The organism is Streptomyces sp. NPDC052052 (genome assembly GCF_040680455.1).
Lineage (GTDB): Bacteria > Actinomycetota > Actinomycetes > Streptomycetales > Streptomycetaceae > Streptomyces.
The window spans coordinates 1-115,343 of the sequence record NZ_JBFAWU010000005.1 but is presented as its reverse complement, the minus strand read 5'-3'; the positions used below and the strand labels follow the sequence as shown (position 1 = coordinate 115,343).

The 115,343-nt window shown below is 69.6% G+C and carries 89 protein-coding genes, 1 tRNA gene, 1 rRNA gene and 1 riboswitch (1 of these 92 running past the window's edge); of the genes, 27 read left to right on the top strand and 64 right to left on the bottom strand.

The features are described 5' to 3' along the window. Positions 1-417, bottom strand: the 5' portion of a protein-coding gene (locus AB0L71_RS07810) for a sulfurtransferase (RefSeq protein ID WP_365239321.1). 411 nt of this gene lie to the left of the window's left edge; 417 of the gene's 828 nt are visible here — the first part of the coding sequence; its start codon is at positions 415-417; the stop codon falls past the left edge of the window. A 228-nt stretch (positions 418-645) separates the two neighbouring features. On the opposite strand from AB0L71_RS07810, the gene AB0L71_RS07805 reads away from it, so the two are divergent. After that, the gene (locus AB0L71_RS07805; protein ID WP_365239318.1) at positions 646-1,422 is read left to right on the top strand and encodes a VOC family protein; all 777 of its coding nucleotides are present in this window, start codon (positions 646-648) and stop codon (positions 1,420-1,422) included. On the opposite strand, the gene AB0L71_RS07800 is transcribed toward AB0L71_RS07805, so the two are convergent. From AB0L71_RS07800 to AB0L71_RS07770, 7 genes are all read right to left on the bottom strand, one after another. Continuing rightward, entirely contained in the window at positions 1,416-2,036 is a 621-nt protein-coding gene (locus AB0L71_RS07800) for a DinB family protein (RefSeq protein WP_365239315.1), read from the bottom strand. The genes AB0L71_RS07805 and AB0L71_RS07800 overlap by 7 nt on opposite strands. A 176-nt stretch (positions 2,037-2,212) precedes the next feature. Next, a complete protein-coding gene (locus AB0L71_RS07795; RefSeq protein WP_365239313.1) occupies positions 2,213-3,871 on the bottom strand; it encodes a M4 family metallopeptidase in 1,659 nt (552 codons plus the stop codon). A gap of 725 nt (positions 3,872-4,596) precedes the next feature. After that, entirely contained in the window at positions 4,597-4,719 is a 123-nt protein-coding gene (locus tag AB0L71_RS07790) for a hypothetical protein (RefSeq protein WP_365239310.1), read from the bottom strand. After that, positions 4,716-5,366, bottom strand: a complete 651-nt coding sequence (locus AB0L71_RS07785) for a thymidine kinase (protein WP_365239308.1) — start codon at positions 5,364-5,366, stop codon at positions 4,716-4,718. The genes AB0L71_RS07790 and AB0L71_RS07785 overlap by 4 nt, the downstream gene beginning before the upstream one ends. 45 nt (positions 5,367-5,411) lie before the next feature. Continuing rightward, on the bottom strand, positions 5,412-6,599 hold the full coding sequence (locus AB0L71_RS07780; RefSeq protein ID WP_365239306.1) for a nucleotide pyrophosphatase/phosphodiesterase family protein: 1,188 nt from the start codon (positions 6,597-6,599) through the stop codon (positions 5,412-5,414). After that, positions 6,599-7,192 carry a DUF5998 family protein gene (locus AB0L71_RS07775; protein WP_365239303.1) on the bottom strand — a complete coding sequence of 198 codons (594 nt, stop codon included), beginning with the start codon at positions 7,190-7,192 and terminating at the stop codon, positions 6,599-6,601. Before AB0L71_RS07775 ends, AB0L71_RS07780 begins: the two co-directional genes overlap by 1 nt. Positions 7,193-7,296: 104 nt before the next feature. Further along, complete coding sequence (locus AB0L71_RS07770) at positions 7,297-10,221, bottom strand: GNAT family N-acetyltransferase (RefSeq protein WP_365239302.1); 2,925 nt, start codon at positions 10,219-10,221, stop codon at positions 7,297-7,299. 172 nt (positions 10,222-10,393) lie between these two features. Between AB0L71_RS07770 and AB0L71_RS07765 the strand changes: the two genes are divergently transcribed. After that, positions 10,394-10,675 (top strand): HPr family phosphocarrier protein, encoded by a 282-nt coding sequence (locus tag AB0L71_RS07765; RefSeq protein WP_365239300.1) that lies wholly within the window; start codon positions 10,394-10,396, stop codon positions 10,673-10,675. 140 nt (positions 10,676-10,815) lie between these two features. On the opposite strand, the gene AB0L71_RS07760 is transcribed toward AB0L71_RS07765, so the two are convergent. The 4 genes from AB0L71_RS07760 to AB0L71_RS07745 form a co-directional block, all read right to left on the bottom strand. Further along, complete coding sequence (locus tag AB0L71_RS07760) at positions 10,816-11,529, bottom strand: GntR family transcriptional regulator (RefSeq protein ID WP_365239297.1); 714 nt, start codon at positions 11,527-11,529, stop codon at positions 10,816-10,818. A gap of 230 nt (positions 11,530-11,759) precedes the next feature. Further along, on the bottom strand, positions 11,760-12,506 hold the full coding sequence (locus AB0L71_RS07755; RefSeq protein ID WP_365239295.1) for a M23 family metallopeptidase: 747 nt from the start codon (positions 12,504-12,506) through the stop codon (positions 11,760-11,762). A 13-nt stretch (positions 12,507-12,519) separates the two neighbouring features. After that, positions 12,520-12,686, bottom strand: a riboswitch (cyclic di-AMP (ydaO/yuaA leader). 423 nt (positions 12,687-13,109) lie between these two features. Beyond that, positions 13,110-14,492 (bottom strand): pitrilysin family protein, encoded by a 1,383-nt coding sequence (locus tag AB0L71_RS07750; RefSeq protein WP_365239293.1) that lies wholly within the window; start codon positions 14,490-14,492, stop codon positions 13,110-13,112. A gap of 26 nt (positions 14,493-14,518) precedes the next feature. Then, entirely contained in the window at positions 14,519-15,901 is a 1,383-nt protein-coding gene (locus AB0L71_RS07745) for a pitrilysin family protein (RefSeq protein WP_365239290.1), read from the bottom strand. Between the two features lie 269 nt (positions 15,902-16,170). Between AB0L71_RS07745 and AB0L71_RS07740 the strand changes: the two genes are divergently transcribed. Then, entirely contained in the window at positions 16,171-18,621 is a 2,451-nt protein-coding gene (locus AB0L71_RS07740; RefSeq protein ID WP_365239288.1) for a DNA topoisomerase IV subunit A, read from the top strand. 30 nt (positions 18,622-18,651) lie between these two features. Here the strand turns inward: AB0L71_RS07740 and AB0L71_RS07735 are convergent, their stop codons facing one another. Together AB0L71_RS07735 and AB0L71_RS07730 are read right to left on the bottom strand one after the other, a co-directional pair. Further along, positions 18,652-19,767, bottom strand: a complete 1,116-nt coding sequence (locus tag AB0L71_RS07735) for a GTP-binding protein (protein WP_365239286.1) — start codon at positions 19,765-19,767, stop codon at positions 18,652-18,654. A gap of 21 nt (positions 19,768-19,788) precedes the next feature. Then, the gene (locus tag AB0L71_RS07730; RefSeq protein WP_365239787.1) at positions 19,789-20,940 is read right to left on the bottom strand and encodes a citrate synthase/methylcitrate synthase; all 1,152 of its coding nucleotides are present in this window, start codon (positions 20,938-20,940) and stop codon (positions 19,789-19,791) included. 147 nt (positions 20,941-21,087) lie between these two features. Here AB0L71_RS07730 and AB0L71_RS07725 point away from each other — a divergent pair, with 147 nt between their 5' ends. Further along, entirely contained in the window at positions 21,088-22,407 is a 1,320-nt protein-coding gene (locus AB0L71_RS07725) for a citrate synthase (protein ID WP_365239283.1), read from the top strand. A gap of 223 nt (positions 22,408-22,630) precedes the next feature. On the opposite strand, the gene AB0L71_RS07720 is transcribed toward AB0L71_RS07725, so the two are convergent. The 3 genes from AB0L71_RS07720 to AB0L71_RS07710 form a co-directional block, all read right to left on the bottom strand. Then, positions 22,631-24,223 (bottom strand): cation acetate symporter, encoded by a 1,593-nt coding sequence (locus AB0L71_RS07720; RefSeq protein WP_365239281.1) that lies wholly within the window; start codon positions 24,221-24,223, stop codon positions 22,631-22,633. Then, positions 24,220-24,663 (bottom strand): DUF485 domain-containing protein, encoded by a 444-nt coding sequence (locus tag AB0L71_RS07715; protein ID WP_365239785.1) that lies wholly within the window; start codon positions 24,661-24,663, stop codon positions 24,220-24,222. Before AB0L71_RS07715 ends, AB0L71_RS07720 begins: the two co-directional genes overlap by 4 nt. Positions 24,664-24,934: 271 nt before the next feature. After that, entirely contained in the window at positions 24,935-27,055 is a 2,121-nt protein-coding gene (locus tag AB0L71_RS07710) for a DNA topoisomerase IV subunit B (RefSeq protein ID WP_365239278.1), read from the bottom strand. A gap of 440 nt (positions 27,056-27,495) precedes the next feature. Here AB0L71_RS07710 and AB0L71_RS07705 point away from each other — a divergent pair, with 440 nt between their 5' ends. Continuing rightward, positions 27,496-27,726, top strand: a complete 231-nt coding sequence (locus AB0L71_RS07705) for a hypothetical protein (RefSeq protein WP_018105354.1) — start codon at positions 27,496-27,498, stop codon at positions 27,724-27,726. A 105-nt stretch (positions 27,727-27,831) separates the two neighbouring features. Here the strand turns inward: AB0L71_RS07705 and AB0L71_RS07700 are convergent, their stop codons facing one another. The 6 genes from AB0L71_RS07700 to AB0L71_RS07675 all read right to left on the bottom strand — a co-directional run bounded on the left by AB0L71_RS07700 (position 27,832) and on the right by AB0L71_RS07675 (position 36,092). After that, complete coding sequence (locus AB0L71_RS07700) at positions 27,832-28,659, bottom strand: serine protease (RefSeq protein ID WP_365239275.1); 828 nt, start codon at positions 28,657-28,659, stop codon at positions 27,832-27,834. A gap of 132 nt (positions 28,660-28,791) precedes the next feature. After that, positions 28,792-30,336: an RNA polymerase sigma factor gene (locus tag AB0L71_RS07695; RefSeq protein ID WP_365239272.1), complete on the bottom strand. Its 1,545-nt coding sequence runs from the start codon at positions 30,334-30,336 to the stop codon at positions 28,792-28,794. Positions 30,337-30,660: 324 nt separating this feature from the next. Next, the gene (locus tag AB0L71_RS07690) at positions 30,661-31,548 is read right to left on the bottom strand and encodes a FadR/GntR family transcriptional regulator (protein ID WP_365239270.1); all 888 of its coding nucleotides are present in this window, start codon (positions 31,546-31,548) and stop codon (positions 30,661-30,663) included. A gap of 159 nt (positions 31,549-31,707) precedes the next feature. After that, positions 31,708-33,480, bottom strand: coding sequence for an ATP-binding cassette domain-containing protein (locus AB0L71_RS07685; protein WP_365239267.1), 1,773 nt, complete (start codon positions 33,478-33,480; stop codon positions 31,708-31,710). A gap of 112 nt (positions 33,481-33,592) precedes the next feature. Next, positions 33,593-34,357 carry an NUDIX domain-containing protein gene (locus AB0L71_RS07680; RefSeq protein ID WP_365239265.1) on the bottom strand — a complete coding sequence of 255 codons (765 nt, stop codon included), beginning with the start codon at positions 34,355-34,357 and terminating at the stop codon, positions 33,593-33,595. Positions 34,358-34,793: 436 nt separating this feature from the next. After that, on the bottom strand, positions 34,794-36,092 hold the full coding sequence (locus AB0L71_RS07675) for a DUF4192 domain-containing protein (RefSeq protein ID WP_365239263.1): 1,299 nt from the start codon (positions 36,090-36,092) through the stop codon (positions 34,794-34,796). Between the two features lie 112 nt (positions 36,093-36,204). Between AB0L71_RS07675 and AB0L71_RS07670 the strand changes: the two genes are divergently transcribed. Together AB0L71_RS07670 and AB0L71_RS07665 are read left to right on the top strand one after the other, a co-directional pair. Beyond that, on the top strand, positions 36,205-38,376 hold the full coding sequence (locus AB0L71_RS07670) for a RecQ family ATP-dependent DNA helicase (protein ID WP_365239261.1): 2,172 nt from the start codon (positions 36,205-36,207) through the stop codon (positions 38,374-38,376). A gap of 215 nt (positions 38,377-38,591) precedes the next feature. Further along, entirely contained in the window at positions 38,592-39,221 is a 630-nt protein-coding gene (locus AB0L71_RS07665; protein ID WP_365239258.1) for a hypothetical protein, read from the top strand. An 80-nt stretch (positions 39,222-39,301) separates the two neighbouring features. Here AB0L71_RS07665 and AB0L71_RS07660 read toward each other — a convergent pair whose 3' ends face one another. The 6 genes from AB0L71_RS07660 to AB0L71_RS07635 form a co-directional block, all read right to left on the bottom strand. Then, positions 39,302-39,916 (bottom strand): hypothetical protein, encoded by a 615-nt coding sequence (locus tag AB0L71_RS07660; RefSeq protein WP_365239257.1) that lies wholly within the window; start codon positions 39,914-39,916, stop codon positions 39,302-39,304. Positions 39,917-39,976: 60 nt separating this feature from the next. Then, a complete protein-coding gene (locus tag AB0L71_RS07655; RefSeq protein WP_365239254.1) occupies positions 39,977-40,687 on the bottom strand; it encodes a ribonuclease HII in 711 nt (236 codons plus the stop codon). 345 nt (positions 40,688-41,032) lie between these two features. Beyond that, the gene (locus tag AB0L71_RS07650) at positions 41,033-42,778 is read right to left on the bottom strand and encodes a DUF4173 domain-containing protein (protein WP_365239251.1); all 1,746 of its coding nucleotides are present in this window, start codon (positions 42,776-42,778) and stop codon (positions 41,033-41,035) included. A gap of 263 nt (positions 42,779-43,041) precedes the next feature. Continuing rightward, the gene (locus AB0L71_RS07645; RefSeq protein WP_365239249.1) at positions 43,042-43,944 is read right to left on the bottom strand and encodes an ADP-ribosylglycohydrolase family protein; all 903 of its coding nucleotides are present in this window, start codon (positions 43,942-43,944) and stop codon (positions 43,042-43,044) included. 12 nt (positions 43,945-43,956) lie between these two features. Then, positions 43,957-44,616, bottom strand: coding sequence for a histidine phosphatase family protein (locus AB0L71_RS07640; RefSeq protein ID WP_365239246.1), 660 nt, complete (start codon positions 44,614-44,616; stop codon positions 43,957-43,959). A 197-nt stretch (positions 44,617-44,813) separates the two neighbouring features. Further along, the gene (locus AB0L71_RS07635) at positions 44,814-45,419 is read right to left on the bottom strand and encodes a YdbC family protein (RefSeq protein ID WP_365239783.1); all 606 of its coding nucleotides are present in this window, start codon (positions 45,417-45,419) and stop codon (positions 44,814-44,816) included. A gap of 342 nt (positions 45,420-45,761) precedes the next feature. On the opposite strand from AB0L71_RS07635, the gene AB0L71_RS07630 reads away from it, so the two are divergent. Continuing rightward, on the top strand, positions 45,762-46,298 hold the full coding sequence (locus AB0L71_RS07630; protein WP_365239243.1) for a TerD family protein: 537 nt from the start codon (positions 45,762-45,764) through the stop codon (positions 46,296-46,298). A 147-nt stretch (positions 46,299-46,445) separates the two neighbouring features. On the opposite strand, the gene AB0L71_RS07625 is transcribed toward AB0L71_RS07630, so the two are convergent. Then, positions 46,446-49,346, bottom strand: coding sequence for a vitamin B12-dependent ribonucleotide reductase (locus AB0L71_RS07625; protein WP_365239241.1), 2,901 nt, complete (start codon positions 49,344-49,346; stop codon positions 46,446-46,448). Between the two features lie 162 nt (positions 49,347-49,508). Further along, a complete protein-coding gene (gene nrdR, locus AB0L71_RS07620; protein ID WP_365239239.1) occupies positions 49,509-50,021 on the bottom strand; it encodes a transcriptional regulator NrdR in 513 nt (170 codons plus the stop codon). Positions 50,022-50,570: 549 nt separating this feature from the next. Between nrdR and lexA the strand changes: the two genes are divergently transcribed. Continuing rightward, a complete protein-coding gene (gene lexA, locus AB0L71_RS07615; protein ID WP_365239237.1) occupies positions 50,571-51,365 on the top strand; it encodes a transcriptional repressor LexA in 795 nt (264 codons plus the stop codon). Between the two features lie 87 nt (positions 51,366-51,452). On the opposite strand, the gene AB0L71_RS07610 is transcribed toward lexA, so the two are convergent. The 5 genes from AB0L71_RS07610 to AB0L71_RS07590 are packed head-to-tail and all read right to left on the bottom strand — an operon-like array spanning position 51,453 to position 59,590. Beyond that, complete coding sequence (locus AB0L71_RS07610) at positions 51,453-53,423, bottom strand: ATP-dependent DNA helicase (RefSeq protein WP_365239235.1); 1,971 nt, start codon at positions 53,421-53,423, stop codon at positions 51,453-51,455. 38 nt (positions 53,424-53,461) lie between these two features. Then, positions 53,462-55,378, bottom strand: a complete 1,917-nt coding sequence (locus tag AB0L71_RS07605; RefSeq protein WP_365239232.1) for an IucA/IucC family siderophore biosynthesis protein — start codon at positions 55,376-55,378, stop codon at positions 53,462-53,464. 60 nt (positions 55,379-55,438) lie between these two features. Beyond that, entirely contained in the window at positions 55,439-56,248 is an 810-nt protein-coding gene (locus tag AB0L71_RS07600; protein WP_365239230.1) for a GNAT family N-acetyltransferase, read from the bottom strand. Positions 56,249-56,292: 44 nt separating this feature from the next. Then, positions 56,293-58,182, bottom strand: a complete 1,890-nt coding sequence (locus AB0L71_RS07595) for an IucA/IucC family protein (protein ID WP_365239227.1) — start codon at positions 58,180-58,182, stop codon at positions 56,293-56,295. A 28-nt stretch (positions 58,183-58,210) separates the two neighbouring features. Then, complete coding sequence (locus AB0L71_RS07590) at positions 58,211-59,590, bottom strand: diaminobutyrate--2-oxoglutarate transaminase family protein (RefSeq protein ID WP_365239224.1); 1,380 nt, start codon at positions 59,588-59,590, stop codon at positions 58,211-58,213. A 329-nt stretch (positions 59,591-59,919) separates the two neighbouring features. Between AB0L71_RS07590 and AB0L71_RS07585 the strand changes: the two genes are divergently transcribed. Next, on the top strand, positions 59,920-61,140 hold the full coding sequence (locus AB0L71_RS07585) for a hypothetical protein (protein ID WP_365239222.1): 1,221 nt from the start codon (positions 59,920-59,922) through the stop codon (positions 61,138-61,140). 259 nt (positions 61,141-61,399) lie between these two features. Here the strand turns inward: AB0L71_RS07585 and hflX are convergent, their stop codons facing one another. The 6 genes from hflX to miaA form a co-directional block, all read right to left on the bottom strand. Beyond that, on the bottom strand, positions 61,400-62,917 hold the full coding sequence (gene hflX / locus AB0L71_RS07580; protein ID WP_365239219.1) for a GTPase HflX: 1,518 nt from the start codon (positions 62,915-62,917) through the stop codon (positions 61,400-61,402). A 141-nt stretch (positions 62,918-63,058) separates the two neighbouring features. Next, the gene (locus AB0L71_RS07575; RefSeq protein ID WP_365239217.1) at positions 63,059-64,513 is read right to left on the bottom strand and encodes a M1 family metallopeptidase; all 1,455 of its coding nucleotides are present in this window, start codon (positions 64,511-64,513) and stop codon (positions 63,059-63,061) included. A gap of 92 nt (positions 64,514-64,605) precedes the next feature. Next, entirely contained in the window at positions 64,606-66,762 is a 2,157-nt protein-coding gene (locus AB0L71_RS07570) for an HD domain-containing protein (RefSeq protein ID WP_365239215.1), read from the bottom strand. 95 nt (positions 66,763-66,857) lie between these two features. Beyond that, a complete protein-coding gene (gene dapF, locus AB0L71_RS07565; RefSeq protein ID WP_365239212.1) occupies positions 66,858-67,775 on the bottom strand; it encodes a diaminopimelate epimerase in 918 nt (305 codons plus the stop codon). Positions 67,776-67,912: 137 nt separating this feature from the next. Next, a complete protein-coding gene (locus tag AB0L71_RS07560) occupies positions 67,913-68,347 on the bottom strand; it encodes a hypothetical protein (protein WP_365239781.1) in 435 nt (144 codons plus the stop codon). Positions 68,348-68,454: 107 nt separating this feature from the next. Beyond that, positions 68,455-69,393 carry a tRNA (adenosine(37)-N6)-dimethylallyltransferase MiaA gene (miaA, locus tag AB0L71_RS07555; RefSeq protein WP_365239210.1) on the bottom strand — a complete coding sequence of 313 codons (939 nt, stop codon included), beginning with the start codon at positions 69,391-69,393 and terminating at the stop codon, positions 68,455-68,457. Positions 69,394-69,677: 284 nt separating this feature from the next. Between miaA and AB0L71_RS07550 the strand changes: the two genes are divergently transcribed. Beyond that, positions 69,678-69,938, top strand: coding sequence for an antitoxin (locus AB0L71_RS07550; protein WP_365239207.1), 261 nt, complete (start codon positions 69,678-69,680; stop codon positions 69,936-69,938). A gap of 111 nt (positions 69,939-70,049) precedes the next feature. Here AB0L71_RS07550 and AB0L71_RS07545 read toward each other — a convergent pair whose 3' ends face one another. After that, complete coding sequence (locus AB0L71_RS07545; protein ID WP_365239204.1) at positions 70,050-70,766, bottom strand: class III extradiol dioxygenase subunit B-like domain-containing protein; 717 nt, start codon at positions 70,764-70,766, stop codon at positions 70,050-70,052. Positions 70,767-70,818: 52 nt separating this feature from the next. Beyond that, positions 70,819-72,309 (bottom strand): tRNA (N6-isopentenyl adenosine(37)-C2)-methylthiotransferase MiaB, encoded by a 1,491-nt coding sequence (gene miaB / locus AB0L71_RS07540; RefSeq protein ID WP_365239778.1) that lies wholly within the window; start codon positions 72,307-72,309, stop codon positions 70,819-70,821. Positions 72,310-72,459: 150 nt separating this feature from the next. Between miaB and AB0L71_RS07535 the strand changes: the two genes are divergently transcribed. Continuing rightward, positions 72,460-73,458: a TAXI family TRAP transporter solute-binding subunit gene (locus tag AB0L71_RS07535; protein WP_365239201.1), complete on the top strand. Its 999-nt coding sequence runs from the start codon at positions 72,460-72,462 to the stop codon at positions 73,456-73,458. A gap of 39 nt (positions 73,459-73,497) precedes the next feature. Here AB0L71_RS07535 and AB0L71_RS07530 read toward each other — a convergent pair whose 3' ends face one another. Further along, the gene (locus AB0L71_RS07530) at positions 73,498-74,892 is read right to left on the bottom strand and encodes a HAMP domain-containing sensor histidine kinase (RefSeq protein WP_365239198.1); all 1,395 of its coding nucleotides are present in this window, start codon (positions 74,890-74,892) and stop codon (positions 73,498-73,500) included. A gap of 14 nt (positions 74,893-74,906) precedes the next feature. Then, positions 74,907-75,599, bottom strand: a complete 693-nt coding sequence (locus AB0L71_RS07525) for a response regulator transcription factor (RefSeq protein ID WP_365239195.1) — start codon at positions 75,597-75,599, stop codon at positions 74,907-74,909. A gap of 352 nt (positions 75,600-75,951) precedes the next feature. Between AB0L71_RS07525 and AB0L71_RS07520 the strand changes: the two genes are divergently transcribed. From AB0L71_RS07520 to AB0L71_RS07480, 9 genes are all read left to right on the top strand, one after another. After that, the gene (locus AB0L71_RS07520; RefSeq protein WP_365239193.1) at positions 75,952-76,737 is read left to right on the top strand and encodes an amino acid ABC transporter ATP-binding protein; all 786 of its coding nucleotides are present in this window, start codon (positions 75,952-75,954) and stop codon (positions 76,735-76,737) included. A gap of 69 nt (positions 76,738-76,806) precedes the next feature. Beyond that, positions 76,807-77,646, top strand: coding sequence for a glutamate ABC transporter substrate-binding protein (locus AB0L71_RS07515; RefSeq protein ID WP_365239191.1), 840 nt, complete (start codon positions 76,807-76,809; stop codon positions 77,644-77,646). Positions 77,647-77,721: 75 nt separating this feature from the next. After that, positions 77,722-78,387 (top strand): amino acid ABC transporter permease, encoded by a 666-nt coding sequence (locus tag AB0L71_RS07510; RefSeq protein ID WP_365239188.1) that lies wholly within the window; start codon positions 77,722-77,724, stop codon positions 78,385-78,387. After that, on the top strand, positions 78,384-79,295 hold the full coding sequence (locus tag AB0L71_RS07505; RefSeq protein WP_365239187.1) for an amino acid ABC transporter permease: 912 nt from the start codon (positions 78,384-78,386) through the stop codon (positions 79,293-79,295). Before AB0L71_RS07510 ends, AB0L71_RS07505 begins: the two co-directional genes overlap by 4 nt. Before the next feature lie 245 nt (positions 79,296-79,540). Beyond that, positions 79,541-81,154, top strand: a complete 1,614-nt coding sequence (locus AB0L71_RS07500) for an FAD-dependent monooxygenase (RefSeq protein ID WP_365239184.1) — start codon at positions 79,541-79,543, stop codon at positions 81,152-81,154. Next, positions 81,097-81,273 (top strand): putative leader peptide, encoded by a 177-nt coding sequence (locus AB0L71_RS07495; protein ID WP_365239181.1) that lies wholly within the window; start codon positions 81,097-81,099, stop codon positions 81,271-81,273. The genes AB0L71_RS07500 and AB0L71_RS07495 overlap by 58 nt, the downstream gene beginning before the upstream one ends. 104 nt (positions 81,274-81,377) lie before the next feature. Next, positions 81,378-81,896, top strand: coding sequence for a cysteine dioxygenase (locus AB0L71_RS07490; RefSeq protein ID WP_365239179.1), 519 nt, complete (start codon positions 81,378-81,380; stop codon positions 81,894-81,896). Next, complete coding sequence (locus AB0L71_RS07485; protein ID WP_365239176.1) at positions 81,893-82,300, top strand: rhodanese-like domain-containing protein; 408 nt, start codon at positions 81,893-81,895, stop codon at positions 82,298-82,300. Before AB0L71_RS07490 ends, AB0L71_RS07485 begins: the two co-directional genes overlap by 4 nt. A 425-nt stretch (positions 82,301-82,725) precedes the next feature. Then, entirely contained in the window at positions 82,726-83,370 is a 645-nt protein-coding gene (locus tag AB0L71_RS07480; protein WP_365239174.1) for a hypothetical protein, read from the top strand. Positions 83,371-83,401: 31 nt separating this feature from the next. Here AB0L71_RS07480 and recX read toward each other — a convergent pair whose 3' ends face one another. The 4 genes from recX to AB0L71_RS07460 form a co-directional block, all read right to left on the bottom strand. Next, positions 83,402-84,133, bottom strand: a complete 732-nt coding sequence (gene recX / locus AB0L71_RS07475) for a recombination regulator RecX (RefSeq protein WP_365239171.1) — start codon at positions 84,131-84,133, stop codon at positions 83,402-83,404. Positions 84,134-84,136: 3 nt separating this feature from the next. Further along, positions 84,137-85,258 carry a recombinase RecA gene (recA, locus tag AB0L71_RS07470; protein WP_365239169.1) on the bottom strand — a complete coding sequence of 374 codons (1,122 nt, stop codon included), beginning with the start codon at positions 85,256-85,258 and terminating at the stop codon, positions 84,137-84,139. Between the two features lie 400 nt (positions 85,259-85,658). Then, positions 85,659-86,828 carry an AI-2E family transporter gene (locus tag AB0L71_RS07465; RefSeq protein ID WP_365239776.1) on the bottom strand — a complete coding sequence of 390 codons (1,170 nt, stop codon included), beginning with the start codon at positions 86,826-86,828 and terminating at the stop codon, positions 85,659-85,661. A gap of 169 nt (positions 86,829-86,997) precedes the next feature. Beyond that, positions 86,998-87,192 carry a DUF3046 domain-containing protein gene (locus AB0L71_RS07460; protein WP_365239168.1) on the bottom strand — a complete coding sequence of 65 codons (195 nt, stop codon included), beginning with the start codon at positions 87,190-87,192 and terminating at the stop codon, positions 86,998-87,000. Between the two features lie 79 nt (positions 87,193-87,271). On the opposite strand from AB0L71_RS07460, the gene AB0L71_RS07455 reads away from it, so the two are divergent. Then, a complete protein-coding gene (locus AB0L71_RS07455; protein WP_365239165.1) occupies positions 87,272-88,186 on the top strand; it encodes a hypothetical protein in 915 nt (304 codons plus the stop codon). A 25-nt stretch (positions 88,187-88,211) separates the two neighbouring features. Here AB0L71_RS07455 and AB0L71_RS07450 read toward each other — a convergent pair whose 3' ends face one another. The 3 genes from AB0L71_RS07450 to AB0L71_RS07440 all read right to left on the bottom strand — a co-directional run bounded on the left by AB0L71_RS07450 (position 88,212) and on the right by AB0L71_RS07440 (position 90,197). Then, on the bottom strand, positions 88,212-88,517 hold the full coding sequence (locus AB0L71_RS07450) for an AzlD domain-containing protein (RefSeq protein ID WP_365239163.1): 306 nt from the start codon (positions 88,515-88,517) through the stop codon (positions 88,212-88,214). Continuing rightward, on the bottom strand, positions 88,514-89,248 hold the full coding sequence (locus AB0L71_RS07445) for an AzlC family ABC transporter permease (RefSeq protein WP_365239774.1): 735 nt from the start codon (positions 89,246-89,248) through the stop codon (positions 88,514-88,516). The genes AB0L71_RS07450 and AB0L71_RS07445 overlap by 4 nt, the downstream gene beginning before the upstream one ends. Positions 89,249-89,327: 79 nt before the next feature. Then, a complete protein-coding gene (locus AB0L71_RS07440; RefSeq protein WP_365239160.1) occupies positions 89,328-90,197 on the bottom strand; it encodes an AraC family transcriptional regulator in 870 nt (289 codons plus the stop codon). A gap of 81 nt (positions 90,198-90,278) precedes the next feature. Here AB0L71_RS07440 and AB0L71_RS07435 point away from each other — a divergent pair, with 81 nt between their 5' ends. The 3 genes from AB0L71_RS07435 (at position 90,279) to AB0L71_RS07425 (ending at position 96,684) form a co-directional block, all read left to right on the top strand. Then, positions 90,279-94,961: a DEAD/DEAH box helicase gene (locus AB0L71_RS07435; RefSeq protein WP_365239157.1), complete on the top strand. Its 4,683-nt coding sequence runs from the start codon at positions 90,279-90,281 to the stop codon at positions 94,959-94,961. Between the two features lie 122 nt (positions 94,962-95,083). Continuing rightward, positions 95,084-95,887, top strand: coding sequence for a DNA-formamidopyrimidine glycosylase family protein (locus AB0L71_RS07430; RefSeq protein WP_365239154.1), 804 nt, complete (start codon positions 95,084-95,086; stop codon positions 95,885-95,887). A 32-nt stretch (positions 95,888-95,919) separates the two neighbouring features. After that, entirely contained in the window at positions 95,920-96,684 is a 765-nt protein-coding gene (locus tag AB0L71_RS07425; protein WP_365239152.1) for an SDR family NAD(P)-dependent oxidoreductase, read from the top strand. On the opposite strand, the gene AB0L71_RS07420 is transcribed toward AB0L71_RS07425, so the two are convergent. From AB0L71_RS07420 to AB0L71_RS07380, 9 genes are all read right to left on the bottom strand, one after another. Further along, positions 96,632-96,991 carry a hypothetical protein gene (locus tag AB0L71_RS07420; RefSeq protein ID WP_365239150.1) on the bottom strand — a complete coding sequence of 120 codons (360 nt, stop codon included), beginning with the start codon at positions 96,989-96,991 and terminating at the stop codon, positions 96,632-96,634. The two genes, AB0L71_RS07425 and AB0L71_RS07420, sit on opposite strands and share 53 nt — an antisense overlap. A 403-nt stretch (positions 96,992-97,394) precedes the next feature. Further along, positions 97,395-97,778, bottom strand: coding sequence for a helix-turn-helix transcriptional regulator (locus AB0L71_RS07415; protein WP_365239147.1), 384 nt, complete (start codon positions 97,776-97,778; stop codon positions 97,395-97,397). Between the two features lie 136 nt (positions 97,779-97,914). Further along, positions 97,915-98,397 carry a nicotinamide-nucleotide amidohydrolase family protein gene (locus AB0L71_RS07410; protein ID WP_365239145.1) on the bottom strand — a complete coding sequence of 161 codons (483 nt, stop codon included), beginning with the start codon at positions 98,395-98,397 and terminating at the stop codon, positions 97,915-97,917. Continuing rightward, on the bottom strand, positions 98,394-99,197 hold the full coding sequence (gene pgsA / locus AB0L71_RS07405) for a CDP-diacylglycerol--glycerol-3-phosphate 3-phosphatidyltransferase (RefSeq protein ID WP_365239143.1): 804 nt from the start codon (positions 99,195-99,197) through the stop codon (positions 98,394-98,396). The genes AB0L71_RS07410 and pgsA overlap by 4 nt, the downstream gene beginning before the upstream one ends. Beyond that, positions 99,194-100,681 (bottom strand): 30S ribosomal protein S12 methylthiotransferase RimO, encoded by a 1,488-nt coding sequence (gene rimO, locus AB0L71_RS07400; protein WP_365239141.1) that lies wholly within the window; start codon positions 100,679-100,681, stop codon positions 99,194-99,196. The genes pgsA and rimO overlap by 4 nt, the downstream gene beginning before the upstream one ends. Before the next feature lie 146 nt (positions 100,682-100,827). Next, positions 100,828-101,628 carry a RodZ domain-containing protein gene (locus tag AB0L71_RS07395; RefSeq protein ID WP_365239139.1) on the bottom strand — a complete coding sequence of 267 codons (801 nt, stop codon included), beginning with the start codon at positions 101,626-101,628 and terminating at the stop codon, positions 100,828-100,830. A 224-nt stretch (positions 101,629-101,852) separates the two neighbouring features. After that, a complete protein-coding gene (locus AB0L71_RS07390) occupies positions 101,853-104,615 on the bottom strand; it encodes a DNA translocase FtsK (RefSeq protein WP_365239136.1) in 2,763 nt (920 codons plus the stop codon). 253 nt (positions 104,616-104,868) lie between these two features. After that, positions 104,869-105,546 (bottom strand): response regulator, encoded by a 678-nt coding sequence (locus tag AB0L71_RS07385; protein WP_365239133.1) that lies wholly within the window; start codon positions 105,544-105,546, stop codon positions 104,869-104,871. A gap of 242 nt (positions 105,547-105,788) precedes the next feature. Next, the gene (locus AB0L71_RS07380; protein ID WP_365239130.1) at positions 105,789-111,215 is read right to left on the bottom strand and encodes a HAMP domain-containing protein; all 5,427 of its coding nucleotides are present in this window, start codon (positions 111,213-111,215) and stop codon (positions 105,789-105,791) included. A gap of 413 nt (positions 111,216-111,628) precedes the next feature. On the opposite strand from AB0L71_RS07380, the gene AB0L71_RS07375 reads away from it, so the two are divergent. Together AB0L71_RS07375 and AB0L71_RS07370 are read left to right on the top strand one after the other, a co-directional pair. Continuing rightward, positions 111,629-114,244 carry a SpoIIE family protein phosphatase gene (locus AB0L71_RS07375; RefSeq protein ID WP_365239771.1) on the top strand — a complete coding sequence of 872 codons (2,616 nt, stop codon included), beginning with the start codon at positions 111,629-111,631 and terminating at the stop codon, positions 114,242-114,244. Between the two features lie 55 nt (positions 114,245-114,299). Beyond that, positions 114,300-114,737: a glutaredoxin domain-containing protein gene (locus AB0L71_RS07370; protein WP_365239127.1), complete on the top strand. Its 438-nt coding sequence runs from the start codon at positions 114,300-114,302 to the stop codon at positions 114,735-114,737. Between the two features lie 191 nt (positions 114,738-114,928). Here AB0L71_RS07370 and AB0L71_RS07365 read toward each other — a convergent pair. Then, positions 114,929-115,001, bottom strand: a tRNA-Thr gene (locus AB0L71_RS07365). A gap of 247 nt (positions 115,002-115,248) precedes the next feature. Then, positions 115,249-115,343, bottom strand: a 5S ribosomal RNA gene (gene rrf / locus AB0L71_RS07360); the annotation flags it as partial.

Genomic DNA, 115,343 nt, shown 5'->3' with positions numbered 1-115,343 from the left:
ATCGCCCTCGGCCGGGTTCGGCGGCCGGGTCTCGAGGTCCCCCTCCCACGCCGCCAGACCACCGTCGAGCACCCGGACGTCCTCGTGGCCCGTCCAGCGCAGCAGCCACCAGGCGCGCGCCGCGGCCCAGCCCTGGCCGCCGTCGTACACGACCACCGGTGTGTCCTGGGACACACCGGCCCGGCGCATGGCGGCGCCGAACGCTTCCGGATCGGGCAGCGGATGGCGGCCACCGCTCCCTGCCGGGCCGGCGAGCTCCGCATCAAGATCGATAAAAACGGCGCCGGGGATGTGCCCGGCCTCGTAGTCGGGGCGACCGTTCGGGCCACCCAGCTGCCAACGTACGTCCAGGAGCACCGGCGGACGCGGCCCCGTCGACTCGCTCACATATTCGGATGCGGTGATGATGGGCTTCATGGGTGCCATCCTCGCGCAGGAGCCGCTTCCCCTGTCACACCTTCGAAGCAGACGTTTCACATCAAAACGGTCTCTCTCCGTCGGGATCCCGGAAAGTGCGGCGCGGCCGGGGCACATCGTGCGCCGGGTGGTGCAACCATCTGCACGGGGCGCACACATCCTGTACCGACGGCACGCAGGCCCCGTTCCCCCGTACGGCCACCACGAGGGGCCGAGGAGAGAGTGACGATGACCGAGGCTGTCGCCCGCCGCACACCCGGGACACCTTGCTGGGTAAGCCTGATCGTGCACGGCCTGCGCACAACCCAGGACTTCTACGCCGACCTGTTCGGCTGGGAGTTCGTTCCTGGTCCGGATCAGCTGGGTCCGTATGTGCGCGCGCTGATCGACGGACAGGTGGTCGCGGGCATCGGGCAGCTGCCACCGGACCGCCATCTGCCGATCGCCTGGACGACCTACCTGGCCACCGACGACGCCGACGCCACGGCAGAGATGATCCGTTCCTGCGGCGGCACAGTCGCCGTCGGACCGCTCGATGCGGGAGAAGCGGGGCGGCTCGCCATCGCCTCCGATCCCAGCGGCGCGGTCTTCGGGATCTGGCAGGCCGCCGCGCACGACGGCACGGCGCTCGCCGGAGCTTTCGGCACCCCGGTCTGGAACGAACTGCTGACCCGTGACACCTCGACGGTCTGCAAGTTCTACCAGACGGTTTTCGGCTACGAGGCGGAGGCGGTCGTCTCGGCCGACTTCGACTACCAGACCCTGCATCTGAACGGCCGTCCGGTGGCCTCGCTGCACGGCGTGGGCCATGCCCTGCCGCGCGATCGGGGCCCGCACTGGATGACGTACTTCGAGGTCGACGACACCGACCGGACCGTCCAGCGCGTGGTGGATCTCGGCGGTTACCTGCTGCAGCCGGTCCGGGAGGGGGCGAGCGGCCGGGTGGCCACCGTGGCGGATCCGGAGGGCGCGGTGTTCACGATCGTCCGGTCGGCCACTCACTGAGTCGCAGGCCCGCGGGGCCCCTGGTCGGTCGGCCCGGACCTGTCCGGCGTGCCGCTCACCGTCGGGTCCGGCCCCTCCCCGGCGAAGCCGTGGAGGTGGAGGTCGCGAAGGACACCGATTTCGGCACCGTGGTGGGCGGCTTCGTCCAGGGCGTGGAGAGCCAGCAACAGGTAGCTCTCATGACCGAAGGCGCCGGCCCGGCGGCCCATGGGCCGAAGAAGGCCGTCGTCGCCGAGGGAGGCGACCCGGGCTCGGAACCGGGACCATTCGTCGGACAGCACCTGGACGCCTTCGGTTGCCGTACCCGGCCACCGATGCCGGTCGCCGCTCGGGGAGTCGTCACCGAAGAATCGACCGTAGCCGCGCAGGCAGTCCGCTCCGATGTGCCAGGTGCGCCAGGCGATCGTCGTGAACGGCGCGGGCCGGACATCGGCCGCGGGCCGCGGGTCGGCGCGGAACATCCCGTCCGCTGCCTTCCGGACCGTCACGCATGAGGCGACGGGCTGCCACAGGTACTCGGCGTCGGTCAGGCCGTCAAGGCGGTCAAGGGTCCTGGTGCGTACGTCGTCCAAGGTTTCGAGCAGGTCGCGGGTGATCGGGTCGGACGTGGTCATGGGCTGCTCCGGGTTCGCCGGCAGGTGGGCCGGCCATCCTCCAGAGGACGAGGCGCGAGGACAACCGAGCACGCCTCCCGGCGCCGCGGAAGACCGGGAAGGACCCGGGAGCAGGGGCAGGGCGGTACCCGGGGGCGCATCCGTCCCCGGGTACCGCCCTGTCAACTGCCCTGGCGTCAGCTCACGTTGACGGCGGTCCAGGCCGCCGCGACCGCGGCGTACTCCGTGCTGCTGGAGCCGTACAGCGCGGATGCCGCCGAGAGGGTGCCCGTGCGAGCGGCCTTGTAGTTGGTCGTCGACGTGAAGTACGTCGTCAGCGCCTTGTACCAGATCGCCAGAGCCTTGTCCCGGCCGATGCCGGTGACCGTGGTGCCGCTGTAGGTCGGCGAGCTGTAGGTGACGCCGTTGATGGTCTTCGAACCGCTGCCCTCCGCCAGGAGGTAGAAGAAGTGGTTCGCGACACCCGACGAGTAGTGCACGTCCTTGCTGGCGGTGGTGGAGGACCAGTAGTCCACCGAGTACCCGTCCTTGCTGGGCTTGTCCATGTAGCGCAGCGGGCTGCCGTCACCGTTGATGTCGATCTCCTCGCCGATGAGGTAGTCACCGACGTCGTTGGAGTTGGCCGCGTAGAACTCCACACCCGTGCCGAAGATGTCGGAGGTGGCCTCGTTCAGACCGCCGGACTCGCCCGAGTAGTTCAGTCCCGCGGTGTTGGAGGTGACACCGTGGGTCATCTCGTGACCGGCCACGTCCAGCGCGGTCAGCGGGTGGGTGTTGCTCGAGCCGTCGCCGTACGTCATGCAGAAGCAGCTGTCGGACCAGAACGCGTTGACGTACGCGTTGCCGTAGTGGACGCGGGAGTACGCGGCCGTGCCGTTGTTCTTGATGCCGTTGCGGCTGAAGGTGTTCTTGTAGAAGTCCCAGGTCATCTGGGCGCCATAGGCGGCGTCCGCGGCCGCGGTCTGGTCGGTGGTGGAGCTGGAGGCCGCGCCGGTGCCCCAGACGTCGTCCGCGTCGGTGAACAGCGTGCCCGCCGAGGAGGTGGTGGTGTGCGACTTGTTGTACGTCTTGTGACCGCCGCGGGTGCTGTCGGTCAGCTGGTACGTCGAGCCCGACAGGGTGGTGTTCAGGGTGACCGTGCCCGAGTACAGGGTCTTGCCGGTGCCGGTCTCGATGCCCTGGTACTCGTAGAGCTTCTTGCCGGTGGCCGCGTCGGTGATGACGTGCAGCTCGTTCGGGGTGCCGTCCTCCTGCACGCCGCCGACGACCGTCTCGTAGGCGAGGACCGGCGTGCCGTCGCCCGCCCAGATCACCTTGCGTGCGTCGGCCGTGGTCTTCTCCGAGCCGGCGGACTTCGCCGCGGTCAGCGCCTGCTTCTCGGCCTTGGCGACGGCGATCTGCGGCTTCACGGAGGCGACCTTGATGTCCGCCTTGTTGGCCTTGGTCACGCTCCGGGTCGCACCGGACGCCGACTCGTGGACGACCAGGTCGCCGCCGAGGACCGGGAGGCCCGCATAGGTGCGCTCGTAACGGGTGTGGACCGTGCCGTCGACATCCTTCACGACGTCCTTGACGACCAGCGCCTCCTGGCTGCCGAGGCCTATCTTCGTAGCTGTCTCGGACGCGTCGGCCTGCTGCTCCTTGATGAGCGTGGTGCGGGCGGCCGGGGACAGCTGCAGCGGAGCCGCCGCGAGGGGGCCCCCCTTGCCGGAGTCCGCCGGACCCTGGGCGGCGGCGGTACCGGTGGTCAGGCCGGTGGTGAGCAGGGCTCCGGCGGCGACGGCGGTGGCGATGGCCAGGGTGGTGCGCTTGTGACGCGCGTAGAGGGTGGTCACGCTAGCTCCTCGGTGGGGGAATCCGGACGGCACGGGATGCCGACCGGAGGTCATGTGAAGCAGCTGCACTGGGGGCAGTCCGGGGAAGACTGACATCGACATCGCGTACATGTCAGGACCGCAAAACGACGTTGGCCAAAAGTCGACTCCCGGGTGAACATTGCAGGCACGTAAACGACCTAGACCCGGGCAAAGAGGCAATCCTGAGCAAGCATGCACATGGCAAAATGAGCGTCACCCCGGGGATCTGACGGCCGGACGGCACCTGCCCCGCATATCCGGCGACGCGAGAGGCCCCGGAAAGACAGGCTGCAGACGGTCAACCCGGACGGCACCCCCGGTCGCCCGGCCCTGCTCCCCCTCAACTTCCCTGCCCCGTCGGCGAGTTATCAGGCCGCACCTGCCATCCACGCCTCAGGCCCCGTTCTCCGCCGAGTCCGGGAACACGGGATCCTTCAGGCGGCAGGCCGTACCGGCCCGGGACTCCGGGCCGGTGACGCGTCGCCGCGCCGCCTGCGCACGACGGCGACCGAAACCTGAAGAATCGACAGGGTCTTGCCGGTCCGTCCGAAACCATGACCGTCTATGCGCTGGCCACTGCTTTGTCCGAAATTGATACGTCGGCGGCAGCCTCGAAGACGGCGCCGGCGAAAGACGGGTCGCCGACCGACGGATCACGGCGTCAGAGGGGCCGACCACCGCCGGCCGTTTTCCGGCCCGCGCGGTCAGGCCGACGCCGCGCAGCCCCTGGCCGATGCGGCCCGGTCGGCGCGCAGCCGGCCGGCGGTGCGGAACTCCATCACGTCACGCAGCTCCATCGCCGCCCGCGACGAGCGGACCGGCGTCAAGAAGATGACACCGGCAGGACATCCGGGGACAGCGCCCCCACGCGCGCGGACACCGCGGTCATACGGCGTCGGTGGTGACGGCGGCAGAGAACCTCGTAACCGACCTGGCCCGCCGGACGGTTCACGTCACCGACCACGACCTGAGCGCCCTCGACGACCATCTCGCCTTCTATGGTCCGCGCGTTGTGCGTGGCACGGGCACCACACCAGCAGAGGGCCTCGACCTGGAGCTGCTCGATCCGGTCCGCCAGCTCGATCAAGCGCTGAGAGCCGGGGAACAGCCTGGTACGAAAGTCCGTCGTGATGCCGAAGGCGAAGACGTCCATGTCCAAGTCGTCCACGACGCGGGCCAGTTGGTCGATCTGGGCCGGAGCCAGGAACTGTGCCTCGTCCGCGATCACGTAGTCGACCCTGCCGCCCTTGGACAGCTGAGCAACCAGGTACCCGTACAGATCCATGCCCTCGTCGGCCTCGACCGCCTCCGTCACCAGGCCGAGCCGCGAGGACAGCTTTCCCTCCCCCGCCCGGTCGTCCCGGGTGAAGATCACGCCCTGCAGGCCCCTGGCCGACCGGTTGTGCCCGATCTGCAGCGCCAGCGTGCTCTTTCCGCAGTCCATCGTTCCGGAGAAGAACACGAGCTCGGACATGAGGAACTGAATACCTTTCGGAGGGCGGAGAGGGGCAGGAGGCGGTTACGAGCGTACTTCGAGCAGGGGCACGAGCTGCTCGGCGGGGGTCATCGAGCCGTGCATGCCGACCATCGCGGACTCGTGCGGTTCCTGGACGGACGCGGTGATCACCACGTCGTCGTGGGCCGCCGCGACAACATCGCCGATCCTGCCGTGGACACGCTCGTCGATCTTCGGGCCGAACCAGCCGGCTGCGATCGCCTCGTCGCGGCTCGCCACCCAGAACTGCTCGCCGAGCACTTCCTGCCAGACGGCCAGGACGTCGTTCTCCGCCCCCGGGACAGCGTAGACATGACGGGCCCGGCCCTCACCGCCGAGCAGGGCGACGCCCGCGCGCAGTTCCCAGTCCTCGTCGAAGTCGATCCGGGACTGCTCGTCGAAGGGGATGTCGATCATGCCGTGGTCTGCGGTGATGTACAGCGCCGAGCGGGGCGGCAGTTGTTCGGCCAGCCGCCGGGCCAGGCCGTCCACATACATCAGCTGTCCACGCCAGGCATCGGAGTCGACACCGAAGCGATGGCCCTTGCTGTCCACCTCGCTGTAGTAGGTGTAGACGAGGGACCGGTCGCCTGCGGCCAGTCGCTCGGCCGCCGTGTCCATCCGCTCCTCGCCGGACAGCCGGCCGAGGAACGAGCCACCGCTCAGCGCGATCTTGGTGAGTGGTGTCTGCTCGAACGCGGGGGCCGAGACCTGGGCGGTGCGCACACCCGCGGCGTCTGCGAGCTGGAAGACGGTGGGATACGGCTGCCAGGCCTTCGGCAAGGTCCAGGGCTGCCAGCGGAGCTGGTTCATCAGCTCACCGGTCTCCGGGTTGCGCACGGTGTAGCCGGGAAGGCCGTGCGTCCCCGGCGGAAGGCCGGTTCCCACGGAGGCCAGTGAGGTCGCGGTGGTGGCCGGGAAGCCCGCCGTGATCGGACGGCCGGTGCCGCCGCGCGAGGTGGGGAGCAGGGAGTGCAGAAACGGTGCTTCGTCCGGGTGGGCCGAGATCTGCTCCCACCCGAGGCCATCGATCAGGAACACGCAGTTCCGGTCGGCCGGGGTGAGGTCGGGGATCGTCGCGGCGAAGCCGGGGACGCCCTGTCCCGCGACCAGCGTGGGCAGCAGATCGGCGAGCGAGCCGCTGCCGTACTCCGGGACGGGGGCGGTTTCGACGGAGAGCAGAACGGGTTCCTGCCAAGCCGGCTGGACCATCAGCGGCCGGTCGCGGTCGCGGCGGTGGCCTCGGAGAGCGCCTGGGCGAAGGCGAGGGTCTGCCGCACGGTGTCCGGGCCGTCACCGGCCTCGCTGACCCGCAGGCTCAGATCGTCGGCGGTGGAGTTGCCCGTGTAGCCGTGGTCGGCGTCGCAGTTGGGGTCGCCGCAGGCAGCCGGCTCCAGGTCGATCCGGGAGACCGCGCCCCAGCCGATGGTGAGGACGACCTCGCGGGGCAGCGTGCCCGGCACGTACTTCTCGGGGTTGGCCACGACCCGGCTGACCACGACCGACGAAATCCGGTCGAGCTTGACCGACTCCGTGGAGGTGGTGGCGTACGGCGTCGGGGAGCTGGTGTCCGCGTTCTGCTCGTCGGTGTGACTGACGATGAAACGGGTGTCCGTGAGGACCAGGACCGTGACGTGACGGCGCACTTCGTTCGAGTCGAAGGTGGTCTCCTGGTGCACCAGGTACGAAGCGACCGGCTCGCCGCCGACGGCGGCCTCCACCGCCTCGGCCACGAGGGCCGGGTAGTAGCCGCTGCGCTCGATCGCCGCGCGCAGCCCCTGGGTCGTCGTACCGGTCTTTGCCATGAGGACCATCCTACGGGGGACGGATGACTGCCGGGGACCTTGTGCGGCAGGCCAAAGCAGTGGATGCGGTGACGGCCGGTGGTCCCCGGGCGGCGGAGTCCCGGTCAGTAGTTGGGAAGGCGGCGGGGTCCGAGATCGGTGCGTGCGGGCGGCGGTGAGAGCCGGACGCTCGCACCGAGGACGGTCAGTCCGTGCGTGGCGACGACCGGTTCCAGGGAGATGGAGACCACCTCGGGGTGATCGTCGACCAGTCGGGACACCCGCAGCAGCAGCTCTTCCAGCGCCGCCGTGTCCACCGGCGCCGCTCCGCGCCAGCCGAACAGAACCGGGGCCGCCCGGATGGAACGGATCAGTTCGGCGGCGTCACGGTCGGTGGCCGGAATGAGGCGGTGGGAGGTGTCGCCGAGGAGTTCGGAGGGGGCGCCCGCCAGCCCGAAGGAGAGGACGGCGCCCGCCGCCGGATCGATCGTGGCCCGGATGACGGTGTCGACCCCGCGCGGCGCCATGGCCTGGACGACGGGCTGGAGTTCGGCAGGCTTGCCGAGCAGGCCGGTCAGTTCTCCGTACGCACGGCGCAGCGCCTTCTCGTTGGCGAGGTCGAGCCGGACGCCACCGAGATCGGCGCGGTGGCGCAGATGCGGCGCGGTGGTCTTGAGCGCCACCGGGTAGCCGAGCTGCGCCGCGGCGGCAACTGCCGCCTCCGGGTCGGGCGCCGGGATCGTCGGCCGCACGGCGATGCCGTACCGGTCCAGGAGCCGGCGCGCCTCGTCGGGTGCGAGCGTCCTGCCGCGCGGGTCGGGGTCGGGGCCGAGGAATGTGTCGATCAGCTCGGCGGCACCGGGGGTGTCGATGGTGTCGTCGAGGAACTCGGGCACCTTGCCCGGAATGGCGGCCTCCCGTCTCCACTGGGCGTACCTCACCGCTTCGGCCAGGGCCCGCACGGCTCGCTCGGCCGCGGGGTAGGCGGGGATCCGGCCCGTCCGGGCAGCGGGGGCCTCGCGGTCGTCCGCGCCGGTTGCCGTCGGCCCGCTGCCGGTTCGGGGGGCCGGTCCGGAGGCCGAGGGGGTGGACGCCGGAGCGGAGTCGGCCGTGGCCGCTGCGGCGCGCGGGGGTGCCATCGCCGCCGAGGGCTGCCCCGAAGGCCGCGGCGGTGCGACCGTGCTGGTGGCCGCGGACAGAGCCTCCGCCAGTCCGCCGATCTCCACATGGACGACGGCCACCGGCTTGGCCGGGGCGGCCGCGGCGGCCGCGTGCAGCGCTGTCGCCAGCTCCTCTCCGCCGCCCGGTTCCGACGCTCCGTTCGCGCCGACCGCCGGGATCGCCGTCACGACCACCGCATCGCAGTCCTCGTCGGCGAGGGCCTCGGCCAGGGCGTCCTGGAAGTCCTGCGGGGTGGCCGCGATGGTGAGGTCACGGGGCGGGCGCGGGCGCAGCCCCTCGGTCAGGCAGGAGTCGTACGTGAGCAGGCCGAGCGAATCGGAGTTGCCGAGGATGGCGACCCGAGGGCCCGCCGGAAGGGGCTGATCGGCGAGGAGAAGAGCCACGTCGACCATCTCCGTCACGGTGCCGGCATGGATCACGCCGGACTGGCGCATGAGCGCGGAGACCGTGGCCTCCGGGATCCGGCTGAACGGGACCGCATGGCCGGGCGGGGTGGACCCGCTGTGCCGGGCACCCTTCACCACGACCACGGGCTTCACGGCGGCGGTGCGCCGCGCGAGTCGGGCGAACTTTCGGGGGTTGCCGATCGATTCGAGGTACAGGAGGGCGACGTCGGTGTCCGCGTCCTCGTACCAGTACTGCAGGAAGTCGTTGCCGGAGATGTCGGCACGGTTGCCCGCGGAGATGAAGGTGGAGAGGCCGGCTCCGCATTGGTTGAGCCCGGAGAGGAGCGCGATGCCGATCGCTCCGGACTGGGTGAAGAGGCCGATGCGTCCGGAGGCGGGCGGCTCGGGGGCGAGGGAGGCGTTCAGCCGGACGGACTGCGCGTTGTTGATGATGCCGAAGGCATTGGGGCCGATGATCCGCATCCCGTACGAACGTGCCTGCCGGACCAGCTCACGCTGCCGTTCCCGGCCTTCGGCACCCCATTCGGCGTAACCGGCGGAGAGAATGACCAGACCCTGGACGCCGTGTTCACCGCAGTCGGCCACCGCCTCCGGAACCCGGTCGGCGGGGACGGCGACGACCGCGAGGTCGACCGGTTCGCCGATCTCGCCGAGGGAGCGGTGGGCGGGGACGCCGTCGATGGTCACCTGGTCGGCGGCGAAGGAGCGGTTCACGGCGTAGCTGCGACCGGTGAAGCCGGCCCCGAGAAGGTTGCGCAGGACCGTGCGGCCGACTCCGCCGGGGGTGCGGCCTGCGCCGATGACGGCAACGGATCCGGGGGCGAGCAGCCGTTGCACGGAGCGCGCCTCGGCTCGCTGCTCACGGGCGCGCTGCACGGCGAGGGACGCCTCGGTCGGTTCGAGGTCCAGGGTCAGGTGGACGGAACCGTCCTCGAAGCTGCGCTGCTGGGTATACCCGGCGTCCCGGAACACCTTGATCATCTTGTTGTTGGCGGGCAGCACCTCGGCCGCGAAGCGGCGGACGCCGCGCTCGCGGGCGACGGCGGCGATGTGTTCGAGCAGTGCCGATGCCACACCGCGGCCCTGGTGCGCGTCCTGGACCAGAAAGGCGACCTCGGCCTCGTCGGCGGGCGCCGAGGCGGGCATGCCCTGCTCGTCGATCCGGTCGTAGCGGACGGTCGCGATGAACTCGCCGCCCACCGTGGCCGCGAGCCCCACCCGGTCGACGTAGTCGTGATGGGTGAAGCGGTACACGTCCCGGTCGGACAGATGCGGATAAGGGGCGAAGAAGCGGTAGTACTTCGCCTCGTCGGAGACCTGCTCGTAGAAGCTGACCAACCGTTCGGCGTCGTCCGCGGTGATGGGTCTGATCCGGGCGGTACCGCCGTCACGGAGGACCACGTCCGCTTCCCAGTAGTCGGGGTAGACCTGATGCGGACTCTGCTCCGGCGAGGGCTGCATGTCCAAAGACTACGGCTCCGTCAGCGGTCGCGGCGGGCTTGGGGTCGGGGCAGTCTGGGGGAGCCGATCGACGGACCGGCACAGGTCACGGGTGCGTACGGCCTCGACCGGGGCATCACGTACCACATGAGAGACTGGTCTAGACAACCATTGATTCACGAAGGGCAGAACCATGGCTGAGCGCCGCGTCAACGTCGGTTGGGCCGAGGGCCTGCACGCCCGTCCCGCATCCATCTTCGTCCGGGCCGCCACGGCCTCCGGCATCCCCGTGACGGTCTCGAAGGCCGACGGAAACCCGGTGAACGCCGCCTCCATGCTCGCGGTCCTCGGTCTCGGCGCGCACGGCGGCGAGGAGATCATACTCGCGTCCGAGGCGGAGAACGCCGAAGCCGCCCTGGACCGCCTGGCCAAGCTGGTCGCCGAGGGGCTCGACGAGCTCCCGGAGACCGTCTGAGCCCTTCAGCGCGAGAAAGCCGCGACATCCCATGCGGAGTCGCGGCTTTTTGCTTTTCCGTTCCGGATCGGCCGAAGCGAATTCGAGCAGCCCAAAGAAAGCCCCGACGAAAGGGCGTCTCTTTGTATACGGCGTCATTGTTAATACCGAGCACGCGTGGTGTGTACTGCATGTTGCGAAGTTCTCACTCGATCCGTGCGTGAGGAATCGGGCCTGCGCCCCGGCCGGTCCGTGCGGCGCAGACGGTGCGCGCCCACGGCCCGTTCGGCGTGCTGCATGGCCAGCGCCCTGGCCCGTTCCGCGTCGCCCCGCACCACCGCGTCGACGATGGCTCCGTGCTCGGCCCAGGAATCCACCGGGCGGACCGGCTGCTCCACGGTGTACATCCACGTGGTCTTGTGCCTCAGCTGGGTGAGCAGCGCGATCAGGCCGGGGCTGCCGGACGCCTGCGCCAATGTCTCGTGGAACCAGCCACCCAGGGAGCGCAGATCCTCCCCCTCGCCCCGCCTGGCCCGCTCCTGCCCCAGCCTGACCAGGCCACGCAGCACCTTGAGATGCGCCTCGGTGCGCCGATGAGCGGCGCGTGCCGCACCCAGCGGCTCCAGCAGCATCCGGACCTCCAGGAGATCGGCGGCCTCCTGCTCCGTGGGCTCGGCGACGCAGGCGCCCGCATGCCTGCGGGTGACCACGAACCCTTCCGACTCCAGGGTGCGCAACGCTTCCCGCACCGGGACACGGGAGACCCCGTAACGACGCGCCAGTACCTCCTCGGTGAGCCGGCTGCCGCGTTCGAAGACACCGGAGACGATGTCGTCACGGATTGCCGTGCATACCGAATGCGCAGGAATGCGCATGTCCGAACCTCCCCCTTAATCCCCGCGCAACGCGGCCGACCGACGTCTGTCCTGCGACTCTATTGCAATGCGGCCGCATTTCCGATGCCGGGAAGAAATTCATGAATATCTTTTGGCCGCGGGGCAGGTCCTGGGACCCGTCGAGGACAGGTGCCAACAGCGGATACGACGAAGGCCCCGTCGTAGGGGGCCTTCGAAGGAGATACCGCGCAGGGCGCGCCGGCAGGAGGTCAGACGTTGACGCCGCGGGCACGCAGGTAGGCGATGGGGTTCAGGTCGGAGCCGTACGACGGCGTGGTGCGCGCCTCGAAGTGGAGGTGCGGTCCGGTGGAGTTGCCGGTCGAGCCGGAGAAGCCGATCCGCTGACCCGCACCGACGCGCTGGCCGACGAAGACGCCGATCGAGGAGAGGTGGCCGTACTGCGTGTACGTGCCGTCCGTCATCCGGAGCACGATGTTGTTGCCGTACGCGCCGCCCCAGCCGGCCTCGACGACCGTGCCGGCACCGACGGCGACGACGGAGCTGCCGTAGGCGGCGTGGAAGTCGATGCCGGAGTGCCTGCCGGAGGACCAGAGCGCGCCACCGGTCCGGTATCCGGTGGTGACGTACGAACCGGCGACCGGGAGCCGGAAGGCGTTCAGGCGGGCGCGCTCGGCGGACCGGGCAGCGCGGGCCTTCTCGGCTCGCGCCTGGGCCGCACGCTTCGCATCCGCCTCGGCCTTCTTCTTCGCCTCGGCGTCGGCCTGGCGCTGCTGCGCGTCGGCCTGGGCCTCGATCTGCTCGGCGAGGGTGCTGTCGACGGCCAGGACCTGGCTCAGACCGGTCTCAGCGGCGGAGGAGTCCGCAGCGAGAGCCGGAGCGGCCGTACCGCCGAGGACGCCGGTGGTGGCCAGGGCCGCGATTCCGACGACCCTCGCGCTCCTGCTCGTCAGTCGGCTCGGGGCACGGTGCTTCCCGGTGGCACGGGTGAACGCCATTGAAGCGGCTGGTCCTTTCCCTCCTTCTCGCCTACCGGGTTAGCTGACGGGTTCGGAGCAGGAAGGTCTCCTACGGACGCCACGGCCTCACCGAGGCCCGGCATCCGATTCACCCCAGGGACTGCATGGGTCCCCGGCTCCCCAGGCTCGCGCCTGACGGGGACTCGGCGATGACTGCCCGGTACGTCACGGATGCGGCATACGAGTGACGGACAGCCGGGCCGACGCTAAGGGCGGCCACTTTCGTTCACCAAACGGACACGCCGCTTTGTAGCGCACGCCACAGGGCAGACAGTCATCCTCCCCATCAAAACGGACATGCGGAAGATCCCTACGCGTCGCCTGCCGCAGGGGTCTTCCTCGTGCCTCGCCAGGTCCGTGCGCCGGGTCCGTGCGTGACGGGTCGAGGCACCGGTCGACCGACCGCCACGGTGGGGGCGCCCGTGTCCGGCCGTTGACCGGCCGGGCGTGGCGGTCGACCGACGAACCGTCACCCGCGGCCGGCCGTCGCTGGCAGCTGCGCGGTCGGCCGGCCGTCACCCGCCACGGGCCGACCGGTGGTCCGGACCGGGCGGGTGCGATCACGACCAGGGGATCCGCCCGTCAGCCGGTGACCACCGACACCTCTCCGATGCCCAGGGCCCGGACCCGCTCCTCGATCTGTGCCGCGTCACCGACGAGGATCGTGACCAGCCGGTCGACCGGGAAGGCGTTGACCACCGCCGCGGTCGCCTCGACCGTGCCGGTCTCCGCGAGCCGGGCGTACAAGTGCGCCTGGTAGTCGTCCGGGAGGTGCTGCTGGACCTGGTCGGCGAGGGTTCCCGCGACCGATGCCGCCGTCTCGAACTTCAGCGGTGCGACCCCCACGAGGTTCTGCACGGCGATCTCGCGCTCCTCATCGGTCAGCCCCTCGGCCGCCAGGGTCCGCAGGACCGTCCACAGGTCCTCCAGCGCCGGTCCCGTGGACTCCGTGTCCACCGATCCGCTGATGGCGAGCATCGAGGCTCCGGTGGCCCCCGAGGCGGAGTCCGGGGCCGACGAGCGCAGCACCTGGGCGAAGGCCCGTACGCCGTAGGTATAGCCCTTCTCCTCGCGCAGCACCCGGTCCAGCCGGGAGGTGAGCGTTCCGCCCAGGCAGTACGTGCCCAGCACCTGGGCCGGCCACACGCTGTCGTGGCGGTCGGCGCCGATCCGGCCGATCAGCAGTTGCGTCTGCACCGCGCCCGGACGGTCGACGATGACCACCCGGCCGGTGTCGTCGGCGGTGATCGGCGGGGCGGGACGGGGTTCCGCGGAGTCTCCCGACCATTCGCCGAGGGTGTCGGCGAGCAGGGCGTCCAGGTCGATGCCGGTGAAATCACCCACGACCACGGCGGTGGCCGTGGAGGGCCGGACGTGGGCGTCGAAGAAGGCACGCACGGCCGCCGAGTCGATCCGCTCCACCGTCTCCTCGGTGCCCTGCCGGGGACGCGACATCCGCGCCGCGGCCGGGAAGAGCTCCTTGGAGAGCTGCTTGGCGGCGCGCCGGGCCGGGTTGGCCAGCTCGTGCGGGATCTCGTCGAGCCTGTTGTGCACCAGGCGTTCGATCTCGCTCTCGTCGAAGGCGGGCGCCCGCAGCGCCTCGGCGACCAGAGCGAGCGCCTTGGCCAGCCGGGAGGCCGGGACCTCCAGGGAGACCCGGATGCCCGGGTGGTCCGCGTGTGCGTCGAGAGTGGCGCCGCAGCGCTCCAGCTCGGCGGCGAACTCTTCGGCGGTGTGCTTGTCGGTGCCTTCGGACAGGGCCCGGGACATGATCGTGGCCACGCCGTCGAGCCCCTCGGGCTCGGCGTCCAGCGGGGCGTCGAGGAAGATCTCGACAGCGACGACCTGCTGGCCGGGCCGGTGGCAGCGCAGCACCGTGAGGCCGTTGGGCAGGGACCCGCGCTCGGGCGCGGGAAAGTCCCAGGGGCGGGCGACGCCGGGGGCCGGCTGCGGGTGGTACTGCATGGAAACTCCAGTCGCGGCAGCGTCGGTCACTGGTCCGCCCCTTCGTGCGTGTCGGTGTCGTCGGCGTCGGTCTCGTCGGTGTCCGCTTCGTCCGCGGGCTCGGCCGACTCGACCGGCTCGTAGACCAGCACCGCCCGGTTGTCGGGGCGCAGCTGGGCCTTGGCGACCGCCTGGACCTCCTCCGCGGTGACGTCGAGCACCCGCTGGACGGCGGTCAGGGCAAGCTGCGGGTCGCCGAAGAGCACGGCGTACCGGCAGAGTTCGTCCGCGCGTCCCGCGACCGTACCCAACCGGTCCAGCCACTCACGCTCCAACTGGGCCTGCGCACGCTCCATTTCCTCGGGCGTGGGGCCCTCGGCGGCGAACCGGGCAAGCTCCTCGTCGACCGCGGCCTCGATCTGCGGCACCTCGACGCCGCCGGACGTCTTCACGTCCAGCCAGCCGAGCGAGGGAGCGCCCGCCAGTCGCAGCAGCCCGAACCCGGCCGCCACGGCCGTACGGTCACGGCGGACCAGGCGGTTGTGCAGCCGCGAGGACTCGCCTCCACCGAGCACGGTCAGCGCGAGATCCGCCGCGTCGCACGCGCGGGTGCCGTCGTGCGGCAGCCGGTAGGCGGCCATGAGCGCCCGCGCCGGAACCTCCTCGCGCACCTCTTCGCGCAGCTGCTCGCCGATGGTCTCGGGGAGCGTGCCGTCGCGCGGCGGCTGCTTGCCGTCGTGGGACGGGATGGAACCGAAGTACTTCTCGATCCAGGCGAGGGTCTCTACGGGGTCGATGTCGCCGACGACCGAGAGCACAGCGTTGTTGGGGGCGTAGTAGGTCCGGAAGAAGGCGCGGGCGTCCTCGAGGGTCGCGGCGTCCAGGTCCGCCATCGAGCCGATCGGTGTGTGGTGGTACGGGTGGCCCTCGGGGTAGGCCAGTGCCGTCAGCTTCTCGAACGCCGTGCCGTAGGGGACGTTGTCGTAGCGCTGACGACGCTCGTTCTTGACGACGTCGCGCTGGTTCTCCATCGACTCCTCGTCGAGCGCGGCGAGCAGCGAGCCCATCCGGTCGGCCTCGAGCCAGAGAGCCAGCTCCAGCTGGTGGGCGGGCATCGTCTCGAAGTAGTTGGTGCGCTCGAAGCTGGTGGTGCCGTTGAGCGAACCACCGGCGCCCTGGACCAGCTCGAAGTGTCCGTTCCCCTTGACCTGGCCGGAGCCCTGGAACATCAGGTGCTCGAAGAGGTGAGCCAGTCCGGTGCGTCCCTCGACCTCGTGACGCGAGCCGACGTCGTACCAGAGGCAGACCGCGGCAACCGGGGTCAGATGGTCCTCGGAGAGCACCACGCGCAGGCCATTGGCCAGACGGTGCTCGGTCGCTGTCAAGCCGCCGGAGCCGGCCTGGGCTGTGGCCGTGTGACCCATGGGCATGTACGTCCCTTCGATCGCGATACTGAATTTCCTGCGAGACCTGCCACTGTAGGCAAGCGCACAGACACCTGCCGAAGTTCCCATACCGCGGAAGTTCGCGTGAAAGAGGGGCACACCCGCCGTGGAACGGGTCACGGAGCCGCCCCGGCAGGGGCCGGAGCGGCCCTTGGGACGGGTCGAGGTCGGCGCTGTCAGTGCGGAGGTCCACAATGGTCCGCGTCAGAACCTGAGGTTGCCCGAACAGAATCCGTGAAGGAGTCGCAGCAGCGATGGCCCGCCGCAGCACGAAGACCCCGCCGCCGGACGACTTCGAGGAGAGGATCCTCGACATCGACGTCGTCGACGAGATGCAGGGCTCCTTCCTTGAGTACGCGTACTCGGTGATCTACTCCCGGGCCCTGCCGGACGCTCGTGACGGCATGAAGCCGGTGCACCGCCGCATCGTGTACCAGATGAACGAAATGGGTCTGCGCCCCGAACGCGGCTATGTGAAGTGTGCCCGCGTCGTCGGCGAAGTCATGGGCAAGCTGCACCCGCACGGCGACGCGTCGATCTACGACGCGCTGGTCCGTCTGGCGCAGCCGTTCTCCATGAGGCTCCCCCTGGTCGACGGCCACGGCAACTTCGGCTCGCTCGGCAACGACGACCCGCCGGCCGCCATGCGGTACACGGAGTGCCGGATGGCCGACGCGACGTCGCTGATGACGGAGTCGATCGACGAGGACACCGTCGCCTTCCAGTCGAACTACGACGGCCAGGAGGAGGAACCGACCGTTCTTCCGGCCGCGTACCCGAACCTCCTGGTCAACGGCGCGTCCGGGATCGCTGTCGGCATGGCGACCAATATGCCGCCGCACAACCTGGGCGAGGTCATCGCCGCCGCTCGCCACCTGATCAAGCATCCGGGTGCGGACCTGGAGACCCTGATGCGGTTCGTCCCCGGCCCCGACCTGCCGACGGGCGGGCGGATCGTGGGCCTGGGCGGTATCAAGGACGCGTACGCCGGCGGACGCGGCACGTTCAAGATCCGTGCCACTGTCTCCGTGGAGAACGTCACGGCACGCCGCAAGGGTCTGGTCGTCACCGAGCTGCCCTTCACGGTCGGCCCGGAGAAGGTGATCTCCAAGATAAAGGACCTGGTCTCGGCCAAGAAGCTCCAGGGCATCGCGGACGTGAAGGACCTGACCGACCGCGAGCACGGCCTGCGCCTGGTCATCGAGGTCAAGAACGGCTTCGTGCCGGAGGCCGTGCTGGAGCAGCTCTACAAGCTGACGCCGATGGAGGACTCCTTCGGCATCAACAACGTCGCACTGGTCGACGGGCAGCCGCTCACGCTGGGGCTCAAGGAGCTCCTGGAGGTCTATCTCGACCACCGCTTCGACGTGGTGCGCCGGCGCAGCGAGTTCCGCCGGGGCAAGCGTCGCGACCGGTTGCATCTGGTCGAGGGCCTGCTCGTCGCGCTGATCGACATCGACGAGGTCATCCGGCTCATCCGGTCCAGTGACAACTCCGCGCAGGCGAAGGAGCGGCTCATCGAGCACTTCTCGCTCAGCGAGACCCAGACGCAGTACATCCTGGACACGCCGCTGCGCCGACTGACCCGGTTCGACCGGATCGAGCTGGAGAGTGAGCGGGACCGGCTCAACGCCGAGATCGACGAGCTCACCGCCATCCTCGAGTCGGACACCGAGCTGCGCAAGCTCGTCTCTTCCGAACTCGCCGCGGTCGCCAAGAAGTTCGGCACCGACCGGCGTACGGTCCTGCTGGAGTCGGCCGGCGCGCAGGTCGCCTCGGTGCCGCTGGAGGTCGCGGACGACCCGTGCCGGGTGCTGCTGTCCTCGACCGGCCTGCTGGCCCGTACGGCCACCGCCGACCCGATCGTCTTCGCCGAGGACGCCAAGCGTGCCAAGCACGATGTGATCGTGTCGGCCGTGCCGGCGACGGCCCGTGGCGATATCGGCGTGGTGACCTCCACGGGACGGCTGCTGCGGCTCTCGGTGATCGATCTGCCGCAGCTGCCCGACACCCATGCGGCACCCAAACTCTCGGGCGGTGCGATGGTCTCGGAGTTCCTCACCCTGGGGAGCGACGAAGAGGTCGTCTGCCTCACCACGCTCGACGAGTCCTCCCCCGGCCTGGCGATCGGCACCCTTCAGGGCGTCGTCAAGCGTGTGGTGCCCGACTACCCGTCCAACAAGGACGAGTTGGAGGTCATCACGCTCAAGGACGGTGACCGGATCGTCGGCGCCACCGAACTGCGGACGGGCGAGGAGGACCTGGTCTTCATCACGTCGGACGCACAGCTGCTGCGCTACCCGGCGGCCCAGGTACGGCCTCAGGGCCGGCCCGCGGGCGGCATGGCGGGGATCAAGCTCGCGGCGGACGCCGAGGTGATCTCGTTCACCGCGGTGGATCCGGCGGCGGATGCCGCGGTGTTCACGGTGGCGGGCTCGCACGGCACGCTGGACGACTCGGTGCTGACCTGCAAGCTCACTCCGTTCGACCAGTATCCGCGCAAGGGGCGGGCCACCGGTGGGGTGCGCTGTCAGCGGTTCCTCAAGGGCGAGGACGTTCTGGTGTTCGGCTGGGCGGGCGCGACGCCGGCCCGGGCCGCACAGAAGAACGGCACCCCGGCCGAACTGCCGGAACCCGACCCGCGGCGCGACGGTTCGGGGACCCCGCTGGCCAAGCCGGTCGCGGTGGTCGCGGGACCGGTGTAGTCGCTCGGCCGGGCGCCGGGCGGCCTGCCGCTACGCCTCGTCGTCACGCTGCTGTACGTACCGCAGGACGCCCCACATGCTTCGTTCATGTGCGGCGTCCTGCGTCGTGTCGGAGGCCCGTGCGTCGCTCTCCCGGCAGCCCGCCAGCTCCTTGCGCAACCGCGCCGGGTCGGTGCCCGAGCCGATCAGCACCACCTGGGTGAGGCGTGGCTCCTCACGTGTCCACGGCTGCGGGGTGAACCGCAGGAACCTGCCGACCGCGTGCAGCAGGTACTTGTTGCCGTGGTCGCCCCTGCCGAAGTCGACGAACCCCTTGATCCGGTAGAGACCCTGCGGCCTGGAGTCGAGGAAATCCATCAAACGGCGTGGGTCCATCGGGATGTCCGAGACGAAGGACACGCTCTCGTACGCGGCATGCAGATGGTGGTCGTCTCCGGCGTGGGCCTCCTCCTCGGCCCGCTCCGCCAGGAGCAGGTCCTCGAAGGTGAGCTGGCGAGCCTTCTCCTCACCGTCCGGCCGCAGCGCCGGGTCGAAGAGCAGCTCGGGATCGATGCGTCCGTAGGAGGTGCTGACGACAGCGGGCGCGCTGCCGCCCGGGATGCCTGCCGCGACGACGACGTCCCTGATACGGGTCCGTTCCTCGTCCCCGACGCGGTCCGTCTTGTTCAGCACGACAAGATCGGCGACGGCGAGGTGACGGTCGATCTCCGGGTGGCGTCGTCGGGTGGCGTCGAACTCCGCGGCATCGACGACCTCCACCAGTCCCCCGTACATGATGTGCGGATTGTCACTGGCCAGGAGCATGCGCACGAGCTCCTGCGGTTCCGCCAGTCCGCTGGCCTCGATGACGATGACGTCGAGGCGGGCGGCGGGCCGGGTCAGTGTGTCCAGAAAGGTGTCGAGTTCGCTCCCGTCGACCGCGCAGCACAGGCATCCGTTGCCCAGCGAGACCGTCGAGCCGACCTGTCCCGAGACCGTCATGGCATCGATCTCGATGGCGCCGAAGTCGTTGACGATCACACCGATCCGGTTTCCGGCACGGTTGCGCAGAAGGTGGTTGAGCAGTGTCGTCTTGCCGGATCCCAGGAACCCCGCAAGGACGACGACCGGGATCTGCTTCTTGCGGGGCGGGGACGACGGGTTCAACGGGAACCTTCCTCGGGGGCGTCAGGGCGCCGGGACCGGCTGCGGCGGGGGCGTACCGACGTAACGGGCCGCGGGGCGGATGATCTTCGAGTCCTCCGCCTGCTCCAGGATATTGGCGCTCCAGCCGACCACCCGCGCCGCGCAGAACGTCGGGGTGAACATCTCGCGCGGCAGCCCGCAGAGTTCCATGACGACTCCGGCGTAGAACTCCACGTTGGTATGCAGTTCGCGGCCCGGCTTGAGCTCGGCGAGGATCGACTCGACCTGGCGCTCCACTTCGACGGCGAAATCGACGAGCGGGCCACCGAAGCTCAGGGCGATGCCCCGCAGCATGCGTGAGCGGGGGTCCTCGGTGCGGTAGACGGGGTGTCCGAAGCCCATGATCCGCTCACCCGCGAGCACCCGTTCGCGGATCCAGCCGTCGATGCGGTCCGGGGTGCCGATCGCGTCCAGGGTGTCGAGGGCGCGGCTGGGCGCCCCGCCGTGCAACGGCCCGGAGAGCGCGCCGACGGCCGCCACCAGACAGGCCGCGACGTCGGCGCCGGTGGAGGCGACGACGCGCCCGGTGAAGGTCGAGGCGTTGAAGCCGTGGTCGACGGTGGAGATCAGATACTGCTCCACTGCCCTGACACGGGCGGCGTCCGGCACGGAACCGGTGAGCATGTAGAGGTAGTTGGCCACGTAGGGCAGATCGTCGCGCGGCTCGACCGGTTCCCTCCCCTGACCGAGCCGGTGCAGCGCCGTGAGCACGGTGGGGACGGCGGCGCAGGCGACCAGGGCGTCGCTGCGGCGCTGGACGGTGTCGATGTCGTACACCGGCCGGAAGCCGGCCGAGGCGCCGAGCAGCGAGAGTGCGGTGCGCAGACCGGCCAGGGGCCCGGACACCGCCCCCGCGCGGGCTATGGCGGGCAGGGCATCGCGGACTTCCGCGGGCAGTCGGCGCAGTGCGGCAGTGCGGGCGGCGAACTCGGCTCGGGCCACGGCATCGGGCAGCGTGCCCTCGACCATCAGGTACCAGACGTCCTCGAAGCTGCGCGTCTGCGCCAGTTCGACCGCCGAGTACTGCCGGTAGTGGTAGAAGCCCTCGCGCCCACGGACGTCGCCGATGGCTGTGTCGGTGACGACGACTCCCGCAAGCCCCCGAGGTACGTCGAGCGAGGTGTCATCGGTCATGGTCGGCATCTCTTCCTCCGTGAGCATCCGTGAGCATCCCTGATGCGTTCCAGAGCATCCTTGGATCACATCAACATTGACCAGACCATCTATGATTGACTTCAATGCTGTCAATGTTGATTGAATCAATATAGATACGGTTGCGACATGAAGGATCAAGCAGCGCCCGGCGAGGGTCCCGGCGCCACCCCGGAGCGGCTGAGCACCCGGGAGACGGCTGAACGTCTCGGTGTGAAGCCCGAGACGGTGTATGCCTATGTCAGCAGGGGCCAGCTGAGCAGCAGGCGTGCCCCTGGCGGACGCGGCAGCACGTTCGACGCCGCGGAGGTCGATGCGCTGGCCCGGCGCTCGGGCCGCCGCGCATCCTCCCCTGCCACCGGTGATCTGCTCTTCCGTACCGGCATCACGCTCATCGAGAGCGATCGTTACTACTTCCATGGCGTCGACGCGACCGCATTGGCCGGGCAGTACGGCTACGAAGAGGTCGCCGAATGGCTCTGGACCGGCGAACTGCGGCCCGGCATCCGCTTCTCCGCACCCGGCGAAGCGCTGGCCGCGGCACGCCGAGCGGTCGACGCGCTGCCCGCACACTGCGGCTCGACGGACCGGTTGCGGGTGGCCGTGGTCGCCGCGTCCACCACCGATCCGCTCCGCTTCGACCTCTCGCGCGAGGCCGTGCTCGCCGGCGCACGGAGTCTGATTCCGACCCTGGTCGGCGCACTCCCCCCAGCAGCCGGCTCGCCTTCGTCCGGGAACGGATCCGCGAAGGAGACGGGCGGGAAGGGGGCCACGCTGGCGCGGCAACTCTGGCCGAAACTCACCGCCTGCCCGGCCGAAGAGCCATCAATCGCCGTACTGGACACCGCCCTCGCTCTGCTGATCGACCACGATCTCGCAGCCTCGACACTGGCCGCCCGGGTCGCCGCATCCGCCCATGCCCACCCGTACGCGGTGGTCTCCGCGGGGCTCGGAGTCCTGGAGGGGCCACTCCACGGGGCAGCGAGCGGCCTGGCGCACCGGATGCTGGCCGAGGTCCTGGAGCGGGGCAGCGCCGCACCGGTGGTCGCGGACCGCCTTCGGGCCGGACACCGGATCCCGGGCCTGGGCCACCGCCTCTACGCCTCCGAGGACCCGCGGGCACAGGCGCTGTTCGCCCTGCTCGCAGAGGTTCCCCAGGCGGCTTCCGCGCTCGCCGCGGCACGCGACGTGGTCACCACGACAGCCCGGCACACTCCCCTGCATGCCAATGTCGACCTGGCGCTCGCCGCGCTCTCGGTCTCCTCCGGCATGGCCGCGGAGGCAGGCGAAACGGTGTTCGCGGTGGCGCGCACGGCGGGCTGGATCGCGCACGCGCTGGAGGAGTACGGGGAACGTCCGCTGCGCCTCCGCCCCAGTGGCCAGTACGAGGGCCCCCGCCCCCCGCAACCGCTGCCTCTGCCTCCCGTCACGGTTGGACCGTCGGCTTGATGGTCCACGGCCGACGGCCGGACCTGCGAGATCCGGACCGCACGGTACGAACGCGCGGCTAGTGCCGCGGCAGGCAACGTTTGCCCGTCAAGGAGCGGCGTCCGGTGCGAGCTCTCGGCGTGCCGGCCGGAAGTCCTCGTACTGGACGTACGTGGGCTTTCGTCCGGTGCGGCGAGAGGGCGTGCCGGGCGTCACACCGGGGCAAACGTTGCCTGTTGCGGCACTAGACAGCCCCTGCCCCGGTCAGCGCACGGACCTCGGTCTCGGCGTGTTTGGCCGCGTCGGCCGGCTCGGTGGAGGTGACCGTTCCCACCCAGCCGGCTACAAAGCCCAACGGGATGGAGACCAGACCCGGATTCTCCAGGGGAAAGAGCTGGAAGTCGACATCGGGGAAGAGCGAGGTGGGGCTGCCGGAGACGACCGGTGAGAGCAGCACGAGAAGGACGGCGGGGATCAGCCCGCCATACACCGACCAGACGGCCCCCCGAGTGGTGAAGTTCCGCCAGAACAGGGAGTACAGCAGCACCGGGAGATTAGCCGAAGCGGCGACGGCGAAGGCCAGTCCCACCAGGAACGCCACGTTCAGGTCCTGGGCGATCAGACCGAGCCCGATGGCGGCCGCCCCGATACCGGCTGCTGCGACCCGGGCCACCGCGACCTCGCTGTACTGCTTGGGATTCGTACGCCTCAGCGAGGCGTACAGGTCGTGGGCCACTGAGGCGGACGATGCCAGGGTGATCCCCGCGACGACGGCCAGGATGGTCGCGAAAGCGACGGCGGCGACCACCGCGAACAGAATCGTCCCCCCGGTGGATCCCTCGCCACCACCGAGGGCGAGGGCCAGCAGCGGAACCGCCGTGTTCCCCGCGGGATTCGACGCCCGTACCTCCGCCGAGCCGACCAGTGCCGCCGCACCGAATCCCAGCGCGATCGTCATCAGGTAGAAGCTGCCGATGAGCCCGATGGACCAGACGACCGAACGGCGGGCCGCACCGGCCGTGGGCACGGTGTAGAACCGCGACAGGATGTGCGGGAGCCCCGCCGTGCCGAGCACCAGGGCCAGGCCCAGGCTGATGAAGTCGATGCGCGCCGTCCAGGATCCGCCGTACCGGAGACCGGGTGCGAGGAACCGGCCACCGTGCCCGCTGCGTTCGGCGGCGGAGGTGAGCAGGGCATTGAGGTTGCCGTGGAAGTGGACCAGGACGAGCACCGTGAGCACCGCCGCCCCCGCCAGCAGCAGGACGGCCTTGACGATCTGGATCCAGGTGGTGGCGCGCATTCCGCCGAACGACACGTAGATCACCATGAGCGCGCCGACACCGATGACGGTCCAGGAACGGGCGGAACCGCTCGTACCACCCAGGAGCAGGGCCACCAGGCTGCCCGCGCCCACCATCTGTGCGACCAGGTAGAGCACGGAGACCGTGACGGACGAGGTGCCGGCGGCAATCCGGACCGGGCGCTGCGCCATCCGCGCCGCGACCACGTCGGCAAGCGTGAACCGGCCGCAATTTCGGACCAGTTCGGCGACCAGCAGCAGGACGACGAGCCAGGCGACGAGGAAACCCACCGAGTAGAGCATGCCGTCGTACCCGAAGAGGGCGATCAGACCGGAAATGCCGAGGAAGGATGCGGCCGACATGTAGTCGCCGGCCATGGCGAACCCGTTCTCCATGGGAGAGAACAGGCGACCGCCTGCGTAGAACTCCTCGGCCGAGCCGCGCCGGTGACGGCTCACCCAGGTGGTGATGACCAGCGTCACCGCGACGAAGACGCTGAACAGCACGAGCGCCAGGGGCTGGTGGTTCCCGTTCAACAGCCGATCCCCCGCGTCATCTCCTGGGTATCCCAGCGCAGTTCGAGAGCGGCCCGGTCCCTGCGCAGCCGTGCGTGACGCGCGTACGCCCCGGTGAGGAGGAACGTCGTGAGGAACTGTCCGAGCCCGGCGACCATGGCGACATTGATCGCTCCGGCCACTGGACGGCCCATCAGCCCCGGTGCGGTGATCGCCGCTACGACGTAGGCGAGATACCAGGCGAGGAAGGCGATGGTGGCAGGAATGACGAACCGCCGGTACCGGCGGCGCACTTCCTGAAAAGCCGCACTGCGCTGCACCTCCCGATAGATGTCGGCCGCTCCGTGACCGCGCTGCGGGTCAGCGGTTCCGATGGGACCGACGCCAGAGAGGCTCCGCGTCCCGTCCGATTCGTCCCACCCGGGGGGCAGCGCCTCGTCCCACGGGTCGTCGAGTCGCACCGCTGCGACCCCTCCCCCTGATTCCTTCTCCACCGAACAACTCTCCTCGTCCACGGACCACTTCGGCCGCGCACCAAGAATGAGCAGATCAGGAAGGTCCGAGGGCATTCATTGACCCGCCTTCACCTCTTCAGGTGAAGCGTGCCCCGGGTGTCCGTGCGCATCCTCGAAACATGTGCATGTCGAACGGCCGGGTCAGGAGATCGGCTCAGGGGGGAGGGCGATCCCGGGCGGTACAGCCGTCCCCGCCCTCGGGCGGGGACGGCAGCCCTCACGCGTCGATGCGCGAGCGGTCCAGGGTGGCGGCGGAGCTGGTGATGAACTCCTTGCGCGGCGCCACTTCGTTGCCCATCAGCAGATCGAATACCTGCTCGGCTGCTTCCAGGTCGCCGATGTTGATCCGCCGCAGGGTGCGGTGCCGAGGATCCATCGTGGTGTCCGCCAGCTGATCCGCGTCCATCTCACCCAGACCCTTGTAGCGCTGGATCGAGTCCTTGTAGCGGATGTTCTTGCGCTGCAGCTCCAGCAGCCGCTGGCGCAGCTCTCCGTCGGAGTACGTGTAGATGTACTTGTCCTGGCCCTTCTTGGGCTGGACCAGCTCGATCCGGTGCAGCGGGGGCACAGCGGCAAAGACGCGTCCGGCCTCGACCATGGGCCGCATGTAGCGCTGGAACAGCGTCAGCAGCAGCGTGCGGATGTGTGCGCCGTCGACATCGGCGTCAACCAGCAGCACGATCTTCCCGTAGCGGGCGGCGTCGATGTCGAAGGTCCGTCCCGACCCTGCCCCTATGACCTGGATGATCGCGCCGCACTCGGCGTTCTTCAGCATGTCCGAGACGGATGCCTTCTGGACGTTGAGGATCTTGCCCCGGATCGGCAGCAGGGCCTGGAACTCGCTGTTCCGGGCCAGCTTGGCCGTCCCGAGCGCGGAGTCGCCCTCGACGATGAAGAGTTCGCTGCGGTCCACGTCGTCGCTGCGGCAGTCGGCGAGCTTGGCGGGCAACGAGGAGGACTCCAGCGCTGTCTTGCGGCGCTGTGCGTCCTTGTGCTGACGGGCCGCGATGCGGGTGCGAGCCGCCGCCACGACCTTCTCCAGGACCGCCCTGGCCTGGGCCTTGGCATCGCGCTTCGTCGAGGTCAGGAACGCCTTGAGCTCCTTCGCCACCACGTTGGCGACGATCCGGTTGGCCGCCGAGGTGCCGAGCACCTCCTTCGTCTGCCCCTCGAACTGCGGCTCCGCGAGCCGCACGGTGACGACCGCGGTGAGGCCCTCCAGCGCATCGTCCTTGACGACGTCGTCCTCGGCGACGCGGAGCAGCTTGGCGGCGCGCAGCGCTTCGTTGACCGTCTTGGTCACGGAGCGTTCGAATCCGGTCACATGGGTGCCGCCCTTGGGGGTGGCGATGATGTTGACGAAGGACTTGAGGGTGGTGTCGTAACCGGTACCCCAGCGCAGGGCGACATCGACGGCGAGTTCGCGGGTGACCTCGGTCGCCGTCATGTGACCGCGCTCGTCGAGGACCGGCACGGTCTCCTTGAACGTGCCGTGCCCGCTCAGCCTCAGGACGTCGCACACCGCCTTGTCCTGGGCGAGGTACTCACAGAATTCACTGATCCCGCCGTCGAAACGGAAGGTCTCCTCGGCCTTGCCACCGTCCTCGGCACCGCGTTCGTCGCGGACGACGATCGTGAGACCGGGGACGAGGAAGGCGGTCTGCCGCGCCCGCTGGTAGAGCGTCTCCAGATCGAGCTTGGCGTCCTTGAGGAAGATCTGCCGGTCCGCCCAGTAGCGCACCCTGGTGCCGGTGCGCGTCTTGGGCACACGCTTGCCCTTGCGCAGACCGTTGGCCGGGTCGAACGGGCTTTCCGGCCCCTGCTCGGTGAAGATCCCCGGGACACCCCGCCGGAAGCTGATGGAGTGGGTCGCGCTGTTGCGGTCGACCTCGACGTCGAGTCGGGCGGAGAGCGCGTTGACCACGGAGGCGCCGACGCCGTGCAGACCGCCGGAGGCCGCGTACGAGCCGCCGCCGAACTTTCCACCGGCGTGCAGTTTGGTCATCACGACCTCGACCCCGGACAGACCCGTCTTCGGTTCGACGTCGACGGGGATGCCTCGGCCGTTGTCCCGGACCTCCACGGAATTGTCGTCGTGGAGGATGACCTCGATGCGATCGCAGTAACCGCCCAGGGCCTCGTCCACCGAGTTGTCGATGATCTCCCAGAGGCAGTGCATGAGGCCACGGCTGTCGGTGGACCCGATGTACATCCCGGGGCGCTTGCGAACCGCTTCGAGCCCCTCGAGTACGAGCAGATGCCGCGCGGTGTAGTTGGAACCGTCTCGGTCTGCTCCGGTGAGCATCGCAGTGGACGGCACGGACGTATCGGCGGTCACGCGGTTCGCTCCTCGCTGAATTTCAATGGGGGCCCCAGTGGGTGACGGGCTCGGCTCCGGTCACCGCTGAGAGGGTACCGAGGCCTGGTAGAGCGGTTGTAGCACCACCCTCCGACAACCTCCACACTAGTCCAGCCTCGTATACACGTTCGATCTCTCGCCGGAGTGACGTGCACATCACGTTCCCTTCCAGGCATGAACCATTTAGGCTCCGGGCACGTCCTCATGAACAAACCGGCAAGCCGGCCGGGAGGATCGATCCACCAAGACAAGCAACGCGAAACCGTAGTGCTACGCAATACGGCACATTCGCCGCCAAACGGCAACAGACAGCCATTTTGAGAAGAAGTTTCAAAGAAAAAGCCACGAGCGGGAACGTTTTCGGCCTGGTTGGATGTTGACCCTGGTACGACAGCTCGTCGAGCTAGAGAAGAGGCGACGTGACTACTGTTCTGACCCCCGCGAGCCCGCTGACCGCAGCAGACCGCTGCGACCGCTGTGGCGCCCAGGCCTACCTGCGCGTCGTCCTGATCAGCGGCGGTGAGCTGCTCTTCTGCGCCCACCACGGTCGCAAGTTCGAGCCGGAACTCAAGAAGATCGCCGCGGAAATACAGGATGAGACGGACCGGCTGACCGCCGTGCAGGCCCAGGCCGCCGAAGAGGAACACTGACACCTCGCATCCACGACGAGCCAGGGTCGGGTCCCAGACCTGACGACGGGCGGCTTCCTCCCCGGAAGCCGCCCGTTCTCGCCATGTGATCTGCCGCCCGGTCGGCTACCCGGCCGGCATCCAGCCGATCGCGGCGGAGATCCGCGTGTACACCCCGGGGCTCCCGGAGAGCGCACAGCCGTTCCCCCAGGACACCAGCCCGATGAGTCGCCCACGAGCCACCAGCGGCCCTCCGCTGTCGCCCTGGCATGCGTCGTGCCCGTCCAGCAGTCCGCCCGCGCAGAGCATCACCGAGGCGTCGTACGTGCCCTGACTGCCGCCCGGGTACGCCTGTTCACAGAGGCTGTCCGACAAGACGCTCACTTCGGCAGAGCGGAGTGACGACGCGTAGTCCCCGTCTCCCGTTGTGTCACCCCAGCCGTAGACGACGGCGCCGGTTCCCGTCTCGTATGCCGCATCACCGGACTCGGCCATCGGGATCACGCTCTGCACAGGCAGCGCGTCGGCCAGAGTGAGCACGGCCAGGTCTCCCGCGTCCGTGTCGGGGTCGAAGTCCGGATTGCTCCATGTCTCCCGCACCGGTGTCTCATGTCCCCCCGTCCCGCGCAGCGCGTCCCGGCCGGAAATGACCCGCAGATCGCGGACCCTGTCCACATCGACACCGAGCGCCTCACGGCTCAGGCAGTGCGCAGCTGTCAGCACCTTCTTCGGCGCCACCACGACACCGCCGCAGAACTGCCCGGCGCGCGTGTCCCCGAACCGGTCGCGACTGGCCAGCGCCACAACCCACGGACTGTCCTTGACGTGTGCGGGCCGACCACCGATGACAATGCTGTCCGCGACAGCCGGAGCGGCAGATCCGAGCGGTATCGCAGCAGCAGCGCCAACCAGGCCGAAGACCCCCGCCAGCGCACGGAAGGCGATACGGAACATGCGCACTCCTGACTCTGTGACGAACTGTTCTCACCCAGAGTCACCCCGCTCGCCGTCGGCCGCACCCGCAGATAGGCCGATGGCCCGGATCCTCCATGGGATCCGGGCCCTCGGCCCGTGAACTCTCTCGATCTAGTCGAGGTAGTCGCGCAGCACCTGCGAACGCGACGGGTGGCGCAGCTTCGACATGGTCTTCGACTCGATCTGGCGGATGCGCTCACGCGTGACGCCGTAGACCTTGCCGATCTCGTCCAGTGTCTTCGGCTGTCCGTCGGTGAGACCGAAGCGCATCGAGACCACGCCCGCCTCGCGCTCGGAGAGCGTATCGAGCACCGAGTGCAGCTGCTCCTGGAGGAGCGTGAAGCTGACCGCGTCGGCCGGGACCACTGCCTCGGAGTCCTCGATCAGGTCACCGAACTCGCTGTCCCCGTCCTCACCCAACGGGGTGTGGAGGGAGATCGGCTCACGACCGTACTTCTGGACCTCGATGACCTTCTCGGGGGTCATGTCGAGTTCCTTGGCCAGCTCCTCCGGCGTGGGCTCGCGTCCCAGGTCCTGGAGCATCTGGCGCTGCACACGGGCGAGCTTGTTGATGACCTCGACCATGTGCACCGGGATGCGGATGGTGCGGGCCTGGTCGGCCATGGCGCGGGTGATCGCCTGACGGATCCACCAGGTGGCGTAGGTGGAGAACTTGTAACCCTTGGTGTAGTCGAACTTCTCGACCGCGCGAATCAGACCGAGGTTTCCCTCCTGGATCAGGTCCAGGAAGAGCATGCCCCGGCCGGTGTAGCGCTTGGCCAGCGAAACCACCAGTCGGAGGTTGGCCTCCAGAAGGTGGTTCTTGGCCCGGCGGCCGTCCTCGGCGATGATCTCCAGCTCGCGCTTGAGCTTCGGCGCGAGCTTGTCGGAGTTCGCAAGCTTGTCCTCGGCGAACAGACCCGCCTCGATGCGCTTGGCGAGCTCGACCTCCTGCTCGGCGTTGAGGAGGGGAACCTTGCCGATCTGCTTCAGGTAGTCCTTCACCGGGTCGGCGGTGGCACCGGCGACGGCGACCTGCTGCGCGGGGGCGTCGTCCTCGTCGTCGTCGGAGAGGACGAAGCCCTTGTTCTCGCCCTCGCCCTCCTCGTCCTCGCCCTTGCCGACCTTGACGTCCTCGACGGCCTCGTCGTCGAGGAGATCGTCGTCCTGCTTTCCGGACTTCTTCGTTGCGGTCTTCTTGGCAGCCGTCTTCTTCACGGCGGTCTTCTTGGCAGCCGTCTTCTTGGCTGCCGCCTTCTTCGCAGGTCCGGCCGCGGCGGTTTCGTCGGCCACCGCATCCACGGACTCCGCCGACGGGGCGGCAGCGGCCGCGGCAGTCCTGGTCACGGTCGTCTTGGCCGCGACAGTCCTGGTGGCGGTGCGCTTGACCGGGCTCTTTGCTGCGACGCTCTTGCGGGCACGCTTTGACGGCTCCGCGGCACTGACCATCAGCGTCACACCCTCTTCCTCGAGGATCTGGTTGAGGCTGCGCAGAACATTCTTCCACTGGGTTGGCGGAATCTGGTCAGCCTCGAAGGCCCGACGCACGTCATCGCCGGCGATCTGCCCATCAGCCTTTCCCCGCTCGATGAGCGCCATCACAGACTCGGACTCGGCGATCTCCGGCGGGAGCGTACGGGATGTGCTGGCCGACACGAACAACCTCTCGGAACGATGGAAACGGCTTCCGGCCCTGTCCTGCAGAGGACTGGACCGACGACCGCCGGGCTGGGAATGTACCGACGGCGCGGGGTATCGCCTCAGAACTGCACAGCGCACTGAGTGCCTGCTGTATTCCTTCCGCGGCGGTCACCTCTTAAGTCATCGCACTGTTTCGAGGAGTGTTACGCCCAATCCGCGTGGCCCGAGTCACACCTCATTTGCGATGAACGTGACGAGAGGTCCCATCCCCCCACATTTGTGCCGCCGGACCGTAGCGGCCCGGCGACACATGGTGCGTACACCCTGGCTGTGCTGCGCTCAGTGCTCGCGGGGGGCGGGCACCACCCGCTCCACCTCGGGGTGGACGACAAGCAGTTGACGCATGGCGGCTTCAGCGCCGGCCGCATCCCCGGAAGCGAGGGCATCAACGATCCGGGCGTGGTGACCGAGGGATGCCTCGCCCGGCCGGTCGCAGCCTGTGACGGGACCGCCCGAAACCTGCAGGGCCGCGGAGACGATGCCGGAGAGGTGCTCCAGCATGCGGTTGCCTGCCGCCTGGATGAGCAGGGAGTGGAATTCGGCGTCGGCCCGGGAACAGGTGACCGCGTCTCCCTGCCCGAGGGCATGCCCCATGATCTCGACCATGTCGGCAAGGCGCTGCTGAATGTCCTCGCGGCCATGGCCTGCGGCAAGGCGTGCGGCGAGCGGCTCGATCGTCCAGCGGAGCTCCCCCAGCTCACGGCGCTGGTCCTCACGCTGAGGGCCGAAGGCGCGCCATTCGATGATGTCGGGGTCCAGCAGATTCCAGTCACTGACCGGACGGACCCGGGTACCCACGTTGGGCCGAGCACTGACCAGGCCCTTGGCCTCCAGAACACGCAGCGATTCACGGACGACAGTGCGGGAGACCTCGAAACGCTGCCCGATCTCTTCCGGCACGAGCGGACGATCGGCGCCCAGGTCCCCGGAGACGATCATCTGGCCCAGCTGCTGAACGAGTTGGCCGTGAAGGCCGCGACCCCGACTGGCCGAGCCACGCCGGCCCCCGCGGCCGATCTCGGGGTCGGGCCCCTCCCAGGAACGAAGAGCGGCACGCTCGCCGGCCGGCGCCTCCGCATACGGGTAGCGGTCGAGTTCACCCGGGCCGGCGAGGCCGGAATCGGCGGAGCGGGCGGCGGTCATCATGGTGTGCGCAAGGGTACTCACGCATCCTTTGTCGGCGCGGTCCGGCTACCTCTTGAGGTCTTTGGTGAAAAGCACACGAAAGGGTGATCGGCAACCACCCCCCAATTGACGCCTTACTGGTTCAAATCGGACATTTTTCGGAGAGTTGGGCGGCCTCGCTGATCCGCCGCCACCCCTTGATCACCAACGGACCTTGCTCCGAAGGCTGGTGAACAGGTATGCACAGGTCAGGGCCGACAACGACAAGGCCAGTGCCGCCCCGACCGGGTGCACCAGCAGCCGCACAGCACCTGTCACCCATGGGTCCGCCTCGTCCGGCCAGCCCGGCCGCACGAGCCCACGGAGGCCGGCCGGAAGCCCCGCGACGGGGCGAGAAGGCGACCCTGCCAGCAAGCTCCGGACGACCGGAACGACGAGGACAGGAACGGCGAGTACCGCGGCGACCCCGGCCGCCGCCGCCCTGAACACCCCCGCGGCCAGGAGACCGGCCCAGGCGCAGCCCACGGTCACCCCCGCCCAACTGGCGGCCAGGTGCAACGGATTCGGCGGAGTCCTGATCATCTCACCGCCGTGGACGAGGCCCAGGACGCCGGCGGATGTCAGCACGACCACCAGAGCGAGCATCAGGGCGACGCCCGCCGACACCGCCAGTTTGGCGAGCAGCAACCCCGGACGACGCGGGACGGAGCCGTGGCAGGCCGCGAGGGCGGGATAGCGGAATTCGTCGCCGAACGAGAGCGCGCCGAGCAGTCCTGCCCCTGCCGCTGCGGGCGGCAGGGGCAGCGGCGATGGCCAGGCCACCAACACCTTCGGCAGTTCTGCATGACCAAAGCAGGTGAGAAGGACGGAAAGTCCGACCGACACGACCAGAACGACAGCCGTGATCACCGCTGTCGTCCTGACACCGAAGAAGCGGCGCAGCTCGTATCGCAGCGGGTGGACCGGGCTACGGGGTGCACGGCGCCGGATCGGCGGTGGTTCCGGACCGGATGCCTGTGTGGTCGTCCGCGGATCGGAAGGATCTTTGCTCCCACCGACTACGGACACGGCGGGATCCGGGGACTCCACGGGTTCCGCGGGACGGGTGTCACCGACTTCGTCAGCGAGCCGGTGCACCGGGAGCCCGTGCCGGAATGCCGTGTCGCCGATCTCCGCGCAGGTGGATCCGTACACGGAAAGGCGACCGTTCGTTTCGGCGACCACCTCGACCGAGCGCCTGGCGGCTCGGGCCTCTCGGCCGACGATGGCGGCGAGCCGGGCTGCGTGGGGAGTGCGGACCGCGACCCGTGGCCGGAGGCGGGTCCGCGAGAAGGCGCCGACGTCCTGGTCCGCGACCATGCGCCCCTTGTCGAGGGTGACCACGCGGTCTGCGGTTCGTGCGGCCTCATGGGGGTCGGTCGTGGTGTACAACACTGTGCCGCCCTGCGCGGCATGGGCTCGCAGCAGCCCGTGCACCCGGCCCCCCTCGCACGAAGGGAGACCTTCTGCGGGGTCGTCGAAAACGAGCGTGTGAGGGTCACCCAGCATCGCCGAAGCGAGTGCGAGCAGTCGGTCCATGCCTGGCGGGAGCGCGCCGATGGGTCGATCGCGGAGGCAGGCGAGGCCGACGGTTTCGAGCAGTTCATCGGCCCGGGATGCCGGTACGCCGGCGGCGGCACAGAGCATGCGGAGCTGACCGCGGACGGTGCGGTCAGGATGGCCCGGTGCGCCCCCGAGGAGGACTCCCACCTCGCGCGCGGGGTGCGGGATCCGGTGCAATGGCCTGCCCCGGAAGTGAGTGACCCCCAGGCCCGCGTCGAGTTCGAGCATCAGGCGAAGGGCCGCGGTCTTGCCCGAGCCGCAGACACCCAGAAGTGCGGTGACGCAGCCGGGCGGGGCTTCGAAGGTCAGATCGTCCACCACGGCCGGAAGGCCGCGGCGGCGGGCACTGGTGAGTCCGATGGCCTGGAGCATCGCTTCTCTCGCGGAGGGTGAAACCGCTCGGCGGCAGGGCGGGTACCGCAGCAAGATAACGCGACACATCCGGCATTCTGTGCAGCATCGCCCTTGCGGGCGTTCCGCGGAGTCAGACTTCCGGCCTCAGCATGGGCGGGTTGAGCACCGTGGCCGCACCGGCCCGGAAGAGCTGGGCGGGGCGACCACCCTGCCGAGTGGTCGTCCCACCGGCAGGCACGAGGAAACCGGGCGTGCCCGTCACCTTGCGGTGAAAGTTCCGCGGGTCGAGAACCACACCCCAGACCGCCTCGTACACCCGCCGAAGCTCACCGACCGTGAACGCCGGCGGGCAGAAAGCGGTGGCCAGGGAGGAGTACTCGATCTTGGAGCGCGCCCGTTCGACGCCGTCGGCGAGGATCTGCGCATGGTCGAAGGCCAGCAGGGTCCGGTTCTCACCCTCATGTTCGACACTTCCTTCCGGCCCGAGCAGGTCCTCGACGGGCGCCCATCGCGCGCTGTGCGCATCGCCGCCCGCCCGGGGAGCTGGAAGGTCGGGGGCCAGAACGAGGTGAGCGACGCTGACCACCCTCATCCGAGGGTCACGACCGGGGTCGCCGTACGTGGCGAGCTGTTCGAGATGAGCTCCGTTGCCGACCGCTGGGGCTGCCGGATCCTGGGCACACAGCCCCGTTTCCTCGACGAGCTCACGCGCTGCCGCGGCTCCGAGATCCTCATCGGCTCTGACGAACCCGCCGGGCAGCGCCCACCGCCCCTGGAACGGAGACTCACCGCGACGTACCACCAGTGCGCAGAGCGCATGGCGGCGCACCGTGAGCACGACCAGGTCGACGGTCACAGCGAAGGGCGGAAAGGTCGACGGGTCGTAGGGCGGCATGCCCGTGATCATAGTCGTCTTCCTGACGATAAACACTCCCTTCGCTCTGTTCTTCGTCCGCCGGGCCATGGGAGTCCGCGTCGGCCCCAGGCCGCTCGCGCCCGGGCCCCTCCGCCGGTCGCCGGGAGCCCCTGGGCCTCGGCCTTCGGGGCCGAAGGCCGCCGAACACGCACACCGGCCGACGCCTTCCTGAACTTCCCGGTGCTGTTGCGGTCGGACCACGATCGATCTCAGCGACGGCACGGTCTCACCCCCGGGGGGTGAGACCCCCGCACCGGTGACATGCGGATCCCTTACAGCTCATGCCCCCACACCGTGCCGGTACCGGCCCACCGCTGCCATGCCCCCGGGATCCCTCTTCAGGACAGCACGTCAGGCACCGGTGGCCACCCGGTCGGGCTGGAAGAGCCGGGGGCGGGGCGACGGAACGCGGGAATCACCGGCCGCCCCTGGATCCACGGCGGCTGGGGGCGGCCTGCCCGGAACGGCGCCGGACATCAACCGTCCTGGGGCGACGGGAGCCTGGTGAAGCCTTCTTCCGCCGTGCAGTGGCGGGGCGTGCCGTGCGGGGCCGCACGGTCCCGCCCGCACGGTGGTCGTGGGGAGCCGTCCGGTCACCGCGCTCGCCCCGGAGACAACGGCGCAGTGTCTCGGGGTCGAGGCCCTGGTTGCACGCCTCATGGAGAAGTTGAGCGAAGGTGTACCCCGGATCTGCCCGCAGGGCGAGCCCCCATGCGACCCGTGCGGCCGGTTCGTCACCCGTCGACCAGGAGACCCACCCTGCCAGCGTCAGCGGTGCCGCAGCGTGCTCTTCGTACGGTGCGACGCAGCGACGGGAGAGCGCCCGCCAGAGCCGCAACGCTGAATCCGCTTCAGGGCCTTCCATCCATTCGGCGGCCTTGTCGCGGGTGTCCCGGTCCTGCAGGCCGAGGATCACCGCGGCTGCCTCGTCATGGCTGATCAGCCGGTCGTCGGTCATGTCCGCTGCGGACGACACCGTCATCGGCGCTTCCCGGAGCCGTTTCATCAGACTTCGGGCAAGCCCCAGAGTGTCCCGGGCCACGTCCTGGCGCCCCGACTCATCAAGGATCTTCGGCACCAGCTCGGCCCCGGCCGAATCGAGTGCCTGCTGCTGCTCCGCAGCCGCCGAGGTGTTCAGGGGCGCGAACCTGGCCTCCATTTCCCGGAGTGTTCCGCGCACTTGAATGCCCGCGAATGTGGCGGCAGCGGCCATCACCGAGGTGCCGGGGAGGGCCAACTGGTTGCCTTCGGCCGGGCAGCAACGCTCGTCCGGGCAGCAGTACGACCAGTAGCGGCCGTCAGAGATGCAGAGCGCTTCGAGCACGGGTACGTCGAGCGCCCCGCAGGCCGTACGCAGACGTTGGGCGAGGGGCCTCAGCCGCTCCATGATCTGGTTGCCGCTCTCGCCCTCAGCCGGATCCTGGCAGAGAAAGACGACAATCGCGTCCGGGCGCTGCCCACGTCGTTGGCTTCCCCTGATCAAGCACTCGGCCAGTTGCTCGGCGACGTGTGGCCATTCCTGGGGTGCCTTCGGGATTCCGAGCCTGAGTCGACCGCCGAAGCGTCCCCGGCCGCCGTGCAGGGCGACCATGACGACGCTGTCGTTCGGATGGAAACCCATGAGATACGGGAGGGCATCGGCGAGTTCGGCAGGCCCTCGCAGTGTGATCTGCTGCTCGTCGGCCGGACCGGTGGATTCGTGGTGCTGGTTCATGCCTCGACCGTGCCGTGGGCGGGCCATGTTCCGCGACCCCTGTGGATAACTTTATCCACAGGGGTCGCGGGGCCGTTCGCGGTTTGTCGTAGTCATCGGGTTGCATGGGGGCATGACCAACGCAGACCGCGCAGAGCTCAGGGCCTCGGCCGATTCCGTACTTGCCCGGCTTGTCGGGGACGACTCAGATGCCGCGCGACTGCGGGAGGACCAGTGGCGGGCCATCGAGGCGCTTGTCGCCGACAAGCGCCGGGCCCTGGTCGTCCAGCGAACCGGTTGGGGCAAGTCCGCCGTGTACTTCGTCGCGACCGCCCTGCTCCGTGCGCAGGGCGGTGGCCCGACGGTCATCGTGTCGCCACTGCTGGCCTTGATGCGCAACCAGGTCGCGGCGGCGGCCCGGGCCGGAATCGTCGCCCGCACGATCAACTCGTCCAACGTCGAGGAGTGGGACACCGTCCAGGCCGAGGTGGCGGCCGGAGAGGTGGATGTGCTGCTGGTCAGCCCCGAGCGGCTCAACAACCCCGAATTCCGGGATCAGGTCCTGCCCCGTCTCGCCGCCGCGACCGGGCTGCTCGTGGTCGACGAGGCGCACTGCATCTCCGACTGGGGTCATGACTTCCGGCCGGACTACCGGCGCCTGCGGACCATGCTGGCCGACCTGCCCAGTGGTGTCCCCGTACTGGCGACCACCGCCACGGCGAACGCACGAGTGACCGCGGATGTCGCGGAACAGCTGGGTACCGGCGCCGGCACGGATGCGCTCGTGCTGCGAGGCCCGCTGGACCGCGAGAGCCTCAGCCTGAGTGTCCTGCAACTGCCCAATGCCGCCCACCGGCTGGCCTGGCTGGGCGATCATCTCAAGGAGCTCCCCGGATCGGGAATCATCTACACACTGACGGTCGCGGCAGCCGAGGAGATCACCGCGTATCTGCGTCAGTGCGGGCACACGGTGGCGTCGTACACCGGCCGCACCGAGAACGCCGAACGCCAGCAGGCGGAGGACGACCTTCTCACCAACCGCGTCAAGGCCCTGGTGGCCACGTCCGCGCTGGGCATGGGATTCGACAAACCCGACCTGGGCTTCGTCGTCCACCTCGGCTCGCCTTCCTCCCCCATCGCCTACTACCAGCAGGTGGGCCGCGCGGGTCGCGGTGTGGAGCATGCGGAGGTACTGCTGCTCCCAGGCAGGGAGGACGAGGCGATCTGGCAGTACTTCGCATCGGTTGCCTTCCCTCCCGAGGAACAGGTCCGAAGGACGATCGACGCTCTCGACCGGGCAGGTCGCCCGCTCTCCCTGCCGGCGCTGGAACCGTTGGTCGACCTGAGGCGCACCCGGTTGGAGACCATGCTCAAGGTGCTCGATGTCGATGGCGCGGTCAAGCGGGTCAAGGGCGGCTGGCTCGCCACGGGCGAGCCCTGGGTGTACGACTCCGATCGTTACGCCTGGGTCGCCCGTCAACGGGCCAGCGAGCAGCAGGCCATGCGCGACTACGCAACGACGAGCGGCTGTCGGATGGAGTTCCTGCGCCGCCAGCTGGACGACGAGGAAGCCACCGCATGCGGGCGCTGCGACAACTGTGCCGGTGCCCGTTTCGACACCCAGGTGTCCGATGCGGCCCTGGACGGTGCACGGGGCGAACTGGGCAGACCTGGCGTGGAGGTGGAGCCCCGCCGGATGTGGCCCACGGGACTTGCCGCCGTGGGCGTCGATCTCAAGGGCCGTATCCCGGCTGGGGAGCTGTCGTTCACCGGACGCGCACTGGGCCGCCTCTCCGACATCGGCTGGGGCAACAGACTCCGCCCGATACTGGCCGCGCAGACGCCGGATGCCCCGGTGCCGGACGACGTGACCAGCGCGGTGGTGAAGGTACTGGCCGACTGGGCCAAGGGACCCGGAGGCTGGGCATCCGGAACGGCGGACGCCGCCCCTCGACCGGTCGGGGTGGTCACCGTCGCCTCGCACAGCAAGCCGCAGCTCATCCGGTCGCTGGGCAGCCGCATCGCCGAGGTCGGCCGGATGCCTCTGCTGGGCAGCGTCAGCTATGCGCCAGGTTCCGAGGGGGTGCGGATCTCCCAGACCAACAGCGCGCAGCGGGTCCGTGCACTGCACGAGGCTCTGGTCGTGGAGCCCGAGTTGGCCGACGCGTTGGCCGCGGCAGACGGTCCGGTCCTGCTGGTGGACGATCTCTCGGACACCGGCTGGACCCTGGCCGTGGCGACACGGCTACTGCGCCGGGCCGGGGCGCGGGGGGTGTTTCCACTGGTCCTCGCTGTTCAGGCGTGATGAGTGGCGTCATCCGGGCGGGGGTGGGCAGGGATATCAGAGTCATTTCTGCTGATTCCCGCCAGCCGCGTCAATTGCTCGTTGCCGCCTGCCGTTACGCCAGGGAGAATTGGACTCGCTCCCCGCACGGTCCTTTCGCGGCCCGGAAGGGCTGTGCCGCGGTGCGCCCCCACCCGTCCCTGCCCCGCATCGGGTGCGTATGCGAAGGGAGGATCGTGACCTTCGGATTCGCTTCGTCAGCAGCCACTTCGACGTCGGTATCCGCCGATTCAGCCAACCGCCTTGCCCGAATACTCGAGCCGGCCGAGTGGGCCGAAGCGGGCATACCGCTGCTGCGCAGTCCCCGCGACGTCGTGAGCGGCCTGCACGCACGGCACCAACCGACCCCCGCGACCGCAGTCGTGGCCGTACTCGACCCCGAGGAACGCCTCGCGGCCAGTGCCTCGTTCACCCGGCGCTCGACCGCGGCGGACGGCTGGGAATTCCGTAACGCGTTGCTGGCACATCTGCGCCGGGTGATCCCGCACGACCTGCGTCGCCGCACACCTGTCCGCACCGCGGTACTGCTCTACTGCCGCGAGGGCGAGGCGCGTTGGACGGAGGAGGACGGGGCGTGGATGTGGGGTCTGCGGGACGCCTGCACATTGCACGGCCTTCGCTGCGGCGCGTACATCACGCTGACCGGCGGCGGTTGGCAGGTGCTGGGCGAGGGCCGGGGAGGACGTCGCCCCCACTCCACATCGCGGCCCTCCGCTCTCGGCGACGCGTCGCTCGACCGTGATCCGGCCCCGCTGCGCACCGGCGGCGGTGCGGCTCAGGTGCTGCGACACACCGCGGCCCGCTGACCACGGTCAGCGGGTGCCCGGCTGCCCGGACGGGCAGCCGGGTCACCACGGCTCGTGCGCCCTGCGGCTCGGATGCCGGATCAGGCGCCGACGCCGAGCACTGTATTGATCCGCTGCGGGTCCCCGCACACGATCAACAGGGCACCGGCGCGCTCCTGCGCACCGGCCAGGGCGCCCGCAACGGCGTCACCACCGTTGACGGCGACGATCACCACGGGGCGGCCCTTCACCCGTTCCACGGCTGCGGCACCGGCGAAGAAGACGTCGTCGCCCGCTTCCTGCTGTGCCCAGTAGGCGGCCTCGCCGAAGGTGAGTTCGTGCGCGGCCCACGGGTGCTGCTCACCGGTGGTGAGCACCAGGATGTCGCCCGGTGCGCGTCCGGATTCGAGCAGCAGGTCCACCGCTTCGTCGGCGGCGTCGAGTGCGCCGGCGGCCGAGGCGGGGATCAGCTGGATCTGGGGTGCGGAACGGTTCTCCGGCCGGGCAGCCTTCGGCTGGCCGGATATGGAGTGCGAGCGCTGCGCCGGGGGCGCGGGCCTCGCGGGGCCGGGTCCCGGTCGACCGGGACGCGGCACGGCCGCTGAACGCGGACCGGGTACAGGACGGGGGGTCGACGCGGTGCGGCCTGCGGCCGAAGTGACGCGGGGACCCTGGGCGCTCTCGTGAATCTGAGGCTCCTCGGGTATGAGAGGCATGGGTGGTTGTCTATCAAACGCCGACACGCAGGGCGTCAGCGGGTGGGCACTTGTGCGCGATCAGAAGTCGAAGCCGAGTTGGCCCCCGCTTTCCAGTGCGGCCGCCTCGGCGGAGATGCGGACCTTCTTGAGGTGCTGCCACCGGGGCAGCGCGTCGAGGTAGGACCACGAGAGGCGGTGGTGGGGGGTGGGACCCCACTCCTCCAGCGCGGCCCTGTGCACGGGAGACGGGTAGCCGGCGTTGGCGTCGAAGGCGAAGGCGGCGTACTCGCCGGAGTCCGCGCCCAGTTCGGCCATCATCGTGTCCCGTCGGACCTTCGCGATCACCGAAGCAGCCGCGACCGCGATACAGGACTGGTCGCCCTTGATCACGGTGCGGACCCGCCAGGGCGGTCCCAGGTAGTCGTGTTTGCCGTCGAGTATCACCGCGTCGGGCCTCACCGGCAGGGCTTCGAGGGCGCGCACAGCCGCGAGGCGCAGTGCTGCCGTCATCCCCAGGTCATCGATCTCCTGCGGAGAGGCCTCCCCCAGACCGAACGCGGTGACCCAGCTCTCGAGCAACGGGGCCAGCTCCGCGCGGCGCTTGGCGCTGATCAACTTGGAGTCGGTGAGTCCGGCGGGCGGTCTGCGAAGTCCGGTGACAGCCGCACACACGGTGACCGGCCCCGCCCACGCTCCGCGTCCGACCTCGTCAACACCGGCAACGGTCTTGGCGCCGGTGGTGGCGCGCAGTGAGCGCTCGACGGCGTGCGTAGGTGGTTCGTACGGCATGGCGCCTGTCAGCGTACGCCGATGGCCGCGCAGGCAACACCCCGGGGCGCCCGACAGCCACCCCGGCCTCGCGCCGAACCACGGAGCGGGCGACGAGACGGTCGCGGGCCCCGGCGATCGATTTGCTGCGGTACACGGGTCCGTGAGGCAGTTCGCACCAAGGCGGCACTCACAGGGTGGTGTTCCCGCAGCACACATGGCCGTGGACCGCCGGACTCGAAGTGGTCAGCGGTGACTGCATCACATTCGTGAAGTACGAAACACTACGTGTGACCCGGGCGTAGGACGTGCCACCCGCCCGGGCCCCACCCTCGCTCGGCCTGCGCCTGTGCGACTCGGCCCGCGTCAGTACGGATCGTAGGGGTCGTACTGATCGTCTCCGTCACCACCGCGCTCGCCGCCTTCCCCGCCGGTACGCACGGAACCGCAGGCCCCCGCCGGGTCCCCCAGCGCCCGCTTCCTCAGGATGTCCCGGGCCCGTACCTCTCCCCAACTGGTGGCGTACCAGGGTTCGTCGGTGTCTCGCAGCAACCGTTCGATGTCCCTGAGTGCGCATGAGCGCAGTGGCTCGGGCAAGGTGTCCAGGGCCGGTACGGCGTCTGCGGACAGGCCTCGGAGGTAGTCGATGTCGATCGAGTGGTGTTGGCGGTACCGCTGGACGTTCTGCTCGGCGATCAGTCCGTCGGGCGAGATCAGCCCGAACGCGAGGACGGCGACGGCCCCGCTCGCGGCCACGGCGCGCGGCAGCAGACGGGCGCCGAACACTCCGGCCGCCATGATCAGAACGAGCACCACACCCAGCCAGAGCTCCATCGCCGCCACGGACAGACGCAGTCTTGTCAGGCCGTACGCATCGACATACAGGTCCATGCGCCTCAGCGCGGACGCCACGACGACGAGGGTGAGCAGACAGAGCACGCCGAGCACGCCGCGGACGAGAGTGCGGTCGCTCCCCCGTCCGCGAGGGGCCCAGCGCAGCGCGAGCGCGATCACCAGGAGGGTGAGGAGTGTGGCCCAGAGCAGTTGCCAGAAACCCTGCCGGGCGTACTGGGAGTAGCTGAGATCGGTCTCTGCCATCACCTTGTCGTATCCGCCGAGCAGCACAGTGAGCTGGATGGCCATGAAGACGGCGAAGAGCAGATCCAGCACGATGAGCGGCAGAGCCCACTCCAGCCGCCCACGGGACTTCCCCGGACCGACGGTGACGCCGTCCCAGCGCACCGGGGCCGCCGCGGTGTAAGCGGCGGCGAGCGCACCGATGAGCCCGAGGACGAAGAGGAACAGTCGCCAGGGGGCACTGCTCACCGAGACGTCGGGGACCAGGTTGCCGAGCACATCGGCGAAGGCAGCATCGGCGCTCGCGAACAGCGTCCCGAACACGATGAGCAGAACGACCGCCACCGCAGTCGCGCGGAACGCCACGCCCAACCGGCCCCGTGAGGCGGCCGTCCGCTCGCGCACGCCTCGCCCGCCCCAGCCCAGACCTCCGGCAATGGAGCCGAACAGTCCTATGGAGCCCAGAAACACGCCCAGCCAGCTACGGCTGCCGTGCAGGGCGAGCGAACCCATCGCGACGGCCGACACGACGGCGAGGAAGGTGGGCCAGCCGGCGTCCCGAAGGGCCGGTACGGAGAGCAGGGCCAGGCCTCCGACGGCCCAGAAGGCTGTCCACGGACGGAGGCGGCGCCCGGCCGCCCGCGCGGCGAAGAAGGCGCCGAGCGCCGCGGGAACCGCGATGATCAGCAGGTTCGGTCCGAGGCCGTCACCCAGGAGCGAGGCGCTGAGTACAGCGGTGGCCAGGACCGACCAGAGCGTCGCAGTCCTCATGGCTGCGGGTTCGGCCGCGCGCAGGAGCGATCGTGCCGGAGCCGGAGCCTGGGTTCTTCTCGGCTGCCCTGGGTTGGGCGGCCGCTGTTGCCCGCCCTGGTGCGCGTATGCCGGTATGCGCGGCGGCTCGGGAACGGCCCCCGGGGGCTCGGGCGGCGGGTCCTGCGGTCTCGCCGCCGGCCCGGCGGGACCGTCCGGGCCGGCCGGCGCAGACCGCTCGGGGGACTTCTCCGGCCGGGACTCTTCTGACGTGTGATCGGACATGGGACCCCTCCCCCACCGGAACCCGCCCACGTCGTATCCGGGCAACGCAGGCTGACCGGCGTCTCATCTCGGCAGACGCCCATCGGGATGATCACCGAGGGCGGCGTGGCCGAAAGAGTAGTTGTCCCCTGTCGCTTCCGACCCTGGGAGAAAGGGCTGTGGCAGTACCGTGACACTCGGGTGTCCGGGCGGCGCACCGCGTCGTGGGCGGCGATGCGCTCTCCTTCGCCTCCGGCCCGCCTTCGCCGTACCACGCCTTCGACCTACCGCGGGAGCCAGTCCGGCAGCTCTTCCGTCTGTGCCGCCCATGCGGCAGGCGGTGCGCCCGACGTGCCAGCTGCGACGATCCCGCCGACGATCGCGCACGTCGTGTCGACGTCACCGCCCGCCTCAGCCGTCGTCCAGAAGGCCTGCTCGAAGTCCTCCAGGTTCCGCGCCGCCGACCAGAGGGCGAAGGGAACGGTGTCCTGGGCACTGGTACGCCGGCCGTTGCCGAGAACCGCCGCAACCGTGCCGGCATCCTCGTAGTCGAGCATGTCCCGCGCCCGATCTAGCCCGGCGCGGACGGCGCTCTGCGGTACGAGCGCGATCACCCCGTCGAGAAGCTCCGCCGGGGTGGGCGGTCCGGTCGGCGCGGCCGCCAGTGCGGCGGCCGCCGCCACGGCCATCGCGCCCACGACCGCCTCGCGGTGCTGGTGCGTGGTGTACGAGGAGATCTCGGCCTGGTGCGTCGCCTGCTCCGGGTCGTCCGCGTACCACGCACCGAGCGGCGCGATGCGCATCGACGAGCCGTTGCCCCAGGACCCCTGGCCGTTGAACAGCGCCGACGCGAGTTCCCGCCAGTCACCGCCCTCCCGCACCAGCCTGAGCAGCCGGTTCACAGCGGGGCCGTATCCCCGGTCGAAGTCATGATGCTCGGCGAAGGACCGGGCGAGTGCGTCCTGGTCGATCCGCCGGTGCTCCATCAGCACGGCCAGCACCGAGGCGGCCATCTCCGTGTCATCCGTCCACTGCCAAGGGCCGGACGGGAGCCCGCGCTGCTTCAACAGCGGATAGTTGTCCGGTACGAAGAACTGGGAGCCCAGTGCGTCCCCCACGGCCAGGCCGCGCAGGCTGGCCACGGCGCGTTCGGAACGTTGCTCGGATGCAGAATCGGCGGTCGTCATCGCCCCTCCACTCTATCCGGTGATGCCGTACGGCTCCGGGGTGCGCCACCGCTCGAACGGGCGGTCCAGGGTGTAGCGCCCGTCCTTCCCGAGGATCAGTGTCCTGGTCTCCCCGTTGCCCGGATTGGACAGCGACTCGAACTCGGCCACCGACCAGTGGAACCAGCGCATGCAGAACAGACGCATGGTCAGCCCGTGCGTGACCAGCAACACGTTCGGCGGATGGTCGGGCGCTTCGAAACTCCGGTGCAGGGTCTCCAGGAAGGCCCCGACCCTGTCGTACACATCGGCCCCGGACTCTCCCTGCGCGAAGCGGTAGAAGAAGTGCCCGTACGCGTCGCGATAGGCCTTCTGCAGCCTCACGTCATCCCGGTCCTGCCAGTTTCCCCAGTCCTGCTCCCGCAGCCGCGGCTCCTCCCTCACCCGCACCTGCTCGAGGTCCAGGTCCAAGGACCTGAACGTCTCGTGCGTGCGGCGATAGGGCGAGACGTACACGCTGACCTGCTCGCCGTCGAACAGCTCGCGCAGCCGTACACCCGTCTCCCTGGCCTGCCGAAGCCCGGTCGCGGTGAGCCTCAGCGCATGGTCCGGCTCGCGCTCGTACACCGTGTCGTCGACGTTGCCTTCGGACTCCCCGTGCCGGACGAGGACAATGCGTTGCGGTCGTGCCATGCACTGACCATAAATCGGCCACGGTTCATTCGAGCAGTTGTCCGGACTCCGTCCGCCGGATGTCGCGGATGAAAGGACGGCGCGGCCGGTCGTGGGAGACCACCACCAGCGTGCTCCGGCTCGGTGCGGCGGCGGCAGCCGCGCCGGCCGCCCTGTGGCCTACACCCCTCCCCGCCAGTCTCATCCGTCGCGGACCATCACACCGTCCAGGAGGGTTCGAGCTGCACGACGTCGCCCGTTATCGCCGCCACGTCGTCCTCGGTCTGCGCCCGTTGCGACAGACGCTCGATGCTCCCCGTCCGGTACTTGCCACGCTCGGCGCTCGACTGCCACATGGACAGCACAAGGAACTCGTGTCCCGGCGCCTCCCCGAACACGCCTCGGAGCATGCCGGGCGATCCGGCCATCGCCGGATTCCACACCTTCTCCTGCATCAACGCGAAATGCTCGACCCGGTCCTCGTGCACCTTGCTGTGCGCCACCCTGACCACATCCGCGTCCGTGAAGCGGGGCTCGAAACCCGTCTTCACATCGAAGCGGTGCTCGAACAACTTGACCTGAATGCTGCTGAACGTGCCGGACTGTGCCGAGGCCAGCTGATCGTGGGCGCGCGCCATGAACGAGTCGTAGAAGACGCGGTTCTCCCAGAAGGTGAAGACGTGCGCCACTTCCGGACGCCCCCGGCTCCACCCGCCGCCCTGTCCCCTGAACCCGGGCTCACCGAGCAGCTCCGCCCACTTTCGCTGCCCCCGTTCGAAACCTCGACGGTCCACCACGGTGCAACGAATCCACTTGACCAGCACCGCGCCATCGTACGGGGCCGAACCTGGCGCGGGTCGCGCTCTGCTGGAGTACGCCCGAATCAATGGCTTGAATCGCGGGATGGCCGCCATGTCCTCCTTGCGCACCAACTCCCTTTTTCCTGCCGCGCGTTTCCACCGTGCCTGCTCTCCCCCGGGTGGATCGCCCGGCGCAGCTGTCCGAGCGGCGTGCTTCTTCGCCTTCGTATCGGACGGAGTGGCCCGATTCGGTCAGTGACGACCAAGGCGGTTGGATCCACCGCCACTTGAAGACATGATCGGTGATACGAACAGCCGATGACGGCCCCGACGACGGCCCAGCGGCAATCCAGGGAGGCAAGTCCGATGAGCACGCCCAACAAGGACATCAAGAAGGTCGAAGTCAGCCTCAAATGGGATCCCAGCCCGCCGGGCACCCCGGCCTTCGACCTCGACATCATCGCGGCGACGTACCTCGCGGAAGCGCCTTACGGCAGCCCTGACTATCTCGTGCACTTCGACAGCCGCTCCCCGGACGGCACCATCACCCTCAACCGCGACAGCACGACCGGGCAGGGGCTGGGGTTCGACGAGGTCATGACTCTGGAGCTGGATCGGCTGTCGACCCGATACGCCCGGGTCGTCGTCGGGGTGGCCATTCAGCAGCGCGACGGACGCAGGACGTTCGCCGAGATAGCGAACACGGGTGTCCGGATTCGGGAGGGCTACGCGAATCTCGCGGAGGACGACTTCTCCACGGTCGGCGCCGCCACCTCCGCGACCGTCGCCGAGTTCATCCGCGGCGCCTCGGGAGTCTGGGAGTTCCGCGGTACGGTCCGGGGCTTCGACGGGGACCCCGACTCGTTCGCCCGGACGATGGGCAGCCGTCCGCCCGCTGCATGACACGTCACCCGGCACAGCCCCGACCGTGTTCCGGAGGTGCGACACGACGAAGGGGACCCACCGTCGATGGGTCCCCTTCGCGGACTGTTGGTCAGTCACCCGTGCCGACTACGGCGCATGACGCACCCGGCGCGAGTCGGCCCGCTTTCAGCTGCACCCGCTGGTCGAGCCGCAGCCCTCGCAGATGTAGCAGGATCCGGCGCGCTGCATCTTCGTGCCGCAGGAGAAGCAGAGCGGCGCGTCCGCGCTGATGCCCAGCTGCATCTCGACGAGCTCCGCCGAGGTGTGCGCGGTCCTCGGGGCCAGCTGCTCGGCCTGCTCCTGCTGCACCGGTGCCACCGCCTTCAGGGGCTCCGTCCGCAGCGGTGCGGACTGGGCCAGGCTCTCGATGTCCAGCTCCTCGTCCTCCAGGGAGGGCTCGTAGGAACCGGTGTCGAGGTGACGCTGACGCTCCGCTGCCGAGTGGATGCCGAGCGCCGAACGGGTCTCGAAGGGCAGGAAGTCCAGCGCGAGTCGGCGGAAGATGTAGTCGACGATCGACTGCGCCATCCGCACATCCGGGTCGTCCGTCATACCGGCCGGCTCGAAGCGCATGTTGGTGAACTTCGAGACGTACGTCTCCAGCGGGACGCCGTACTGCAGACCGACCGAGACGGCGATGGAGAAGGCGTCCATCATGCCCGCGAGGGTGGAGCCCTGCTTGGACATCTTCAGGAAGACCTCGCCGAGACCGTCGTCCGGGTAGGAATTGGCGGTCATGTAGCCCTCGGCGCCGCCCACCGTGAAGGAGGTGGTGATGCCGGGACGTCCCTTGGGCAGGCGCTTGCGGACCGGACGGTACTCGACGACCTTCTCGACCGCGCTGCGGATGGTCTCCTCGGCCTTGGCCGTGACCTCAGCCTTCTCCTTCTCCTTGGTCTTCGCGGAGAGGGGCTGGCCGACCTTGCAGTTGTCCCGGTAGATCGCGAGCGCCTTGACGCCCATCTTCCACGCCTCGAAGTAGACCTCCTCGACGTCCTCGACAGTGGCCGTCTCCGGCAGGTTCACCGTCTTGGAGAGCGCGCCGGAGATCCACGGCTGGATGGCCGCCATCATGCGCACGTGGCCCATCGCGGAGATGGAACGCTCACCCATGGCGCAGTCGAAGACCTCGTAGTGCTCGGCCTTCAGACCGGGGGCGTCGATCACATTGCCGTGCTCACCGATGTGATCGACGATCGCCTCGATCTGCTCCTCCTGGTAGCCCAGGCGGCGCAGGGCCTGCGGGACGGTGCCGTTGACGATCTGCATCGAGCCGCCGCCGACCAGCTTCTTGAACTTGACCAGGGCGAGGTCGGGTTCGAGGCCGGTGGTGTCGCAGGACATGGCGAGACCGATGGTGCCCGTCGGGGCGATGACCGAGGCCTGGGAGTTGCGGAAACCGTTCTTCGCGCCGAGGCGGATCACGTCCTGCCAGGCCTCCGTCGCGGCGGCCCAGATCGGGTTGTCCAGGTCGTCCATGCGGACGGCCGCGGTGTTGGCGTCGGCGTGCTGCTTCATGACGCGCTGGTGCGGCTCGGCGTTGCGGGCGTAGCCCTCGTACGGGCCGACGACCGCGGCGAGCTCGGCGGAGCGCTTGTACGAGGTGCCGGTCATCAGCGAGGTGATGGCACCGGCGAGGGCGCGGCCGCCGTCGCTGTCGTAGGCGTGGCCGGTCGCCATCAGCAGGGCGCCGAGGTTGGCGTAACCGATGCCGAGCTGGCGGAAGGCGCGGGTGTTCTCGCCGATCTTCTGGGTCGGGAAGTCGGCGAAGCAGATCGAGATGTCCATCGCGGTGATGACCAGCTCGACGACCTTGGCGAAGCGCTCGACCTCGAAGGACTGGTTGCCCTCGCCGTCGTCCTTGAGGAACTTCATCAGGTTCAGCGAGGCCAGGTTGCACGAGGTGTTGTCCAGGTGCATGTACTCGCTGCAGGGGTTCGAGCCGTTGATGCGGCCGGACTCCGGGCAGGTGTGCCACTGGTTGATGGTGTCGTCGTACTGGATGCCCGGGTCGGCACAGGCCCAGGCGGCCTCGGCCATCTTGCGGAAGAGGGACTTGGCGTCGACCTCTTCGATGACCTCACCGGTCATCCGGGCGCGCAGCCCGAACGTGCCGCCGGACTCGACGGCCTTCATGAACTCGTCGTTGACACGGACCGAGTTGTTGGCGTTCTGGTACTGGACGGACGTGATGTCGTCGCCGCCCAGGTCCATGTCGAAGCCCGCGTCACGCAGGGCGCGGATCTTCTCCTCCTCCTTCACCTTGGTCTCGATGAAGTTCTCGATGTCGGGGTGGTCGACATCGAGAATGACCATCTTGGCCGCGCGTCGGGTGGCACCACCGGACTTGATCGTCCCGGCGGAGGCGTCTGCGCCGCGCATGAAGGAGACCGGTCCTGAGGCGTTGCCACCGGAGGAGAGCAGTTCCTTGGAGGAGCGGATACGGGAGAGGTTCAGGCCGGCGCCGGAACCGCCCTTGAAGATCATGCCCTCTTCCTTGTACCAGTCGAGGATCGACTCCATGGAGTCGTCGACGGACAGGATGAAGCAGGCGGACACCTGCTGTGGCTGGGGCGTACCGACGTTGAACCAGACCGGCGAGTTGAAGCTGAAGATCTGGTGCAGGAGGGCGTACGCCAGCTCGTGCTCGAAGATCTCGGCGTCCGCGGGCGAGGCGAAGTAGTCGTAGTCCTCACCGGCCTTGCGGTACGTCTTCACGATCCGGTCGATCAGCTGTCGCAGCCCGGTCTCGCGCTGCGGGGTGCCGACGGCCCCACGGAAGTACTTGCTGGTGACGATGTTGACCGCGTTCACCGACCAGAAGTCGGGGAACTCGACGCCACGCTGCTCGAAGTTGATCGAGCCGTCGCGCCAGTTGGTCATGACGACGTCACGACGCTCCCACGTCACCTCGTCGTACGGATGCACGCCGGGGGTGGTGTGGATGCGCTCGATACGCAGCCCCTTGCTCGCCTTGGATCCCTTGGCTCGGGAACCACGTGCCGGGCCGCTCGCCGTCTCTGTCATGCCGCCTCCCATATGTGGGCAAAAACGCCCTGAAGTGCCCAGAACTTCCCAGGGCACAGCCTGTCCTTGATGCCTCGGGCGCCACCCACAGCGCCCGGAGCAGGTCTCCATGCGGCCGACCTGCCGCCGATCCATGGACCCGCGACGACCAGCCGCTGCCGCTCAGTCGGCGATGGCCGCGGGAGCGGGGACCACAAGGGCCTCACCCGTCCCGCGCTCCTCCACGGAGGGCCGCCGTTCGCGGAGCTCCACGATGGCGGCCTCGAAGTCTTCGAGTGTGTCGAACGCCCGGTACACGGACGCGAAACGCAGGTACGCGACGAGGTCGAGTTCCTGCAAGGGGCCGAGGATGGCCAGACCCACGTCGTGGGTGGTCAGCTCGGCACTGCCGGTCGCACGCACCGCCTCCTCGACCCGCTGGCCGAGCTTGGCGAGGGCGTCCTCGGTGACGGGCCGCCCCTGGCATGCCTTGCGCACGCCGGAGATCACCTTGGTGCGACTGAAGGGTTCGGTCACACCACTGCGCTTCACCACCATCAGCGAGCAGGTCTCCACCGTCGTGAAACGGCGGGAGCAGTCCGGGCACTGACGGCGGCGGCGGATCGACGTGCCGTCATCGGTGGTGCGGCTGTCGACGACCCGGCTGTCGGGGTGCCTGCAGAAGGGACAGTGCATGGCTCCCACCCCTCCTTCATGGCACGACTGAATAGCTTCTCCAGGACCCGCCAGGGTCCCTCGAAGCAGACATAAGCATAGGCGACGCCCGTAGCCCCGGCGGACCAGGGACCACAACTTCTGGGCGACTGGAAAAATCTAACCACTAGATCTTGGGTTTGGTCGCACATTTGGCCCTACCGCGTGTCGCGCGGCGCAAGCGGACCGCAGAGGTCGCACGGCTCAGCTAGAGCGTACGGGAACCGCGCGACGGCCGGGATTGCGGGGCCCGCCCCGCCGACCTCGGACACCCCCGCCGGACCCACCCGCGCGGTGACACCACCCCGGCAGACGCTACCGTAATGACCCGAATTGCCGGTCGCCACGAACGGACCGCACCCGGGGCCACGCCGATCGGAGCCGACCCCTTTCCTCCAGCCCTCACGCATACACCGGGCGGGAGACGAGCAACAGACTTTTATTCGTTTTTCACTCGAACGTGTGTTTGGCGCAACCTTTCGAAAGCCACTACCGTTGTCCAGCCAGGGAGACCATTCGAGAGGGGCCGACGTGACCACCACCGCAAACAGTGCCACCATCACTGCCCAGGACCGCTCCCAGGGCCGACTCGAGCCGGTGCATGCCATGAATGACTCAGTCACGAACGCGGAGGGGCCCGAGCCCGTACGCCCCGCACGCTCCTTGCCCGGCCGACCTCCAGGTATCCGGGCGGACAGCTCGGGGCTCACGGACCGGCAACGGCGCGTCATCGAGGTGATCCGGGACTCCGTGCAGCGGCGTGGATACCCGCCCTCGATGCGGGAGATCGGTCAGGCGGTGGGCCTGTCGAGCACATCCTCCGTCGCGCACCAGCTGATGGCGCTGGAGCGCAAGGGTTTCCTTCGACGCGACCCCCATCGGCCCCGAGCGTACGAGGTTCGCGGTTCGGACCAGCCGAGCTCGCAGCCCACCGACACCACGGGCAAGCCTGCGGCATCGTATGTGCCGCTGGTCGGCCGGATCGCAGCCGGAGGCCCCATCCTCGCCGAGGAATCGGTCGAGGACGTCTTCCCCCTCCCCCGCCAGCTGGTCGGTGACGGAGAGCTGTTCGTCCTCAAGGTCGTGGGTGACTCGATGATCGAGGCAGCGATCTGCGACGGCGACTGGGTCACGGTGCGCCGCCAGCCCGTCGCGGAGAACGGCGACATCGTGGCGGCCATGCTGGACGGCGAGGCCACGGTCAAGCGCTTCAAGCGAGAGGACGGCCACGTATGGCTGCTCCCGCACAACTCCGCCTACCAGCCGATCCCGGGCGACGAAGCCACGATTCTCGGCAAGGTGGTGGCCGTGCTGCGGCGGGTCTGAGGACTCGCCCGCTCCTACCGGGCCCCGGGATCCACTGCGCCGATCCCGGGGTCCTTTTCTGCGCCCGCAGGCACCGGCCGCGTGGGTCTACCGGTTGTCGGCCTTGGCTGCGGCGTCGATGGCGGCCAGTGAGCGGCGCACCTGATTGCGGTCGGTCGTGTACCAGAAATCGGGCAGCGAGGCCCGCAGATAGCTGCCGTACCGGGCGTTGGCCAGCCGCGGATCGAGTACCGCGACCACCCCCTTGTCACCCGTGGCCCGGACGAGCCGACCGGCGCCCTGAGCCATCAGCAGCGCGGCGTGCGTGGCCGCGACGGCCATGAACCCATTGCCTCCCGCCTCCTCCACCGCCTTCTGGCGTGCGCTCATCAACGGGTCGTCCGGCCTCGGGAACGGGATCCGGTCCATGACGACCAGCTGGCAACTGGCTCCGGGCACGTCGACGCCCTGCCAGAGCGACAGCGTGCCGAACAAACAGGTCTCCGGATCGGCTGCGAAGTTCTTGATCAGCTCTCCGAGGGTCTCCTCGCCCTGCAGCAGGATCGGCTTGTCCAGCCGGCCGCGCAGTTCCTCGGCTGCGGCCTGGGCCGCCCGCATCGAGGAGAACAGCCCCAGGGTGCGACCGCCCGCCGCCTCGATCAGTTCCGCGAGCTCATCCAGCATGTCGGTGCGGGAACTGTCCCGGCCGGGAGTGGCCAGATGCCGCGCGACGTACAGGATTCCCTGCTTCGGGTAGTCGAAGGGCGACCCGACGTCGAGCCCCTTCCACTGCGGACTGTCGTCGTCCGCGGTGCCTTCGGGGGCGAGTCCCAGGGACGCGCCCACGCCGTTGAAATCACCGCCGAGCTTGAGCGTCGCCGACGTGAGGACGACGGAGCGCTCGCTGAAGAGCTTCTCGCGCAGCAGTCCGGAGACGGAGAGCGGTGCGACCCGCAGGGAGGCACCGAAGCGGTCATGACGCTCGTACCAGATGACGTCGTACTCCGACCCCTGGGTGATGCGCTCGGCGACGCCGTGGATCGTCTCCACCGATGCGAGTGCCTGCTTGCGGACGGCGTCCTCGTCCTGGACGGACTTGTCCCGGGTGGCGCCCAGCGCGGAGATCACCGTACGTGCGGCGTCACGGAGCGCCAGCAGTGCGTAACCGAGGTCCTCGGGAACTTCTTCCAGACGTCCGGGGAGAGCCAGCTCCATGACCCGTTCGAAGCCCTCCGCCGCCGTCTGCAGGGCGTCGGCCGCCTTCTCGTTGACCAGCTTGGCCGCTCGGCGCACCGCACGGTTGACCTGGCCGGGAGTGAGTTCGCCGGTGGCCACGCCGGTGACCCGGGAGACCAGCTCATGGGCCTCGTCGACGATCAGTACCTCGTGCTGCGGGAGCACGGGCGCGCCTTCGATGGCGTCGATGGCGAGGAGGGCGTGATTGGTGACGACGACCTCGGCGAGCTTGGCCCGCTCACGGGCCTGCTCCGCGAAGCACTCCGCCCCGTACGCGCACTTGCTCGCCCCCAGGCACTCCCGCGAGGAGACGGAGACCTGCGCCCAGGCCCGGTCGGACACGCCCGGAGTGAGATCGTCACGGTCGCCGGTCTCGGTCTCGTCCGACCAGTCCCGCAGTCGCAACAGATCCTGGCCGAGCTTGCTCGACGGGGCCGCTGCCTCGAACTGGTCGAAGAGACCCTCCTCCTCGTCCTGCGGCACTCCCTCGTGGAGCCGGTGCAGACAGAGGTAGTTCGAGCGGCCCTTGAGCATGGCGAACTGGGGGCGGCGGCGCAGCAGTGGGTGCAGGGCGTCGACCGTGCGGGGAAGGTCTCGCTCCACGAGCTGGCGCTGCAGGGCCAGGGTCGCCGTCGCCACCACGACGCGCTCCCCGTGCGCCAGGGCGGGCACCAGATAGCCGAGGGATTTACCGGTGCCGGTGCCGGCCTGGACGAGCAGATGGGCATGGTCGTCGACAGCCTCGGCCACGGCCGCGGCCATGGCGGCCTGGCCCGGCCGTGCGGTACCGCCGACGGCGGTCACGGCTGCGTCGAGGAGCTCGGGGAGGGATGGCTTCGTCATAGCCCTACCACCCTACGGCGCGCCACTGACAAGAGAGATCACTCCCGGCCTCGGGTGGTGGGGTGGAGCGGGTTGGGAACGGTCCCGTGGATGGCGGCGTGCGGGCGCCGGGGGCGGTCCCGGTATCCGTCCACGTGCAGACGGTTGCGGTTCAGGCAGAGACGCTCGATGCGGGGCGTCAGCATGTCGAACATCTCGAACCGTTCCTTGAGCTCGGGAAAGCGGGCGTGGTGCCGCAGGATCTCGGCCCGCAGGAGAGACCAGAATTCGTCCTCCGGAACCCCCAGTTGTTCCTCGCACAGCGCGGACAGGAAGCGGAACACACCGATGAAAAGGCCGGAGTGGATGAACTGGGTGAGGAAGGAGGGCTCCTCGGTGAGCAGGATGCGACGCACGTCCTCGGGCATCGAGTCGTGCTCCGGCAGCGGCTGCGCGCTGACGTTCACATCGTCCACGAAGTCCTTGATCGCCAGCCGTACCGGTACGTCCTGCTGGTCGAAGACGACGATCGCGTTCTCGCCGTGCGGGGAGAACACCGTGCCGTAGCGGTACAGGAAGTGCAGGAGCGGTGGCAGCAGCGCGGCGAAGAGGTGGGTCAGCCAGGTGGTGGGCGTCAGCCCCGAGCGGGCGACGAGTTCGGCCGTGAAGGCGCGCCCCTGAGGATCGGTGTGGAGCAGCGAGGCGAGGGTCCGGGCCCGCTCACCCGGTGCGAGCCGGGGCTGGAGGGGCTCGCGCCAGATCGCGCCGAGGATCTCCTTGAACTGGTACGGAATGTCCGGGAGATGGTCGTAGAGCGGATGCTCGACGGTCACGGACGCCACCTCGCCGAGCAGGATGACCCGGCAGGTGTCGCGCAGAAAGGCGTCCTGGTCGCACAGGCCCTGGACCCAGGTGGTGACGGCGGGGGCCGCGAGCGTGCGTTCGGTCGGCAGCCCGCGCCAGACCAGGGTGTTGAGGATCGACAGGGGCAGTTTGACGGTGTGGCGGTCGGGGCGGGCCACGTTGGCGAACGTGCGGATGGACTGCTGCGGCAGGCGGAGGTCGGCGTCGGTGCGGAGATGGACGATGTCGCCCGCGGCAATGGCCGGGGCGAAGAGGGGAACGATCCATTCGTCCCACTGCCAGGGGTGCACGGGGAGGAAGAGGTAGCTGCCGGGATCGAGATCGCGTGCGTGGAGATCGGCGGCGAAGGCATCGAGGACGGACGGGTCGAGTTCCTGTGCGTACAACTGCTCGGGGGTGGCCAGTGCGGCCACACCGCGGTAGGCCGCGATCCGGGTGGAGACGGCGATCCAGGGCAGTCGGACCGGCCTGCGGGCCTCGGGGGTGTAGAGCGCGGCGTCGGTGGCGGAGAAGCCGAGGCGCCCTTTGTTGGCGACGATCCAGGGGTGTCCGGTCTGGTGACCTTCCAGCTCGGCGTAGTCGAGCTCGGCCAGTTCGGCGGCACAGAGCGCGGTGTGATCGAGCCGGGCATCGGCGGCGAGGGTCGTGGTGATCTCGCGGATGAGGTGGCCGAGGGTGGCGCCGTCGATCCCGAGGAGTCCACTGGCGCGGGCGAGGAGCTGTAACGGGTCACGGAAGGGGACGGTTGCCGTGCTCCGCTCGTGTGCGGGCGCGGCGGGTGCGCCCGGGTCGCTGTCCCGCGTGGGGCCGGCGGGAGCCTTCCGGGCGTCCGCGCGGGTCTCCCGGATCGAATCGGGAGCGACGTGCCAACTGCCGTACACACCCCGTCGGGCGTTGAAGCTCAGGATTCCGCCGTCGTCGAGCCCGAGGGTGTACGTGTCGCTCCCGTCGGCCTGCCGGACCGGCTCGACGACTTCCTCGTAGGCGAATTGGCCGAGCATCTTCGCGAGCATGCGGGCGGCGGCTGCGTCCCAGACCGTCCGGTTCAGTTCTGGTGTGCTGAGCAGGGCGGCAGACTCCGCTGAGTCATGGCTCGCAGGGTATTTCGGCACGGGGACTCCTCAGGAGGGAACCGGCGGGAATCGAGCGGTGTGCGCAAGGCAGGAGATCGTTCACAGGAGGGCACGGTGTGTTCGGTCGCGGATCATGAGGGCAGCTCGCTTGTCGGGGAGTTCGGCTTCCGCGAAGAAGCGGAAACCTGCGCTGAGGAAGGCGGCGACGGACGGGGTGTTCCGGAGGTCGGGCTCTGCCACCACACGGGCGCACAGCGGGCGGTTGTCGAGTACGAGGTCGGCGACAGCCCTGAGCAGAGTGGTGCCGACGCCGCGTCCACGGTCGTTCACGCCACCGATGAGCAGGTGGACTCCGGTGTCATGGGGCCGGGCGGGGTAGTGACGCGCCAGCGGGTCGAGATCCGCGCGGTAGATCTCCCAGTAGCTCATGGGAACGCCGGCCAGCACGCCGAGGCACGGGACGCTGCGTCCGTCGCCGTCGAGTTGAGGGCGCAGGTGATCGGCCGTGACGGCTTCGGAGCCGGCCAGTTCCCAGAACGCTGCCACGGCCGGGTCGTTCATCCAGGCGCTGATCAGGGAGACATCGCGTTGCAGTCGCACGGGAACGAGCTGGAACACCCCGGCCGCCGTGGTGACCGGCCCCCAGTCGGCGGGGTGGTCGAGCAGATCCGGGGCGGCCGGTCGGCTCGTTGCTGCGTGCATGTCGACGGCCCGGCCCGCGCCGTCGGGTTCGGACGGCGCGGGCCGGTCCGACGGAAGCGGGCAGGGTGTTGCGGTGGCGGGAGCGTCCTCTGCGAACAAGGACCGGAGGTCTTCGGAGAGCGGCAGGTCCAGGGTGTCCTCGGCGCCCGTGTCGGTCCGTGGGGCGGAATCGGTTCCGGCATCGGGATGCGCTTCGGCGGGAGCCATGGCGTCGCTCTCCTCTCGGGGGTTCAACCGGTGGTGATGGGCCCTCAGGTGCAGAGAGGGTTTGCCATGGTGACGTAGACGGACTGGGTGTCGACAGGGCCGACGAGTTCATCGAGGCCGTGCAGTCGGGTCAGCAGGTTGGCCTTGCACCGCAGGTGGGTATTCTCCAGCAGGTGTGCGGGCAGGGGGGAGCCCAGTGCCGTGGCCGTACCGAGGAATCGGCGGAACGCGGCAAGGAGCACCTGCTCGTCCACGAGGTGCTGTGAACCGAAGGCGCCGATCAGGCCGAACACGTTGTTGATGCCGAGGTAATAGGCGAAACGCTCGTCGGTGACCGCGTCGGAGACGAAGGTGTCGCTGATCGACCCGATGCCGGGGAGCCGGCGCTCCAGTGCCGCGCGGCGCGACTCCCGGAAGTAGTAGCCCTGGTTGTCCCGGTACCGGCCGCCCACGGGCCAGCCATGGGGGTCGAGCAGCACCAGGGTGTTCTGCTGGTGGGCTTCGAGGGCCACGCCTGCCTGGGCGTCGAGCCAGAGCACAGGGTGCACGACGCGGTCGAGGTAGCGCAGGAACCACTCGGTGGCGACGGCTCCGACGGCTCTCCCGGTGGCCGCGGCCAGGGAGAGAACGACCTGGGCGAGGCGTGAGTGCATGCCCGTCCGGCCCGGCCAGGGGCGCGGGGCGGTGAGCGAGGCGATACAGACCGCGTCGTCGTACGGTCCGAACGGGTTGTGACGCAGCATCACGTCGAGGCCCGTGACGGGCGCGCCGTCCAGGGTGTCGACGGCCAGCCAGGCGGGGTCGCGGACGATGTCGAAGCCCGGGTGCACGGCGTGCCACTGCGCGGCGATTCCGCTGCGGAGCAGCCGGTGCACCTCGACCCCGCGGTGGAGTTCCTTGCGGAGATTCTCGCGACGGGAGTTGGTGATGCGGACGCCGAGGGAGAGTTTGAGCATGAGCTCGGCGCCCGGCTGGTGCACGGTACGGACGGATGAGGTGGGGTGCCAGCGCTTCCCGTGCGGTCCGAGGTCGTGGAGAAGTCCGGCATCGAGCAGGGCTGCCGTCTCCGGCCGGTGTCCGAGTTCGCGTGCCTGCCAGGGGTGGAGCGGGATCGGTGTGGTGTTGTCGGGGAGTTCCAGTCCCTCGGCATGGGGGGCGATCAGTTCCGTGGCCGGCACGGGACGGCCTCGTTCGGTCCAGGCGGAGTCAGTGGTCAGTACGGACCGGTCGGCAGCCATCCAGTGCAGCGGGAAGGAGCCGTGCAACTCGGGCGAGTAGCGCAGGGATTCAGCATCCGAGAGGCCCTCGCGGCTCTTGGGGGTGGGGTGGAACGGGTGGCCGAGAAGGAGGGACTGCTCGGCCGTGAGGAAGAGGTCCGCCTCGTCCGGAAGGCCGGGAGCGCGGCGCTGCTCGGCGATGAATGCGGCCGTCCGCCGTACCGAGTCGGCGACCCGGCCCACCATGTCGGCGCCCTCCTGGCGGTCGGCCTCGCGGCCGAGGAGCGCGGCCACCGTGACGGCGTCGGCGGGCGGTGCTCCTTCGGGTGCCCCTTCCAGGGCGGGCATGCCGAAGCGGTGCCAGCCCGTGGCGGACCAGTGGAGGAGGGGGACGAGCAGGGCCGTTCCGGTGGCGTGGAGCGGAATGCGGAGGGTCTCGCCGTCCGGGCGCGGCAGGTCGCTCTCCCGGACCCAGCAGCGGAGCAGGTTCTCGACGCCTGCCGCGTCGGCGGCCCGCAGCGGGTCCGGATGGTCGAGGAGTTCGGTCGGTGCCGCGCTGGTGAGCACCGCGTTCGAGAGGGGTCGCCTCTCGTGCGGTGCCGCCAGCTGACGCGGCACGGCGGTCTGCCCGACGACGGCATCTCCGGTGGGTCCGGGGTGTCCTCGCTGCTGGGTGGGGGGAGTGCCGTCGGCCTGAGGCGTGGGGGTGGGGTTCACGGCGGTCTTCCTTGTGATGGTGTCCGGGTCAGCGGAGCGACCCGGTCGCGATCCGGCGGTGCGGCAGGCGCTCGGCGGCTGCCAGGGCGTCGGCGAGGCGGTCCACGACCGCTGTCGCCTGTTCGTCGGTGAGGGTGAGGGGCGGGAGGAGACGTACGACGCTGGAGTGGCGTCCGCCGAGTTCGACGATGAGCCCGCGGCGCAGGCACTCCTGCTGGACGGCTGCGGCGAGGGCCGGGGCGGGTGGCGGCTCGGGGGTGTCGCCCGGGGCGGCGGCCTCGGGGTCGACGAGTTCCACCCCGATCATCAGCCCCCGCCCGCGGACGTCCCCGATGGACGGGTGGTCCGTGGCCAGCGCCTGGAGGCGTGCGACGATCCTGGCGCCGAGGGTCGCGGCGCGGTCCGCGAGGCGGTTCTCCCGCACGAACGCGAGGGTGGCCGTACCCGCGGCCATCGCGAGCTGGTTGCCCCGGAAGGTTCCGGCGTGGGCGCCGGGTTGCCAGGTGTCGAGCTCGGAGCGGTAGACGATCACCGCGAGCGGCAGGGATCCGCCGATGGCCTTGGAGAGCACCATCACGTCGGGCACGATGCCGCTGTGCTCGACCGCCCAGAAGGCGCCGGTGCGGCCGACACCCGTCTGGACCTCGTCGGCGATCAGGGGGATGGACCGGCTCTCGGTGATCTCGCGCATCCGGCGCATCCAGTGGTCCGGGGCGGGGTTCACGCCCCCTTCCCCCTGGACCGGTTCCAGGATCATCCCGGCCGGTGCGGGCGTGCCCCCCTTGGGGTCGTCCAGGAGGTTCTCGGCCCACCGGGCCGCGATCTGCGTGCCGCGGTCACCGCCGACGCCAAAGGGGCAACGGTAGTTCTGCGGGAAGGGAAGACGCGTCACGTGTACGTCCTCGGCGCCGCCCGATGCGGCCAGTGCGCCTGCCGTCATCCCGTGGTAGGCGCCGGTGAAGGCCACGAGTCCGCGGCGGCCGGTGGCGGCCCGGACGAGTTTGAACGCCGCCTCGACGGCGTCCGTGCCGGCGGGACCGCAGAACTGGATCCGGGCGTTGTCGGCGAACCGCCGCGGCAGGCTGGCGAACAGCTCCGTCGTGAAGGCGTCCTTGACCGGAGTGGCCAGGTCGAGCACATGCAGGGGCGCCCCCGAGTCGATCACCTTCTTGATGGCCTCCAGGACCACCGGATGGTTGTGTCCGAGCGCCAGCGTGCCCGCGCCGGAGAGGCAGTCGAGGTACCGCCGACCGTCCGCTCCCTCGATGGTCATCCCACGGGCCCGTACCGGCACGATCGGCAGTGACCGCGCATAGGTACGGGCGGCGGACTCCCGCAGCGACTGGCGGCGCAGAATCCCCTCGTGCACCGCCGGTGCTGCCGCCGGAGCTGGTTCGGTCACGGCCACGGCTCTTGGTCCTCCTGCTGTAACAGTTGCGTTCCGCGTCCGTACATCGGCGCACGGACGGACTGCGGGGATGAACCCTGTCCTCGGTCCCTCCTGCGTACCAACGACACCGGGCGCGCAGGATCACGGGTAAATCCGAAGATCCTTGCGGGGACGGAACCATGGCCCTGCCGCGGACCGTCCCCACCGGCACCGGCATAGTGAGGGCCGCGCGGACGGCTCGGACGGCTTTCCGGACGCCAACAGGGCGTTCGGATCAGGCCGCTCGGCGACAGCACGGAAGCGCCGTACGGAAGTGTTGGGTTACGAAGTCCCAGGGGGATCATCAGATGCGAATCGTTCGACCGGTTCTGACCGCACGTCAGGGGGGCGGGCGTCGCACGTGCCCCTCGGCACTCGCCGTGGCAGCGGTCACCGCGGTCCTTGCGCTCACCGCCACCGCCTGCGGTCCGGGCGAGGACGACGCCAGTGACAAGCCGAGCAACGCCGCCGGTCAGTCGTCGGGTGGCGGGATCACCATTCCGGACGATCTGAAGGACCGGCTCAAGGAGCACGGGATCGATCTCGACCAGTGGAAGAACGGCGAGTGGAAGAACTGGGACAAGGACACCTGGCTGCGCGAGGCCAAGGACTTCGTCAACCCGATCATCGAAGGGCTCTGGGACTCGGACCGGATGCGGGACACCGACAAGTCGCCGGAGAAGCAGGTCGAGAACGACATCTCGGGTGATGCCGGAGTGACGGACCCGACGCCGGCACCGGTCAAGGCCGCCGCTGTCCGGACGCCGTACCACGCCAGCGCCGCGGAGTCGGGCAAGCTGTTCTTCGACAGCCCCGAGGGCTCCATGGTCTGCTCCGCGACCGTGGTGAAGGACCCGGCGCACCCCGGCAAGTCCAACCTGGTGTGGACCGCGGGGCACTGTGTGCACGCGGGCAAGAAGGGCGGTTGGTACCGCAACATCGCCTTCGTGCCGTCCTACAACAACGACGGTCTGCCGACGGCCCAGCTCGAGAAGGCGACCAAGCAGGAGATCGCACCCTACGGCGTGTGGTGGAGCCAGTGGGCGCAGACGTCCGAACAGTGGATCTCCGAAGGGTCCTCGGTCGGCGGGCAGGGCGCCCCCTACGACTTCGCGGTACTGCGCGTCACGCCGGAGAAGGGATCGTCCGGCAAGTCCCTGGAGGAGACGGTGGGCTCCGCACTGCCCGTCGACTTCAATGCCCCCGCCGTCCCGAAGATCGACAGCATGACGGCCACCGGCTTCCCCGCCGCTCCGCCGTACGACGGCCAGAAGGCCTTCACCTGCTCGGACACGCCCGGCCGGCTCTCGCTGACGGAGCAGGACCCGACGATGTACCGTATCGGCTGCACCATGACGGGCGGCGCCTCCGGCGGCGGCTGGGTCGCGACGGGCCAGGACGGCAACCCCGCACTGGTCTCCAACACCTCCATCGGCCCGGTGTCGGCCGGCTGGCTGGCCGGACCGCGCTTCGGCAAGGAGGCCAAGGGCGTCTACGAGTCGGTCAGCAACAAGTACGCGGGACAGTGACCCACGGCCGTCCTTGCGCCCTTTGAGAGGTGACGGCACATCAGGACATTGAGGGCGGCAACTCCCCTCCGGAGGCCCTGTGTTGTCCCCACCGCCGCCCCGCGCGGCCGCCTCCGGGCGCCGTGCGCTTCCACGGCAGGGAGCGCACGGGGGCGCACGTGCGGCAGACCGGTACGTGAAGCGGTGCACCGGGCGCAGAAGGCCCGCTCCCCTCGGGGGAGCGGGCCTTCGGGCCGTACTGTTCGGTGCCGCGCCGCGGTCAGCGTGCCACGGGGACGAACGCGGAGAGCTCGGCCGCCAGTTCCTCGTGGACCCGCGCCTTCAGCAGGGTGCCCTCCGGAGTGTGCTCCTCGGAGATCACCTCGCCCTCGGCATGTACCCGCGAGACGAGACCTCCCCGGGTGTACGGGACGAGTGCCTCGATCTCGACCGAGGGCCGGGGCAGTTCGGCGTCGATGAGCGCGAGCAGCTCGTCGATCCCCTCTCCGGTCCGCGCCGAGACGGCGATCGCGTGCTTCTCGATGCGCAGCAGCCGCTGCAGCACCAGCGGATCGGCCGCGTCGGCCTTGTTGATCACCACGACCTCCGGCACATCCGTCGCACCCACGTCGCGGATCACCTCGCGCACCGCGGCGAGCTGTTCCTCGGGCACCGGATGGGAGCCGTCCACCACATGCAGGATGAGATCGGAATCACCGACCTCCTCCATCGTGGACCGGAACGCCTCGACGAGGTGGTGCGGCAGGTGCCGGACAAATCCCACGGTGTCGGCCAGGGTGTAGATCCGGCCGCTCGGCGTCTCGGCCCGGCGCACGGTCGGGTCCAGGGTGGCGAACAGTGCGTTCTCCACCAGGACACCCGCACCGGTCAGCCGGTTGAGCAGCGAGGACTTGCCTGCGTTGGTGTAGCCGGCGATGGCGACCGACGGCACCTTGTTGCGCTTGCGCTCCTGGCGCTTGATCTCGCGGCCGGTCTTCATCTCCGCGATCTCCCGGCGCATCTTCGCCATCTTCTCGCGGATCCGGCGCCGGTCCGTCTCGATCTTGGTCTCACCGGGGCCGCGGGTCGCCATGCCGCCACCGCCGCTGGAACCGCCGCCGCCCATCTGGCGGGAGAGCGACTGACCCCAGCCTCGCAGCCGCGGCAGCATGTACTGCATCTGCGCCAGCGAGACCTGTGCCTTGCCCTCCCGGGACTTGGCGTGCTGGGCGAAGATGTCCAGAATCAGGGCGGTCCGGTCGACCACCTTGACCTTGACGACGTCCTCCAGGTGGATCAGCTGGCCGGGGCTGAGCTCACCGTCGCAGACGACGGTGTCGGCCCCTGATTCGAGGACGATGTCGCGCAGCTCGAGGGCCTTGCCCGAGCCGATGTAGGTGGCCGGGTCCGGCTTGTCGCGGCGCTGGAAGACGGCGTCGAGCACCAGGGCACCCGCCGTCTCGGCGAGTGCGGCCAGCTCCGCGAGGGAGTTCTCGGCGTCCTGTACGGTCCCCGAGGTCCAGACACCGACCAGTACCACTCGCTCCAGGCGAAGCTGTCGGTACTCGACCTCGGTGACGTCCTCGAGTTCGGTGGAGAGTCCTGCCACGCGGCGCAGGGCCGCACGCTCGGAGCGGTCGTACTGCTCGCCGTCGCGCTCCCCGTCGATCTCGTGGCTCCAGGCGACGTCCTCTTCCATCAGGGCGTCGGCCCGAAGGCTCTCGGTGCGGCTCCCGGTGGTGTGCTCCGGAGCGCTCTGCGTGTCCTGCGCGTCCTGGGGAAGAGAAGAGGAGGTCATTGGATCCTTACGTCGATGGAATTCCGTTACGTCAGTCACAACGCGTGACCTCTTCCGATGATTCCCGCGTCGGGAGTCATCGTCCGGCCGCCGCGGCGACCCGTCGATGGTCGCATGGTCCGCCGGGCCCGTCACCCTGGTTTATCGCTGCCCGGAGGGGCGGGCGCTGTGCCAGTCCGGGTGTCCCGGCATCGGCGGGGTCTTCGCGCCGTACAGCCAGCCGTCGAAGAACGAGGTCAGGTCGCGGCCCGCGACCAGTGACGCCGTGCGGACGAAGTCAGCGGTGGTGGCGTTGGAGTCCCGGTGCCGGTGCAGCCAGCTCCGCTCCAGCCGGTCGAAGGCGTTCTCTCCGATCTCCTGGCGCAGCGCGTACAGGATCAGCGCGCTGCCGTCGTACACCACCGGCCGGAACAGGCTGAGCTTCTGTCCGGGCCCGGGCTTGTCGGGGCGTGCGGGCGGGCCGCCCGCGGCACGCCAGCCGTCGGACTTGAGGTACGCCTCACGCATCCGGCGTTCCAGCGGCCCGCCGCCGTGCTCCTCGGCGTAACGGGCCTCGTACCAGGTGGCGTGTCCCTCGTTGAGCCACAGATCGGACCAGGTCTTCGGGGAGACGCTGTCGCCGAACCACTGGTGGGCGAGTTCGTGCACCATGATCGATTCGACGTACCACTGGGGGTAGCCGGGCCGGGTGAAGAGGGACCGTTCGAAGAGCGAGAGCGTCTGGGTCTCCAGCTCGAAGCCGGTGTCGGTGGCGGCGACCAGCAGTCCGTAGTTCTCGAAGGGGTAGCGGCCGACCTGCTGTTCCATCCATGCGAGCTGACCGGGGGTCCTGCTGAGCCAGGGCTCCAGCCGCTCGCGGTCGGCGGCCGGCACCACGTCGCGGACGGGCAGCCCGTGCGGCCCGGTCCGTTCGACGACGGTGGAACGGCCGATGCCGACCTGGGCCAGCTCGGTGGCCATGGGGTGTGCGGTCCGGTAGGTCCAGGTGGTCTCGGCGCCGTGCGGGTCGGTACCGACCCACAGCCCGTTGGCGACCACCGTGAAGTCCTTGGGCGCGGTGATCCGGAAGGTGAAGTACGCCTTGTCGGCGGGGTGGTCGTTGCTCGGGAAGACCCGGTGCGCGGCGTCGGCCTGATTGGCCATGGCCAGGCCGTCGGCGGTGCGCAGCCAGCCACCGGTGTCCTGGTTGCCGCGGGGGTCACTGGTGTGCCGGACGGTGATACGGAGGGCCGTTCCGGCCGGGAGCCGGCTCGGGGCCCGGATGACGAGGTCCTCGTCCGCAATGGCGAAGTCCACGCCCCGACCGTTGATTTCGACGGCGCTGACGGTGCCCCGGGTGAAGTCGAGGTTGATCCGGTCCAGCGGCTCGGTCGTCCGCGCGTCGATGGTGGTGACGGCATCCAGCGGGGTGTTGTTGCTGCCGTGGTAGGTCAGGCCGATGTCGTAGGAGAGGACGTCGTACCCGGGGTTGCCGAGATACGGGAAGAGTGGGTCGCCGATGCCGAGGGGCACGGGTGAGGGGAGGGCGGCGGCAACGAGGGCGGCGGATGCGGCGGCGAGCAGGGCGGTGCGCAGGCGGCGGGGGATGAACGGCATGACCTACCGCTACCAGCGACTCCCGCCCCGGCAGGTTGCGGCGCGCGCCGCACCACCCGAACGAGATCGCTTCGGCAGATGGCGCTGCAGGGTCACCCGGTGGCGGCGGGGTGCTGGGTGCGGCGCACGTCGTACACCCCGGGTACGTCGCGCATGGCGCGCATCAGGGCCGGCAGCCCGGCGGCATCGGGGAGTTGCAGGGTGTAGGTGTGCCGGACCCGCTGTTCGCTGGGGGGTTCGACGGTGGCGGAGATGATCGCCGCGTCCGCGGCCGCGATCGCCTCGGTGAGATCGGCCAGAAGCCGGGTCCGTCCGAAGGACTCGGCGACCAGGGTGACCCGGCACCCATCCGTGTCTCCCCAGCTCGCCGGGACCGGGGCGCGGCCGACCGACTGCATCCGGGCCGCCGCGGCACACTCCAGCCGGTGCACGGCGACGGTGCCCCCGCTCACGACGAATCCGGTGACGGCATCGGGTGGTGCGGGGGTACAGCAGCCGGCGAGTCGGACGGGGGCGTCCGGCCGGTCGACCACGGCCCTCGCGGTCGGCCCCGCCGGCCTGGTACGGCCGGGAACGGTGCTCTCGTGGGAGTGAGGTTCGCGCCTGCGCTCGGCAGACCGGCCCGTGTGCGGGCCCCGGGTGTCCTCGGGGTGGGCATCCAGCCAGCCGGTGATGGCGATGCGGGCGGCGGGGGTGCGGGCGTGATCGAGCCAGTCGGGCGAGGGGCCGGAGGTGGCATCCTCGACGAGCAGCAGTTGCACGGTGTCGCCGTCGCTCAGCATGGTGCCGAGGGTGGTGAGGCGGCCGTTGACCCGGGCGCCGACACAGTGGTGCGCCGCTTCGCCGTACTGCGCGTAGGCGGCATCGACGCAACTGGCGCCTGCGGGCAGCCCGAGGGTGCCGCCGTCGGTGCGGAAGACCGTGATCTCCCGGTCCTCGGCGAGGTCGGCACGGAGCGTCGTCCAGAAGGTGTCGGGATCCGGCGCCGACCGCTGCCACGCGAGGAGCCGGGAGAGCCAGCCGGGCCGGGTCGGGTCGGCTCGCTCGCCGTCCGCGGGTTCGGCCGGCTGCGGTGCGAAGCCGCTGTCCGAGGCGTACGGATTGCCGAGGGCGATGACGCCCGCCTCGGCGACCTTGTGCATCCGGTGGGTCCGGATGAGGACTTCGGCGACCGCCCCGTCGGGGCCCACGACCGCGGTGTGCAACGACTGGTACAGGTTGAACTTGGGAGCGGCGATGAAGTCCTTGAACTCGGAGATCACCGGGGTGAAGCAGGTGTGCAGCTCCCCGAGCACGGCATAGCAGTCGGCGTCCTCGCCGACGAGGACCAGCAGCCGGCCGAAGTCGGTGCCGCGCAGTTCGCCGCGTTTGGCCCGTACCCGGTGCACGGAGACGTAGTGGCGCGGTCTGATCAGGACCTCTGCCGGGATGCCGGCCTCCCGCAGCACGGTGGCGACGTTCTCGGCGACGGCGGCGAGCGGGTTCTGGTGGGACGCGGCACCGGAGGCGTCCGGCTGCGCCGACGCGGCCGCGATCAGTGCGCGGGTGCGTTCGTACTCCTCGGGGTGGAGGATCGCGAAGACGAGGTCCTCCAGTTCGGTCTTGAGGGCCTGCACACCGAGCCGTTCGGCCAGCGGGATCAGTACGTCACGGGTGACCTTGGCGATCCTGGCCTGTTTCTCCGGACGCATCACACCGAGGGTGCGCATGTTGTGCAAGCGGTCGGCGAGCTTGATCGACATCACCCGGACGTCGTCCCCGGTGGCGACGAGCATCTTGCGGAAGGTCTCGGGTTCGGCCGCCGCTCCGTAGTCGACCTTTTCGAGCTTGGTCACGCCGTCGACGAGGTAGCAGACCTCCTTGCCGAACTGTTCCCTCACCTGATCGAGGGTCACCTCGGTGTCCTCGACGGTGTCGTGGAGAAGTGAGGCCGTCAGGGTGGTGGTCTCGGCGCCGAGTTCGGCGAGGATCAGCGTGACGGCGAGCGGGTGTGTGATGTACGGCTCGCCGCTCTTGCGCATCTGGCCGCGGTGCGAGGACTCCGCGAGTACGTAGGCCCGGTGCAGGAGGGAGAGGTCGGCATCCGGGTGGTGCGCCCGGTGGGCCTCGGCGACATGACCGATCGCGTCGGGCAGCCGGTCGCGGGAGACCGGGCCGAGCAGGGCGACACGCCCGAGCCTGCGGAGATCGATCCGGGGACGGCTCCGTTTACGGACGGGCGCACCTGGGTCGGTGGCCTCTGCGCTCATGGGGGCACCTCCGGCGGCATCGACCGGCGGTGGGAGGTGCGGTCGCGCCTCCGGGCCGGTGCTTGATGCTACCGAGCCCACCACGTGGCGGAGTCCTACTCTCGGCCAGCGTGAAACGGATCACCCATTCGAGCGAAGCTCTCTCCGTTCACCGTTTCGAGCCACGCAGCGTCGATCACACCTTCGGCGACGATCACGGCGGCGCCGGTCATCTCGATCTCGCCGTCCGGCCGCTCGGTGATCACCAGAGTGCCCCCGGGCAGATCCACCGTGTACGTGACGGGGACGCCGGTCTCCGCCGGGTCGACGCCGTCCCTGCGTGCCGCGGCGACGGCCACGGCGCAGGCTCCGGTGCCGCAGGAGCGGGTCTCGCCCGAGCCGCGCTCGTGGACCCGCATCGCGACATGGCGCGGACCGCGGTCCACGACGAATTCGATGTTGACGCCGTCGGGGTAGACGGCCGCGGGGCTGTACGGCGGAACCGCGAGCAGATCGCCGGCATGCGCCAGGTCGTCGACGAAGGCGACGGCGTGCGGATTGCCCATGTTCACGTTGCGGGCCTGCCAGCTGCGGCCGTCCAGAGCGACCGTGACCCCGGCCTCGGGCAGCAGCGCCCGCCCCATCGAGATCGTGATGTCGCCGCCCTTGGCGATGTGCGCCCGCTTCACGCCGCCGCGCGTCGCGACGGCGAGGTCGCCCTCCTCGACGTGTCCCGCACGCTGCAGGTAGCGGGCGAAGACCCGGACGCCGTTGCCGCACATCTCGGCGATCGAACCGTCGGCGTTGCGGTAGTCCATGAACCACTCGGCCTCGCCCGCCATGGCCCGTGCCTCCGGGTGCGCGGCGGACCGGACGACGTGCAGCAGCCCGTCACCACCGATACCGGCCCGGCGGTCGCACAGACGCGCGACGACGGAGGCGGGCAGGTCGATGCTGTTGTCCGGATCGGGAACGATCACGAAGTCGTTCTCGGTCCCGTGGCCCTTGAGGAAGACGATCTGCGAGGTGCTCACAGGGCAACTGTACGAGGCCGCACGGACAGCCGACGAAACCGGGCCTCGGCAACGGGACACCGGACGGGGTGGGTTCATCGCCGCACGGCAGCAGGAGCGGGCAGGGCCCCGGCGCAGCTGCGCCGGCGTTCCGTCCGTCAGCGGAGCCGCGCGACGCGCCAGACGGCCAGTGCGACCAGGGCGGAGCAGACGACGACGTACAGGACGATCACGCGCCAGTCGGGCCGCTCGCCCGAACCCCGTTGCGGCAGCCCCGGCCACGCATACCCCACCCGGCGGGCGGCCATCATGCCCCAGCCCGCGGCGCAACAGCTGATCAGCAGGCCCAGCATGGCCACGACCGCGCCGCCGCCGCCGAACTCGAAGGCCAGCGGGAACGCGAACATCAGCGATCCCACGGCGGCGAGCATGACGATCGGCGCGAGCTGCCAGATGCGCAGACGCCGGGCGGGCCGCAGCTCGACCTCGACCTCCGGGGTCACTTCGAGCTCGTCGGGCCCGTCAGGGCTCAAGCGTCCTGCCTCGTGCAGCGTGTCCGGTGCGTCTTCTGTGTCGCGAGGGCCGGCTTCCATCGCCACGCGCCCTCCCAACTCGGACTCCACTGGTCGATCGATGCTCGATGATGGCACGCTCCCGTGCACGGAAACGGCTGACAGGGCTTCCCGATGCCATCACGTGATCAGGCTGTAACCGCTCGTTCGACCAATGCCAGCGCCTGATGGGGCAGTTCCCCGCGGTCCTGCGCGGCACCGCTGAGCCAGTGCACCCGCGGGTCGCGGCGGAACCACGAGTCCTGGCGGCGCGCGAATCGTTTGGTGGCGCGTACGGTCTCGGCGCGCGCCTCGTCCTCGGTGCACTCCCGGGCCAGCGCGGCAAGCACCTGCTGGTAGCCGAGCGCCCTGGAGGCGGTCCGTCCGTCACGCAGGCCGTGCGCCTCCAGGGCGCGGACCTCGTCGACGAGTCCGGCCGCCCACATCCGGTCGACCCTCCGGGCGATGCGTTCGTCGAGTTCGGGGCGGGCCACGTCGACGCCGATCTGGAGGGCGTCGTAGACCGCGTCGTCACCCGGGAGGTTGGCGGTGAAGGGCCTGCCGGTGATCTCGATGACCTCGAGGGCCCTGACGATCCGGCGGCCGTTGCTCGGCAGGATGGCCCGGCCCGCTTCGGGGTCCGCGGCGGCGAGGCGGGCGTGCAGGGCGCCGGAGCCGAGCTCGACCAGTTCCTCCTCCAGCCTGGCCCGGACGCCGGGGTCCGTGCCGGGGAACTCCAGGGCGTCGATGGCGCCCTTCACGTAGAGCCCGGAGCCGCCGACCAGGATCGGGGTGCGGCCCGCGGCGAGCAGCCGGTCGATCTCCAGGCGGGCCAGCCGCTGGTACTCGGCGACACTGGCGGTCTCGGTCACGTCCCAGATGTCCAGCAGGTGGTGCGGAACGTCTCCGCGTTCGGAGAGCGTCAGCTTCGCGGTGCCGATGTCCATCCCCTGGTAGAGCTGCATGGAGTCGGCGTTGACCACCTCGCCGTCGAGCCGCTGAGCGAGGAACACCCCCAGATCGGACTTTCCGGCTGCGGTGGGACCGACGACGGCGATGACCCGCGGTGCGGGAGCTGAACTTCTCACCGCCCCAGTCTCGCAAACCTCCGGCACTCCTCCCGAACGAGTGAGGTGAGCGGCTCCGAGCGGCAGCCGTCCGCCCCTTCCGCCGGCGGCTGATGCCGTGGCCCGTCGCGGCCCCTGAGGGCCGCGACGGCGCGGATCTTCGCCCGCGCCAGTAGACTTCCAGTACGAATACGGGTGTTTTGTCACGGTCTGTCGTTTGCTTCTCGGAATGGCCCGATGAAGGCCACCAGGGGCGGGGCCGAAAGGGACGCCCGATCCCAGTCCCCCAGCAGGGAGGGTGCCCGATGGGCTTCCTGGACACGTTGAAGGCCAAGCTGAGCCCCGCCAAGGACAAGGTGGGCGATCTCGCGCACCAGCACGGGGACAAGATCGACCAAGGTCTCGACAAGGCCGCGCGGACCGTCGACCAAAAGACCAAGGGCAAGTACAGCGACAAGATCGAGTCCGGCACGAGGAAGGCCAAGGAAGCGGTCGAGCGCCTGTCCCACAAGCACGACGAAGGCGGTGCCGGAGGCAGCGGGGGCGGTACGCCGCCCGCTCCGTGAACATGCACTGACCGGGCCGTCACCGACCGGTCCGGCAACGGCCGTGGAGCGAGGAGGCTGCACGGCCGTCAGCCGTCCCCGCCCCGGGTGCGGAGGCCTCGGGCGGGAGGCTCAGGACCAGGTGGCGACCAGGTAGCCGACCCCGTACGGAGCGTCCTCGTACAGCAGGCGCCCGTCCAGGTCCGCTCCCTCGGCCGCCCCCGCGAGCACCTGCCACGGTGCCCGGCCCGCGGCCTTGAGTTCGTACGCCAGTGACTCGTCCAGCGCGTTCACCGCGTCCACGTCCGCCGTGCCGAGCGCGTGGGCGGCCGCGGCGTCGAACGCCTCGGCGCGGACATCCAGATAGCCGGGCGCCTTGACCGTGCGGCAGGCGCTCCCGTCGCCCATCACCAGCAGGGCGACCCGGTCCGCCCTGGCGGACAGGTCCCGTCCGGTGTCCGTGCAGCGAGCGGTTTCGAGCGACTCCCCCACACCCAGTCCTTCGACCGGCGCCTCATCCCAGGGCGTGCGGGCCAGCAGCCAGGCGCCGACGGCCAGGGACGGCGGCAGCGGACGCTCCGCCACCACCGGGCCGCGCTCGCGCCCCAGCCGCACGCCGAGGTCCACACCGAAGCCCCGGAACGTACCGGTGGCTCCCTCGGGGTGCGGCCCGCGCCCCGCCGGGTCCGCAGGCCCGACGACGATCAGCAGATCGGGCCGGGCGGCGGTGAGCACCCCGAGGGCCTTGGCACAAGCGGCCCGCAGGTCATCGAGTTCGGGCGCGGCACCGGCGGCGACCTCGGGTACGAGCAGGGGCGGACAGGGACAGACAGCGGCGGCGACAAGCATGGTGGGCAGCGTACTGCCCCGCCCGGGACGGGCCCGTTGGCCGCCGCCGGTGTCAGTCGCAGCCGCAGCCGGGGGCGGCGGCGGGCAGCGGCGCGGGGGCGCCGATACCAGGCAGTCCCAGCATCACTCCGGCGGGCTTGGCGGCCTCGGCGGCGGTGCGCTTCTCCCAGGCGTCCCCCGCCCTGGTCCGGCGGACGCCCATCGGGGCCCCCTCGGCGAGGAGATGGTGCGGGGCCGCGTAGGTGATCTCGACGGTCACCACATCGCCCGGACGCACGTCCTCGTCCGGCTTGGTGAAGTGGACCAGCCGGTTGTCGGGGGCGCGGCCGGAGAGTCGGTGGGTGGCGCCGTCCTTGCGGCCCTCACCCTCCGCGACCATGACCTCCAGCGTGCGGCCGACCTGCTTCTTGTTCTCCTCCCAGGAGATCTCCTCCTGGAGGGCGGACAGGCGCATGTAGCGCTCCTGGACGACCTCCTTGGGGATCTGCCCCTCCATCTCGGCGGCCGGGGTTCCGGGACGCTTGGAGTACTGGAAGGTGAAGGCGTTGGCGAAGCGTGCCTCACGGACCGCGTGCAGAGTCTGCTCGAAGTCCTCCTCGGTCTCGCCGGGGAAGCCCACGATGATGTCGGTGGAGATGGCGGCGTCCGGCATCGCGGCACGCACCTTCTCGATGATGCCGAGGAACCGCTCCTGCCGGTACGAGCGCCGCATCGCCTTGAGGACCGTGTCCGAGCCGGACTGCATCGGCATGTGCAGCTGGGGCATCACATTGGGCGTCTCGGCCATCGCCGCGATCACGTCGTCCGTGAAGTCACGGGGGTGCGGCGAGGTGAAACGGACGCGTTCCAGGCCCTCGATGCGCCCGCAGGCGCGCAGCAGCTTGGAGAAGGCCTCGCGGTCGCCGATGTCGGAGCCGTACGCGTTGACGTTCTGGCCGAGCAGGGTGATCTCCGAGACGCCCTCGGCGACCAGTGCCTCGATCTCGGCGAGGATGTCGCCGGGGCGACGGTCCTTCTCCTTGCCGCGCAGCGCCGGGACGATGCAGAAGGTGCAGGTGTTGTTGCAGCCGACGGAGATGGAGACCCACGCCGCGTAGGCGGACTCGCGGCGGGTGGGAAGCGTGGAGGGGAAGGCCTCCAGGGACTCCGCGATCTCGATCTGCGCCTCTTCCTGGATGCGGGCGCGCTCCAGCAGCACCGGCAGCTTGCCGATGTTGTGCGTACCGAAGACGACGTCCACCCACGGGGCCCGCTCGACGATGGTGTCGCGGTCCTTCTGCGCGAGGCAGCCGCCCACGGCGATCTGCATGCCGGGCCGCCTGGCCTTCATCGGAGCGAGCCTGCCGAGGTTGCCGTAGAGCTTGTTGTCGGCGTTCTCGCGGACCGCGCAGGTGTTGAAGACGACGACGTCGGCGTCGCCGTCGGAGCCCTCGGCGGCCCGCACGTACCCTGCGCCCTCCAGCAGGCCCGCCAGCCGCTCGGAGTCATGGACGTTCATCTGGCACCCGTAGGTGCGCACCTCGTACGTCTTCAAACCGTCCACTACTCCACCAGCCACGTCGTTGCCGCTCACCCGTCCAGGGTAAGGGCTCCGGCCGGGCCCACGGCCCCTGCGTCCGGGCGCCGGGCCGCGGCTGCGGACCCCGGGGCCCGGCCCTGGTCATCGCCGGGAAGGGCTGGCAGGATCGCCGCCATGCTCCAGGCACTGTCCCGTATCGGGCGGCGACGCACCCTGCAGGTGTGCGCCGCTCTCGTCGTCGTGCTCGGGCTCCTGCTGTGGTGGCTGCTCCCGCTCGGGGAGCCGGCGCCGAGGGGCACGCTGACCTTCAGCACCGGCGTGCGCAGCGGCGTGTACCAGCGGTACGGCGAGCGGCTCCAGGGCGACCTGGCCAAGGATCTGCCCCAGGTGTCGATACGGCTGCTGACCAGTGAGGGCTCGCAGCAGAACATCGAGCGGGTGGCGACGGGCAAGGCCGATTTCACCATCGCCACCGCCGACGCCCTGGCCACCTATCTGCGCAGCGGCAAGCCGGGGGCCGACCGGCTACGGGGCTGTGTGCGGCTGTACGACGACTACATCCAGTTGGTCGTGCCCCGGGATTCCGAGGTGCGGAAGGTCGCGGACCTGGCGGGCAAGCGGGTCGGAGTGGGGCAGCCGGGTTCCGGGGTACGGCTGGTCGCGGACCGGGTGATGACGGCAGCCGGCCTCGATCCCGTGAACGATGTGAAGGCGTCTCCCGACGGTATCGACACCGTGCCCCGGAAGCTGGAGAACGGGCTGCTCGACGCCTTCTTCTGGTCCGGCGGACTGCCCACCTCCGCCGTCCAGGAGCTGTCGGACCGGTTCGCGATCCGACTGGTGCCGCTGGAGTCAGCGCTGGTCAAGGAGCTTCAGGCGGTGGGCGGGTCCGCCCGCTACTACCGGTCGGCCCTGATGCCCGCCGACGCCTACCGCAAAGCGCAGCAGGGGCAGGGCGTGCCGACGGTGGCGGTCGCCAATGTGCTGGTGACCACGGACCGTACGGACCCGGCGATGACCGAGGCGTTCACCCGGACCGTGATCGACAGCCGGGACCGGATCGGGCGCGAGGTGCACGCGGCCCAGCTGGTGGATCTGCGTACCGCGATCTACACCGATCCGCTGCCGCTGCACGAAGGGGCCAAGCGCTACTACCAGTCGGTCAAGCCCTGATCCCGGCGCGGCCACGCGCCGTGCGCTCCCCGTACGCGGTCAGCCCTGCGGGCCCCGACGCGGCACCGAGACCGTCACCCGCAGCCCGTGCGGCTCGTGGGCGGCGTAGCCGATGGAGCCGCCGCCCGCCGCCAGCAGGGCCTGGGAGATGGAGAGCCCGAGGCCGGAGCCCTGCACGTTCTGATGCTGGGTACTCCGCCAGAAGCGGTCCCCGACGCGATCCATCTCCTGCGGGGTGAGCCCCGGCCCGCCGTCGGCGACGACGACCGTGACGTCATCGCGGCCGACGGCGACCGTGACCAGGACCTCCTCGCCGACGGGAGTGAACTTCAGGGCGTTGTCGATGATCGCGTCGAGGGCACTCGACAGGGCGATCGGGTCCGCCCACGCGGTCACGGCGGATGCGCCGTCCGCCGTGAGCCGGACTCCCTTCTCCTCGGCGACCGCCCGCCAGGAGGCGACACGCTCCTCGGTGAGCGCGCCGATGTCCGTGAGCATCAGATCGGCCGCGGAGTGTTCGGCCAGCGCCAGATCGAGCAGGTCGTCCAGGACCTGCCCGAGTCGCTTGCCCTCCGTGCGCACGGAGGCGATCTCCTCGTTGCCCTCCGGGAGTTCGAGCGCGAGGAGTTCGATCCGCAGCAGCAGCGCGGCAAGGGGGTTACGCAGCTGGTGCGAGGCGTCGGCGACGAAGGCGCGCTGCTGCTCCAGCACGTCCTCGACGTTGTCCGCCATCTCGTTGAACGAACGGGCCAGGCGCCTCAGTTCCGGCGGGCCCCCGGAGGCCACGACCCGGGACCGCATCCGGCCACTGGCGATGTCGTGGGTGGCCGCGTCCAGGGTCCGCACGGGCAGCAGCACCCAGCCGGTGAGCCGGATCGCGGCACCGACCGCCACCAGCATCGCGACGATCTCGCCGACCGCGATGACCAGCCAGCCGCGCAGCGTGCGCGCCCGCATCTCGGAGGTGGGCGAGTCGATGACGACGACGGCCACGACATCGCCGTCCCGTACGACGGGCGAGGCGACGACGACCCTGCCCCGCTGCCAGGGCCAGACCTGCGGCGGGTCGTGGCTGCGACGTCCCAGGAGCGCCTCCCTGAAGGCCTCTCTGCCCTCTCCCTCGACCGGGAGGTGCCAGCGGGCCGGGGCCTTCGCCATGGCACTGTCGTCGCGGTAGAAGACACCGGCGCGGATGCCGTACACCGAGGCGTAGGTGTCGAGTTCGGTCTGCAGAGTGCGCCGGCGTTCGTCGTGGCCCGGGGTCCGCTCGGTGATGAACTGGGCGAGCGCGGCGAAGCGTGTCGTGTCGTCGATGCGGTCGATGACGACGCGCTGCTGCTGGGCGCCGGCGACGCTGACGGCCAGCGGGAAACCGAGGGCGAGCAGCACGCTCGCCATGAGGATGATGAGCAGGGGGAGCAGCCGGGTGCGCACCTGGACGTACGCCTCTACGCGGGCGGAGCGACGAGGCGGTAGCCGACCCCGCGTACCGTCTCGATCAGTGCCGGCAGCCGCAGTTTGGAACGCAGGGACGCGACGTGCACTTCGAGCGTGCGCCCCGTTCCCTCCCAACTCGTGCGCCACACCTCGCTGATGATCTGCTCCCGGCGGAAAACCACCCCGGGGCGCTGGGCGAGCAGCGCGAGCAGGTCGAACTCCTTGCGGGTGAGCTGGACCTCCGCTCCGCCGACGCTGACCCTGCGGGTGGGCAGCTCGATGTGGACGTGCCCCAGGCGCAGGGCGGCGACGGGCGTGGCCGCGGTGTCCTCGCCGGCCGTCGTGCGCCGGCTGACGGCGTGGATCCGGGCGAGCAGTTCGCCGGTGTCGTACGGCTTGACGACGTAGTCGTCGGCCCCGAGGTTGAGGCCGTGGATGCGCGACCGGACATCGGAGCGCGCGGTCACCATGATCACCGGGGTGGAGGTGCGCTTACGGATCTTCCCGCACACCTCGTAGCCGTCCTGGTCGGGCAGGCCCAGGTCGAGGAGTACGACGCCGAAGGGCTCCGTGTCCTTGGGCAGCAGCGCCTGCAGTGCCTCCTCGCCGCTGCGTGCGTGCACGACCTGGAAGCCGTGCCGGGCGAGGATCGCGGACAGGGCGGCGGCGACATGATTGTCGTCCTCGACCAACAGCAGTCTCATGGCCCCCTTTTCCGAAAATGCGTGCGCCGGTTGTCCGCGGGTGCGGTGCCGGTGCGTGTTCGTACGGTCTCTCGTACGCCCCTCGGCACTTTCCCGTGCCGACGGTGTTTCACGTGCGGGCGTACCAGGGCATCCACTCCGATGACCGGTATGCCAGTCAAGGGCCGACCCGCTGCATCGAGCCATCTGTTATCCACCCGGTACGCCCCGGGCACCTCTTCCGCCGTCCTGTTCACGGGGAGTGTCCGGTCGCGATCGGATCGTTATCCTCAATTCTCGCTCAGATGTAATGACGCTCGTCGCACTGCGTCACTAGGGTCCTTCCAACCGAGGAGGACGGAGCAAGAAGCCGATGAGCGGAGTTTCAGTGACCAAGGGTGCCGAGGACGCCGCGCCCGCGGCGGACGACCTTGTCGTCCTGAGCAACGTCAACAAGCACTTCGGCGCGCTGCATGTGCTCCAGGACATCGACCTGACCATCGCCCGTGGCGAGGTCGTGGTCGTCATCGGGCCCTCCGGGTCCGGGAAGTCCACGCTGTGCCGCACGATCAACCGCTTGGAGACGATCGACTCGGGGGCCATATCGATCGACGGCAAGCCGCTGCCCGAGGAGGGCAGGGAGCTGGCCAGGCTGCGCGCCGATGTCGGCATGGTCTTCCAGTCGTTCAATCTCTTCGCGCACAAGACGGTGCTCGAGAACGTGATGCTGGGCCAGCTCAAGGTCCGCAAGACGGACAAGCAGGCTGCCGAGGACAAGGCCCGTTCGCTGCTCGACCGGGTGGGCGTGGCGACGCAGGCCGACAAGTACCCCGCCCAGCTCTCCGGCGGTCAGCAGCAACGCGTGGCGATAGCCCGGGCGTTGGCCATGGACCCCAAGGTCATCCTGTTCGACGAGCCGACGTCCGCGCTCGACCCGGAGATGATCAACGAGGTGCTGGAGGTCATGCAGCAGCTCGCCCGGGACGGCATGACGATGGTCGTCGTCACGCACGAAATGGGCTTCGCACGCTCGGCGGCGAACCGTGTCGTCTTCATGGCGGACGGGAAGATCGTCGAAGAGGCCACACCCGACCAGTTCTTCAGCAACCCGCGCAGTGACCGGGCCAAGGACTTCCTGTCGAAGATCCTTCACCACTGACTGGCCCCTCACCTCCGGTTCCCGCACTGGCTGAACACCCACATCGCGTCAACTCTAGGGAAATTCATCATGCAGCTTCGTAAGGTCACCGCCGCCTCGGCCGCCGTGCTCGCCCTCGCCCTGACCGCCACCGCCTGTGGTTCCGACGACAAGGACGACTCGGGTTCGGGCGGCGGCAAGAAGATCACGATCGGCATCAAGATCGACCAGCCCGGCATCGGTCTGAAGACCCCGGACGGCAAGTACACCGGCTTCGACGTCGACGTCGCCACGTACGTCGCCAAGGAGCTCGGCTACGACGCCAAGGACATCACCTTCAAGGAGACCAAGAGCGCCGACCGCGAGACGGCGATCGAGCGCGGTGACGTCAAGTTCATCGCCGCCTCCTACTCGATCAACGACGAGCGGCAGCAGAAGGTCGACTTCGCGGGCCCGTACCTGCTGGCGCACCAGGACATCCTGGTCCGTGCCGATGACGACTCGATCAAGTCGGCGGAGGACCTGAACAGCAAGAAGCTGTGTTCGGTGACCGGCTCGACCTCGGCGCAGAACGTCAAGGAGAAGCTGGCGCCGAAGGCCCAGCTGCAGGAGTACGGCGGTTACTCCGAGTGCCTCACCGGCCTGGAGAACAAGGCCGTCGACGCGCTGACCACCGACGACTCCATCCTGGCCGGCTACGCGGCGCAGAGCGAGTTCCAGGGCAAGTTCAAGCTGGCCGGCCTCAAGATGACCAACGAGAACTACGGCATCGGTCTGAAGAAGGGCGACGCCGACCTCAAGCAGAAGATCAACGACGCCCTCAAGAAGATGGTCTCGGACGGCTCCTGGGACAAGGCCGTGGCGGCCAACTTCGGCCCGGCGAACTACAAGAACGAGCCCGCCCCGGAAATCGGCAACGTCGTCAAGTGAAGCAGGGTTGACCGGGCGCGCCGTCCGTGAACGGCGGCGCGCCGTGCCCTCCTACACGCGGAAGCACGGGAGATCGTGTTCGACTTTCTTGAAGGTTACGACCTGCTGGGGGCCTTCTGGGTGACGGTGCAGCTCACCGTCTACTCCGCCCTCGGCTCCCTCATATGGGGAACGCTGCTGGCCGGTATGAAGGTCAGCCCGGTCCCCTTGATGCGCGGCTTCGCCACCGCCTATGTGAACGTGGTCCGGAACATTCCGCTGACCGTGATCATCGTGTTCTCGTCGCTGGGTCTCTTCCAGACCCTCAACATCAGCCTCGGTGCCAGCGATTTCAAGGACATCAACTTCCGGCTCGCGGTGCTCGCCCTGGTCGCCTACACCTCCGCCTTTGTCTGCGAGGCGCTGCGCTCCGGGATCAACACGGTGCCGATCGGCCAGGCCGAGGCGGCACGTGCGCTCGGGCTGAGCTTCACCCAGGTACTGCGGCTGATCATTCTCCCGCAGGCGTTCCGCGCGGTCGTCAATCCGCTGTCCAATGTGCTGATCGCGCTGACGAAGAACACCACGGTCGCCTCCGCGATCGGGGTCGCCGAAGCCTCGTACCTGATGAAGGGCATGATCGAGGCCGAGGCCCAACTGATCCTGATCGCTGCCGTCTTCGCGTTCGGCTTCGTCGTTCTGACCCTCCCGACCGGCCTGATCCTCGGCTGGGTGAGCAAGAAGGTGGCGGTGAAGCGATGAGTTCCGTCCTCTACGACGCCCAGGGGCCGCGCGCCAAGCAGCGCAATGTCCTGTACACCGTGGTGTTCCTGCTGTGTGCCGCCGCGGTGGTGTGGTGGCTGTACGACAGCCTCGCCGAGAAGCACCAGCTCGACTGGATCAAGTGGAAGCCCTTCTTCACCAGCGTCCAGCCCTGGGAGACGTACATCTGGCCGGGCCTCCAGAACACGCTCAAGGCGGCGTTCTTCGCCCTGATCATCGCACTGCCGCTCGGTGCTCTGTTCGGCATCGGCCGGCTCTCGGACCACCGCTGGATGCGGGTGCCGGCCGGTGTGGTCGTGGAATTCTTCCGTGCCATCCCCGTGCTGATCCTGATGATCATCGCGAATGCGGTGTACGCCGAGTACACGAACATCAGCACCGACGCGCGGCCGCTGTACGCCGTGGTGACCGGCCTGGTCCTCTACAACGCCTCGGTGCTCGCCGAGATCGTGCGGGCCGGTATCCACTCCCTTCCGCGGGGCCAGACGGACGCGGCCAAGGCGATCGGCATGCGCAAGGGCCAGACCATGGTGTTCGTGCTGCTGCCGCAGGCGGTGACCGCGATGCTGCCCGCGATCGTCAGCCAGCTCGTCGTGATCGTCAAGGACACCGCACTCGGTGGCGCCATGATGACCTTCCCCGAGCTGCTGGCCTCGATCCGCCCGATGAGCGCGAACTACGGCGCGAACACCATCGCGTGCTTCACCGTCGTCGCCGTGATCTACATCGTCGTGAACTTCGCACTCACGTCGTTCGCGAGCTGGCTGGAGCGCCGGCTCCGGCGCACGAAGAAGGGCACGGGAGCGGTGGTCGGCGCGGCTCCCGGGGGCGGTCTGGAGACCATTGATGCTCCGGCGCTCAATGTCGAGGGCGAACGCGCCGTCTGACGGTAGGTCGATTCCCGCCTCCGAGGGGCGGTGGCACTGCTGCCACCGCCCCTCGCGCCGTTCCGGTGTCGCTTGACGCAGGCACCGGCAGTAGGTTGCATACGTTCTGTGATCGCGCACCGAACCCCCGCCGCCACATCTCCGCCTCCTCCCCCGCCCCCTGCGCCCTTTTCGCACCGTTCCCGCTGTTCATCCGCATCGCACATGCCGTGTGTGCCGTGCGAACCGACCGGGGGAGCCGCACCGTGGACCCGGTGATCGTCGTCGGCGCCGGGCCGGTCGGCCTGGTGCTGTCGCTCGCCCTCGCTGCGCAGGGCGTCCCGTCCGTTCTCCTCGACGAGGATCCGGACCGGGACGAGACGCGCCCCGCCCGCACGGTAGTCCTGCGCGAGGACACCGCGGCGCTGGTGGAACGGCTCGGCTGCAAAGCACTCCAGGACGAGAGCATCCGGTGGTCCGGCTGGCGGTCCATGCGGCGAAGGCAGCTGGTGCGTGAGCTGCCGCTCGGCGACGTCTCCCTGGGCGGTCCCTCGTTGCCGGCCCCCGTCCATCTGCCGCAGCACGCCCTGCTGCGCGGACTGCGGGACGCGGTGGCCGCGCAGGAGCTGGTACAGGTGGCTCCGAACAGCCGTCTCGACACGCTGGAACAGGACCCGGCCGGGGTCACGGTGCATACCAGGGAGCCGAACGCGACCTGGTGGCGCGGGAGTTACCTGGTGGGCTGCGACGGTGCCAGGTCCACCGCGCGCAAGCTCCTCGACATCCGCTTTCCCGGCCGTACGGCGGTGGAGCGGCACGCCGTCGCCGCGCTGCGCACCGAACTGCCCTGGCCCGGACAGGCCGTCCTGCACCGGCTTCCGCCCTGGCGCACGGGCGGAGCCGAAGTGACCGCACGGCCGTTGCCGGACGGGGCCTGGCGGCTGGACTGGCTCCTGCCGCCCCGCGGTGAACTCGTCACGCCGGACGCCCTGATCACCCGGGTCCGGGACACCCTGGCGGGCTGGTGCGGCGAGACACCCCCGTACGAACTCCTGGACACGGGTGTGTACACGTTGCACCACAGGCTCGCTCTGCGCTGGCGGGTGGGCCGGGCCTTCCTGGCCGGGGACGCCGCCCATCTGCTGGGCGCACTGGGCACTCAGGGACTCGACGAGGGGCTGCGGGACGCCGAGAACCTGGCGTGGAAGCTGGCCCAGGCCTGGCACCACGGCGCCTCCGACGTACTGCTCGACAGCTACCAGGCGGAGCGCCGCGCGGCGGTCGCCGCACGGCTGCGCGCGGCGGACCAGTCGTTGCCGATACTCCGCGGCGGCGGAGGTCTGCGGGCCATGGTCCCGGGGAGCGCACGGGGGCACGAATCCCTGCTCACCGACGGCCATCTGGGGTGTGGCCCCCTCGGTGCGCCCCCTTCCTACCCGCACTCGCCCCTTGCGCCCCCACGCGCCGAGGCGCACACATCCGTGAGCACGCCCCCCGGTGCGCCGGTCACCGACGTACGGGTGACAGCACCCGACGGCACCACCGTCCGGCTGCGTGAGCGGCTGGGGCAGGGGCGCCTCCTGGTGGTCCTGGTGGCACCCGGTACGGGGGTGTGGGAGCGACGGCACTGGATGACCGCAGGCGTCATGCCCCGCCTTGCGGCGGCTGTCGACGCGCTGCCGATGAAGGGGGAACTGCTGGTGGCCGAGAGCTATCCGGGAGCCCCGGCACACACCGTGCTGCTGGTCAGACCGGACGGTCACCTGGTGGCGTCGTTCGGCGGGGTACGGCCGAAGGAACTCTTCGCGGCGGCGGCCGCGACATGCGGCGGGGCGGCCCGTCTCTCCGCACCGTCCGACCGGACAGCGGACATCAATTGACCGGTGCAGGTGCCCATGGTGTACTCCGAACCGTGACCGACACCGATGTGCGCCTGTGGCGGAGGGTCCATATGGACCTGGTCCGCTATGCGGGCTGCGTGTGTCGTCCGTCCTGCTGAATCGCCTCTCCCTGCCGTGCCGTGTGCCCCGTCGCGCGGCCGTGCCATCCCCGCGAACCCTCAGGACGGTCGCTGTGTCCGCACCTTCGTCACCCTCTGTACGCATGCCCGCCTCCGCCGACGACGTCTCTGGCCCGACGGCCGCGGAGCTGCTCGATTTCGTCCGCCGCGTCGCCGCGGACGCCGAGACCATCGCCTCGCTTCCACTCGATCCCGACGGCCGTACCTGGGTCCCGCTCGAAGGTCCGGGCGGCAGCGAGGCCTGGCTGATCGGCTGGCCGCCGGGAACCGGCACCGGCTGGCACGACCACGCCGACTCGATCGGTGCCTTCACCACCGCGGCCGGCAGCCTCAGGGAGCTGTCGCTCGCCGCTCGTCTGCCCACGGACGGCTGGAAGACCCTCGAACTCGCCGAAGGCATCGACCGTTCCCGGCGGTTGGCCGCCGGCCAGGGCCGGGCATTCGGCCGCCACCACATCCATGAGGTGCTGAACGAGTCCGACACGGAGCATGCCGTCTCGGTCCATGCCTACTACCCGCCGCTGCCACGGATCCGGCGCTACAGCCGTACCGGCCAGGTACTCCGTCTTGAGCAGGTCGAACACCCGGAGGACTGGCAGTGACTGACAGTCGTGACTGGGGTGCGGAGCCGGTCGGGATCGACGAACTGCTGGAGCGGGTCCGATCCGGGTTCACCCGGATCGGACCCGCGGAAGCGGCCACCGCCGCTGCGGACGGGGCGCTGCTCGTCGACATCCGCTATGCGGAGCTGAGGGAACGGGACGGGCTGATTCCGGGGGCGCTGGTCGTCGAGCGCAACGAGCTGGAGTGGCGGCTGGACCCGCAGGGAAGTCACCGGGCGCCGGAGGCGGTGAGTCACGACCTCCGGATCGTGGTGGTCTGCAACGAGGGCTATGCGTCCAGCCTCGCCGTCTCCTCTCTGCACCGGCTCGGGCTGCACCGGGCAACCGACCTGATCGGCGGGTTCCAGGCGTGGCGCGCGGCGGGGCTCCCGGTCACGGCCTGACAGGCGGCGCCCGGCGGGGGTGCTCCGAAGGACGGGGTGTACGTCGCGAGCCGGACGGACGGCGCCCGGGCGGGGGCCGCCCCGAGGGACGGGGTGTGAGTCACAAGCCGGACCGGCGCGGCACCCCGGCCGGGGAATGCGACGCCGCAACGCATCAAGGCTCCATGGCCCGGGCATGACGGCCTCCCTCATGCGATCCCGGGCCCCGACCGGGCCGGTGGACATCGCGGCGGCCCAACGCGGCGGCCCGACGCGGCGGCCCGACATAGTGGTCCGGCGTGGTGGGAGCCGGCACCACCGGCGCGGCGACGGTCCCCCGAATCCGCCCCGACACACCCGAACGCCACACTCCAGTGGATCAATTTCCGGACATAGCGGACATTCACCTCAACACCAAGGACCGATGTGACGGAGACCTCTCACCGATGCCGACCCCCGCCCCCGCCCTCAGCCCCGACCAGTTCGACGTCCGCGCCGCCCGCCTCCATGACACCGAGGCATGGCAGCAGATCGTCTCCGGCTACGGCATCACCGCCCGCGACCCCCTGCCCCCCGCCTCTCCCGGTACGGGGGTCGAACCGGCGGACAGCCGTCCGGCCGACTGGCGAGAGCTGCTGTCCGTGCCCGTCGACCAGCTCATCGCGGACTCCGTCCGTGCCCTGCCTGCGACCGCGCCTCGCGAACGGCCCCTTCCCGGGCGTCTGGGTGCGATCCTCCCCGACCGGCTCCACGCCTGGCGACGAATCGGGCAGCCCGAGCTGCGCCCCTCGACCCATCTCGCCTACGCGCGGCGGATCCTGACCGAATGGGGCTGGCAGAACACCCCGTACCGATTGCGCAACGCCCGCGGCGCACGCTGCATCTGCGGCGCCCTCCTCACCGCGCATCGCCTCGGCTACGGCTCCCGCGACACCGTGGACCGGGCCGGCGCCTGGCTCATCGCCGAACTCCGCTGTCAGGGATGGACCGGGCTGATCGGACCCTGGAACCGGCATCCCGGTCGCACCGCCGCAGATGCGCTCGCCCTGATCGATGCCACCATCAGCCGGGCCGCGCGCGCCGGGCAGTGATCCCCCACCGCCTGCCACGGTACGGAACAGGTCAGAAGGGTTCGTCCAGGCCTTCCGTGTCCTCGCCCTCGCCCTCCAGCGCCTGCCGCACCACGCGCAGGGCCATGCCTTCCCCGTATCCCTTGCGGGCGAGCATGCCCGCCAGGCGTCGCAGCCGCTTGTCACGGTCCAGGCCGCGAGTGGACCGCAGCTTGCGCGCCACCAGCTCCCGGGCGGTCGCCTCCTCCTGCTCGGAGTCGAGTTGTCCGACGGCCTCGTCGATCACTGCCGGGTCCACGCCCTTGGTGCGCAGCTCACGAACGAGAGCCCGGCGAGCCAGCCCTCGGCCGTGGTGCCGGGACTCCACCCAGGCATCGGCGAACGCGGCATCGTCGATCAGCCCGACGTCCTCGAAGCGCGAGAGCACTTCTTCGGCCGCCTCATCCGGGATCTCCCGCTTGCGCAGGGCATCCGCCAGCTGTTTCCGGGTGCGCGGCGTCCCGGTCAGCAGCCGCAGGCAGATATTGCGCGCCTGTTCGACCGGGTCTCGCGGCTCCCCCTTCTCGGCCCTCGACGAGGAAGGGGAGCCGCTGCTTCTGGAGCGGGAGCGGGCACGACGCCCCGCGCCCTCACCGAATCCGGTGCCCGAGCGGGTGCCACGACCGGATCCGGTCTCCGGTTCGTACGCCCCCTCGGACCCGGCCGGGTACCCGGCGGCAGATCCAGAGCCGGGCCCGGCGCCATGCTCAATGGCAGTGACCGGCCACTCCGTACGACGCGTCACGGTCTAGCTCTTGGCCGCCGCGGTCTTGGCCGGCTTGCTCCGGCCGGCCGGAGCGGTCGCCGGCTTCGCACTGTCGGCCGCGGCACCGTCCGCCGCGGTCGCACCGGGCTCGGCAGCATCGGCATCCGGCCTGACACCGACGCCCAGCTTCTCGAGGATCTTCTTCTCGATCTCATTGGCGAGATCGGGATTGTCCTTGAGGAAGTTACGGGCGTTCTCCTTGCCCTGGCCGAGCTGATCGCCCTCGTACGTGTACCAGGCGCCCGCCTTGCGGACGAAGCCGTGCTCCACGCCCATGTCGATCAGACCGCCCTCGCGGCTGATGCCCTGGCCGTACAGGATGTCGAACTCGGCCTGCTTGAAGGGCGGAGCGACCTTGTTCTTGACGACCTTGACGCGCGTGCGGTTACCGACGGCCTCGGTGCCGTCCTTCAGCGTCTCGATCCGGCGGATGTCGAGACGCACCGAGGCGTAGAACTTGAGCGCCCGGCCACCGGTCGTGGTCTCCGGCGAGCCGAACATCACACCGATCTTCTCGCGGAGCTGGTTGATGAAGATCGCGGTGGTCTTGGACTGGTTGAGCGCGCTGGTGATCTTGCGGAGCGCCTGGCTCATCAGGCGGGCCTGCAGACCCACGTGCGAGTCGCCCATCTCACCCTCGATCTCCGCGCGCGGCACGAGCGCCGCGACGGAGTCGATGACGATCAGGTCGAGAGCGCCGGACCGGACCAGCATGTCCACGATTTCGAGGGCCTGCTCGCCGTTGTCCGGCTGGGACAGGATGAGGCTGTCGATGTCGACGCCGAGCTTCTTCGCGTACTCGGGGTCGAGGGCGTGCTCCGCGTCGATGAAGGCCACCGAGCCGCCGAGCTTCTGCGCATTCGCCACCGCGTGCAGCGTCAGCGTCGTCTTGCCGGAGGACTCCGGTCCGTAGACCTCCACCACGCGGCCGCGCGGCAGGCCGCCGACGCCGAGGGCCACATCGAGGGCAGTCGACCCGGTGGGGATCACCTCGATGGGCTCGTTCGGCCGCTCGCCCAGGCGCATCACCGCACCCTTGCCGAATTGCCGTTCAATCTGCGCGAGTGCGGCGTCCAGCGCCTTCTCGCGGTCGGTTCCTGCCATGGGTTCCACCCGATTTGCTTGAGTCGATCGCTTCACGTCAAAGACGCTAACCCCTGCCACTGACAACGGGCCTCGACGTCCTCCCGGCCTGTGGACAACTCCACGGTCGGGCCCGGGAAAACCCGGCCGGAATCCCATGAGAATGGATGTTCGATTTTCGTGTCAAGCGCACCACGCCGGACCGGTTCGCCCCCAGGGTAGCCCCCTAGCTCCCCATCCGATCAGAGTCAACTTCGCGTGAGGAACGCCACATAAAATTCCGGCTCTACAGGGACAAAAAGTGGGCCATTTACTCCGCTCATCGGAGGTGTCACGGAGAACGAAGAGCCATGGAATCGCTGTTCGCTCAGGGCCGCCGAAGAGACGACCGCCCCGAGGCAGGCCCCGGCCGATGCCCCGCTCAGGCGTTGTCCGGATGCTCCCCGGCCTCACCCTGTCCCACGCCCCGGCCCCCATCGCCCTCGGCGGTCCGCCGGAACCAGCGCGGCCGCGTGACCGCCGGTTCGCCACGTCGTGGGTCGCGGCCGAACACCCGTGGGTCCTCCGTCACGTCGTACCGCTTCACATAGGTCCCGAGGAACGCCTGGAGTGTGGCGACGGCCGGGATCGCGATCAGCGCACCCACGGCACCCATGAGCGCCGTGCCCACGATGACCGATCCGAAGGCGACCGCCGGATGGATGTCGACCGTCCTGGAGGTGAGCTTGGGCTGCAACGCGTAGTTCTCGAACTGCTGGTAGATCACGACGAACCCGAGCACCCACACCGCGTACCAGGGGTCGATGGTGAACGCGATCAGCATCGGCAGGGCCCCGGCCAGGTACGTACCGATCGTGGGGACGAACTGGGAGACCAGTCCGACCCAGATGGCGAGCGCGGGCGCGTACGGGACCCCCAGGATCACCAGCAGGACGTAGTGCGCGATCCCGGAGATGAGCGCCATCAGGCCGCGCGAGTAGAGATAGCCGCCGGTCTTGGCGACCGCGATCTCCCAGGCCCGCATCGCCTCGGCCTGCTTGGCGGGAGGCAGTACGGAACACAGAGCGCGCCTCAGCCTGGGGCCGTCGGCGGCGAAGTAGAACGAGAACAGGAAGATCGTCAGCAGACGGAACAGCCCGCCGAGCACGGTGGTCGATATGTCGAGCACCCCGGTCGCGCTGTTCTGGACGTACTTCTGCAGCCAGTCGGAGTGCAGCACACTGTCCTGGACCTCGACCCGGGAGAGCTCGGTGTGGAAGGTCTGGTTGACCCAGTTGATCACCGAGTCCAGATACTTCGGGAACCCCTCGACCATGTCGACGATCTGGCCCGCGAGCATCGAGCCGAGCAGTACGACGAATCCGGTCGTGGCCACCAGCACGACGAGGAAGACCAGGAAGGTGGCGACGCCTCGGCGCATGCCGCGCGCCGACATCCGGCTCACCGCAGGCTCGATGGCGAGGGCCAGGAAGAACGCGATCAACACATTGATCAGCAGCCCGATGAGCTGGTCGAACGCCCAGCTGCCGAGCCGGAAACAGCCGTAGAGCGCCAGGGCGAGCACCATGGCCCGCGGCAGCCACGCGGGCATACGGGCCGGCCCGCCACCGGACGGCTGGGCCGCCGGGGCGGGCTGGGGAAGAGGTGTCTGGGTCGGGGCTGTCTCGTCTGTCGGTGACACGGCTCCAGTCTCGCCTACTGTCGTGGGAATCGGTGTCCTGCCCCGGGCGCCCCCGGGTCCGGCGGCTGCGAGGCGGGGGTCAGCGCTTTTCGGCAGGGATGCCTACCGCCGTACAGACGGCACGCCAGACATCCTTGGTCTCCCAGCCCGCGGCCAGTGCCTGGTGCACCGTCTGCCCGCCGAGCTCGGCCATCACATGATCGCGCGCAAAGGAATCGGCGTACGCCCCGCCGAAGTGGTCCGCCATCCGTTCCCAGAAAATCGTCAACCGCATGACCCCAGTATCCCGCTCCTGAGAGTGCAGCCGGGCCGTAGAGTGGTGCCGGAAGCGCGTACCGCCCTACGGTCGGTCCATGGCTGGAACCGGAACAAGTCCCCTCCACCGTGCCGAGCAGTTCATCTGGCTGACGGCCCGTGTCCTGGAACAGCGGCGGTTCGCCCATCTTTTCCTGAACGGAAGTGCGGAGGCCGTCGAGACGGCGCTCGCCGCCTACCTGAACGAGGACGGCGGATACGGGCACGCGCTCGAACCCGATCTGCGCGGCCCCGTCAGTCAGCCACTGCACACCGCGCACGCGCTCAACGTCCTCGACGCCATCGGCCACTGCAACGGACCGCGGATCGAGCGGATCTGCCGCTTCCTCACCGCCGTGTCCACCAAGGAGGGGGCGCTGCCCGCACTCCTGCCGTCACAACGTGGCTATCCGGTCGCACCGTTCATCCCGATCACGGACGATCCGCCCGCGGAACTGCTGGCCACCGGGCCCGTCGTCGGGCTCCTGCACCGCAACACGGTGTGGCATGCCTGGCTGTTCCGGGCCACCGATTTCTGCTGGGCGGCTGTCGACGCGCTGGACCGGTCGCATCCGTACGAGATCGAGGCGGCGCTCGCCTTTCTCGACGACGTTCCGGACAGGGGCCGGGCGGAGGCGGCGGCCGGCCGGCTCGGCCGGCTGGTGCGGGAACAGCGGCTCGCCGTCCTGGATCCGGAACGGCGAGCGGAGTACCCGGTGGCGGCCGGATACGCGCCGGGTGAGCAGCACTTCCCGTACGACTACGCCCGTACACCAGATTCGCTCGCCCGCCGTTGGTTCACCGACGACGAGATGGCCCGCTCGCTCGATCATCTTGCGGCCGGACAACAGGCGGACGGCGGCTGGCCGGTGGACTGGCGGCAGTGGGCACCGGGGACGGCTCTGGAGGGCCGGCCCCTCGTGACGCTCAAGGCGCTTCTGACCCTGCGCGCCCACGGACGCAGTCTCGACTGAGGGCGAACAGGCGCCGGTCACGGCACTACCCGAGGGCACGGACCCCGGCTGTGACGACCACGGCAGCCCCCACGACCACGAGAAAGGGCGCGCGCAGGACCAGCGCGAGCGCCGCCGCGGCAAGACCCGCGCCTCTGGCGTCCACAGCCAGGTGGTGCCCGTCTCCGAACGTCTGCTGCGCGGTGAGTGCGGCCAGGAGGGCCACGGGCAGGAGCGCGGCAAGACGCTGCGTGAGGGGACGTTCCAACAGTCCGGCGGGCACCAGCAGTCCGAGCAGTTTGGTGAGGTAGCAGCCCACGGCGGTCAGCGCGATGGCGATCCAGACGTTCATCGGGCCTCCTCCGTGGTGGCCGCGCCCCGGTTCCTTCTCTTCCGGTGTCCGCTCAGGAAAAGGACAGTGGGTGCGGCGAGCGCGGACACCAGGACGGGAACGCCCGCCGGCAGCACCGGTAGCAGTCCGAGGGCGAGCAGGACCGCGATCGCGGCCGTGATGCGTTCCGCGGTGCTCTTCAGCATCGGCGCGAGCAAGGCGAGAAAGACCGCGGGGGACGCCGCGTCCAGCCCCCAGGTTTCGGTGTCGCCGAGTGCCTCGGCACCGAGGGCGCCCAGCAGCGTGGTCAGGTTCCAGAGCACGTAGAGAGTGAGTCCGGTGACCGCGAACCCGATCCGTGCGGCCCGCCGGGTGGGCTGCGGCAGCGTCACGGCGGTCGTCTCGTCGATGACCCACTGTGCGGCGAAGGGGCGGATCGCCCGCGGAAGGGCGAGCAGCTGGGACAGCCGCAGACCGTAGAACGAGTTGCGTACGCCCAGGAAGAAGGCGCCGGCGGCAGCGGTGTACGGATTGCCGCCCGCCGCGAGGGCTCCCACGAGGGCGAACTGCGAGGCGCCGGTGAAGACGGCGAGGCTGAGCACACAGGTCTGCAACGGGCTCAGTCCGCAGCCGGCCGAGGTCACGCCGAAGGCGAAGCCGGACACTCCGACGGCTATGCCGACGCCCAGGGCATCGCGTACGACGGCCGCGTCGGACTTCGCCCCGGCCAGGTCCGGCGAGGCGACGGGGATGGTCGCAGCACCGTCGGACGTGCCGACTGCTGCGCCGATGCCCTCGGGAAGGGTTATCTGTTCTGCCACGGCCTGAACGCTACGCAGTCAGGTCACGACCGGTCTTGTACGTTCCTGCACGTTCGCGCTGGTACGCGCCGGGTGGTACTCCCACGATCCTGGTGAAATGCCGGTTCAGATGCGGCTGGTCGGTGAAGCCGACCTCGGCCGCCGCCCGCGCGGGCGTCGTCCCCGCGTCGAGCATCCGGCGTGCGGCCCGCACCCGGGCATCGGTGAGCCACGCGTGCGGCGGCATCCCGTACTGCTTCTTGAAGGCCCTCAGCAGCGCGAACGGGCTGGTGCCAAGCTCCGCCGCCAGCTCCTCCAGCGTGGGCGGCCCGGACATCCTGTCCTCCAGCACCGCCCGTGCCCGGTCCGCGGCGCGGGCACCCGCGGACCGCGGCAGGCGGGCGGGGAGCGGACCGCCGTACAGACTGAGCAGCCGCGCGACCACCACCCGCAGCAGGGTGTCCGCGGCAAGGGCGTTGCCCTCCTCGGCGGCCCGGTGGACCCCGCCGATCAGTCGTGCGGCGTGCGGGTCCAGGACGCTGCTCTCGGCGAATCCGACCGAACCGCGCAGGCTCGTCGTCTCGGCCGCGATGGCGTCGATCACCTGCGCGGACGGGTACAGCGTGGCGTACGCCCACCCCTCGGGAGCGCCCGCGCGGGCGGTGTGCGGCACCTCCGGATTGATCAGGACGACGGCGCCCGGGCCCGCGTGGAGGGTGCCGCCGGGCAGTCCGACGTCCTCCACCCCGCCGGTGACGGACGCCAAGACGTACTCCGCGTGACTGTGGCGGGGGAAGGCATGGCGCACGTAGCGGGCCCGCAGCAGATCGAGACCTGGCAGGTCCGCGTACCGCCAGTGCCTCGCCCACTCCTCCGATCCCGACTCCGGTCCTGCCGCCATGGACGCATTCTCCCAGCTCCTGGGGCGGTCGCCGGTGGTCGTCCACGGCCGTTGTCAGTGGCGGGGTGCACGATGGGGGACATGGCCGGCTCTGCGCTCGACTCGTTTTCCCCTGCGACCCGCAGCTGGTTCACGGGTGCCTTCAGCGCGCCCACCGCCGCGCAGGAGGGCGCCTGGCGTGCGATCGGGGCGGGTTCGGACGTGCTGGTCGTCGCCCCGACCGGCTCCGGCAAGACGCTGGCCGCGTTTCTCGCCGCGCTGGACGACCTGGTGTCCGTCCCGCCGCCCGCCGACGCGAAGAAGCGCTGCCGGGTGCTGTACGTCTCCCCTCTCAAGGCCCTCGCCGTCGACGTGGAGCGCAATCTGCGCTCACCGCTGACGGGCATCCGCCAGGAGTCGGTGCGCCTGGGGCTGCCGGAGCCCGAGGTCCGGGTGGGGATCCGCTCCGGCGACACCCCGCCCGCCGAGCGCCGCTCGATGGCGAACCGGCCGCCGGACATCCTGATCACCACGCCCGAGTCGCTGTTCCTGATGCTGACGTCGTCGGCCCGGGAGGCGCTGTCCGGCGTCGAGACGGTGATCCTCGACGAAGTGCATGCTGTGGCGGGCACGAAGCGGGGCGCCCACCTCGCCCTGTCGCTGGAACGTCTCGACGAACTGCTGCCGCGGCCCGCGCGCCGGATCGGACTGTCGGCCACGGTCCGTCCGGTCGACGAGGTGGCGCGCTTCCTTTCACCACAACGGAAGGTCGAGATCGTCCAGCCGCCGTCCACCAAGCGGTTCGAGCTCTCGGTCGTCGTGCCGGTCGAGGATCTGGGCGAGCTCGGCGGCTCCCCCGCCACCGACCCCGACCAGGCAGGTCAGGCGGACAAGCCGTCGATCTGGCCGCACGTCGAGGAGCGCATCGTCGACCTCGTCCAGGCGCACCGCTCCACCATCGTCTTCGCGAACTCCCGCCGTCTCGCGGAGCGGCTGTGCAACCGGCTGAACGAGATCGCTTACGAACGGGCCACCGGAACCGTTCTCGATGAGGACGGTTCCGCCCCGCCCCTGCCGGAGGCCCACTCCCCTGCCCAGGTCATGGCCCAGTCGGGTGCGGCGAAGGGCGCCCCCGCGCTGCTCGCCCGCGCCCACCACGGTTCGGTCTCCAAGGAACAGCGCGCCCAGGTCGAGGAGGACCTCAAGGCGGGCAGGCTGCCGGCCGTGGTCGCCACCTCCAGTCTGGAGCTGGGCATCGACATGGGAGCGGTCGACCTGGTGATCCAGGTGGAGTCCCCGCCGTCGGTCGCCTCCGGGCTGCAGCGGGTCGGCCGGGCCGGGCACCAGGTCGGTGCGGTCTCCACCGGAGTGGTCTTTCCCAAGTACCGGGGCGATCTGGTGCAGGCGGCCGTGGTCACGGAACGGATGCGCGAGGGTTCCATCGAGGCACTCCGCGTCCCGGCCAACCCGCTCGACGTGCTGGCCCAGCAGCTTGTCGCAATGGTGGCCCTGGACAGCTGGCAGGTGGACGACCTGCTGGCCGTGACCCGCCGCGCCGCCCCCTTCGCCTCCCTGCCCGAGTCGGCGTTCCTCGCCGTGCTGGACATGCTCGCCGGGCGGTATCCGTCCGATGCCTTCGCCGAGTTGCGCCCGCGGGTGGTCTGGGACCGGGTGGCCGGTACGGTCACCGGCCGACCGGGCGCCCAGCGGCTGGCCGTCACCTCCGGCGGGACCATCCCCGACCGCGGGCTCTTCGGGGTCTTCCTCGCCGGGGCGGACCCCAAGAAGGGCGGCGGCCGGGTCGGTGAGCTCGACGAGGAGATGGTGTACGAGTCCCGGGTCGGTGATGTCTTCACCCTGGGCACCACGTCGTGGCGGATCGAGGACATCACCCGTGACCGGGTCCTGGTCTCCCCCGCCCCCGGAGTTCCCGGCCGGCTGCCGTTCTGGAAGGGCGACCAGCTGGGCCGTCCGCTGGAGCTGGGCCGTGCGTTGGGTGCGTTCCTCCGTGAGATCGGCGGTCTGTCCCGTGAGGATGCCCGGCAGCGTCTGCTCGCTGCCGGTCTCGACGACTGGGCGGCCGACAACACCTTGTCGTACATCGACGAACAGCGTCGCGCCTGCGGTCACGTACCGGACGACCGGACCATCCTCGTCGAGCGCTTCCGTGACGAGCTGGGTGACTGGCGGGTCGTCGTCCACTCCCCGTTCGGCGCGCAGGTCCATGCCCCGTGGGCGCTGGCGCTGAACGCACGCCTCGCCGAGCGGTACGGCATGGACGCCCAGGTGATGCACGCCGACGACGGCATCGTGCTGCGGCTGCCCGACGCCGACCTGATGGGCCTGGACCTCCTGGACTTCGATCCGGCGCAGGACCCCGCCCAGGAACCGACACCGCTGCCGGGCTCCTCGTACGACAGCGGGCAACCACCGGTCGGCGCCGCGGACGTGACGTTCGACCGGGGGGAGATCAGCCAGATCGTCACCGACCAGGTGGGCGGATCGGCCCTGTTCGCCTCACGGTTCCGCGAATGCGCGGCGCGCGCCCTGCTGTTGCCACGGCGCAGCCCCGGCCGACGCACCCCGCTCTGGCAGCAGCGCCAACGCGCCGCGCAACTCCTGCAGGTCGCCTCCGAGTTCGGCTCCTTCCCGATCGTCCTGGAGGCGGTCCGCGAATGCCTGCAGGACGTCTTCGACGTCCCCGGGCTGGCAGAGCTCATGGGCGACCTCGAAGCACGCCGTGTCCGGCTGGTCGAGGTGACCACCCCGGAGCCCTCACCCTTCGCCCGCTCACTCCTGTTCGGCTATGTCGCCCAGTTCCTGTACGAGGGCGATTCGCCCCTCGCCGAACGGCGGGCCGCAGCCCTCTCCCTCGACTCCCATCTGCTGGCCGAGCTGCTCGGCCAGGCCGAGCTGCGCGAGCTGCTCGATGCCGATGTCCTGACCGAACTGGAGCAGGAACTCCAGTGGCTGACCGAGGACCGCCGGGTCAAGGACATCGAGGGGGTCGCCGATCTCCTCCGGGTTCTCGGTCCGCTCACCGACGACGAGTTGGCCGCGCGCGGCGCCCAGCCTCCCTGGGCTCCGGAGCTCTCCGCCGCCCGTCGGGCCATTCGGGTCCGGATCGCCGGAGCGGACCACTGGGCCGCGATCGAGGACGCGGGACGGCTGCGCGATGCCCTGGGCACGGCCCTCCCGGTCGGGGTTCCCGAAGCCTTCACCGAGCCGGTGAAGGACCCACTCGGCGATCTTCTCGCCCGATTCGCGCGCACCCACGGCCCGTTCACCTCCTCCGGGGCCGCCGCCCGTTTCGGTCTCGGCACAGCTGTCACGGGCGGTGCGCTGCAACGGCTGGCTGCCACCGGCCGGATCGTCCAGGGCGAATTCCACCCCGCCGGCATCGGCCAGGAGTGGTGCGATGCCACCGTGCTGCGCCGACTGCGCCGTCGCTCGCTCGCCGCGCTCCGCCATGAGCTGGAACCGGTCCCACCCGCCGCGCTCGCCGCCTTCCTGCCCCAGTGGCAGCACCTGGGCGACCACGGTCTGCGCGGAATCGACGGACTGGCCCGCACCATCGAACAGTTGCAGGGCGCGCCCGTCCCTGCGTCGGCCCTGGAGAAACTGATCCTGCCGGCCCGGATCGCCGACTACTCCCCCGCGCTGCTCGACGAGTTGACCACCACCGGCGAGGTCATCTGGGCCGGTGCGGGTGCCCTTCCCGGCAAGGACGGCTGGGTGTCGCTCTATCTCGCCGACAGTGCCCCCCTGCTCCTCCCACCGCCGCACCCCCTCGAACCGACCGCGTTGCACGCGTCCGTCCTCACAGCCCTGACCGGCGGATACGGGCTGTTCTTCCGGCAGATCGCCGACCAGGTGCGCGCCACCACCCACCCGGACTGCACCGATCCGCAACTGGCGGAAGCCATCTGGGACCTGGCCTGGTCGGGCCGGCTCACCAATGACACGCTCGCCCCGCTGCGTTCGCTCCTCGGCTCCGGCCGCACGGCAGGGTCGACCGCTCACCGCGCCAGACGCAACGTCCCCCGCGGACGTTACGGCTCGCTCGGCACCGCCGGTCGGCCCGCGTCCCGGACCGGACCGCCCACCGTCTCGGGCCGTTGGTCCCTGCTGCCCACCACTGAGCCCGATCCCACGCACCGTGCGCACGCCCTGGCCCGCACCCTCCTCGACCGGCACGGCGTGGTGACGCGCGGCGCGGTCCAGGCCGAAGGTGTCGAGGGCGGCTTCTCCGCCGCGTACCGTGTGCTCTCCGCCTTCGAGGACAACGGGCAGGCCCGGCGCGGCTATGTCGTCGAGGGCCTGGGAGCGGCCCAGTTCGCGATGGACGGCGCGGTCGACCGGCTGCGCGCCACCTCCACCGCTCGCGACCGCGCGGAACCGGGCACCGCCTCCCGCGCCCTGGTCCTCGCCGCGGCGGACCCGGCGAATGCCTACGGTGCGGCACTGCCCTGGCCCGATGCGCCGGACGGCTCCGGACACAAACCCGGCCGCAAGGCGGGTGCCCTGGTGGTCCTGGTCGACGGCGAACTGATCATGTACATGGAGCGCGGCGGCAAGACGCTGCTGGCCTGGCCCACCGACCCGGAGGATCCGGCGCTCCTGGCAGCCGCCGCGGCGCTGGCCGCGGCAGCCCGCGCGGGATCGCTCGGCACGATCACGGTGGAACGCACCAATGGCGCCGCGGCCCTGACCTCACCGCTCGGCCGGACGCTGGAGGCGGCCGGGTTCCTTGCCACCCCGCGGGGACTCCGCCTGCGCGCCTGACCCACCGGCGCGTCTCACGCCACCACCCGCCACAACCGCCCCAGCTCCCGCGCAGATCCCCTCCGCGCCTGCTGCACCGCCACGCCCCGCCGATCTTCCGTCCGACCGCGCATCATGGAGGCATGCCCGAAGGAGACACCGTGCTGCGGACCGCCAGGCATCTGCACACCGCACTCGCCGACCGGGTCCTCACCCGCTCCGACCTGCGCGTGCCCCGGTTCGCCACCGCCGACCTCACCGGTCGCACCGTTCTGGACGTCACCTCGCGGGGCAAACATCTCCTCACACGCATCGAGGGCGGCCTCACCCTGCACAGCCATCTACGGATGGACGGCGCCTGGCGCGTCTACGCCCCGGGCGAGCGCTGGCGGGGCGGCCCCGCCCATCAGATCCGCGCCGTCCTCGCCAACGCGGACCACACGGCCGTCGGCTACCGGCTTCCCGTCCTCGAACTTCTCCGCACCCGGGACGAGGAAAAGGTGGTCGGCCACCTGGGCCCGGATCTCCTGGGGCCCGACTGGAACCCCGACATCGCTCTGCGTAATCTGCTCAGCGACCCCGTCCGCCCCCTGGGTGAAGCCCTGCTGGACCAGCGCAACCTGGCCGGAATCGGCAACGTCTACAAGGCCGAGCTCTGTTTCCTCGCCCGTGCGACCCCCTGGCTGCCCGTCGGCGATCTGGCCGCCCCCACCGCTGCCCGTCTCATCACGACGGCCAGGCAACTCCTCGAAACCAACCGGGACCGCCCCATCCGCACCACCACCGGCACCGCATCCCCCGGAAGGCCCACGCGCGAACGACTGTGGGTCTACGGCCGGGCCCACCGCCCCTGCCTGCGCTGCGGCACTCCCATCCGTGCTGCCGACCAGGACGGCCGCCCCACCTACTGGTGCCCCTGTTGCCAATCAGGCCCACAAGCCAATTGACGACCCGTCAGTTCTGGTCGTACCGTCCGGTCATGCCCCTCACCGCGTACGACCTCACGGGCCGCTCCGCGTTCATCACCGGCGCGGCGGGCGGCATCGGACGCGCCGGCGCCGTCCTGCTCGCATCGGCGGGCGCCACCGTGCACGGCGCGGACCGCGACGAGAAGGGTCTGCTGGAGACCCGGGAGCTGATCAACGAAGCGGGTGGCACATGCCACGTCCACCCGCTCGATGTCACCGACCGCAATCAGATCAGGGACGCGGTGGCGGCCGCGGGGGACCTCGACGTCCTGGCCGCCGTTGCCGGAATCATGCATACGAGCAGCGTCCTGGACACCGCGGACGACGATCTCGACCGTGTCCTCTCGGTCAATTTCAAGGGCGTGCTGTACGCCTGTCAGGAAGTGGCCCGCAGCATGATCGCGCGCGGCGCATCCGGCTCACTGATCACCATGGCCTCGGGGGCGGTCGACGCGGCAAGCCCGGGACTGCTCTGCTACGGGGCGGCCAAGGCGGCGGTCGTCCAGCTGACGAAGACGCTCGCGACCGAGTTGGGACGTCATGCCATCCGCGTCAACGCAATCGCTCCGGGCTGGATCCGCACACCCATGACCGCCCGCCACGACGCGGACCAGCAACACCGGGCGGAGGCCACGATGGCGCGGATCTCCCCGCTCGGCCGCGTCGGCGAACCCGAGGACGTCGCCCACACCATGCTCTACCTCGCATCCGATGCCTCGGCCTTCATGACCGGTCAGATCCTCCGCCCGAATGGCGGCGTAGCCATGCCCTGGTAGCCCGCCGGGCCCGGTCACCGAACCGCATCCCCACCACGGTCCACCGCTCCACGCGCCTCGCCCCGACATCGGACCACCAGCCCCCACACCGCGTCCCCAGAGCGGACCAGCGCCCAGGACCCGCCCCGCGCGCCCTCCTCGGCCCGGCAGCCGCGGCGACATGCACCGGCAGGAGGCTCAACCCCCATCCGCCCGCCGCCACCGCCCCCTCGACAAGTCCCGCATGGGTCGGTTCCAGTACGAGCCGCAGCACGGCCCACCACCACACCCCGCCGAGAACGAGCGCCGGCACCCATCGCCGCACCATGGCTGCCTCCTCCGGCCGAACCTAGTCCGGCACACTCGCCCGGCGGGAGGGCGCATCGGTGCACCACCGGCGCGCCGCCGCGGCCCGTTGTGCGCTCTCCGCCCCGGACATCCGGGCTTGCTCCGGATCACGGCTCCACCCGGGCCAGAGGCCTTCGGCCACACCGGCGCGGGCCGCTACAGGCCGCATCAAGACTCGTCAGACCAGGTCAGACGGCATCAGCCGGCCGTGGTCCTCCTGATCGATGCCTCGTACTCGCAGTCTCGCCCAGACACTCCCGAGCCGCATCCAGAACGAGCGACCCGCATCCAGGACGAGCCCATACACCGCCCCGGACCATGCAGAAGCCCCGGCAACCCCTGAGGGGCCGACCGGGGCTCCACTTCACACCGGACCGAGCAGGTCAGGCGGCGACGACATCCACGGCTTCCGCGGGCGCCTTGATGGTCACCCGCCCCGTCGGCACGCCTGCCACCGACGTCACGGAAACGGAATTGAGCATGGGACGTACCGGCACAGGCACCGGGTCGCTGGTTGCTGCCGACTCGGCCAGTTCGGCCAGCGACAGCTCATCGCTCACTTCACGCATGAGCTCGGACATCCGTACGTCAAGCGCGTCGCAAATGGCGGAGAGCAGTTCGGAGGACGCCTCCTTCTGCCCCCGCTCCACCTCGGAGAGATAGCCGAGCGAGACTCGGGCGGACGAGGAGACTTCGCGCAGAGTACGGCCTTGGCGCTGGCGCTGCCGACGCAGCACGTCACCAAGCAGGCGACGGAGCAGAATCATCGGTGGCTCCCTCCTCGGACCGCGTAGCCGCATCCTTCACGCCCCACCGTACCGCCTTGCGCCGCGGCCGTGCGGGGAGCGATGTCGTGTTCTCTCAGGGCTGCAAACATCAATTCCCCCCGATCTGTTCCGTATCCTATGCGCTTGCATTCTTGCCGAGTTCGGCGGAGAACAGTGCCAGTACGCTCCGTACGCTCTCTCTACGGATGTCCGCACGCTCGCCGTTCAATCGCAGAGCGGTTACCTTCTCTGCGCCGTCAGGTCCGGCCACCGCGACATAAACGGTGCCGACAGGCTTGCCGTCCTGTGGATCGGGGCCCGCGACGCCGGTGGTGGCCATACCCCAGTCTGCCCCCAAAACACGCCGGACACCTGTCGCCATCTGTCGCGCCACCTCGGGGTCGACCGCACCGCGCTCCGCCAGAAGGGCACCGTCCACACCCAGCAGCTCCCGCTTCAGGGGCGTGGCGTACGCCGTCACGGAACCGCGGAACGCCTTCGAGGCACCCGGTACGGACGTCAGTTCCGCAGCGACCAGCCCTCCGGTCAGCGACTCGGCGACGGCAAGCGTCTCACCGCGTTCCACGAGCAGCTCCAGCACCCGGGCCGCGGCAGTCACCGCTCGGCCTCCGCCGCACCACGCGTACCCGAGGCCCCGGACACCGGCCCCGTGCTCTCGTCGGCCGCGGACGCACCGGCCGCCCCGGAGCCCGCAGACGTCTCGAAGCCCGCAGAAGCCTCGGACAGCCCTCCGGCAGCCCCCGCGGCTGCAGTCCGCTCGGCCGCGAGCCCGCTGCGCCGCAGCACCACGGCCTGGCGCACGTAGTCGAACCCCGTGACCACCGTCAGCACGACGGCGACCGCCATCACCCAGAAGCGGAAGGTGGCCAGGGGGCCGGTCAGCGCCAGCACGTACATCCCGACGGCGGTCCCCTGTGCCAGCGTCTTCAGCTTCCCGCCGCGGCTGGCCGGGATCACCGCGTGCCGTATCACCCAGAACCGCATCAGCGTGATGCCGATCTCGCGGAAGAGGATCAGGCCCGTGACCCACCAGGGCAGGTCACCGAGATACGAGAGACAGATCAGCGCCGCACCCATGATCGCCTTGTCCGCGATCGGGTCCGCGATCTTCCCGAAGTCCGTGACCAGGTTGTACGTGCGCGCGAGATGACCGTCGAACAGGTCGGTGATCATGGCGACGGCGAACGCCGCCCAGGCGAACGACCGCCACATCGGGTCGTAGCCACCGTTGTGCAGCAGCACCACCACGAAGCCGGGCACGAGCACCAGCCGCAGCATGGTGAGCAGATTGGCGATGTTCCACAGGCTGGCCTGATTGACGGCCGCAGCACCCAGCTTGCCGCCGCGGACCGGCTTCGCGCCGGAACCACCTGCCGCGGATGCCGGGACTCCCGTCATCTGGCCGCCTCCACGAACTCGGAACACTCGGCCACCAGGTCCACGCCTTCGGTGCCCACCACCTTCGCCTCGACCATACGGCCGGGCACCAGGCCCTCGCGTGCGGTGAAGAGCACCTGGCCGTCCGTCTCGGGCGCCTGGTGCGCCGCACGCCCCACCGCGCGTGGCTCGTCCTCCGTACCGTCGACGGACTCGACCAGCACCTGCAGGGACTCCCCGAGGCGTTCCTCGGCACGCTGCGAGGTCAGTTCCTCGGCCAGCTGCGAGATGTGTGCCAACCGCTCCGCGATGACGTCGGCGTCCAGCTTGTTCTCGTATCCGACCGCCTCGGTGCCCTCCTCGTCGGAGTAGCCGAAGACGCCGATGGCGTCGAGCCGGGCGCTGGTGAGGAAGCGCTCCAGCTCCGCGACGTCGGCCTCGGTCTCGCCGGGGAAGCCCACGATGAAGTTGGAGCGGGCACCGGCCTGCGGAGCCTTGCCGCGGATGGTGTCCAGGAGCTCCAGGAACTGGTCGGTGTCACCGAAACGGCGCATCGCCCGCAGCACACCGGGGGCCGAGTGCTGGAAGGAGAGATCGAAGTACGGGGCGACCTTCGGGGTCGAGGTCAACACGTCGATGAGGCCCGGCCTCAGCTCCGCCGGCTGCAGATAGCTGACCCGGATCCGCTCGATGCCCTCGACATCGGCGAGTTCCGGCAGCAGCGTCTCCAGCAGCCGGATGTCGCCGAGGTCCTTGCCGTACGAGGTGTTGTTCTCGGAGACCAGCATGACCTCCTTCACGCCCTGCTCGGCCAGCCAGCGAGTCTCCCCCAGCACGTCCGAGGGACGGCGCGAGACGAAGGAGCCGCGGAAGGACGGAATGGCGCAGAAGGAGCAGCGGCGGTCGCAGCCGGAGGCGAGCTTCACCGAAGCCACCGGACTGGTGCCCAGTCGGCGGCGCAGGGGCGCGCGCGGCCCGGAGACCGGGGCGACTCCCTCCGGGAGGTCGGCGGGTGCGGGGGCCGGTACGACCTCCGTCTGCCCGTGCCCCGGCAGGGCCACGGCGGCGTCCTGCCGCTCGGCCGGGCTGATGGGCAGGAGCTTGCGGCGGTCGCGCGGGGTGTGCGAGGCGTGAATGCCGCCGCCGAGGATGGTTCGGAGGCGGTCGGAGATGTCGGCGTAGTCGTCGAACCCGAGGACACCGTCCGCCTCGGGCAGGGCCTCGGCGAGGTCCTTGCCGTAGCGCTCGGCCATGCAGCCGACGGCGACCACGGCCTGGGTTCTGCCGTGATCCTTCAGATCATTGGCTTCGAGCAGGGCGTCGACGGAGTCCTTCTTGGCGGCCTCGACGAATCCGCAGGTGTTGACGACGGCGACGTCCGCGTCGGAGGCGTCCTCGACGAGCTCCCAGCCGTCCGCTGCCAAGCGGCCTGCGAGCTCCTCCGAGTCCACCTCGTTACGGGCGCAGCCAAGAGTGACAAGGGCGACGGTACGGCGTTCGGGCATGGGCTCAAGACTACTTTGTCCCGGCACTTGTCCTGCCGAGCAGGGTTCCACCATCACACCGAGTGACACACACGACGAGCGCCCGGCCGGATCGCCGGGCGCTCGTCGTGGTGCGGATGCCGCGCGGAACTGTGGACGTGTACGGGTCAGCCGACCGCCGGGTCGCCCTTCGTGTACGAGAGCCGCTCGACCTGGCCAGGCTGGAACTTGTCCTCGACCTTCTTGCCGTTCACGAAGAGCTCGATGGCCCCGGCGTCGCCGAGGACGAGATCGACTCGCTCCTGGTCCTGGAAGGTCTTGGACTGGCCCTGCTGCAGCAGACCGTCGAAGAGCAGCCGTCCGTTGTGGTCCTTGGCGGAGATCCAGCTCTTGCCCTGGCTGGCGCTGAGCTTGACCGTCACCTTGTCCCTGGGTGCCGCGGCGATGGCACTGTCGGAGGGGGCCGGCTTGGGGTCGGAGGCCTTGCCGGCCTTCGGCTTCGCGGTCTTCGTGTCGGGCGTCGAGCCCTCCGCGACCTGTGTGGTCGTGGAGCCGTCGTCGCCGCCTCTCAGGAAGGTGAAGCCGACGAAACCGACGACGGCGATGATCGCCGCGACCATGGCCGCCGTCCAGTTGGGTCGACGGGGTTCGGAACGGATTCTCTCGGCCTCGAACAGCGGCGCCGCGGGCGTGGGTGCGGGACGGCCGCCGTGCTCGGCGTCGTACTGCGAAACCAGTGGATTCGGATCGATCCCGCTGGCGAGCGCGAGGGTACGGATGTGGCCGCGCGCATACACGTCACCGCCACAGCGGGAGAAGTCGTCCTCTTCGATCGCGTGCACGATGGGAACGCGCACCCGGGTTGACGAACTGATCTCTTCGACCGAGATACCTGCGGCGATTCGAGCCTGCTGGAGCACTCGACCGATCGAAGGCTGGTCGTCTTCGGGGAAGTTGCCGATGGACACGGAGGCGCCTTTCGAGCGTGAGCCACCTGCTGGGTGTTCAGTCTAGGGGGGGTACGAAAGGGTGGGGCAACCGGAGGAAGGACTTTGTAGGCCATCGGACTCGAACGCTGTCCGATTTCACCGGCCGCACCGGGAAGGACGACCCTGCCGCCCTGAAGGACAATCCTGCCGTCCCTCCCCTCAAGTTGACGTACGACCCGTCGAAAGGGTTGCCCGGACTTCTTCTACGGAGCGGATTCCCCACGGATCAGCGCCAACACCCCGTCCAGTTCGTCGGGTTTCACCAGGACGTCACGGGCCTTGGACCCCTCGCTCGGTCCGACGACGTTCCTCGACTCCATGAGGTCCATCAGCCGGCCGGCCTTGGCGAAACCGACCCTCAGCTTGCGCTGGAGCATCGAAGTGGACCCGAACTGTGTGGAGACGACCAGTTCGGCGGCCTGGCAGAGCAGGTCCAGATCGTCGCCGATGTCCTCGTCGATCTCCTTCTTCTTGGCGGTGCCGACCACCACGTCCTCGCGGAAGACCGGCGCCATCTGATCCTTGCAGTGCTGGACGACGGCCGCGACCTCGTCCTCGGTGACGAAGGCGCCCTGCATACGGGTGGGCTTGTTGGCCCCCATCGGCAGGAACAGACCGTCACCCTTTCCGATGAGCTTCTCCGCACCGGGCTGGTCGAGGATGACTCGGCTGTCGGCCAGCGAGGACGTCGCGAAGGCGAGCCGGGAGGGCACATTCGCCTTGATCAGTCCGGTCACGACATCGACCGAGGGCCGCTGGGTGGCGAGCACCAGGTGGATACCGGCGGCGCGGGCCAGCTGGGTGATACGGACGATGGCGTCCTCCACGTCACGAGGAGCCACCATCATCAGGTCGGCCAGCTCGTCGACGATCACCAGCAGATAGGGGTAGGGAGAGAGTTCGCGCTCGCTTCCCTCCGGCGGCTTGACCTTGCCGTCGCGGACGGCTTCGTTGAAGTCGTCGATGTGCCGGTATCCGAAGGCCGCCAGGTCGTCGTAGCGGAGGTCCATCTCCCGCACGACCCACTGGAGGGCCTCGGCGGCACGCTTGGGGTTGGTGATGATCGGCGTGATCAGGTGCGGGATGCCCTCGTACGCGGTCAGCTCGACCCGCTTGGGGTCGACCAGCACCATCCGCACGTCGTCCGGCGTCGCACGCACCATGATCGAGGTGATCAGACAGTTGATGCAGGACGACTTGCCGGAACCGGTGGCACCGGCCACCAGCACATGCGGCATCTTGGCCAGGTTGGCCATCACGTAGCCGCCCTCGACGTCCTTGCCGAGCGCGACGAGCATCGGGTGGTCGTCCTCGGCGGCGTCCGCGAGACGCAGCACGTCTCCGAGGTTGACCATCTCCCGATCGCTGTTGGGAATCTCGATGCCGACGGCCGACTTGCCCGGGATCGGGGAGATGATCCGGACATCGGGGCTGGCCACGGCGTACGCGATGTTCTTGGCGAGCGCGGTGATCCGCTCGACCTTCACCGCGGGACCGAGTTCCACCTCGTACCGCGTGACCGTCGGCCCACGGGTGAAGCCGGTGACGGCCGCGTCGACCTTGAACTCGGTGAAGACGTTCGTCAGGGACGCGACGATCGCGTCATTGGCGGCGCTGCGGCTCTTCCCGGGTCCGCCGCGTTCCAGCAGGTTGAGCGAGGGCAGTGAGTAGGTGATGTCACCGGAGAGCTGCAGCTGTTCCGCGCGGGCGGGCAACGGCTCGTACTCCGGCCGTTCGGGCGCCGGCTTCGTCAGGTCGGGCACGGCCGCCCCCGCCCTGTCCGGCCTGCCTCCCCCGGTGGCGGATCCGGCCTCTCTGGCGCCCGGCACCGGCGAGCCCGTGCGTTCGCGCTCGACGGAGACACCCTGGGTGAGATCGGCGACGACCGGCGACGGCGGCATGCCGTTGAGCACGGCCCCGTCGAGCGCCGCCGCCGCGGCGGCGGCGACGTCCACCGCGTCCATGGTGCGGTTCATCGCGGGCTGTACGGAGGGCCTGCGGCGCTTCGACAGCGCGTCGGCCTCCGCGCGGCCAGGGTCGTATTCCGCGGGTGCTTCGGAACGGCGCGCGGAGGACCGCCGGGAGCGCGCCGGCAGCGCCTCGCGCCACTGGTCGTCGTAACGCTCGTCGTCGCTCTCCTCGTCCGCTTCGGGGTCGTACACCGGGTCGAGAATGCCCAGCTTGGTGGCGAGCAGTCGAAGCCGTTGCGGAATGGCGTTCACCGGAGTGGCGGTGACGACCAGGAGCCCGAAGACGGTCAGCAGCAACAGCAGCGGAACGGCGAGGACCTCGCCCATCGTGTAGACCAGCGGTGTGGAGGCAGCCCAGCCGATGAGTCCGCCCGCGTCCTGCATCGCCGTGGTGCCCTCGCCCCGGCCGGGCGCCCCGCAGGCGATGTGCACCTGGCCGAGCACCCCGAGGACCAGGGCGGAGAGTCCGATGACGATGCGGCCGTTGGCCTCGGGCCTCTCCGGGTAGAGGATCAGCCGGACCGCAATGGCGCCGAGCAGTATCGGCACGAGCAGATCGAGCCGGCCGAAGGCTCCGGTGACGAGCATCTCGACGAGGTCGCCCACGGGCCCGCGCAGATTCGACCAGGTGCCCGCGGCGACGACCAGCGCAAGGCCGAGCAGCAGCAGCGCGGTGCCGTCCTTGCGGTGCGCGGGATCGAGTCCCTTGGCGCCGCGCCCTATGCCGCGGAACATCGCGCCGACGGCATGGGCCACGCCGAGCCAGAGGGCACGTGCCACCCGGTACACACCGCTGGTGGGCGAAGGGGCCGGTTTGGGCGCGGCCGCCTTCTTGGCCGCCGCCTTCTTCGCAGGGGGCTTCTTCGGCTGCGCGGTCTTCTTCGCAGCGGTCTTCCTGGGGGGCGCGGCTTTCTTGGCCGGCGCCGCGGTACGGCCGACGCGCTTCGCGGTGCCCGCCGTGCCCTGGGAACCCTTGCCGGACGTACGTGAGGCCATGATGCCGAGGTTACCGGTGCCGACGGCCGTTAACACGTGTGCCTGCCACTTCACCCGACCGTGTCGCTTTACGGAGGCGGCCAACTGACGCGAGGTCACGCCTCTGACGCCGACGGTCACCGGCCCGGGTCATCCGTCGGACGAGGCGCAGGGCAGGGCGGTTGGACCGAACGCCCGGACAACGGCCTGTCGCCCGCCCGGAGGTCGTACCGCGGGAACACGCCCGGTGTAAGAGCCCTGCGGAAGTACGGCGTTACGAGGGAAGGGCCGCAGCGCCGCTTCCGGCACCGGGTTCCAGCGCGTCGAGTGCCCTGCGCAGACCGGTCAGCTTGCGCTCCAGATGGGCGGCGGTGGCCACGGCCGCAGCGTCCGCCGACTCGTCGTCAAGTTGCTTCGAGAGCGCCTCGGCCTGTTCCTCTACGGCCGCCAGCCGCGCCGAGAGCTCGGCCAGCAGCCCGGCCGGCTCCTTCTCGTGACCCGCACCGCCGTTGGGGTCGCCCTCCAACTGGAGCCGCAGCAGCGCAGCCTGTTCGCGCAGCTTGCAGTTCTTCATGTAGAGCTCGACGAAGACCGACACCTTGGCCCGGAGCACCCACGGGTCGAAGGGCTTCGAGATGTAGTCCACCGCGCCCGCCGCATACCCCCTGAAGGTGTGATGCGGACCGTGGTTGATCGCGGTGAGGAAGATGATCGGGATGTCCCGGGTCCGTTCCCGCCGCTTGATGTGCGCGGCGGTCTCGAAACCGTCCATGCCCGGCATCTGGACGTCCAGCAGAATGACCGCGAAGTCGTCCGTGAGCAGCGCTTTGAGCGCTTCCTCCCCTGACGATGCCCGTACCAGTGTCTGATCGAGCGCAGAGAGGATGGCCTCCAGCGCCAGCAGATTCTCCGGCCGGTCATCGACCAGGAGGATCTTGGCCTTCTGCACCATGGCCCGTCCTCCTCGCCCCGGAATTGCACCGGGCGCCGCCCCAGGGGACGACTCCCTTACGCCGTCCGTCCTTGTGCCGGTCATGGTAGCCCGCCCGCGCCCGTCACCACACCCTGTCACCGCGATGTCACTGTGCACACAACACAAACGCCACGAGGGACCGGATGGTTCCCGCTGGAGCGCCTCTCACACCATGTGAGCCCGGCCGATCACGGAGTTATCGCGGCCTCCTGGATTAATGATCACTCTCCGCGCATCCACTGCTCCATAACGGAAAGGAGATGATCAGGATCGACGGGCTTGGTGACATAGTCGGAAGCACCGGATTCGATCGCCTTCTCCCGATCACCCTTCATGGCCTTCGCGGTCAGCGCGACGATCGGCAGCCCGGCGAACTGCGGCATCCTGCGGATCGCCGTCGTCGTGGCATAGCCGTCCATCTCCGGCATCATGATGTCCATCAGTACGACCGTCACATCGTCGTGCTGTTCCAGGACTTCGATGCCCACACGTCCGTTCTCCGCGTACAACACCGAAAGGCCGTGCTGCTCCAGCACGCTGGTGAGCGCGAATACGTTACGGATGTCGTCGTCGACGATCAGCACCTTCTCGCCGTGGAACCGAAACGTCCTGCGGACCTCGGGTGTCTCCGTTCCGACAAGCGTCCACGGCTCCTGCGGAGCGGCCGGGGTGGCGGCGCGGGCCGGCAGCGCGGGCCGCCGCGCCGCACCCTCCAGGGGCATGCGGCGCCCCCGTGTCTGCCCCGCCGCGCCCTGCGCCTCCTGCACGGCGGTCGTGGAATCGGCGCCCGGACCGTCCTGCGCAAGGCCCTCGTCGGCTGCGGCACCGAATGCCTCGGTGGGTCCGGGACCGACCTGCGGGTAGCCCTGCGGCGGCAACTCGCTCGGGTTCAACGGCAGATACAGCGTGAACGTCGAGCCTCGGCCCGGCTCGCTCGCCGCGTGGATCTCACCGCCCAGCAGCCGGGCGATCTCGCGGCTGATGGACAGCCCGAGGCCCGTACCGCCGTACTTCCGACTGGTCGTACCGTCCGCCTGCTTGAACGCCTCGAAGATCACCAGCATCTTGCTGGACGCGATCCCGATCCCGGTGTCGGTGACGGAGAAGGCGATCAGATCCGCATCGGCGTCCCGCAGCGATCCCGCCTCCAGGAGCTGCTCACGGATGGCATGGGGAACATCCTCGTCGGCGCGCCGGATGACCAGCTCCACCGCCCCGCTGTCGGTGAACTTCACCGCGTTGGAAAGGAGGTTGCGCAGCACCTGGAGCAGTCGTTGTTCGTCGGTGTGCAGGGTCGCGGGCAACTCCGGAGAGACCCGCACGGAGAAATCGAGCCCCTTCTCCGCGGTGAGCGGACGGAATGTCGCCTCGACGTAGTCGACCAGCTGGACGAGCGCGATCCGGGTCGGGCTGACGTCCATCTTTCCGGCCTCGACCTTCGTCAGATCGAGAATGTCATTGATCAGCTGAAGCAGATCGGAACCGGCCCCGTGAATCGTCTCGGCGAACTCCACCTGCTTCGGCGAGAGATTTCCCTCCGCGTTGTCCGCGAGCAACTTGGCCAGAATGAGCAGGGAGTTGAGCGGGGTACGCAACTCGTGCGACATGTTCGCCAGGAATTCCGACTTGTAACGCATCGAGACCGCGAGCTGCTCGGCGCGCTCCTCCAGGACCTGCCGGGCATCCTCGATCTCGGTGTTCTTGACCTCGATGTCGCGGTTCTGCTGGGCCAGCAGTTCTGCCTTCTCCTCCAGCTCGGCATTGGAGTCCTGAAGCGCCTTCTGCCGGTTCTCCAATTCCTGCGAACGGTCCCGCAACTGCGCGGCCAGCTCCTGCGACTGCTCAAGGAGCTTCTCGGTCTTCGTATTGACGCTGATCGTGTTGACACTCGTCGCGATCATCTCGGCGAGCTGGTTGAGGAAGTCCCGCTGGATATGCGTGAACGGCTGGAAGGAGGCCAGCTCGATCACCCCGAGAACCTTCCCCTCGAAGAGCACCGGAAGCACGATCACATGCGCGGGCGGCGCCTCCCCGAGCCCGGAGGAAATCTTCAGATACCCCGGCGGAACATTGTCCACCTGGATGGTCCGCTTCTCCTCCGCTGCCGTGCCGATGAGCGTCTCGCCGGGCCGGAAGGAAGTCGGCATCGCACCCGCCGAGTATCCGTAGCTGCCCCTCATCCGGAGTTCGTACGCGTTGGCCCTGTCGCTGCCCGAGCCGACCGTGTCGGTGTCGCCGGTAGGCACGGCCAGGAAGAACGCCCCGTGCTGCGCGGAGACGACCGGGGTCAGTTCACTCATGATCAACGAGGCCACGTCGTCCAGATCACGCCGCCCCTGCATCAGGCCGGAGATCCGGGCGAGGTTGCCCTTGAGCCAGTCCTGCTCCTTGTTGGTGGCCGTGGTGTCACGCAGGTTGGCGATCATCGTGTTGATGTTGTCCTGCAGCGCCTGGATCTCGCCGGCCGCGTCCACATCGATCTTGAGGTTGAGATCACCACGGGTCACGGCGGTCGCGACAGCCGCGATGGCCCGCACCTGACGGGTGAGGTTGCCGGCCATCTCGTTCACCGACTCGGTGAGGTCGCGCCAGGTCCCGTCGACGTTCCGGACCCTGGCCTGGCCGCCCAGCTGCCCCTCCGTACCCACCTCACGGGCCACCCGCGTCACCTGCTCCGCGAACGAAGAGAGCTGGTCGACCATCGTGTTGATGGTGTTCTTCAGCTCCAGGATCTCGCCCCGCGCATCGATGTCGATCTTCTTGGTGAGATCGCCCTTGGCGATGGCCGTGGTGACCGCGGCGATCTGCCGCACCTGGCCGGTCAGATTGGACGCCATCGAGTTCACCGACTCAGTGAGGTCCTTCCAGGTACCCGAGACCCCCGGCACCCGTGCCTGGCCGCCCAACTCACCCTCCGTGCCCACCTCACGGGCTACCCGGGTCACCTCGTCGGCGAACGAGGACAGCGTCGTCACCATCGTGTTGACGGTGTCGGCCAGCTCGGCAACCTCGCCGCGCGCCTCGACGGTGACCTTCTTCGTCAGATCGCCGTTGGCGACCGCGGACGAGACCCGGGAGATGTTGCGCACCTGACTGGTCAGGTTGTTGGCCATCAGGTTGACGTTGTCGCTGAGGTCCTTCCAGATGCCCGTCGCGCCGCGGACCCGGGCCTGGCCGCCGAGGATGCCCTCGGTGCCGACCTCGCGGGCGACCCGGGTCACCTCGTCGGCGAAGTTGAGCAACTGGTCGACCATGGTGTTGACGGTCGTCACCAGTTCGAGGATCTCGCCCTTCGCGTCGACCGTGATCTTCTTGGAGAGATCGCCGTTGGCGACCGCTGTGGTCACTTCGGCGATGTTGCGGACCTGGAGGGTCAGGTTGTTCGCCATCCCGTTGACGGACTGGGTGAGGTCCTTCCACGTACCGGACACACCCTGCACCTCGGCCTGGCCTCCGAGCATGCCCTCCGTACCCACCTCACGGGCCACCCGGGTCACCTGCTCGGCGAAGTTCGACAGCTGGTCGACCATCGTGTTGAGGGTGTTCTTCAGTTCCAGGATCTCGCCCCGCGCGTCCACGTCGATCTTCTGCGAAAGATCGCCCCGCGCCACCGCCGTGGCGACCTGCGCGATGTTGCGGACCTGAGCGGTGAGGTTGCCCGCCATGCCGTTGACCGAATCGGTCAGATCACGCCACACCCCGGCCACGCCGGGCACCTGCGCCTGCCCGCCGAGCCGTCCGTCGGTCCCTACCTCACGGGCGACCCTGGTCACCTGCTCGGCAAAGGCGGAGAGCTGGTCGACCATCGTGTTGATGGTGTTCTTCAGTTCCAGGATCTCGCCCCGCGCGTCCACGTCGATCTTCTGCGAGAGATCGCCCCGCGCCACCGCCGTGGTCACCTGGGCGATCTGGCGCACCTGATCGGTCAGGTTGCCCGCCATGAAGTTGACGGAGTCGGTGAGTTCCTTCCACGTACCGGACACGCCGTCGACCCGGGCCTGGCCCCCGAGGCGCCCCTCCGTCCCCACATCACGCGCCATCCGCGTGACCTGGTCGGCGAAGGACGAGAGCTGCGCCACCATCGTGTTGACGGTGTTCTTCAGCTCCAGCATCTCGCCCGCGACGTCGACGGTGACCTTTTGCGAGAGATCACCGTTGGCGACCGCCGTCGTGACCTGCGCGATGTCACGGACCTGGCCCGTCAGGTTCCGGAACGCCGTGTTCACCGAGTCCGTGAGGTCCTTCCAGGTCCCCGCCGCCCCAGGCACCTCGGCCTGACCGCCCAGTCGGCCCTCGACACCGACCTCCCGGGCCACCCGGGTCACTTCCGAACCGAAGGACTGGAGCTGGTCCACCATCGTGTTGACGGTGTTCTTCAGCTCCAGCATCTCGCCGGCCACGTTGACGGTGACCTTCTGGGTCATGTCTCCGCTGGCCACGGCCGTCGTCACCTGCGCGATGTCACGGACCTGGGTCGTCAGGTTCCGGAAGACCGTGTTCACCGAATCGGTGAGGTCCTTCCAGGTCCCCGCCGCCCCCGGCACCTGGGCCTGGCCTCCGAGCAGCCCCTCGCCACCGACCTCGCTGGCCACACGCGTCACTTCGTCCGCGAAGGTCCGCAGCGTCTCGGTCATCTGGTTGATGGTCTCGGCCAGCTGCGCGACCTCGCCGCGAGCGCTCACCGTCACCTTCTGGGACAGGTCACCGTTGGCGACGGCCGTGGTCACCTCGGCGATCCCACGCACCTGGGAGGTCAGGTTCCCGGCCATCGTGTTGACGGAGTCGGTGAGGTCCTTCCACACCCCGGCGACCCCGGGCACCGTCGCCTGCCCGCCGAGCTCGCCCTCCGTACCCACCTCGCGGGCGACCCGGGTCACCTCGGAGGAGAACGACGACAACTGGTCGACCATCGTGTTGACGGTGTTCTTCAGTTGCAGCATCTCGCCGTCCACATGGACGGTGACCTTCCGCGACAGATCCCCCTTGGCGACCGCGGTCGTCACCAGGGCGATGTCGCGCACCTGGGCCGTCAAGCGGTACGCCATGGTGTTCACCGAGTCCGTGAGGTCCTTCCACGACCCGGACATCCCGCGCACCTGGGCCAGTCCACCCAGCTTGCCCTCGGTACCCACCTCGACCGCGACCCGCGTCACCTGCTCGGTGAACGCCGACAACTGGTCGACCAGGTTGTTGACCGTACGGGCGACTTTCAGGAACTCGCCACGCAGCGGACGCACCGTCTCATCGGCCCTCTGCGACCGCAGTTCCATCCGCTGTTCGAGATCGCCGTCGGCCACCGCCGACAGCACCCGCCCGACCTCCGAGACCGGACGCGCCAGATCATCGACCAACTCGTTGGAGGCGTCGATCGCGGCAGCCCAGGAACCCTCGCAGGCACCGGTCTCCAACCGCTCGGTGAGCTTCCCCTCACGTCCCACCACCCGCCGTACCCGGGCCAGCTCGCCGGTGAGATGGAGATTCCGGTCGGCGACTTCGTTGAAGACTGCCGCGATCTCCGCCAGCACGTCGTCGCCCGAGACCGTCAGACGCCTGCGGAAGTTCCCGTCACGCATCGCCACCAGCCCGGCCAGCAGTCTGTTGAGTGCTGCCGCCTCGACATCGATGGTTCCGTTGCGCTGCTTCTTCACGGGCTGTCCGCCTTTTGTACGCGTGCTTCTTCCCCGCGCCGCCACGCCAGACTCCACCGTGATCCCTCCCGCAGGGGTCGACCGTATCGCTCGGGTCTTGTCTGGGACCTTGCCCAGTTCCTGATTGGCTCACCGCCACAGCCCACCGTCGACGGGTGACCATGCGGACGTCAAATCGTTGAAACGTACCAGGCTCGAACTCTTCGGGGTGCGGCCTTCGGCAGTTGTCCCACATCCGCCGTTGGAAAGCTCACACTTGTCCGCTCACCTGCCGATTCCTGCTCGTTCCTGCCCGAAGTCGGCCCTCGTGTATCCGGCACCCGGGCCGAGCGTCTAGCCTGGCAGGCGAATCGAAGCGGCGAGAAACGGGCACAGGACTCGGGAAAGCGACGAGACACCACATGGGGAGTGCTGTGATCACCGCGCGCGCGGCCGCCACCTTCGACCCGACCGCACGTTCCGTCGCGACCGCCCGCGCCTTTGTCCGTGACACCCTCCAGGGGTGGGGGTACACGGATGTCGTCGACGACGCCGTGGTTCTCACGAGCGAGCTCGTGACCAACGCCGTGGTGCACGCCGGAACCGCCGCGAACGTGCTGTGCCTGCGCACCGAGAAGGGTGTCCGGATCGAGGTCTCCGACCACTATCCGGAACGAGAGATCCCGCTCCAGAGCACAGGGCTGGACTTCGGCAGCCCAGACCGTGAGAACGGCCGCGGGCTGCTGCTCTGCGCGGCTCTCGCTTCCCGCTGGGGCGTCGAGTATGCGCCCACGCGCAAACATGTCTGGTTCCAGCTCGATCTTCCCGAGCGCCCGGTGGGCGTCCGCTCCGCCGGCCCGCTGCTCCCGATCGATCTGCTCCCGGTCGCCGACGAGCGCGTCCGGGTGGCAGTCGTCCAGATCGACGGCACCGGTTCCATCGCCGCGTGGAACGAGGACGCCACGTTCCTCTTCGGGCACCCTGCGGACCAGGTCACCGGAAAACAACTCACCGACTTCACCGCCTGGCCGCAGACTCCCGGTACCAACACCGGCATCGTGGAAGCTCTCCAGCTCTCGCGCTGGGAAGGCAGCTACGGAATCCGGGGCGCCGACGGCCGCATCATCCCCGTCTATGCCTCCCATCTCCGGGTCCGCGACACCGTGGGCGAGCCGTCCACGGTGTGCCTTCTCGTCCGCGACCACGAACGTGCCGTGCTCCAGTCCCCGGTTCGCGCAACGGTCTCCGACGCGAACGCCGACAGTCACAAGACGGACCCGTTCGAGATCTTCATCGGCTCGCCCGCCCCCGACGACCTCGACGGTCTGCTCCAGCGCACGGTCGAACGGGCACGCGACATGCTCGACGCCGATGCGGCGTTCCTGCTGCTGGCGACGGACGACGAAACGGAACTGGAAGTACGGGCCACGACGGGCCTGCCCTCCGCCCGTCAGCGTTTCGCCCGCGTCCCGGTGGAGGCCGGCACCGGTCGTTACGGCTCCGCCCGGATGCCCGCCGTCCACGAGGACCTCGACACCATGCCCGGCGCCGTCCCTCTGCTCGGGAGCACGGGGATGCGTTCCGCGGTCACCGTCCCGCTGAAGGTCGAAGGCCGCCTCACGGGCTCCCTGGGGGTCGCGGCGGAAGCGGCCGGCCGCTACACCAATGAGGAGGCCCTGCGGCTCCAGTTCGCCGCAGACCGCATCGCGCTTGCCGTCGAGTCGGCCCGACTGGGTGAACTGGAGCGTCTGCGCCGCGGCTCCCTCTCCTTCCTCGTCGAGGCATCCGACCTCCTCGCCGGCACCCTCGACCGGGACCAGACCTTGGCGCTGATGGCCCAGATGACGGTCCCCACCCTGGCCACCTGGTGCGCCGTCTACACGATCGCCGACCAGTCATCCGACCCGTACCTCTCCTACGTGCTGCACGAGGACGAGGAACGCATCGACGGCCTCAAAGCCCTGCTTTCCAAGATCGCTCCCCCCGACCCCGTGCCGACACCCGGCGCCCGTGTCTGGGCGGCCCCGTCCCAGGCCGCTCACCAGGCGGCCCTCCGCAGTTCGATGCGGACGCTCGGTCTGGGCGAACGCGGAGGACTCGCGGCCGGGATCGGTTCGACGCTCGCCACCGCGGCTGCGGTGGGCGGCGAGACGGTGGTCCTGCCACTCGTCGCACGCAACCGCGTGATCGGCATGCTCACCCTCGGCAAGCCCTCCGACGACCACTTCCGCCAGGAGATCCTGGAACTGGCCGAGGACCTCTCCCGCCGTGCGGCCCTCGCCCTCGACAACGCCCGTCTCTATTCGGAGCGCACGGCGATCAGCCAGTCCCTGCAGCGCAGTCTGCTGCCGCCGGGACTGCCCGAAGTTCCCCATGTCGAGATCGAGGTCATCTACCGCGCAGCGGGCGAGGGCAACGAGGTCGGCGGTGACTTCTACGACGTCTTCCCGATCCGTGACGGGGCCTACGGCTTCGCCATCGGCGACGTCTGCGGTACGGGCCCGGAGGCCGCGGCCGTCACAGGTCTCGCCCGCCATGCCCTGCGTCTCCTCGCCCGCGAGGGTTTCGGCGGTCCGGCCGTTCTGGAGCGCCTCAACGCCGCCATCCTGGACGAGGGCGCCCGCAGCCGCTTCCTGACCCTGCTGTACGGGGAGCTGTGGCCCCAGGAGGACGGCAGCGCACTCCTGAAGGTGGTGTGCGCGGGCCACCCGCTGCCGTTGCGCCTTCGCCAGGACGGCTCGGTGGAGGCAGCGGCCGAACCTCAGCCTCTCCTGGGCGTCATCGAGGAACTCGAACTCTACGAGCAGACGGTGACCCTCGCCCCGGGCGATGTTCTGCTGTGCGTGACCGATGGCGTCACGGAACGCCGTGAGGGCACCCGCATGCTCGGCGACGACGGCCTGGCGGACGTTCTGTCCACCTGTACCGGCCTCACGGCGGGCGCGGTGGCAGCACGCGTCCTGCGGGCAGTCGAGCGCTTCGCCGCCGAGCCGGCCTCCGACGACATGGCGATCCTCGCCATGCGCGTCCCTGAACCGTCCACCGTCTGAGGGCACTTCATCATCAGGCCGAAGCCCTCAGCGCCTGCCGGTAGCCTTCGTCCTCATGACGCGCGCCTGGATCCTGCCGATGGTGTTTGTGGTCTGCGGCTCAACCCTTGCGACTGGGCTGTTCGTTCGCGGAGCCCCTGGCACAGCGGCAGCACTCCTGCTGCTGTGGGTGCTGCTCGCGGGTGTGAACTCGCCCCTTCTCTTCCCGCGGTCGATCGGCGCGCTGGAGGCTCAACGCCGTAGCGCGGCCGACGGCCGACCGATCGTCTTCTGGCGGCCGGGCTGCAGGTACTGCCTCCGGTTGCGCATCCGGTTGGGTCGTAGCGCCCGCCAGTTGCACTGGGTCGATATCTGGCGCGACCCGGCTGGGGCGGCAGTGGTCAGGGCTGCCAACGAGGGCAATGAGACCGTGCCGACTGTCGTCATGTCAGGCCGGCCGCACGTCAACCCGGATCCGGAGTGGCTGCGCGAACAGCTCTCTCGTCCCGCGTGATCGGCAGCGATGCCCGCCTGGAGAGGTTTTCGCAGGTCCCGGACAACAGTGATCCGGTCTGACTCCGCCTCACCCTTCTGGCTACGCCGCACAGCGATCAACCCTGCCGTTGCCTGCCACGGAGGTCGGTGAGCAGGGAAGCCCTGGAACATGCGAAAGGCCTCTGCCAACTGGCAGAGGCCTTTCATATGAGCCCCAATGCGGAATCGAACCGCAGACCTTCTCCTTACCATGGAGACGCTCTACCGACTGAGCTATTGGGGCCTGCTGCGCTGTGGCAACGAGTAAAGCATACCCTGAACTCAGGGGTGCTCAAAACCACTGGCCACAAAAGATTCTGACGAAACCTCACTGGCTTCCGCTGGCCCTCACCTCGACGCGAGGCGCCCTGGCCGCGTTCCTCCGAGCCAGGGAACCACGGCCGGTAGACCGGTAGACAGGGGTGACGCAATGGTGCAGTAAACGCGGAAAAGCCCCGTGCCACAAGGGCACGGGGCTTCCCGTAAAAGAAGTTCGGCGGCGTCCTACTCTCCCACAGGGTCCCCCCTGCAGTACCATCGGCGCTGAAAGGCTTAGCTTCCGGGTTCGGAATGTAACCGGGCGTTT

Bases quoted from the DNA above. Each gene is read 5' to 3' on its own strand.
- AB0L71_RS07805 (WP_365239318.1), top strand. From the start codon at position 646: ATGACCGAGGCTGTCGCCCGCCGCACACCCGGGACACCTTGCTGGGTA.
- AB0L71_RS07800 (WP_365239315.1), bottom strand. From the start codon at position 2,036: ATGACCACGTCCGACCCGATCACCCGCGACCTGCTCGAAACCTTGGAC.
- AB0L71_RS07785 (WP_365239308.1), bottom strand. From the start codon at position 5,366: ATGTCCGAGCTCGTGTTCTTCTCCGGAACGATGGACTGCGGAAAGAGC.
- AB0L71_RS07780 (WP_365239306.1), bottom strand. From the start codon at position 6,599: ATGGTCCAGCCGGCTTGGCAGGAACCCGTTCTGCTCTCCGTCGAAACC.
- AB0L71_RS07775 (WP_365239303.1), bottom strand. From the start codon at position 7,192: ATGGCAAAGACCGGTACGACGACCCAGGGGCTGCGCGCGGCGATCGAG.
- AB0L71_RS07770 (WP_365239302.1), bottom strand. From the start codon at position 10,221: ATGCAGCCCTCGCCGGAGCAGAGTCCGCATCAGGTCTACCCCGACTAC.
- AB0L71_RS07765 (WP_365239300.1), top strand. From the start codon at position 10,394: ATGGCTGAGCGCCGCGTCAACGTCGGTTGGGCCGAGGGCCTGCACGCC.
- AB0L71_RS07760 (WP_365239297.1), bottom strand. From the start codon at position 11,529: ATGCGCATTCCTGCGCATTCGGTATGCACGGCAATCCGTGACGACATC.
- AB0L71_RS07755 (WP_365239295.1), bottom strand. From the start codon at position 12,506: ATGGCGTTCACCCGTGCCACCGGGAAGCACCGTGCCCCGAGCCGACTG.
- AB0L71_RS07750 (WP_365239293.1), bottom strand. From the start codon at position 14,492: ATGCAGTACCACCCGCAGCCGGCCCCCGGCGTCGCCCGCCCCTGGGAC.
- AB0L71_RS07745 (WP_365239290.1), bottom strand. From the start codon at position 15,901: ATGCCCATGGGTCACACGGCCACAGCCCAGGCCGGCTCCGGCGGCTTG.
- AB0L71_RS07740 (WP_365239288.1), top strand. From the start codon at position 16,171: ATGGCCCGCCGCAGCACGAAGACCCCGCCGCCGGACGACTTCGAGGAG.
- AB0L71_RS07730 (WP_365239787.1), bottom strand. From the start codon at position 20,940: ATGACCGATGACACCTCGCTCGACGTACCTCGGGGGCTTGCGGGAGTC.
- AB0L71_RS07725 (WP_365239283.1), top strand. From the start codon at position 21,088: ATGAAGGATCAAGCAGCGCCCGGCGAGGGTCCCGGCGCCACCCCGGAG.
- AB0L71_RS07700 (WP_365239275.1), bottom strand. From the start codon at position 28,659: ATGTTCCGTATCGCCTTCCGTGCGCTGGCGGGGGTCTTCGGCCTGGTT.
- AB0L71_RS07685 (WP_365239267.1), bottom strand. From the start codon at position 33,480: ATGCTCCAGGCCATCGGACTCACCAGTGCCCGCCGCCGCGGCCTTCCG.
- AB0L71_RS07680 (WP_365239265.1), bottom strand. From the start codon at position 34,357: ATGCCGCCCTACGACCCGTCGACCTTTCCGCCCTTCGCTGTGACCGTC.
- AB0L71_RS07675 (WP_365239263.1), bottom strand. From the start codon at position 36,092: ATGAACCAGCACCACGAATCCACCGGTCCGGCCGACGAGCAGCAGATC.
- AB0L71_RS07670 (WP_365239261.1), top strand. From the start codon at position 36,205: ATGACCAACGCAGACCGCGCAGAGCTCAGGGCCTCGGCCGATTCCGTA.
- AB0L71_RS07660 (WP_365239257.1), bottom strand. From the start codon at position 39,916: ATGCCTCTCATACCCGAGGAGCCTCAGATTCACGAGAGCGCCCAGGGT.
- AB0L71_RS07655 (WP_365239254.1), bottom strand. From the start codon at position 40,687: ATGCCGTACGAACCACCTACGCACGCCGTCGAGCGCTCACTGCGCGCC.
- AB0L71_RS07650 (WP_365239251.1), bottom strand. From the start codon at position 42,778: ATGTCCGATCACACGTCAGAAGAGTCCCGGCCGGAGAAGTCCCCCGAG.
- AB0L71_RS07645 (WP_365239249.1), bottom strand. From the start codon at position 43,944: ATGACGACCGCCGATTCTGCATCCGAGCAACGTTCCGAACGCGCCGTG.
- AB0L71_RS07640 (WP_365239246.1), bottom strand. From the start codon at position 44,616: ATGGCACGACCGCAACGCATTGTCCTCGTCCGGCACGGGGAGTCCGAA.
- AB0L71_RS07630 (WP_365239243.1), top strand. From the start codon at position 45,762: ATGAGCACGCCCAACAAGGACATCAAGAAGGTCGAAGTCAGCCTCAAA.
- AB0L71_RS07625 (WP_365239241.1), bottom strand. From the start codon at position 49,346: ATGACAGAGACGGCGAGCGGCCCGGCACGTGGTTCCCGAGCCAAGGGA.
- nrdR (WP_365239239.1), bottom strand. From the start codon at position 50,021: ATGCACTGTCCCTTCTGCAGGCACCCCGACAGCCGGGTCGTCGACAGC.
- AB0L71_RS07610 (WP_365239235.1), bottom strand. From the start codon at position 53,423: ATGACGAAGCCATCCCTCCCCGAGCTCCTCGACGCAGCCGTGACCGCC.
- AB0L71_RS07600 (WP_365239230.1), bottom strand. From the start codon at position 56,248: ATGGCTCCCGCCGAAGCGCATCCCGATGCCGGAACCGATTCCGCCCCA.
- AB0L71_RS07585 (WP_365239222.1), top strand. From the start codon at position 59,920: ATGCGAATCGTTCGACCGGTTCTGACCGCACGTCAGGGGGGCGGGCGT.
- hflX (WP_365239219.1), bottom strand. From the start codon at position 62,917: ATGACCTCCTCTTCTCTTCCCCAGGACGCGCAGGACACGCAGAGCGCT.
- AB0L71_RS07575 (WP_365239217.1), bottom strand. From the start codon at position 64,513: ATGCCGTTCATCCCCCGCCGCCTGCGCACCGCCCTGCTCGCCGCCGCA.
- AB0L71_RS07570 (WP_365239215.1), bottom strand. From the start codon at position 66,762: ATGAGCGCAGAGGCCACCGACCCAGGTGCGCCCGTCCGTAAACGGAGC.
- AB0L71_RS07560 (WP_365239781.1), bottom strand. From the start codon at position 68,347: ATGGAAGCCGGCCCTCGCGACACAGAAGACGCACCGGACACGCTGCAC.
- AB0L71_RS07550 (WP_365239207.1), top strand. From the start codon at position 69,678: ATGGGCTTCCTGGACACGTTGAAGGCCAAGCTGAGCCCCGCCAAGGAC.
- AB0L71_RS07545 (WP_365239204.1), bottom strand. From the start codon at position 70,766: ATGCTTGTCGCCGCCGCTGTCTGTCCCTGTCCGCCCCTGCTCGTACCC.
- AB0L71_RS07535 (WP_365239201.1), top strand. From the start codon at position 72,460: ATGCTCCAGGCACTGTCCCGTATCGGGCGGCGACGCACCCTGCAGGTG.
- AB0L71_RS07525 (WP_365239195.1), bottom strand. From the start codon at position 75,599: ATGAGACTGCTGTTGGTCGAGGACGACAATCATGTCGCCGCCGCCCTG.
- AB0L71_RS07520 (WP_365239193.1), top strand. From the start codon at position 75,952: ATGAGCGGAGTTTCAGTGACCAAGGGTGCCGAGGACGCCGCGCCCGCG.
- AB0L71_RS07515 (WP_365239191.1), top strand. From the start codon at position 76,807: ATGCAGCTTCGTAAGGTCACCGCCGCCTCGGCCGCCGTGCTCGCCCTC.
- AB0L71_RS07505 (WP_365239187.1), top strand. From the start codon at position 78,384: ATGAGTTCCGTCCTCTACGACGCCCAGGGGCCGCGCGCCAAGCAGCGC.
- AB0L71_RS07495 (WP_365239181.1), top strand. From the start codon at position 81,097: ATGCGGCGGGGCGGCCCGTCTCTCCGCACCGTCCGACCGGACAGCGGA.
- AB0L71_RS07490 (WP_365239179.1), top strand. From the start codon at position 81,378: ATGCCCGCCTCCGCCGACGACGTCTCTGGCCCGACGGCCGCGGAGCTG.
- AB0L71_RS07480 (WP_365239174.1), top strand. From the start codon at position 82,726: ATGCCGACCCCCGCCCCCGCCCTCAGCCCCGACCAGTTCGACGTCCGC.
- recA (WP_365239169.1), bottom strand. From the start codon at position 85,258: ATGGCAGGAACCGACCGCGAGAAGGCGCTGGACGCCGCACTCGCGCAG.
- AB0L71_RS07465 (WP_365239776.1), bottom strand. From the start codon at position 86,828: ATGCCCGCGTGGCTGCCGCGGGCCATGGTGCTCGCCCTGGCGCTCTAC.
- AB0L71_RS07460 (WP_365239168.1), bottom strand. From the start codon at position 87,192: ATGCGGTTGACGATTTTCTGGGAACGGATGGCGGACCACTTCGGCGGG.
- AB0L71_RS07455 (WP_365239165.1), top strand. From the start codon at position 87,272: ATGGCTGGAACCGGAACAAGTCCCCTCCACCGTGCCGAGCAGTTCATC.
- AB0L71_RS07450 (WP_365239163.1), bottom strand. From the start codon at position 88,517: ATGAACGTCTGGATCGCCATCGCGCTGACCGCCGTGGGCTGCTACCTC.
- AB0L71_RS07440 (WP_365239160.1), bottom strand. From the start codon at position 90,197: ATGGCGGCAGGACCGGAGTCGGGATCGGAGGAGTGGGCGAGGCACTGG.
- AB0L71_RS07435 (WP_365239157.1), top strand. From the start codon at position 90,279: ATGGCCGGCTCTGCGCTCGACTCGTTTTCCCCTGCGACCCGCAGCTGG.
- AB0L71_RS07430 (WP_365239154.1), top strand. From the start codon at position 95,084: ATGCCCGAAGGAGACACCGTGCTGCGGACCGCCAGGCATCTGCACACC.
- AB0L71_RS07425 (WP_365239152.1), top strand. From the start codon at position 95,920: ATGCCCCTCACCGCGTACGACCTCACGGGCCGCTCCGCGTTCATCACC.
- AB0L71_RS07420 (WP_365239150.1), bottom strand. From the start codon at position 96,991: ATGGTGCGGCGATGGGTGCCGGCGCTCGTTCTCGGCGGGGTGTGGTGG.
- AB0L71_RS07415 (WP_365239147.1), bottom strand. From the start codon at position 97,778: ATGATTCTGCTCCGTCGCCTGCTTGGTGACGTGCTGCGTCGGCAGCGC.
- pgsA (WP_365239143.1), bottom strand. From the start codon at position 99,197: ATGACGGGAGTCCCGGCATCCGCGGCAGGTGGTTCCGGCGCGAAGCCG.
- rimO (WP_365239141.1), bottom strand. From the start codon at position 100,681: ATGCCCGAACGCCGTACCGTCGCCCTTGTCACTCTTGGCTGCGCCCGT.
- AB0L71_RS07390 (WP_365239136.1), bottom strand. From the start codon at position 104,615: ATGGCCTCACGTACGTCCGGCAAGGGTTCCCAGGGCACGGCGGGCACC.
- AB0L71_RS07385 (WP_365239133.1), bottom strand. From the start codon at position 105,546: ATGGTGCAGAAGGCCAAGATCCTCCTGGTCGATGACCGGCCGGAGAAT.
- AB0L71_RS07370 (WP_365239127.1), top strand. From the start codon at position 114,300: ATGACGCGCGCCTGGATCCTGCCGATGGTGTTTGTGGTCTGCGGCTCA.